Annotated in this window: 103 protein-coding genes, 3 pseudogenes and 1 riboswitch (1 of these 107 only partly in view); of the genes and pseudogenes, 47 read left to right on the forward strand and 59 right to left on the reverse strand. The window is 73.0% G+C overall.

What is annotated here, in order from left to right:
* Positions 1-145: 145 nt before the first annotated feature.
* Both ACZ58X_RS22395 and ACZ58X_RS22400 read right to left on the reverse strand, forming a co-directional pair.
* Entirely contained in the window at positions 146-997 is an 852-nt protein-coding gene (locus tag ACZ58X_RS22395) for an NmrA family NAD(P)-binding protein (RefSeq protein WP_470335365.1), read from the reverse strand.
* The gene (locus ACZ58X_RS22400; RefSeq protein ID WP_470335366.1) at positions 994-1419 is read right to left on the reverse strand and encodes a nuclear transport factor 2 family protein; all 426 of its coding nucleotides are present in this window, start codon (positions 1417-1419) and stop codon (positions 994-996) included. The genes ACZ58X_RS22395 and ACZ58X_RS22400 overlap by 4 nt, the downstream gene beginning before the upstream one ends.
* Before the next feature lie 87 nt (positions 1420-1506).
* Between ACZ58X_RS22400 and ACZ58X_RS22405 the strand changes: the two genes are divergently transcribed.
* On the forward strand, positions 1507-2088 hold the full coding sequence (locus ACZ58X_RS22405) for a TetR/AcrR family transcriptional regulator (protein WP_470335367.1): 582 nt from the start codon (positions 1507-1509) through the stop codon (positions 2086-2088).
* 169 nt (positions 2089-2257) lie between these two features.
* On the opposite strand, the gene ACZ58X_RS22410 is transcribed toward ACZ58X_RS22405, so the two are convergent.
* Entirely contained in the window at positions 2258-2713 is a 456-nt protein-coding gene (locus ACZ58X_RS22410; RefSeq protein WP_470335368.1) for a MarR family winged helix-turn-helix transcriptional regulator, read from the reverse strand.
* Between the two features lie 178 nt (positions 2714-2891).
* On the opposite strand from ACZ58X_RS22410, the gene ACZ58X_RS22415 reads away from it, so the two are divergent.
* Together ACZ58X_RS22415 and ACZ58X_RS22420 are read left to right on the forward strand one after the other, a co-directional pair.
* The gene (locus ACZ58X_RS22415; RefSeq protein WP_470335369.1) at positions 2892-4439 is read left to right on the forward strand and encodes an MFS transporter; all 1548 of its coding nucleotides are present in this window, start codon (positions 2892-2894) and stop codon (positions 4437-4439) included.
* A gap of 79 nt (positions 4440-4518) precedes the next feature.
* Positions 4519-6531, forward strand: a complete 2013-nt coding sequence (locus ACZ58X_RS22420) for an aldehyde dehydrogenase family protein (protein WP_470335370.1) — start codon at positions 4519-4521, stop codon at positions 6529-6531.
* 239 nt (positions 6532-6770) lie between these two features.
* Here the strand turns inward: ACZ58X_RS22420 and ACZ58X_RS22425 are convergent.
* A pseudogene (locus ACZ58X_RS22425) lies at positions 6771-6986 on the reverse strand (FAD-binding oxidoreductase); the annotation flags it as partial.
* 36 nt (positions 6987-7022) lie between these two features.
* A complete protein-coding gene (locus tag ACZ58X_RS22430; protein WP_470335371.1) occupies positions 7023-8810 on the reverse strand; it encodes a thiamine pyrophosphate-requiring protein in 1788 nt (595 codons plus the stop codon).
* A 298-nt stretch (positions 8811-9108) separates the two neighbouring features.
* Between ACZ58X_RS22430 and ACZ58X_RS22435 the strand changes: the two genes are divergently transcribed.
* From ACZ58X_RS22435 to ACZ58X_RS22455, 5 genes are all read left to right on the forward strand, one after another.
* Positions 9109-9567: an SRPBCC family protein gene (locus ACZ58X_RS22435; protein WP_470335372.1), complete on the forward strand. Its 459-nt coding sequence runs from the start codon at positions 9109-9111 to the stop codon at positions 9565-9567.
* 47 nt (positions 9568-9614) lie between these two features.
* Positions 9615-9776 (forward strand): YqaE/Pmp3 family membrane protein, encoded by a 162-nt coding sequence (locus ACZ58X_RS22440; protein ID WP_243436374.1) that lies wholly within the window; start codon positions 9615-9617, stop codon positions 9774-9776.
* A gap of 159 nt (positions 9777-9935) precedes the next feature.
* Entirely contained in the window at positions 9936-10298 is a 363-nt protein-coding gene (locus ACZ58X_RS22445; RefSeq protein WP_470335373.1) for a hypothetical protein, read from the forward strand.
* Positions 10299-10555: 257 nt separating this feature from the next.
* Positions 10556-12196 (forward strand): phytoene desaturase family protein, encoded by a 1641-nt coding sequence (locus ACZ58X_RS22450; protein ID WP_470335374.1) that lies wholly within the window; start codon positions 10556-10558, stop codon positions 12194-12196.
* A gap of 28 nt (positions 12197-12224) precedes the next feature.
* Positions 12225-12659 carry an SRPBCC family protein gene (locus tag ACZ58X_RS22455; RefSeq protein ID WP_470335375.1) on the forward strand — a complete coding sequence of 145 codons (435 nt, stop codon included), beginning with the start codon at positions 12225-12227 and terminating at the stop codon, positions 12657-12659.
* A 55-nt stretch (positions 12660-12714) separates the two neighbouring features.
* Here ACZ58X_RS22455 and ACZ58X_RS22460 read toward each other — a convergent pair whose 3' ends face one another.
* From ACZ58X_RS22460 to ddaH, 4 genes are all read right to left on the reverse strand, one after another.
* Entirely contained in the window at positions 12715-12930 is a 216-nt protein-coding gene (locus ACZ58X_RS22460) for a CDGSH iron-sulfur domain-containing protein (RefSeq protein ID WP_470335376.1), read from the reverse strand.
* On the reverse strand, positions 12917-13543 hold the full coding sequence (locus tag ACZ58X_RS22465) for a HemK2/MTQ2 family protein methyltransferase (protein ID WP_470335377.1): 627 nt from the start codon (positions 13541-13543) through the stop codon (positions 12917-12919). The genes ACZ58X_RS22460 and ACZ58X_RS22465 overlap by 14 nt, the downstream gene beginning before the upstream one ends.
* Before the next feature lie 66 nt (positions 13544-13609).
* Positions 13610-14665 (reverse strand): iron-containing redox enzyme family protein, encoded by a 1056-nt coding sequence (locus ACZ58X_RS22470; protein WP_470335378.1) that lies wholly within the window; start codon positions 14663-14665, stop codon positions 13610-13612.
* Positions 14647-15492: a dimethylargininase gene (gene ddaH / locus ACZ58X_RS22475; protein WP_470335379.1), complete on the reverse strand. Its 846-nt coding sequence runs from the start codon at positions 15490-15492 to the stop codon at positions 14647-14649. The genes ACZ58X_RS22470 and ddaH overlap by 19 nt, the downstream gene beginning before the upstream one ends.
* 370 nt (positions 15493-15862) lie before the next feature.
* Between ddaH and ACZ58X_RS22480 the strand changes: the two genes are divergently transcribed.
* The 4 genes from ACZ58X_RS22480 (at position 15863) to ACZ58X_RS22495 (ending at position 18649) form a co-directional block, all read left to right on the forward strand.
* Entirely contained in the window at positions 15863-16831 is a 969-nt protein-coding gene (locus ACZ58X_RS22480) for an LLM class F420-dependent oxidoreductase (protein WP_470335380.1), read from the forward strand.
* 182 nt (positions 16832-17013) lie between these two features.
* Positions 17014-17394, forward strand: coding sequence for a hypothetical protein (locus tag ACZ58X_RS22485; RefSeq protein WP_470335381.1), 381 nt, complete (start codon positions 17014-17016; stop codon positions 17392-17394).
* A gap of 47 nt (positions 17395-17441) precedes the next feature.
* Positions 17442-17984 carry a DUF6328 family protein gene (locus tag ACZ58X_RS22490; protein ID WP_470335382.1) on the forward strand — a complete coding sequence of 181 codons (543 nt, stop codon included), beginning with the start codon at positions 17442-17444 and terminating at the stop codon, positions 17982-17984.
* Positions 17985-18448: 464 nt separating this feature from the next.
* On the forward strand, positions 18449-18649 hold the full coding sequence (locus ACZ58X_RS22495; RefSeq protein ID WP_470335383.1) for a hypothetical protein: 201 nt from the start codon (positions 18449-18451) through the stop codon (positions 18647-18649).
* 150 nt (positions 18650-18799) lie between these two features.
* Here ACZ58X_RS22495 and ACZ58X_RS22500 read toward each other — a convergent pair whose 3' ends face one another.
* From ACZ58X_RS22500 to ACZ58X_RS22510, 3 genes are all read right to left on the reverse strand, one after another.
* Positions 18800-19033 (reverse strand): DUF6296 family protein, encoded by a 234-nt coding sequence (locus ACZ58X_RS22500; protein WP_470335384.1) that lies wholly within the window; start codon positions 19031-19033, stop codon positions 18800-18802.
* Positions 19030-19413: an STAS domain-containing protein gene (locus ACZ58X_RS22505; protein ID WP_470335385.1), complete on the reverse strand. Its 384-nt coding sequence runs from the start codon at positions 19411-19413 to the stop codon at positions 19030-19032. Before ACZ58X_RS22505 ends, ACZ58X_RS22500 begins: the two co-directional genes overlap by 4 nt.
* A 117-nt stretch (positions 19414-19530) precedes the next feature.
* Positions 19531-19887 carry a MarR family transcriptional regulator gene (locus ACZ58X_RS22510; protein WP_470335386.1) on the reverse strand — a complete coding sequence of 119 codons (357 nt, stop codon included), beginning with the start codon at positions 19885-19887 and terminating at the stop codon, positions 19531-19533.
* Positions 19888-20340: 453 nt separating this feature from the next.
* Here ACZ58X_RS22510 and ACZ58X_RS22515 point away from each other — a divergent pair, with 453 nt between their 5' ends.
* A complete protein-coding gene (locus tag ACZ58X_RS22515) occupies positions 20341-20643 on the forward strand; it encodes a WhiB family transcriptional regulator (RefSeq protein WP_470335387.1) in 303 nt (100 codons plus the stop codon).
* A 181-nt stretch (positions 20644-20824) separates the two neighbouring features.
* On the opposite strand, the gene ACZ58X_RS22520 is transcribed toward ACZ58X_RS22515, so the two are convergent.
* Positions 20825-21199 (reverse strand): CHAD domain-containing protein, encoded by a 375-nt coding sequence (locus ACZ58X_RS22520; RefSeq protein WP_470335388.1) that lies wholly within the window; start codon positions 21197-21199, stop codon positions 20825-20827.
* A 227-nt stretch (positions 21200-21426) separates the two neighbouring features.
* Between ACZ58X_RS22520 and ACZ58X_RS22525 the strand changes: the two genes are divergently transcribed.
* Positions 21427-23577 (forward strand): catalase, encoded by a 2151-nt coding sequence (locus ACZ58X_RS22525; protein ID WP_470335389.1) that lies wholly within the window; start codon positions 21427-21429, stop codon positions 23575-23577.
* A 453-nt stretch (positions 23578-24030) separates the two neighbouring features.
* Here the strand turns inward: ACZ58X_RS22525 and ACZ58X_RS22530 are convergent, their stop codons facing one another.
* Positions 24031-24768: a type 1 glutamine amidotransferase gene (locus tag ACZ58X_RS22530; protein WP_470335390.1), complete on the reverse strand. Its 738-nt coding sequence runs from the start codon at positions 24766-24768 to the stop codon at positions 24031-24033.
* Positions 24769-24773: 5 nt separating this feature from the next.
* Positions 24774-25997 carry a hypothetical protein gene (locus ACZ58X_RS22535; RefSeq protein WP_470335391.1) on the reverse strand — a complete coding sequence of 408 codons (1224 nt, stop codon included), beginning with the start codon at positions 25995-25997 and terminating at the stop codon, positions 24774-24776.
* A gap of 365 nt (positions 25998-26362) precedes the next feature.
* Here ACZ58X_RS22535 and ACZ58X_RS22540 point away from each other — a divergent pair, with 365 nt between their 5' ends.
* Positions 26363-27280 carry a glutaminase gene (locus ACZ58X_RS22540; protein WP_470335392.1) on the forward strand — a complete coding sequence of 306 codons (918 nt, stop codon included), beginning with the start codon at positions 26363-26365 and terminating at the stop codon, positions 27278-27280.
* A 65-nt stretch (positions 27281-27345) separates the two neighbouring features.
* On the opposite strand, the gene ACZ58X_RS22545 is transcribed toward ACZ58X_RS22540, so the two are convergent.
* Positions 27346-27864, reverse strand: coding sequence for a winged helix-turn-helix transcriptional regulator (locus ACZ58X_RS22545; RefSeq protein ID WP_470335393.1), 519 nt, complete (start codon positions 27862-27864; stop codon positions 27346-27348).
* A 99-nt stretch (positions 27865-27963) separates the two neighbouring features.
* Between ACZ58X_RS22545 and ACZ58X_RS22550 the strand changes: the two genes are divergently transcribed.
* Positions 27964-28749, forward strand: a complete 786-nt coding sequence (locus ACZ58X_RS22550) for an SDR family oxidoreductase (protein WP_470335394.1) — start codon at positions 27964-27966, stop codon at positions 28747-28749.
* Positions 28750-28775: 26 nt separating this feature from the next.
* Positions 28776-29135: a nuclear transport factor 2-like protein gene (locus tag ACZ58X_RS22555; protein ID WP_470335395.1), complete on the forward strand. Its 360-nt coding sequence runs from the start codon at positions 28776-28778 to the stop codon at positions 29133-29135.
* A 1017-nt stretch (positions 29136-30152) separates the two neighbouring features.
* On the opposite strand, the gene ACZ58X_RS22560 is transcribed toward ACZ58X_RS22555, so the two are convergent.
* Positions 30153-30329, reverse strand: a complete 177-nt coding sequence (locus tag ACZ58X_RS22560) for a hypothetical protein (RefSeq protein WP_470335396.1) — start codon at positions 30327-30329, stop codon at positions 30153-30155.
* 470 nt (positions 30330-30799) lie between these two features.
* Positions 30800-31771 (reverse strand): pirin family protein, encoded by a 972-nt coding sequence (locus ACZ58X_RS22565; protein ID WP_470335397.1) that lies wholly within the window; start codon positions 31769-31771, stop codon positions 30800-30802.
* A 148-nt stretch (positions 31772-31919) separates the two neighbouring features.
* Here ACZ58X_RS22565 and ACZ58X_RS22570 point away from each other — a divergent pair, with 148 nt between their 5' ends.
* Positions 31920-32411, forward strand: a complete 492-nt coding sequence (locus tag ACZ58X_RS22570; protein WP_470335398.1) for a carboxymuconolactone decarboxylase family protein — start codon at positions 31920-31922, stop codon at positions 32409-32411.
* Positions 32412-32620: 209 nt separating this feature from the next.
* Positions 32621-33877, forward strand: a complete 1257-nt coding sequence (locus ACZ58X_RS22575; protein WP_470335399.1) for a serine hydrolase domain-containing protein — start codon at positions 32621-32623, stop codon at positions 33875-33877.
* 36 nt (positions 33878-33913) lie between these two features.
* On the opposite strand, the gene ACZ58X_RS22580 is transcribed toward ACZ58X_RS22575, so the two are convergent.
* Genes ACZ58X_RS22580 through ACZ58X_RS22590 form a run of 3 tightly spaced genes read right to left on the reverse strand, consistent with a single transcriptional unit; the run spans position 33914 to position 38268 of the window.
* Positions 33914-36595, reverse strand: a complete 2682-nt coding sequence (locus ACZ58X_RS22580) for a CHAT domain-containing tetratricopeptide repeat protein (protein ID WP_470335400.1) — start codon at positions 36593-36595, stop codon at positions 33914-33916.
* Positions 36596-36629: 34 nt separating this feature from the next.
* Positions 36630-37466 (reverse strand): hypothetical protein, encoded by an 837-nt coding sequence (locus tag ACZ58X_RS22585; protein WP_470335401.1) that lies wholly within the window; start codon positions 37464-37466, stop codon positions 36630-36632.
* Position 37467: 1 nt separating this feature from the next.
* On the reverse strand, positions 37468-38268 hold the full coding sequence (locus ACZ58X_RS22590; protein WP_470335402.1) for a hypothetical protein: 801 nt from the start codon (positions 38266-38268) through the stop codon (positions 37468-37470).
* Positions 38269-38498: 230 nt separating this feature from the next.
* On the opposite strand from ACZ58X_RS22590, the gene ACZ58X_RS22595 reads away from it, so the two are divergent.
* The 4 genes from ACZ58X_RS22595 (at position 38499) to ACZ58X_RS22610 (ending at position 43372) form a co-directional block, all read left to right on the forward strand.
* Positions 38499-40388, forward strand: a complete 1890-nt coding sequence (locus ACZ58X_RS22595) for a serine/threonine-protein kinase (protein ID WP_470335403.1) — start codon at positions 38499-38501, stop codon at positions 40386-40388.
* Between the two features lie 30 nt (positions 40389-40418).
* On the forward strand, positions 40419-41153 hold the full coding sequence (locus tag ACZ58X_RS22600) for a leucine-rich repeat domain-containing protein (RefSeq protein ID WP_470335499.1): 735 nt from the start codon (positions 40419-40421) through the stop codon (positions 41151-41153).
* A 200-nt stretch (positions 41154-41353) separates the two neighbouring features.
* Complete coding sequence (thrS, locus tag ACZ58X_RS22605) at positions 41354-42619, forward strand: threonine--tRNA ligase (protein WP_470335404.1); 1266 nt, start codon at positions 41354-41356, stop codon at positions 42617-42619.
* A gap of 204 nt (positions 42620-42823) precedes the next feature.
* Positions 42824-43372: a hypothetical protein gene (locus ACZ58X_RS22610; RefSeq protein ID WP_470335405.1), complete on the forward strand. Its 549-nt coding sequence runs from the start codon at positions 42824-42826 to the stop codon at positions 43370-43372.
* A gap of 43 nt (positions 43373-43415) precedes the next feature.
* Here the strand turns inward: ACZ58X_RS22610 and ACZ58X_RS22615 are convergent, their stop codons facing one another.
* Positions 43416-43826 carry a VOC family protein gene (locus ACZ58X_RS22615; RefSeq protein WP_470335406.1) on the reverse strand — a complete coding sequence of 137 codons (411 nt, stop codon included), beginning with the start codon at positions 43824-43826 and terminating at the stop codon, positions 43416-43418.
* Positions 43827-43897: 71 nt separating this feature from the next.
* Between ACZ58X_RS22615 and ACZ58X_RS22620 the strand changes: the two genes are divergently transcribed.
* Positions 43898-44374 (forward strand): MarR family winged helix-turn-helix transcriptional regulator, encoded by a 477-nt coding sequence (locus tag ACZ58X_RS22620; protein WP_470335407.1) that lies wholly within the window; start codon positions 43898-43900, stop codon positions 44372-44374.
* A gap of 13 nt (positions 44375-44387) precedes the next feature.
* On the opposite strand, the gene ACZ58X_RS22625 is transcribed toward ACZ58X_RS22620, so the two are convergent.
* Positions 44388-45068, reverse strand: a complete 681-nt coding sequence (locus ACZ58X_RS22625; protein ID WP_470335408.1) for a C40 family peptidase — start codon at positions 45066-45068, stop codon at positions 44388-44390.
* Positions 45069-45310: 242 nt separating this feature from the next.
* Between ACZ58X_RS22625 and ACZ58X_RS22630 the strand changes: the two genes are divergently transcribed.
* Positions 45311-45718 (forward strand): RidA family protein, encoded by a 408-nt coding sequence (locus tag ACZ58X_RS22630; RefSeq protein WP_470335409.1) that lies wholly within the window; start codon positions 45311-45313, stop codon positions 45716-45718.
* Between the two features lie 10 nt (positions 45719-45728).
* Here the strand turns inward: ACZ58X_RS22630 and ACZ58X_RS22635 are convergent, their stop codons facing one another.
* Positions 45729-46226: an SRPBCC family protein gene (locus tag ACZ58X_RS22635; RefSeq protein ID WP_470335410.1), complete on the reverse strand. Its 498-nt coding sequence runs from the start codon at positions 46224-46226 to the stop codon at positions 45729-45731.
* Positions 46223-46660: an ArsR/SmtB family transcription factor gene (locus ACZ58X_RS22640; RefSeq protein ID WP_470335411.1), complete on the reverse strand. Its 438-nt coding sequence runs from the start codon at positions 46658-46660 to the stop codon at positions 46223-46225. The genes ACZ58X_RS22635 and ACZ58X_RS22640 overlap by 4 nt, the downstream gene beginning before the upstream one ends.
* A 379-nt stretch (positions 46661-47039) precedes the next feature.
* Here ACZ58X_RS22640 and ACZ58X_RS22645 point away from each other — a divergent pair, with 379 nt between their 5' ends.
* The 4 genes and pseudogenes from ACZ58X_RS22645 (at position 47040) to ACZ58X_RS22660 (ending at position 51486) form a co-directional block, all read left to right on the forward strand.
* Entirely contained in the window at positions 47040-47753 is a 714-nt protein-coding gene (locus ACZ58X_RS22645) for a ScbR family autoregulator-binding transcription factor (protein ID WP_470335412.1), read from the forward strand.
* 223 nt (positions 47754-47976) lie between these two features.
* Positions 47977-48159: pseudogene (locus ACZ58X_RS22650) on the forward strand (BTAD domain-containing putative transcriptional regulator); the annotation flags it as partial.
* A gap of 146 nt (positions 48160-48305) precedes the next feature.
* The gene (gene ligA / locus ACZ58X_RS22655) at positions 48306-50411 is read left to right on the forward strand and encodes an NAD-dependent DNA ligase LigA (protein ID WP_470335413.1); all 2106 of its coding nucleotides are present in this window, start codon (positions 48306-48308) and stop codon (positions 50409-50411) included.
* 283 nt (positions 50412-50694) lie between these two features.
* Positions 50695-51486, forward strand: coding sequence for a putative protein N(5)-glutamine methyltransferase (locus tag ACZ58X_RS22660; RefSeq protein ID WP_470335414.1), 792 nt, complete (start codon positions 50695-50697; stop codon positions 51484-51486).
* A gap of 113 nt (positions 51487-51599) precedes the next feature.
* Here ACZ58X_RS22660 and ACZ58X_RS22665 read toward each other — a convergent pair whose 3' ends face one another.
* Complete coding sequence (locus ACZ58X_RS22665) at positions 51600-52037, reverse strand: PPOX class F420-dependent oxidoreductase (protein WP_470335415.1); 438 nt, start codon at positions 52035-52037, stop codon at positions 51600-51602.
* A gap of 199 nt (positions 52038-52236) precedes the next feature.
* Between ACZ58X_RS22665 and ACZ58X_RS22670 the strand changes: the two genes are divergently transcribed.
* A complete protein-coding gene (locus tag ACZ58X_RS22670) occupies positions 52237-52683 on the forward strand; it encodes a hypothetical protein (RefSeq protein WP_470335416.1) in 447 nt (148 codons plus the stop codon).
* Between the two features lie 127 nt (positions 52684-52810).
* On the opposite strand, the gene ACZ58X_RS22675 is transcribed toward ACZ58X_RS22670, so the two are convergent.
* Both ACZ58X_RS22675 and ACZ58X_RS22680 read right to left on the reverse strand, forming a co-directional pair.
* Entirely contained in the window at positions 52811-54214 is a 1404-nt protein-coding gene (locus tag ACZ58X_RS22675) for a pyridoxal phosphate-dependent decarboxylase family protein (RefSeq protein WP_470335417.1), read from the reverse strand.
* A 256-nt stretch (positions 54215-54470) separates the two neighbouring features.
* Positions 54471-55544 (reverse strand): serine hydrolase domain-containing protein, encoded by a 1074-nt coding sequence (locus tag ACZ58X_RS22680; protein ID WP_470335418.1) that lies wholly within the window; start codon positions 55542-55544, stop codon positions 54471-54473.
* A 264-nt stretch (positions 55545-55808) separates the two neighbouring features.
* On the opposite strand from ACZ58X_RS22680, the gene ACZ58X_RS22685 reads away from it, so the two are divergent.
* Positions 55809-56549: a GbsR/MarR family transcriptional regulator gene (locus ACZ58X_RS22685; RefSeq protein ID WP_470335419.1), complete on the forward strand. Its 741-nt coding sequence runs from the start codon at positions 55809-55811 to the stop codon at positions 56547-56549.
* A 226-nt stretch (positions 56550-56775) separates the two neighbouring features.
* Positions 56776-57348: a DUF6368 family protein gene (locus ACZ58X_RS22690; RefSeq protein WP_470335420.1), complete on the forward strand. Its 573-nt coding sequence runs from the start codon at positions 56776-56778 to the stop codon at positions 57346-57348.
* Between the two features lie 50 nt (positions 57349-57398).
* Here the strand turns inward: ACZ58X_RS22690 and ACZ58X_RS22695 are convergent, their stop codons facing one another.
* Both ACZ58X_RS22695 and ACZ58X_RS22700 read right to left on the reverse strand, forming a co-directional pair.
* The gene (locus ACZ58X_RS22695) at positions 57399-58682 is read right to left on the reverse strand and encodes an MFS transporter (protein WP_470335421.1); all 1284 of its coding nucleotides are present in this window, start codon (positions 58680-58682) and stop codon (positions 57399-57401) included.
* Positions 58683-58723: 41 nt separating this feature from the next.
* Complete coding sequence (locus tag ACZ58X_RS22700) at positions 58724-59371, reverse strand: helix-turn-helix domain-containing protein (RefSeq protein WP_470335422.1); 648 nt, start codon at positions 59369-59371, stop codon at positions 58724-58726.
* 96 nt (positions 59372-59467) lie between these two features.
* Here ACZ58X_RS22700 and ACZ58X_RS22705 point away from each other — a divergent pair, with 96 nt between their 5' ends.
* A complete protein-coding gene (locus ACZ58X_RS22705; protein WP_470335423.1) occupies positions 59468-60205 on the forward strand; it encodes a VOC family protein in 738 nt (245 codons plus the stop codon).
* 184 nt (positions 60206-60389) lie between these two features.
* On the forward strand, positions 60390-60656 hold the full coding sequence (locus tag ACZ58X_RS22710) for a hypothetical protein (protein ID WP_470335424.1): 267 nt from the start codon (positions 60390-60392) through the stop codon (positions 60654-60656).
* A gap of 88 nt (positions 60657-60744) precedes the next feature.
* On the opposite strand, the gene ACZ58X_RS22715 is transcribed toward ACZ58X_RS22710, so the two are convergent.
* From ACZ58X_RS22715 to ACZ58X_RS22750, 8 genes are all read right to left on the reverse strand, one after another.
* Positions 60745-63696, reverse strand: coding sequence for a poly(A) polymerase (locus tag ACZ58X_RS22715; RefSeq protein ID WP_470335425.1), 2952 nt, complete (start codon positions 63694-63696; stop codon positions 60745-60747).
* The gene (locus tag ACZ58X_RS22720; RefSeq protein ID WP_470335426.1) at positions 63696-65546 is read right to left on the reverse strand and encodes an RNA ligase family protein; all 1851 of its coding nucleotides are present in this window, start codon (positions 65544-65546) and stop codon (positions 63696-63698) included. Before ACZ58X_RS22720 ends, ACZ58X_RS22715 begins: the two co-directional genes overlap by 1 nt.
* Positions 65547-65702: 156 nt before the next feature.
* Positions 65703-67127, reverse strand: coding sequence for a M1 family metallopeptidase (locus ACZ58X_RS22725; RefSeq protein WP_470335427.1), 1425 nt, complete (start codon positions 67125-67127; stop codon positions 65703-65705).
* A 216-nt stretch (positions 67128-67343) separates the two neighbouring features.
* A complete protein-coding gene (locus tag ACZ58X_RS22730) occupies positions 67344-68603 on the reverse strand; it encodes a hydroxymethylcytosylglucuronate/cytosylglucuronate synthase (RefSeq protein WP_470335428.1) in 1260 nt (419 codons plus the stop codon).
* Between the two features lie 220 nt (positions 68604-68823).
* On the reverse strand, positions 68824-69297 hold the full coding sequence (locus ACZ58X_RS22735) for an SRPBCC family protein (protein ID WP_470335429.1): 474 nt from the start codon (positions 69295-69297) through the stop codon (positions 68824-68826).
* 2 nt (positions 69298-69299) lie between these two features.
* On the reverse strand, positions 69300-69704 hold the full coding sequence (locus tag ACZ58X_RS22740) for an ArsR/SmtB family transcription factor (RefSeq protein ID WP_470335430.1): 405 nt from the start codon (positions 69702-69704) through the stop codon (positions 69300-69302).
* Positions 69701-70147 carry an SRPBCC domain-containing protein gene (locus tag ACZ58X_RS22745; protein ID WP_470335431.1) on the reverse strand — a complete coding sequence of 149 codons (447 nt, stop codon included), beginning with the start codon at positions 70145-70147 and terminating at the stop codon, positions 69701-69703. The genes ACZ58X_RS22740 and ACZ58X_RS22745 overlap by 4 nt, the downstream gene beginning before the upstream one ends.
* Positions 70148-70278: 131 nt before the next feature.
* Entirely contained in the window at positions 70279-70536 is a 258-nt protein-coding gene (locus ACZ58X_RS22750; RefSeq protein ID WP_470335432.1) for a hypothetical protein, read from the reverse strand.
* A gap of 258 nt (positions 70537-70794) precedes the next feature.
* Between ACZ58X_RS22750 and ACZ58X_RS22755 the strand changes: the two genes are divergently transcribed.
* Positions 70795-71190, forward strand: coding sequence for a hypothetical protein (locus ACZ58X_RS22755; RefSeq protein ID WP_470335433.1), 396 nt, complete (start codon positions 70795-70797; stop codon positions 71188-71190).
* 31 nt (positions 71191-71221) lie between these two features.
* Here the strand turns inward: ACZ58X_RS22755 and ACZ58X_RS22760 are convergent, their stop codons facing one another.
* Entirely contained in the window at positions 71222-71677 is a 456-nt protein-coding gene (locus tag ACZ58X_RS22760) for a MarR family winged helix-turn-helix transcriptional regulator (RefSeq protein ID WP_470335434.1), read from the reverse strand.
* Between the two features lie 8 nt (positions 71678-71685).
* The gene (locus tag ACZ58X_RS22765) at positions 71686-71979 is read right to left on the reverse strand and encodes a transporter suffix domain-containing protein (RefSeq protein WP_470335435.1); all 294 of its coding nucleotides are present in this window, start codon (positions 71977-71979) and stop codon (positions 71686-71688) included.
* Positions 71980-72095: 116 nt separating this feature from the next.
* A riboswitch (SAM riboswitch) is annotated at positions 72096-72238 on the forward strand.
* Positions 72239-72437: 199 nt separating this feature from the next.
* Here ACZ58X_RS22765 and ACZ58X_RS22770 point away from each other — a divergent pair.
* Positions 72438-73151, forward strand: coding sequence for an IclR family transcriptional regulator (locus ACZ58X_RS22770; protein ID WP_360232538.1), 714 nt, complete (start codon positions 72438-72440; stop codon positions 73149-73151).
* An 89-nt stretch (positions 73152-73240) separates the two neighbouring features.
* Here ACZ58X_RS22770 and ACZ58X_RS22775 read toward each other — a convergent pair whose 3' ends face one another.
* From ACZ58X_RS22775 to ACZ58X_RS22785, 3 genes are all read right to left on the reverse strand, one after another.
* Complete coding sequence (locus tag ACZ58X_RS22775) at positions 73241-74845, reverse strand: sialidase family protein (RefSeq protein ID WP_470335436.1); 1605 nt, start codon at positions 74843-74845, stop codon at positions 73241-73243.
* Positions 74846-75212: 367 nt separating this feature from the next.
* The gene (locus ACZ58X_RS22780; protein WP_470335437.1) at positions 75213-77552 is read right to left on the reverse strand and encodes an SAM-dependent methyltransferase; all 2340 of its coding nucleotides are present in this window, start codon (positions 77550-77552) and stop codon (positions 75213-75215) included.
* A 16-nt stretch (positions 77553-77568) separates the two neighbouring features.
* Positions 77569-77922 (reverse strand): hypothetical protein, encoded by a 354-nt coding sequence (locus tag ACZ58X_RS22785; protein ID WP_470335438.1) that lies wholly within the window; start codon positions 77920-77922, stop codon positions 77569-77571.
* Positions 77923-78207: 285 nt separating this feature from the next.
* Between ACZ58X_RS22785 and ACZ58X_RS22790 the strand changes: the two genes are divergently transcribed.
* Complete coding sequence (locus ACZ58X_RS22790; RefSeq protein WP_470335439.1) at positions 78208-78924, forward strand: flavodoxin family protein; 717 nt, start codon at positions 78208-78210, stop codon at positions 78922-78924.
* A 199-nt stretch (positions 78925-79123) separates the two neighbouring features.
* Here the strand turns inward: ACZ58X_RS22790 and ACZ58X_RS22795 are convergent, their stop codons facing one another.
* The 4 genes from ACZ58X_RS22795 to ACZ58X_RS22810 all read right to left on the reverse strand — a co-directional run bounded on the left by ACZ58X_RS22795 (position 79124) and on the right by ACZ58X_RS22810 (position 85744).
* Positions 79124-80947, reverse strand: a complete 1824-nt coding sequence (locus tag ACZ58X_RS22795; protein ID WP_470335440.1) for a hypothetical protein — start codon at positions 80945-80947, stop codon at positions 79124-79126.
* On the reverse strand, positions 80940-81401 hold the full coding sequence (locus ACZ58X_RS22800; protein WP_387791299.1) for an ABC-three component system middle component 2: 462 nt from the start codon (positions 81399-81401) through the stop codon (positions 80940-80942). Before ACZ58X_RS22800 ends, ACZ58X_RS22795 begins: the two co-directional genes overlap by 8 nt.
* On the reverse strand, positions 81398-82492 hold the full coding sequence (locus ACZ58X_RS22805) for an ABC-three component system protein (protein ID WP_470335441.1): 1095 nt from the start codon (positions 82490-82492) through the stop codon (positions 81398-81400). Before ACZ58X_RS22805 ends, ACZ58X_RS22800 begins: the two co-directional genes overlap by 4 nt.
* 426 nt (positions 82493-82918) lie before the next feature.
* Positions 82919-85744 (reverse strand): tetratricopeptide repeat protein, encoded by a 2826-nt coding sequence (locus ACZ58X_RS22810; RefSeq protein ID WP_470335442.1) that lies wholly within the window; start codon positions 85742-85744, stop codon positions 82919-82921.
* 205 nt (positions 85745-85949) lie between these two features.
* On the opposite strand from ACZ58X_RS22810, the pseudogene ACZ58X_RS22815 reads away from it, so the two are divergent.
* A pseudogene (locus tag ACZ58X_RS22815) lies at positions 85950-86390 on the forward strand (flavodoxin family protein); the annotation flags it as partial.
* 100 nt (positions 86391-86490) lie between these two features.
* Here the strand turns inward: ACZ58X_RS22815 and ACZ58X_RS22820 are convergent.
* From ACZ58X_RS22820 to ACZ58X_RS22865, 10 genes are all read right to left on the reverse strand, one after another.
* Positions 86491-87705, reverse strand: a complete 1215-nt coding sequence (locus tag ACZ58X_RS22820) for a saccharopine dehydrogenase family protein (RefSeq protein ID WP_470335443.1) — start codon at positions 87703-87705, stop codon at positions 86491-86493.
* A gap of 79 nt (positions 87706-87784) precedes the next feature.
* Complete coding sequence (locus tag ACZ58X_RS22825; protein WP_470335444.1) at positions 87785-88573, reverse strand: amino acid ABC transporter ATP-binding protein; 789 nt, start codon at positions 88571-88573, stop codon at positions 87785-87787.
* Complete coding sequence (locus tag ACZ58X_RS22830; protein WP_470335445.1) at positions 88566-89351, reverse strand: amino acid ABC transporter permease; 786 nt, start codon at positions 89349-89351, stop codon at positions 88566-88568. Before ACZ58X_RS22830 ends, ACZ58X_RS22825 begins: the two co-directional genes overlap by 8 nt.
* 73 nt (positions 89352-89424) lie before the next feature.
* Positions 89425-90309 carry an ABC transporter substrate-binding protein gene (locus ACZ58X_RS22835; RefSeq protein ID WP_470335446.1) on the reverse strand — a complete coding sequence of 295 codons (885 nt, stop codon included), beginning with the start codon at positions 90307-90309 and terminating at the stop codon, positions 89425-89427.
* Positions 90310-90675: 366 nt separating this feature from the next.
* Positions 90676-92052 (reverse strand): MFS transporter, encoded by a 1377-nt coding sequence (locus ACZ58X_RS22840; RefSeq protein WP_470335447.1) that lies wholly within the window; start codon positions 92050-92052, stop codon positions 90676-90678.
* Entirely contained in the window at positions 92045-93247 is a 1203-nt protein-coding gene (locus ACZ58X_RS22845; RefSeq protein WP_470335448.1) for a cytochrome P450 family protein, read from the reverse strand. The genes ACZ58X_RS22840 and ACZ58X_RS22845 overlap by 8 nt, the downstream gene beginning before the upstream one ends.
* Before the next feature lie 76 nt (positions 93248-93323).
* Positions 93324-94013, reverse strand: a complete 690-nt coding sequence (locus ACZ58X_RS22850) for a DUF5825 family protein (RefSeq protein WP_470335449.1) — start codon at positions 94011-94013, stop codon at positions 93324-93326.
* Positions 93994-95931 (reverse strand): RiPP maturation radical SAM C-methyltransferase, encoded by a 1938-nt coding sequence (locus ACZ58X_RS22855; RefSeq protein ID WP_470335450.1) that lies wholly within the window; start codon positions 95929-95931, stop codon positions 93994-93996. The genes ACZ58X_RS22850 and ACZ58X_RS22855 overlap by 20 nt, the downstream gene beginning before the upstream one ends.
* A gap of 118 nt (positions 95932-96049) precedes the next feature.
* Positions 96050-96211: a hypothetical protein gene (locus tag ACZ58X_RS22860; RefSeq protein WP_470335451.1), complete on the reverse strand. Its 162-nt coding sequence runs from the start codon at positions 96209-96211 to the stop codon at positions 96050-96052.
* Positions 96208-98151, reverse strand: a complete 1944-nt coding sequence (locus ACZ58X_RS22865; RefSeq protein ID WP_470335452.1) for an alpha/beta hydrolase family protein — start codon at positions 98149-98151, stop codon at positions 96208-96210. Before ACZ58X_RS22865 ends, ACZ58X_RS22860 begins: the two co-directional genes overlap by 4 nt.
* Positions 98152-98447: 296 nt before the next feature.
* Between ACZ58X_RS22865 and ACZ58X_RS22870 the strand changes: the two genes are divergently transcribed.
* A complete protein-coding gene (locus ACZ58X_RS22870) occupies positions 98448-99515 on the forward strand; it encodes a polyprenyl synthetase family protein (RefSeq protein WP_470335500.1) in 1068 nt (355 codons plus the stop codon).
* Between the two features lie 36 nt (positions 99516-99551).
* Here the strand turns inward: ACZ58X_RS22870 and ACZ58X_RS22875 are convergent, their stop codons facing one another.
* On the reverse strand, positions 99552-100328 hold the full coding sequence (locus ACZ58X_RS22875) for a tRNA-dependent cyclodipeptide synthase (protein WP_470335453.1): 777 nt from the start codon (positions 100326-100328) through the stop codon (positions 99552-99554).
* A gap of 218 nt (positions 100329-100546) precedes the next feature.
* Between ACZ58X_RS22875 and ACZ58X_RS22880 the strand changes: the two genes are divergently transcribed.
* From ACZ58X_RS22880 to ACZ58X_RS22895, 4 genes are all read left to right on the forward strand, one after another.
* Positions 100547-100909 carry a DUF485 domain-containing protein gene (locus tag ACZ58X_RS22880; protein WP_360232493.1) on the forward strand — a complete coding sequence of 121 codons (363 nt, stop codon included), beginning with the start codon at positions 100547-100549 and terminating at the stop codon, positions 100907-100909.
* Entirely contained in the window at positions 100906-102654 is a 1749-nt protein-coding gene (locus tag ACZ58X_RS22885) for a solute symporter family protein (protein WP_470335454.1), read from the forward strand. Before ACZ58X_RS22880 ends, ACZ58X_RS22885 begins: the two co-directional genes overlap by 4 nt.
* A 2-nt stretch (positions 102655-102656) precedes the next feature.
* Entirely contained in the window at positions 102657-103244 is a 588-nt protein-coding gene (locus tag ACZ58X_RS22890) for a cysteine dioxygenase family protein (RefSeq protein ID WP_470335455.1), read from the forward strand.
* 133 nt (positions 103245-103377) lie between these two features.
* The gene (locus tag ACZ58X_RS22895; protein WP_470335456.1) at positions 103378-104103 is read left to right on the forward strand and encodes a hypothetical protein; all 726 of its coding nucleotides are present in this window, start codon (positions 103378-103380) and stop codon (positions 104101-104103) included.
* Positions 104104-104143: 40 nt separating this feature from the next.
* Here the strand turns inward: ACZ58X_RS22895 and ACZ58X_RS22900 are convergent, their stop codons facing one another.
* Entirely contained in the window at positions 104144-105853 is a 1710-nt protein-coding gene (locus tag ACZ58X_RS22900; RefSeq protein ID WP_470335457.1) for an FAD-binding oxidoreductase, read from the reverse strand.
* A 732-nt stretch (positions 105854-106585) separates the two neighbouring features.
* Here ACZ58X_RS22900 and ACZ58X_RS22905 point away from each other — a divergent pair.
* The 4 genes from ACZ58X_RS22905 to ACZ58X_RS22920 form a co-directional block, all read left to right on the forward strand.
* The gene (locus ACZ58X_RS22905) at positions 106586-108097 is read left to right on the forward strand and encodes a sugar transferase (protein ID WP_470335501.1); all 1512 of its coding nucleotides are present in this window, start codon (positions 106586-106588) and stop codon (positions 108095-108097) included.
* A 97-nt stretch (positions 108098-108194) separates the two neighbouring features.
* Positions 108195-109511, forward strand: coding sequence for a nucleotide sugar dehydrogenase (locus tag ACZ58X_RS22910; protein WP_470335458.1), 1317 nt, complete (start codon positions 108195-108197; stop codon positions 109509-109511).
* Positions 109501-110778, forward strand: coding sequence for a glycosyltransferase family 4 protein (locus tag ACZ58X_RS22915; protein ID WP_470335459.1), 1278 nt, complete (start codon positions 109501-109503; stop codon positions 110776-110778). Before ACZ58X_RS22910 ends, ACZ58X_RS22915 begins: the two co-directional genes overlap by 11 nt.
* A protein-coding gene (locus ACZ58X_RS22920; RefSeq protein WP_470335460.1) for a Wzz/FepE/Etk N-terminal domain-containing protein crosses the window boundary here: on the forward strand, positions 110775-111208 show its start. Its footprint extends 946 nt past the window's final position; only the first 434 of its 1380 coding nucleotides appear in the window; the start codon lies at positions 110775-110777; its stop codon lies off the right edge, out of view. Before ACZ58X_RS22915 ends, ACZ58X_RS22920 begins: the two co-directional genes overlap by 4 nt.

Here is a 111208-nt window from a genome sequence, read left to right on the forward strand (position 1 = left end):
CCGCCAATATTCCTGACAAATCCCCCCCATCATTTTCCCCCCCCCCCCCCCCATCCCCCCCCCCCCCCCCCCCCCCCCCCCCCCCCCCCCCCCCCCCCCCGGGGCCGGGGCCGGGGCTCCCCGATGTACGTGTGGGGGGCACGGGTCAGCGGTCGGCGGTCAACTCCCGCTCGGCGACCACCCGGAAGCTCCGCGCTGGGCGACCGGTGAGACGGAGGACGGTGTCGGTGGTGCGGTCCTCGGCGCCCTCCGCGATGGCCCGGTCCATCCGGGCCAGCATCGCGGCGAACTCCTCCGGCATCAGCGCGGCCAGGCGGGCGCGCTGTTCCTCGTACGTCAGCCGGCGGTGGACGACCGTACGGCCGGTGACCTCGGTGAGGACGGCGGCCACCTCGTCGTGGCTGAGCGCCTCGGGCCCGGTCAGGACCAGGTCGGTGTCGGGTGCCCGGTCGTCGGTGAGCGCGTGCACGGCCACGGCCGCGATGTCGTCGGCGTCGACGAAGCCGACCCGTCCGTACCCGGCCGCGGTCAGGAAGGTGCCGTCCTCGCGGATGCCGTGTGCGTGGAGGTGCGCGCCGGTGAAGTTCTGCATGAACCAGGACGGCCGCAGCACCGCCCACTGGTCGAACAGGCCCGGCAGGGCACGGTGCACCACGCCCACCGCCGGACCCCCCTCGGGCACGGCCGAGGAGCTGAGCAGGACCGCGCGGCGCACGCCGGCGGCCCGGGCCCGGCGGAGGAAGGGCAGCATGACCGCGGCCGGTTCAGGGTCGCCAACGGGCGGCACGAGGTAGACCCGGTCGGTTCCGGCGAGGGCGCCGTCGAAGGTGCTGGGGTCGAACCAGTCGAACCGCGCCGGCTCGGCACCGGACAGTGGCGTGGCGCGGCGGCTGACCGCCCGGACGCGGTGCCCGGCGGCGACGAGCCGTGCGACGGTGCGGCTCCCGGTGGTGCCGGTGGCGCCGGTGACCAGGACGGTGCCGGTGTCGGTCGTCATGCGTTGCTCCCCGTGAAGTCGAGACCGGGCTGCTGGAGGGCGAGTGGGTTCCAGTAGTCGCGGTAGGTGGCGAACTGCCCGTCCCGGACGGTCACCACGGCGATGTAGGACATGTCGAAGGGGTCTCCGGTGCGGACGACGCGGCCCACGCCGCGCATCTCGACCACGATCGTTGCGGCGTCGGTGGTGAGATGGATCCGCAGCTCGGGGAAGTCGTGCAGGTCGATGTGGTCGGGGTAGTCGCGCATGTAGGCCGCGACGGCCGCCCGGCCCTCCAGCCGCCGGGGCCGGCCCGGCGGCGCGAAGGGGAACTCCATCACGCCGTCCTCGGCCCACAGGCCGACCCAGGCGGGAATGTCCTTGTCCAGCAGCTGGCGCAGGCTGTGGCGGTACAGCTCCGCCGGTGGGGTGCTCGCGGGCATGGGTCCTCCGTCGCATACGATGCGGACCAGCGGTCCGCTTCAAGCAAGATACGGACCGGCGGTCCGGATCGCAATCGGAGGACGCAGATGACCGAGCGCAAGCCACGCAAGGACGCGACCCGCAACCGGGCCGCGGCCCTCGCGGCCGCCGACGAGCTCTTCTCCCGCGGCGGAAGCGCCGAGGACATCACCATGGCCGACATCGCGGCGGCGGCCGGGGTCGGCAAGGGGACGCTCTTCCGCGCCTTCGGCGACCGCACCGGCCTGATCCGGGCCCTGTACGCGGCGCGGCTCCAGCCGCTCACGGAAGCGGTCGAGGCCGGCCCGCCCCCGCTGGGGCCCGACACGCCCGCGCCGGAACGCGTGCCCGCCCTGCTCGACGCCCTGCTGTGCTTCAAGCTCGACAACCGCCACCTCGCCCTGGCCCTGGAGGGCACCGGGGCGGACAGCCCCTACCGGACGGAGCACTACGAGCAGTGGCACACCCTCGTCCGGGAACTCCTGCACCGGATCCCGGGGTCGGCCGACGGCGACTTCACCGCCCACGCACTGCTCGCGGCCACCCGTGCCGACCTCGTGGAACACCTGGCCCGCGCGGAGCACGCCTCCCGCGAGGACCTGCGGGCGCAGCTGGCGCACCACGTCGCCCGGGTCCTCGGCGTCGCGTGACGGACCGCCACCCGGCGGGGTGACGGCCCGTAGGAGCGGACCTGGGTGTCAGGGGACACCCGTCCCTCCTCGGACCGCTCGAAGCGGCACTCCCTGGCGCCACTGGTCGGTGCGGAACGAGGAGGCGGCCCGGCTGCTGCGCCCCGCCCGTCGGGGGATCCCGCCACGGTCAGCCGGGGAAGACCCGGCCCAGGAGTCGCTGGAAGGTGTGCCGGTCCGCCTCGTCCAGCTGGGCCAGCCCGGTGAGGCTGGACATCAGCTCGATCCGGATCTGCCGTACGGTCCGCTCGCCCTCCTCGGTGAGCACCACGTTCTTGATCCGCCGATCGGCCGGATCCACCTCGCGGCGGACCAGTGCGCGGGCCTCCAGGCGGTCGACGATGCCGGTGACGTTGGAGGCGTCGCAGGCCAGCAGCTCGGCCAGGGTGCGCATCGGGCGGGGCTCGCGCAGCAGGCTGAGCGTCTTGCCCTGCATGAGGGTGAGGCCGCGCTCGGCCGCCAGGGCGGCGAAGTGGCGGTAGTAGGCGGCCGCAGCGCCGGCGACCTGGTCCATCAGCTCGACCGGCGTGGGGGCGGCGGCGCCGGTGGAGGGTGGGGTGGCAGGCGGGGTGGCGCTCTGGGTCATGGGTCGAGTGTAGGCGGGATTGCTTGACTTCTTCAATCTTTCAGGTCTACCTTCAAGGCATTGCTTGAAGACATCAACCTTGCAGGCTTCAACCGTCCAGGTTCCGCCCGCTGCCTTCGAGCGCCGGCCCGGCGCATGCCCCCGCGCGGCCGGCCCCTCCTGGAAGGACCCCCACCTGATGAGCCACGCCGCCGACCGCGCCGTGCCGATATCCGCCACCGCGAGCGCCACCGCCACCGCCGGACAGCGGGGGAGCACTCCCCTGATCCTGGCGCTGGGCCTGGCCGCGATGGTCGTGGCCATGGCGCAGACCCAAGTCGTCCCGATCCTGGCGCTGCTGCAGAAGGAACTGCACACCGGTGCCGCCGGCGTCAGCTGGGTGACCACCGCCGCGCTGCTCTCGGCGGCCGTCTTCACCCCGCTGCTGGGCCGGGTCGGCGACCAGTTCGGCAAGAAGCGCACGCTGCTCGCCGTCCTCGCGGTCATGGTGGTCGGCTCGGTCATCGCCGCGACCACCACCTCGCTGACCCTGCTGATCATCGGCCGGGTGCTGCAGGGCTCCGCCACCGCGATCTTCCCGCTCGCCCTCTCCGTGATCCGCGACGAGGTGCCCCAGGAGAAGCTGCACGGGGCGATGGCGCTGGTCAGCGGAACGCTGGCGTTCGGCAGCGGCCTCTCGCTGGTGGCCACCGGGCTGCTCACCCAGGGCTCGCACCCCGACTACCACCTGGTCTTCTGGTTCTCCACCGCGCTGACCGTGCTCGCCCTGGCGGCCGTCGCCGTCGTGGTACCGCACGGCGGTTCGCCCACCGGCGGCCGGGTCGACGTGCTCGGCGCGCTCACCCTGGCCGTCTTCCTGGTCCTGCTGCTGCTCGGCATCTCGCAGGGCCACGAGTGGGGCTGGTCCTCCGCCCGCACGCTGGGCTCGCTGGCCGGTGCCGCCGTCTTCGCCGCCCTCTGGGTGCTGGTCGAGCGACGGGTGCGCAACCCGCTCGTCGACATGCGAATGTTCGTCCACCGCCAGGTGCTCTTCACCAACCTGACCGGGCTCTTCGTGGGCTTCGCCTCGTTCGCCCAGTTCATCGGCATCTCCTACCTCGTCCAGATGCCGGGCCGGCTGACCGGCTACGGCTTCACCGCCTCGGTCCTGCGCGCCTCCGTCGAGTACCTGCTGCCCAGCGCCCTGATCGCGCTGGCCGCCGCCCCGGTCGGCGGACGGCTGGTGCGCCGGATCGGCGCCCGCTCCACCCTCGCGGTCGGCGCGCTGATCGGCGTGGCGGGCTTCGCCTGGCTGGCCTTCGGGCACGGCGCCGAGGGCGCGGTGATCGCGGCGGGCATGCTCACCGGCATCGCGATCTCCTTCGGCTACGCCGCGATGCCCGCGCTGATCGCGGCCAGCGTGCCCCTGGAGCAGACCGGCATCGCCAACGGGATCAACTCCATCTCGCGCTCGGTCGGAAGCTCGATCGCCAGCGCGGTGGTGACCTCGCTGCTCGCCTCCAAGACGGTCAGCTACGCCGCGCTCGGTGGTGCCGCGCTGCCCGCCGAGAGCCAGTTCACCCTCAGCTTCGTGATCGCCGCGGTCGCGCTGCTGCTGGCCGCCGGGGTCGCGATGGTCGGGCTCAGCAAGCACCACCGGCCGCTCACCGCACGGGCCGACGAGCAGCCGCGCGCCGCCGCGGTCACCGCGTCGACCGATGCCGGGGCCGTCCGCGACCACTCCTGATCGAACCTCCCGCCCGAAACGGCGTACCCCGATCACCCACCCCGCACCTCCCTCCCCCTGCCGACCTGGAGCACCAACCATGACTTCCGCCCTCTTCGTCGTCACCGGCGCCACCCACTGGACCCTCGCCGACGGCACCCCGCACCCCACCGGCTTCTGGGCCGAGGAACTCGCCGAGCCGCACCGGATCTTCACCGAGGCGGGCTTCGAGATCACCATCGCCACCCCCGGCGGCGTCCCCGCCCCCGTCGACCGGGGCAGCCTGAGCGCCGAGGCCAACGGCGGCGCCGCGGGCGGGGGCCAGGAGAAGGCCGAGTGGCTGGCCGCCTACCTGGAGGCCATCCGCGCGGACCTGGAGCACCCCGCGAAGCTGGCGGAGGTCGACCCGGAAGCGTACGACCTGGTCTTCTACCCGGGAGGCCACGGCCCGATGGAGGACCTCGCGGTGGACGAGGCCTCCGGTCGGCTGCTCACCCGGGCGCTGGCGTCGGGCAAGCCGCTGGGCGTGGTCTGCCACGCGCCCGCCGCGCTGCTCGCCGCCCGGCACGAGGACGGCAGTTGGCCCTTCGCCGGCTACCGGATGACGGCGTTCAGCAACGCCGAGGAGCAGGCGGTGGGCCTGGCCGCAGGCGCCAAGTGGCTGGTCCAGGACCGCCTGGTCGAGCTCGGCGCCGACTTCGTGGAGGCCGCGCCGTTCACGCCGCACACCGTGATCGACCGCAACCTCTACACCGGCCAGAACCCCAGCTCCTCGGCCGAGTTGGCCCGCGCCCTGGTCGCCGCCGTGGCCACCGACCCGGCCACCGTGGTGGCCCGCCTGCGCGCCACGTTCGCCACCGGCCGCACCAGGCCGCTCGGTTGGCGCCTCGCCCAGCTGGGTGCGCTGCGCGCGCTGCTCACCGAGCAGTCCGAGGCCCTGCTGGCCGCGCTCCACGCCGACCTGGGCAAGAGCGCGACCGAGGCCTACCGCGGCGAGGTCGGCTTCACGCTGAACGAGATCGACCACACCGTGGCGCACCTGGAAGAGTGGCTGCAGCCGCGGCCGGCCGCCGTCCCCGGCGCCTTCCTGCCCGCCGAGGCCCGGGTGGTCCGTGACCCGCTCGGCGTGGTGCTGATCATCGCGCCGTGGAACTACCCGCTGCAGCTGGCCCTCGCCCCGCTGGTCGGTGCCCTCGCGGCGGGCAACACCGCCCTGGTCAAGCCCAGCGAGCTCACCCCGGCGACCTCGGCGGCGATCGCCCGGCTGCTGCCGCGCTACCTGGACCGAGAGGCCGTGGCCGTGCTGGAGGGAGGTGTGCCGGAGACCACCGCGCTCCTGGAGCAGCGCTTCGACCACATCTTCTACACCGGCAACGGCCAGGTCGGCCGGATCGTCATGACGGCCGCCGCCAAGTACCTGACCCCGGTCACCCTGGAGCTCGGCGGCAAGAGCCCGGTGGTGGTCGAGCCCGGCGCCGACCTCGCGGTCACCGCCCAGCGGGTGGCGCGCGGCAAGTTCCAGAACGCCGGGCAGACCTGCGTGGCCCCGGACTACGTCCTGGCCATCGGCGACACCGCCACCGCGCTGGAGGCGCACCTGGCCGAGGCCGTGCACGCCCTGTACGGGGCGGACCCGGCGAGCAGCCCGGAGTACGGCCGGATCGTCAACGAGCGCCACCACGACCGGCTCACCGCCCTGCTCGGCGGCGGCCGGACCGTCATCGGCGGCGGCCACGACCGCGCCCAGCGCTACCTCGCGCCCACCGTGCTGGCCGAGGTCTCCCCGGAGGCGCCGGTGATGCGGTCGGAGATTTTCGGCCCGATCCTGCCGATCATCGCCGTGCCCGACCTGGACGCCGCGATCGCCTTCATCAACGAGCGCGACAAGCCGCTCGCGCTGTACGCCTTCACCGAGTCGGAGCGGACCAAGCAGCGGCTGGCGACCGAGACCTCCTCGGGCGGCCTCGTCTTCGGCCTCACGGTCTCCCACCTGGCCGTCCCCGAGCTGCCGTTCGGCGGCGTGGGCGAGAGCGGGATGGGCCGCTACCACGGCGAGTACTCGATCGACACGTTCAGCCACGCCAAGGCCGTCCTCGACAAGCCCCTCGGCTGACCGGGCGGGGCCGCGGCTCCCGCTGATCAACGGGTGACACCGTCCGACACGGCGGAGCCGCCGCCCCGGCCGGCGCAGGCGCGGCGACCGTCGAGGACGCACGACAACCGGGGAGGGCAGTCGACCGACTGCCCTCCCCGGTCCGCGTGTTCCGCCGGGACACCGGGACACCGGGGCGGTCGAGGACGCCGCGTGCCTGCTCAGGTGACGGCGGTGGGCACGGACCCCGGCAGAGCGTCGCCGTAGGCCTGGGCGGACGCGCCGCAGCTGTTGTCGCCGATCATGCCGCCCGGTGCGCAGTGGCTGCGTGTGGACGGTTCCGGGCCGAACATGAGGCCGTGCGGGGCGAGTTGGCGGTTGGGCTGGTCCAGGACGATGCCCGGCTCGACCACGCAGGTCCGTGCTCCGGGATCCACCGAGACCAGGCGGTCGCGGTACGTGGTCCAGTCGATGAGCGCGGTCAGGTCCAGGTCACGGCTCTCGGACATCGCTCAGTTCCCTCCACTGCCGGGCAGGAACTCCTGAACCTTGGCCTTCACCCCTTGCCGCACGACGGAGCCCCGGTCGCTGTCGCCTTTCAGAACGGACAGCGCTGCGGCCTTGATCTGGTCCCAGGTGGCGTGCGGAGGGATGGGCGGTACGGCCGGGTCGGTGCGGAAGTCGATGACGAACGGCCGGTCCGCCGCGAGCGCCCGGCGCCACGCCGGCTCCACGTCCTGCGGCCTCTCCACCCGCACCCCGTCCAGGCCGAACGTCCGGGCGATGTCGGCGTAGCGCACGTCCGGAAGGCTCTGCGAGGGTTCGAACTGCGGAGCGCCCTGCATCGCCCGCATCTCCCAGGTGACCTGGTTCAGGTCGTGGTTGTTCAGCACCGCGACGACCATGCGCGGGTCGACCCACTCCCGGTAGTACTTCGCCGCGGTGATCAGCTCCGCGAGGCCGTTCATCTGCATGGCGCCGTCGCCGACGATCGCGATCGCCGGCCGGTCGGGGTGGGCGAACTTCGCGCCGATCACGTACGGCACCCCGGGCCCCATCGTCGCCAGCGTGCCCGACAGCGAGCCGCGCATGTCACCGCGCATCCGCAGGTGCCGGGCGTACCAGTTCGCGGACGAGCCGGAGTCGGCGGCGATGATCGCGTTGTCCGGCAGCAGCGCGTCGAGGGCGTGCACGACGTACTCCGGGTTGACCGGGTCCGCCGTCACCTCCGCGCGGCGCTGCATCACCTCCCACCAGCGGGCGGCGTCGTCCTCGATCGTCTTGCGCCAGCCGCCGTCAGCCTTGCGCTCCAGCCGTGGGAGCAGCCGGCGCAGCGTCTCGCCCGCGTCGCCGACGAGGTTGACCTCGAACGGGTAGCGCAGCCCGACCATGGACGGGTCGATGTCGATCTGCACGGCCCTGGCCTGGTCGAACTCGGGCAGGAACTGGGTGTACGGGAAACTGGAGCCGACCACGAGGAGGGTGTCGCAGTCGCGCATCATCGCGTAGGAGGGGCGGGTGCCGAGCAGCCCGATCGAGCCGGTGACGTACGGCAGGGTGTCGGGCAGCGCGTCCTTGCCGAGCAGCGCCTTCGCCACCCCGGCACCGAGCAGGTCGGCGACCTGCTCGACCTCGCGGCGCGCGTGCCGGGCGCCCTGCCCGATCAGCATCGCGACCTTCTCGCCGGCGTTGAGGACCTCGGCGGCCTTCGCCAGGTCGTCATCGGTGGGGATCGGGGCGTAACGGGGGATGCCGAGGCTTGAGGGGACCTGCTTGAACGCGTGAGCGGGCGGCTCGTGGTCCAGTTCCTGCACGTCGGCCGGGATGATCACCGCGGTGACCGTGCGCCGGGTCGCGGCGATGCGCATCGCGCGGTCCAGCACGTTGGGCAGCTGGGCCGGCACGGTGACCATCTCGCAGAACTCCGAGGCCACGTCCTTGAAGAGGCTGAGCAGGTCGACCTCCTGCTGGTACGAGCCGCCCATCGCGCTGCGGTCCGTCTGCCCGACGATCGCGACGACGGGGACGTGGTCGAGTTTCGCGTCGTACAGGCCGTTCAGCAGATGGATCGCCCCCGGCCCCGAGGTGGCCGCGCACACCCCGGTCCGCCCGGAGAACTTCGCGTACCCGACGGCCTCGAACGCGGCCATCTCCTCGTGGCGGGCCTGCACGAACTGCGGCTTGTTCTCGGCGCGGCCCCAGGCCGCCAGCAGGCCGTTGATCCCGTCACCGGGGTAGGCGAAGACGTGCTCCACCTCCCACTCGCGCAGCCGCTCCAGCACGTAGTCGGAAACCTTCATCGCCGAAACTCCTCCAGGGTGCGGACGTGCTTGTCGGGTGCCGGACGGACCCGTGCACTCGGCTAACCGCTGGCGCCGCGACGAAACCCGCGGCCGCGGAGACGCCGCCCGGTGCTCGGGGACGTTCACTCCACCGAGAGGTGCCGCCGGAAAGCCGTGCCGCCCCGCGGGCCCACGGGGTGTCGGTCCCGTTGCACGCAGCAGGTAGCCCGCAGGGCCGGCCTGCACGGCGGTTTGTCGGGTTGGACTTCGGGCAGGCGAACAATTGCTTCACGACGCACGGAAGGGAGACGAGACGATGACTACCGTCAAGAAGTCGATCGACGTCGATGTGCCGGTGCGGGTCTGTTACGACCAGTGGACGCAGTTCGAGGACTTCCCGCAGTTCATGGAAGGCGTGGAACAGGTCACCCAGCTCGACGAGCGTCACAACCACTGGAAGACGACGATCGCCGGCGCCAGCCGCGAGTTCGACACCGAGATCGTCGACCAACTACCCGACGAGAAGATCGCCTGGCGCACAGTGGGCGGCGAGATCCACCAGCGCGGCGTGGTGACGTTCCGCCGCCTCGACGACGCTCACACTCGCGTGCACCTCGCCCTGGAGTTCGAACCCGAGGGCATGGCCGAGCACGTCGGCAGCGCCCTCGGCATGGTCGACCGCCGCGTGGCTGGCGACCTGGACCGGTTCAAGGACTACATCGAGCACCGCGGCACTGCCAGCGGCGCGTGGCGCGGCCGGATCAGCCCGAACTGATCCCGGCACTGCCGCCACCACCGGCCACCAGGAATCGAGGAAAGATCATGGTGAAGGTTCTCCTCGTACTGCTGTGCCTGGTTCTGCCATGGCTGGCCGTCCTCATCAAGGACGGCCCGAGCATGAAAGTGCTGTGGGCCTTCCTGCTCCAGCTCTGCGGCCACGTGCCGGGCGTCATCTACGGCATCTACCAGGTGGTCCAGGATTGATCACGGCCTCGGGGCAGACCGCTGCCGAACGCGCCGACCTGACGCGAGACGCCGTCGCGTAGCGCCCGCCCGTGCGGCAGGCGCAAGGCCCGTGGCCGCCATGGCCGTTGCCCCCGGGGCCCGTGGGCGCTGCGGAGGCCGTGTCCTATTCTGGGGGGCATGTCGAACCCTGACGGGCTGCTCGTCGACATCGCCGCGATGGTCGAGTCCGAGCACAGCAATCAGATGTCCCTGACCGTGGTGGTCCCCGGTGCGGTGATCACCGGCAGGCTCGCGCCGGTGACCTTGTGGTTGGAGCGGGTGGCGGAGGTCCTCCAGACCTCGGAGCACCTGAAACCGTTCGCCGCCCTCTTCGCCCCGCCCGCCGACGGCCAGTCCGCACGGCCCACCCACCTGCATCTCCACCGGGCGAAGATCCTCCAGGGCGACTTCGGGCTGCCCCACACCGGCGGCATGTACCGCATCGCCATCGAGGACGTCAGCAGCTGGACGGTCGGGGACCTCAGCTACTCCGACTCCTGAGAACCACCGCAGGCCCACGTGGCAGCCGGGCCTGGCGCCCTGCACCTGGACGGCGGGGCCCAGCCCGGCCCCGCCGTCCAGCCGCCTCGTCCTGTGCCGCGCCGCGGAGTTGCCGCGCGGCGCGGGCGGCAGCAGCAGGCCCGGCCGGTGTCAGTCGGGCGAGCCCGGAGCCAGTGGCCGCCGGCCGCCCGCCGAGCCGCCCCGCCCAGCCCTGGGTACCGTGATTTTCGTGGGGCCGCGGTAGCGAAGGAGGGAGCATGGCCGACGCGATCGTGATCGGCGCCGGACCGAACGGGCTGGTGGCAGCCAACGTCCTCGCCGACGCGGGCTGGCAGGTCGAGGTCCTCGAAGCCCAGTCCCAGCCGGGTGGAGCCGTCCGCAGTGACCGCGCTCTCGACCCCGTGTTCGTCAACGACCTGTTCAGCTCCTTCTACCCCCTGGCCAAGGCATCTCCCGCCATCGCGGCCCTGGGACTGGAGCAGTACGGACTGGCGTGGAGCCACGCTCCCACCGTCCTCGCGCACCCCCTCGCGGACGGCCGCTGCGCGACCCTCCACCGCGGCCCCACCGCCACGCGCGACCACCTGGCGAGGACCTTCGGCGTAGCCGACGCGGCAGCGTGGGAGCGGCTCACCGCGCTGTGGCAGACCCTGCACCCCCAGCTGCTGCGCAGCCTCTTCACCCCGTTCCCGCCGATCGGACCGACTGCCGCGATGGCAGCCCGGCTCCGGCCGACGGGCATCCTGCGGACGGCACGCTTCATGACCCTCCCGGTCCGCCGGCTGGCAGAAGAGGAGTTCACCGAACCCGGTGCCGGCCTGCTGCTGGCCGGCTGCGCCCTGCACGCCGACCTCCTCCCCGAGGCGGCCGGCAGCGCCGCGTTCGGCTGGCTGATGGCGATGCTCGGCCAGCAGGTCGGCTGGCCGGTACCGGTGGGCGGCTCCAGCAGCCTCACCCACGCCCTCGTGCGCCGGCTCGCATCACGTGGCGGCCGGGTCCACTGCGGCCAGCGCGTCGAAGAGGTGATCGTGCGCGGCGGCAAGGCCTTGGGTGTGCGCACCGCCGACGGCCAGTGCTACCGCGCCCGCCGAGCCGTACTCGCGGACGTCGCCGCCACCGCCCTCTACGGCGGGCTCGTCGGCTGGGAGCACCTCCCGCCGAGGCTGCGCCGGGATCTGCGCCGCTTCCAGTGGGACTTCGCCACCTTCAAGGTCGACTGGGCGTTGTCGGGCCCCGTCCCGTGGGCGGCACCGGAGGCGGCGGACGCCGGCACCGTCCACCTCGGAGCGGACCTGGACGAGCTCAGCGACTACGCCCACCAGGTCACCACCGGCCGTCTTCCGCGCCGTCCGTTCGCCTTGCTGGGGCAGATGACCACGGCCGACGGTTCCCGGTCACCCGCCGGAACGCAGTCCGCCTGGGCCTACACCCACGTTCCGCAGCGGATCGCCGCCGACCTCGGCGAGGATGCCATCACCGGAACGTGGGACGCGCGCGAGGACGAGGCGATGGCCGAGCGGCTGGAACACCAGGTGGAACGCTTCGCCCCCGGCTTCCGGGAGCTGATCACTGCCCGGCGGATCCTGTCCCCGCCCGTGCTCCAAGGCCTGGACGAGAACCTCGTGGGCGGAGCACTCAACGGCGGCACCACCGCGATCCACCAGCAGCTCGTCTTCCGGCCCACCCCCGGTACCGGCAGGCCCGAGGGGCCGATCGAGCGCCTCTACCTCGCCTCCGCCTCCGCCCACCCCGGCGGCGGCGTGCATGGCGCGTGCGGCGCCAACGCCGCCCGTGCCGCACTGCGTTCCCACCGCCTCCTGGCCGGGCGGATCCTGTCACCTGGTCTCAGCGCAGCCCAGCGGCTGCTCGGCGGGGACCCGCGACCCGGGCCCGGCTGAGCAGCCGCTACGCGAGAGGACGGCACACATGGCACAACGTCAGCAGCTGATCGAATGCCCGCCCAGCCAGGTCTGGGACATCCTGGCGGACGGGCAGCACTACGCCGAGTGGGTGGTGGGCACCAAGGAGATCCTGCACACCGACCGCGACTGGCCCGCGGTCGGCGCCGCGTTGCGCTTCCGCGTGGGGCTGGGACCGCTGACCTTCGACGACACCTGCGTGGTCCGGATCTGCGAGACCCGGCGGCGGCTGGAACTGGAGGCGAAGGCCGAACCGTTCGGGACCGCCAGAATCGCCTTCACCCTGATTCCCTGGGCCGACAACACCCTCGTCATCCTCGACGAACACCCCCTGCGCGGGCTGGGAGCCCGTCTCCACGGACCACCGATCGAGCTGGCCCTGCACCTTCGCAACCGCCATCTGCTCACCAACCTGGCCCGCCACGCCACCCACGGACAGTAGTGGCCCTGGTGCGGGGGCCGCCGCGCCTGGGCAGGGCCGGCCCGGTCGGGCACGTTCAGGTGTTCGCCGGTCGGTCGTCGCGGTTGCGGTGGCTGGTGTCGCAGAACGGGTAGCGGCGACTGCGGCGGCAGGTGCACAACGCGACCACCGGGCGGTCGGCCCGGACGCTCCGGCCGTCGGGGAGCACGATCTCCACCGGGCCGTCGACCAGCACCGGGCCGCTGCCCGTCAGCCGCAGTCGGGGGACGGGTCGCTCGTCAGCGCCGGACACCGCGCACCACCACCAGGGTCTCGGTCCGCTCGCCGGGGGCGATCAGTCCGCGTTCCTCGAACCAGTCTGCCCGTTCCGACATGACCGGCCCGAACGGCTGGGCCGCGGCGGCCACCACGCCGGCCCGCAGCCCGGCCCGGTGCAGGGCGCTGACGGTCGAGGCCGGGTCCGCCAGGGAGGACTGCACGATCAGGAGCACGCCACCGGTGGTCAGCAGCCGAGGCACCTGCCGGCAGATCCGGTCGAGCAGCAGCCGCCCGGTCGGCCCGGCGTCCCAGGCCCGCGCGATGCCGTGTGGTGGTGGCCGGTCGAGGGCCGAGGGCACGTAGGGCGGGTTGGAGACGATGAACTCGAAGCTGCGACGGGCGACCGGAGAGATCAGGTCGCCGTGCCGGAGCGTGAGGTGCAGGCGGTGCAGCCGGGCGTTCGCCCAGGCGGTCGCCAACGCGAGCCGGGACAGGTCCACGCCGGTCACCACCGCGCCGAGTTCCGCGGCGGCCAGCGCGACGGCGCCGCTGCCGGTGCCGAGGTCGAGCAGCCTGGACCCGGGCTCCGGCCGCTCACGGCGCAGTGCCTCGATGAGGAGGGAGGTGTCGCCCTGGGCGGGATACACACCAGGAGGTCGGAGGAGGAGCATGGTGTAGCGGGTGCCCAGTTCGGCCGTTTTGATCCATCGGGCTCAGGATTTCGCCCCCGGTCCGGGCACTCCCGTCAGGGGCGTGCGAAGGGAGCTCCGGCCGTGCCGCCAGCAGCTCAGCAGGTGGGCGCCGAACCGCTCCTCCACGGCGGCGGTGGCGGCGATGCCGAACGCGATGTCCGGGCCCAGCGACGGATCGCCCGCGACCAGCGGCACGATGACCGTGCGGCGTACGAGCTGCTCGTGGACGGCGTCGGCCAGCACGTGCTCGCGGTAGAACGAGGTCCCCGCCGGTGAGGCGCCCAGCCGCTCCAGCGCTGCGGCGAGGCGGGCCGCGCCGGGCGGCGAGGTGATCTCCACCGCCGCGAACTGGCCGACCAGCGCGCCGCGGAGTGAGCGGTGCAGGCCGAACAGCGACATCAGGTTGACCACCGCGAGCGCCGGGGCGGGGACGGTGTCGAGATAGCGCCCGTAGCCCGGATCCAGGCCGAAGTCCGCCATCATCTCGGCGAACAGTTGCGCGTGGGCCCGGTCGGGGCGGCCGGCGCCGTACTCGTCGTACTGCACCGTGACCAACGCGGCCTTGGCCGGGTTCGGCAGCCGCGGCACCACCCACATCTGCGGGTCCGCCTCTTTCAGGTGGTAGAGCGAGCGGTGCGCCAGGTACTCGCACACCTGCCAGCGCTCCCCGCTGTCGAGCAGGTGGTGGGACGGGCCGGTGCCGGCCGTGTCGTCGGCCAACAGGGCGGCCAGGGCCCGGGCCAACGGCGGCGGGGCACCGGTCTCCCGCCGCACGGCGGTGAGGAACGCGTGCTCCAGCGCGGACCGTACGGTCAGCAGAGCGGGGTGCCACTCCCATTCGGGGTCGACCTCGGCGAAGCCCTGGTAGTGCAGCTCGTAGCAGGTGTAGAGGGCCAATTGCAGGTCCTCGCCCCAGGGGTCGCCGAGCGGCGGCGGCGTGATCCGGGACGCCGGGTCGGGGGCGGTGAGCAGAGCGGCGAGGAGTGCGGCGCTGACCGGTCCGCGTGGGCGCGGCGGGGTCGGCGCCGGTGCGGTGGCGATGGTACGGCCGGGCGTGGTCACGGCCGCTCCCGGCATGCCGGGTGGAGCTCCAGAACGCAGCACTTCGGGCCGCCCCCGGCCTTGAGCAGCTCGGGCAGCCGTACGCCGATGGGGACGAAGCCCTCCGCGTGCAGCCGCGCGGCCAGGCCGCGGGCGGCCGCGGTCAGCAGGACGTGGCGGCCGTCGCTGACCGCGTTCAGTCCGAGCACGGACGCGTCCTCGGCGGTGGCCAGGATCGCCCGGGGGAACAGCTCGCGCAGGGTGCGGTTGCTCTCGGGGGTGAAGGCCGCCGGGTAGTACATGACCTGGTCCTCGCTCAGCACGGCCAGCGCCGTGTCCAGGTGGTAGTAGCGCGGATCGGTCAGCCGCAGGCTCACGACCCGCCGGCCGAACGCCAGCTCCGCCTCACGGTGGGCGGCCGCACTGGTCCGCAGGCCCGAGCCGGCCAGGATCCGGCCGCCGACCGGCAGGAAGTCGCCCTGGCCCTCGTTCGGCAGCTGGGCGACCTTCGGCCGGTAGCCCGCCCGGTGGAACCAGGCCCGGTGCGCGGCCGCTTCCGGGGCCCGCTCGGGGTACCGGAACCGGGCGACCAGGACCCGGCCGTCCACCACCGAGGCCCCGTTGGCGGCGAACACCATGTCGGGCAGCCGCGGTAGGGGAGCGATGGTCTCCACCCGGTGGCCCAGCTCGCGCAGCGTGTCGCGGAGCGCCTGCCACTGCCGCAGGGCCGCGTCGCCGTCCACCGGGCGGCTGGGGTCCATCCAGGGATTGATCGCGTACTCGACCGCGAAGTAGGTCGGCGGACACAGCAGGTAGCTCCGGCGCACCGCGGCACGGCGGGGGACTGCGGTAGTGGTGGTCATCGGCTCCTCCTGGGCTGTCCGCAGTGAGGTCGGGGTCGGCTGAGGTCGGGGTCGGCGGCCCGGGCCGGGCGGCCGGGTCCGATCGTGGCGTCGGTCCAGCGCACCGGCGCGGGATCAGGGCGTCGCGCTGGGCGGACGGAGGATTCTCCGCGCCCGTCACGGTCACACCCGCGCTTACCCGGGGCCTCGGTCCCCAGACGTGGCGAGGGGGGACAATCGGCCGCCTGGCTGTGCCGACGAGCCACGACAGGGCCATTCTCGGCACCCGGCGCAGCCCAGCCGGACCGCGTCCACCGCCGGCGGTGGGGCCGGCGGATGACGATGGGGCGCCCGGTGTGAGGGATGCGGCAATCGGGGCAGGCGCAGGGGCATGGTGAGAATCGGATACACGATGATGACCGAGCAGCGCGGCCCGCGTGACCTGGTCGCGGACGTCGTTCGTGCCGAGCAGGCGGACTTCGACTTCTCGGTGATTTCGGACCACTACTTCCCCTGGCTGGACGAGCAGGGCCATGCGCCCTACGCGTGGGCGGTGCTCGGCGCCGCCGCGCAGGCGACCTCCCGGATCCCGCTGATGACCTACGTGACCTGCCCGACGTTCCGCTACCACCCTGTGGTGGTGGCGCAGAAGGCCGCGACACTGCAGTTGCTGTCCCAGGGCCGCTTCCGGCTCGGCCTGGGCAGTGGCGAGAACCTCAACGAGCACGTGGTCGGCCGGGGCTGGCCCGCCGTGGCCGCGCGCCGGGCGATGCTCGACGAGGCCGTGCAGATCATCCGTGCGCTGTTCGACGGCGGGTACGTGACCCGGCGCGGCCGGTACTTCGACGTCGACGGTGCCCGGCTCTGGGACCTGCCCGACCGGCCGCCCCCGATCGGCGTGGCCGTGTCCGGGCCGGGCTCCTGCGCACTGGCGGGCCGGCTGGCCGACCTGGTGATCGCCGTGGAGCCCGACCGGGAACTGATCGCCGGGTTCGCGGAGCACGGAGGCGCCGGGAAGCCGGCGGTCGGCCAGCTGCCGGTGTGCTGGGACCCCGACCGTGGCGCCGCCGTACGACGGGCCCACGAGCAGTTCCGCTGGTTCGGCGGCGGCTGGAAGGTCAACGCCGAACTGCCCGGGACCGCCGGCTTCGCCGCGGCGAGCCGGTTCGTCCGCCCCGACGACGTCGCCGATGCCGTCCCCTGCGGCGACCGGGTCGAGGACTTCGTCGAGGCGGTACGGCCGTTCGTCGACGCAGGATTCGGGGAGATCGCCCTCGTCCAGGTCGGCGGCGACAGCCAGCCGGCCTTCCTCGACTGGGCCCGGGACACCCTGCTGCCTGCGTTGCGCGCGGCGTTCTGAACCTGCCCCGGCCGGGCCGGGCCGGGCCCGGCCCGCCCCGCGCCGGCCGGCGGTGGTGGCGGCCGCGCCGGTGCGGTGGGTCATCCGAATGCCCGGCATCCGGCCGGGCACGCCCGTGCCGGCGTGCTGCCCGGCTGCCGCGCCGGGCGGCGGGCGGGGGCGAGTCGTCGTAGGTTGCGGGCATGACCAGTGACGAGACGGCGCTCCCGGCGGTGGGGGTCCGGGTGCTGGACGAGGTGTTCGACGCGATCGAGACCTCCAACCGGCGCCCGCAGCCCTGGACCGGGTTCGACCACGGCGTCCTGGGGGTCTACCGCTGGGCGGCCGGAGCCCAGATCGCGGCACCGGTCACCGCCGCCGCCGCGCCCGGGAGCGGCGGGCCGTGCCGGGCGCAGCTGCTGGCCGAATGCCAGGCCGCCGCGGTGCGCCTTCGCGACGCGCTGGCCGACCGAGACGCGCTGGAGGGCCGCGACGCGCTGGCGGACCGTACGGACGCCGGGTACGCCCTGGGCGTCTACCAGGCGCTGGCCTGGCTGTGCGGCCACCACGAAGACCGCCCCTGACCTGTCACCACGACCGACGCCCCACCGCGCCAGGCGGGGAGGAATCGTTGACGAAGAACGACAGCACACCCGGCCGGGACGAGACGCCCCAGGAACGGGCCGACCGGCTCTGGAACGAGATGCTCCAGGAGGTCCGCGTGTGCCAGACCGGCGCGCAGATCCTCTTCGGCTTCCTCATCGGCGTCGCCTTCACCCCGCGCTTCGACGCCCTGCCCGGCTTCGACAAGAACCTCTACCTCGCCACGGTCGTCCTCGGCGCCATCGCCACGGGCGCCCTGATCGCACCCGTGGCCTTCCACCGCTTCCTCACCGGCCACGGCATGAAACCCGAACTCATCCACGTCGCCGGCCGCCTCATCGCCACCGGACTCACCACCCTGGCCCTGACCATCGCCGCCGCCCTCCTGCTCCTGCTGCGCACCGCGAGCGGCAACCCGGCCGCGGCGTGGGCGCTGAGTGCCGCCGTCCTGCTCTGGTTCACCACGACCTGGCTCGTCCTGCCCCACGTGGTGCTGCGCCGCACAGCGGCCCGCCGGGCGGCCACGCGAGAGTACGGCGACACCGGCGGTGGGGGCGGGCCCCTGGGCTGACAGACGACCCGGCGGTCTCGCCACCTCGCGGTGGTCGGTCATCGGTTCGTCGATCGCGCATCCGCGGTGTCCGATGACGCGTCCTTTCGCCGGCTCGCTTACGGGTCGGGTCCTTCCCACCCGTCGGGAAGTGGTCCCCGAACCGTGCGGGCGGTGCGAGCAGCAGCGAAGGCACCTCACCCGATCGGAGCCTGCCGCGAACGTCTTCGCGGAGACGGGCCCCGACATCGGACGGCGCCCGTCCCGTGCCCGTTCGGAGCCCGTCGTGGCCCGAGCCGGGCCTGGTCCGGCAGGGCCTGGCGGGCGGATCCGTGCGGGCGTGCGGACGAGTCCCGTCTTACGTTCGGGGTAGACGCGACGCATCCGCGAGAAGGCGGAGTCGTGCCTGCCGGTTCGAGCAGGAAACGTGAACGCCGGCACGAGCACATCAAGGACCCGTCTGACCTGACGAGAAGGACGATGCCATGAGCACTGACAACGCACACACCCATGAAGAGGACGATGCCCCGCGCGACGACGGAACGGTACGGGAGCGGTCGGCGGAGGAGCGCAGCATCACGGCGCCCACCCCGAAGGACGTCCGGGCCAAGGCCGACGACGTGGACAAGGACCCCGAGGACGACGAGGTCCCCGAGCCGCCCGCGGCCGACACCGAGGCCCCCTGACCGGCGCACCCCGCCCGGTGATCCGCCTCGACGGACAGAGGTGGTGATGGTGGATGCGAGCCGGTGATCTCCCGCGCCCGGGCGCCGGTGAGCTCGTGGAACGGCGCCACCCGATTCGGACGGCGATGGCAGCCGTGGCCGCGGAAACGGTCAGGGCATCGGGACGGCGTGCAGGCAGGTGTGCCGGCCCGGCCCGGTCGGTTCTGCGAGCGGGCGTGCCACCTCGCCGATGATCTCCACTCGGAAGGTACCGGCCGCGTCGGCGTACACCGGGGCGCCGTCGGCCGTGGCCTCGCCGGTGGCGTGGACGAGGACGACCTCGGGCGGGCCGTGTTTGCCGGGTACTCCCGGCAGGGTGACCGCGTAGCGTGACGGGGCATTCATGGCCGCTCTCCTCGCTCGGCGTGCCGGCCAGGGGCGCCCGCCAGGGCTGCGCGGACGCTGGGGTAGAGGGTGAAGACCTCGTCGACGCCGGTGAGCTCCAGGACCCGCAGGGTCTGGGGCAGCGGGGCGGCGAGCGCCATCTCGACGCCGGCGGCGTTCGCGGTCAGGCGGGCGGCGAGCAGGGCGTTCAGGCACACGGAGTAGCAGAAGGTCAGGCCGGCCAGGTCGACGACCAGCCGGTGCGGGCGCTTGTCGAGGGCCACGGCGAGGGCGTCGTCCAGCTGGGGGCGGTCGTCCTGGTCGACCTCGCCGTCGAGGCGGACGATCACCGTGCTCCCGGCTGCCGTCGTTGTGGTGATCCGCAGGCGTGGCGTGGTCATTCGCCGGGTGTCGGCGCGCTCACGGCGGGCGGATCCAGGGGGTGTGGTCATCGCACTCACCGCACCTCTCGGCGGGGACGAGGGGCGGCGTGGTGCGGGAGAGGCGTTGGCGCTGGTTCACGGATGCTCATCATGGTGATCACCGCTGGGGGTCGCGGGCTGATGAGGGGAACGGTCGTCGGGGTCGGCGAACAGGAGCAGCAGGTCGCCGATCTCGTGGCGGGCTTCGGCCGGGTGGCGGAAGAACGTGCCGCCTGTGACGTGGTAGCGGTTGCGGCGCCCGTGCCGGGTGTGGGTCAGGTAGCCGGCCGTTTCGAGGTCGCCGACGATCGCCCGTACGGCCCGCTCGGTCACCCCGCACGTGGCCGCGAGGTCCCGCAGGCGCACGTCCGCGTCGCGCGAGATCAGCAGCAGCACCCGGGCGTGCTGGGTCAGGAACGTCCAGCTCGTCCGCGGTTCCCGTTCGTCCGACATACCACAAGTATGAACCCGAATTCCTGTTTTGGGATGCCTGATCGCCAGATCCCCTGCGCGGCCGGGAGGGCGATCGCGGTGTGACCGGTCGCCGGGCCGCTTCCCGGCGGCACGACGGTACGGGCGCGACTGCTACGCAGCGGTGCTGAGCAGCCGGGCCTCGGGCCGCCCTCTGCCGCGCCGAATCGCCCCGGTGCGGCGCCGGACGTTCACGCCCTCACGCACGCATCGACGAGCTGGCACGCACTCCGGGCATCGGCGCCTGCGCCGACGGCAACGGTCGCTGCCGCTGCCGCTGCCGATCCAGCCTGGCGGCCCAGGTCTGCCGTGCCGTGGTGGGGCAGGTGGACTGCCCGCCACACCACGGCGGACGCGGTCAGGACGCATAGTCGGCTCGGGCGCGGTTACACGAGGGGAGGCCTGGCGATCGTCGACATCGGAAAGAGGTCCGCCATGACGGACATTTCACGCCTGCCCGGAGCCTTCGTGTACCGCTGGGACTGGCAGCTTCGCGGCCTGTGCCGTGAGGCCGACAACGCCCTGTTCTTCCACCCCTCGGGTGAGCGAGGAGCCGCTCACCACGCCCGCGAGGAGGCGGCCAAGGCCGTCTGCGCGGAGTGCCCCGTCCGCATCGAGTGCCGCCGCCACGCGCTGCAGACGCGCGAGCCCTACGGCGTGTGGGGCGGGCTCACCGAGGACGAGCGGCACCGCCTCCTGGCCCGCCGCCCCCGGAGCGCCGCCTCGGCCGTCGCCTGACGGGCCGGGCGCATCCGCCGGGCGGGCCTTTACCGCGTGCGCGGTAGGTCGCGGCGTAGTGTGCGGTGATCCGGGCCCGCAGGGCGCCCTCGCGCAGGGGTGCCGGCACCGCACTCAGGGCGTTCACGAGCTGGTCGGACAGGACCTCCTGGTCGCGGGCGTCGCCCAGGAGCCGTGCGAGTCAGCGTAGCTGGTCGGCCGGCGGTGCCGAGCGGCGGTCGTCGAACAGCCGTCGGTGGGCCCTGAGTTGGCTCCGCAGCCGGCGCGCGGTGAGCCGCATCTGATGCACCGAGTCCTCCTCGCCGCGGCGCACCGCGCCGTCCAGGACCAGAAGCCTGTCCAACTGCGTCCGGATGCCGTGCAGGACGACGTCGCCGGCCGACCGTGCCCCGCCGGCACCGGAGGGCGGCCCGGCCGGAGGGGTGCCGGAACGGCCCAGCGCGCGGGCGAGCTTGGAGGGCCACGGGGAGCGGGTGAGGCCGGCAGCGGTCACGTGGGCGTTGATGTGCTCGAGCAGCGCCGGTGTGCCGTGCTCCAGCTCGACTTCGAACTCCACCCGCGGGCCTGGGCCGCCCGTACAGCCGCTGTCGGTCCCGTGGCAATGGCGGGGCGCCGCTCGGAATCGGCGTCGGCTCCGAGCGGCGCAAGGGCCCCGATCACCCTGGAGTCCGATCTGATGTCTTTGACCCGGTTTGGCCGCTGGGCTGATCGGGAAGCCGACCGGCTGCGGGTGCTGCCCACTGCGGCCTCCGCCTCTGTAGCCGCTGCCGGAAGGAGTACGGCATGACCATCAATCCCGGACCGCCCGAAGGACGCCCCCACGCGCCCCTGGCCACTGAGACGCCCGACTCGGGCCCTCCCTCCCAGGGGGCGCGCGATGCCAAGGACATCGCGCTGGACGCTGCCCGGGCCCCGGAGCCGGACGGTGCGCTCACCACCGACCAGGGAGTGCGGGTCGACGACACCGACGACTCCCTGACCGCCGGTGGCCGGGGCCCGACGCTGCTGGAGGACTTCCACCTGCGGGAGAAGCTCACCCGCTTCGACCACGAGCGCATTCCCGAGCGGGTGGTGCACGCCCGTGGTGCCGGCGCGTACGGGTTCTTCGAACCGTACGAGTCGCTGGCCGAGTTCACCTGTGCCGACTTCCTGCAGGAGGCCGGGCGCCGTACTCCGGTGTTCGTACGGTTCTCGACCGTCCAGGGCCCGCGCGGCTCGGCCGACACGGTGCGTGACGTCCGGGGCTTCGCCACGAAGTTCTACACCCGGCACGGAAACTACGACCTGGTCGGCAACAACATGCCGGTGTTCTTCATCCAGGACGCGATCAAGTTCCCCGACTTCGTGCACGCGGTGAAGATGGAGCCGCACAACGAGATCCCCACCGGCGGGTCCGCACACGACACCTTCTGGGACTTCTGCTCGCTCCAGCCCGAATCCACCCACATGCTGATGTGGGCGATGTCGGACCGGGCGATCCCGCGCAGCTACCGGATGATGCAGGGCTTCGGCGTGCACACCTTCCGCCTCGTGACCGCCGACGGGCGCGCGACCTTCGCCAAGTTCCACTGGAAGCCGAAGCTCGGCGTCGCCTGCCAGGTCTGGGACGAGGCGCAGATCACCGCCGGACGCGACCCCGACTTCCACCGCCGCGACCTCTGGGAGGCGATCGGGACCGGAGAGTTCCCGGAGTGGGAACTCGGCGTCCAACTGATCCCGGAGACGGACGAGTTCTCCTACCCGTTCGACCTGCTGGACCCGACGAAGCTGGTGCCGGAGGAACTCGTGCCGGTGCGGCCGGTCGGCCGGATGGTCCTCGACCGCAACCCGGAGAACTTCTTCGCCGAGACCGAGCAGGTCGCCTTCCACACCGCCAACATCGTCCCCGGCATCGACTTCACCAACGACCCGCTGCTGCAGGGCCGCAACTTCTCGTACCTGGACACCCAGTTGATCCGCCTGGGCGGCCCCAACTTCTCCCAGCTGCCGGTCAACCGACCGCTCACCGAGGTGCGGACCAACCAGCGCGACGGTTACGGCCAGCAGGTGATCCACTCCGGTACGAGCTACGCGCCGAACTCGGTGGGCGGCGGATGCCCGGCCACTCTGGGCGGCGGGCACCTCGCCGAGGGAGTGTTCCAGCACTACCAGGAGCGTGTCGACGGGCAGTCGATCCGCCGGCGCAGCCCCAGCTTCGCCGACCACTACAGCCAGGCCGCGCTGTTCTGGCACAGCATGGCCGACTGGGAGCAGGAGCACATCATCGCCGCGTTCTCCTTCGAGCTCGGCAAGGTCGGGGACCAGGCCGTACGGCGCCGGATGGTCGCCAACCTGGCCCACGTCGACGCGGAGCTGGCCGTGGAGGTCGCGCGCCGCATCGGCGAGCCGGCGCCCGACCGGTCCCCCGGGAAGGATCGGGCCGACACGGCCGGGGTGCCGGTCTCGCCCGCGCTGAGCCTGGAGAACCTGCGCGGTACGGGCATCCGCACCCGCAAGGTCGCCGTCCTGGTGGCGCAGGGTGTGGATGCCGCCCAGGTCCGGTCCGCGCGGGCCGGCCTGCAGGCCGAGGGCGCCACGGTGGAGGCCCTCGCCCGACATGGCGGGAGTGTGGCAGGCCGGGACGGCCAGGTGGTGGCCGTCGACCGGGCGCTGGCGACCACCGCCTCGGTGCTGTACGACGCCGTCGTCATGCCCGACGGCACCGACGCGCTCGCCTCCGATCCCGATGCCGTGCGGTTCGTCACCGAGGCACTGCGGCACGGCAAGCCGCTGGCCGTCCTCGGCTCCGGCGCGGCCCTGTTCGAGGCCGGGGCCGGTGGCCGGCCGGAAGGGGTGGCCGGGGTCGCGGTGTGCGGCCGCGGCCACGACGCCGACGCCGCGTTCTGGGACGACTTCGCTGCCCTGGCCGAGCGGCACCGCTTCCCGGAGCGCTGACGCACACCGCACGCGGCCGCAGGCGCTCAAGCTGCCGGCCGGCCGGCAGCGGGGGCAGCCGGGGGCAGGTCGGACAGGTGCAGGCCGCCCGGCAACAGGGCTGCCGAGGCGGCTTTCCAGGTGGCATGCCGGATGGCGGGGGCCAGGATGGCAGTCGCATGGGAGGCAACGGCCAGGTCCGCCAATGGCGGTAGGGCCCGCCGCCGCAAGGGTCGGGGTGTACGGCGCCGGCGCCGACCCTCCGGATCGCGCGGCGGGCGCGGTCGACGGCCCCGGTGAAGTGCCGCTCGGCCGGGCGGCGGTCGGTCCCGGTCTGTAGGATGTCGTAGAACTCCGCGGACACCGTGCAGCCGCCGGTGTCATCTCGGGCTCTTGCCTGCGGCAGCGCACCGGCCCCGTGCGGACATTCATCCGAATGCCTTCGGGACTGCGGTGCGGAGGACCCCGACGGCGTCAGCGCGTGATGCGGTCGATCACCAGGCGCTCGAAGAGGTCCTCGGGCAGTTCGTCCCGGTACTGCTCGACCGAGCGATGCGCGGCGGCCGCGTCGCCGTGCCAGCAGTTGATGACGTCCTCGTTGAAGTCGATCAGCCGGCGCACGTCGTCCGGGGTCAGCTCGGGGTGGAACTGGCATCCGAAGACCCGCTCGCCGTAGCTCAGCGCCTGGACGGAGGTGTGCTCGTTGCGGTACTCGATCCGCACGCCGTCCACTTCCTCGATCTGCGGACTGATCGCCTGGTAGTGGAACGACGGCACGACGCCGACGCCCCGGCGGTCGCCGACCCGGTTCACCTCGGTCAGGCCGACCTCGATGCCTGAGGTGTCGATGATCGAGCCCGGACGCAACGCCTCGGCGATCAACTGCGAGCCCAGGCACACGCCGACCACCGCGGGGCCGGTGTCGCCGTCGCGCCCGTTCGCGTCGGCGACGAACTCCCCCATCAGCTTGATGGTCGCGCGCATCCACGCGGCGTCGGAGTGCACCGAGGTCTGGCCTCCGGTGAACACGTACGCCAAGGCCGGCTGCGGCCGTCGCGCGGTCAGATCGGCTGCCTCGGTCACCAGGTTCAGGCGGCCGCAGCTCAGGCCGGCTCTGGTCAGCCGCTGCTCGATCCGGTCGGCGTAGTCGAGACCGTCGTAGATCAGCCCGTCCGCGACGCAGATCTGCACGTCCACCGGCACGATCCCCACCCCTCTTACTCGAAGAACCTCGACCACAGGTTGAGGGCCGAGTCGACGCACTGGACGAAGCTCAGGATAGCCACGATCGTCACTGCGAGGTTGACCTTCGTCACCCGGCGCATCTGGTCGTGCTCCAGTTTGCGTTCCACCGCGTGCCGCGCCATCTCGAGCAGGGTGTCGGTGCGCTCGCGCACCTTTGCGGTCTCCCACGCCTCCAGGACACTGTCGCGCAGCTTGAGCACGTGGAAGTCGTAGCTGAACGTGGGCCGCACCAGTGCCTGGTAGTCGGCGCGCAGCCGTCGTTCCAGCGAGATGAGCAGTTCGGGGTCCTCGTTCAGTGCCATGTCGCGGATGATCCGTTCCGCGGCACTGGCGGAGCGTTCGAGCCGGGCGTAGTGCACGTTCAACTGACCGAGAAGGTGCTCGAGTTGGCCGAGCGTGCCGCTGGGGCCGTCCCGGGAGGCCAGCAGGAAGAAGGCGTATCCGGGGTAGAAGAACTCCTGCGGCCACGTTGATTCGGAGGGGATCGGCGCGGCGGAGCGGGGGTAGATCAGGTGCCGCAGCGCATCGGAGAGGGTCGCCCGGCCGGGTGCCGGGTGGGTGGTCCAGCCCGCGTAGGTGAGGTTGAAGTAGGGCAGGACCGTAGGACATGGCGGCCCCTGTCGGCACCGGTCGGACATCGCGGTCAGGGCTGGCAGCAGCTCGTCCCTGATGCGCGCGGTCAGGTCGTCGCGGCCCTTCGGCCCGAAGCCGTCGACGAGTTGCGCCCGCCGCCTCCTGGTCCACCCCTCGACGACGCGCATGTGCACGGCCACCGACCCGTAGCCGTCCGGGAACAGGATGCCGGTGACGTGCAGCTCCACCGGTAACGCCGTCGTCTCCCGCACGATCGCCGTCAGCCGCGCGTCGAACTCCTCCGACCCGGCGAAGTGGGTGAGCAGGTCGACCGGCGGATTGCCGAAGGTGAGCGAGCCGCGCAGGAACTGGTCCAGGGACCGGCGCACCAGCGTGAGGCGCCCCTGCGGATCGAGCCGGCCGTCCGCCGGTACGGCGAAGCCCGGAGCGTCCGCGAGCGCGACCGGCCCGGGGAAGAAGGGCCCGGTCAGCAGGAGCAGGGCGTCGCCGCAGAAGTCGACGCCCGACTCCGCCGGCGGCGGCGCAGCAGCCTCACGCGGAGTCGGTATCAGTACCCCGCCCGACAGTCCGGCCTTGTCCCGGACCGGTCCAGTGCCGTCCATGCGACCGCCCCCCAACGAATCGGGCATCTCCAGCCTTTGCCGACTTCCGAGATCCCATGGCAGGCGTCCGGCGCACCGTCCTGCTCGGAGCTCCGCTTCCGCTTCACCTTGGCAGGCTGTCCCCGTCGGCGAACACGGCAATCAGTCTGCGTGGGGAGTCGTGGCAGCGCATCCGGCTCGACGCAAGAAGGCGCCGGGATTCCGGTTCGGTGGGGATCAGCCCCGCCCGCGACCGGCTCGACCAGACACCCCGCGCACTGCGCTGCACCCAGGTCGCGCTCCGGGAGCTCTTCCCCCCGCGAGTGCCCCGGCGCATGCTGATGCCGGGCCGGACAACGGCGTCCCGCCCGCGGAGGGGGACGGGCATGGACTACGAGAACCTGTTCGCACGCATCAACGACGCGGTGCGCCCCGTCCTGGCCGAGGGAACCGTCGCCCAGTACATCCCGGCCCTCGCCGCCGTCGACCCCCACCGGTTCGGCCTCGCGATCGCGGACACCCACACCCGCAAACCGCCGCGCGGCACCGGGGACTGGCAGGTCCCGTTCTCCATCCAGTCCATCTCCAAGGTGTTCACCCTCGCCCTGGTCCTGGCCACCGACGGCGACTCGCTGTGGACCCGGGTGGGGAAGGAGCCCTCCGGGTCGCCCTTCAACTCCCTCGCCCAGCTGGAGCGGGAGAACGCGATCCCGCGCAACCCGTTCGTCAACGCCGGCGCGCTGGTGACCACCGACCGGCTGCTCACCCTCACCGGGGACTCCCGGGGCACCCTGCGCGAGTTCCTCCGCACCGAGAGCGGCAACCCCCGCATCGACTTCGACGCCCAGGTCGCCTGGAGCGAGAGCCACCACGGACACCGCAACGCCGCGCTCGCCCACCTGCTGGCCGACCACGGCCGCCTCGACAACCCCGTCCCGGACGTCCTCGACCACTACTTCTGGCAATGCGCCCTCAGCATGAGCTGCCGCGACCTCGCCCTCGCCGCAGGGTTCCTGGCCCGGCACGGCCTCCGGGCGGACGGCACCCGGCTGCTCACCCGCAGCGAGGCCAAGCGCATCAACGCCGTCATGCTGATCGGCGGCACCTACGACGCCGCGGGCGAGTTCGCCCACCGCGTCGGCCTGCCCGCCAAGAGCGGCATCGGCGGCGGCATACTGGCCGTCATCCCGGGGCGTGGAACGCTCTGCACCTGGGGGCCGGCCCTCGACACCCACGGCAACTCGATCGCGGGCATCACCGCGCTCGACGCCCTCACCACCCACACCGGCTGGTCCATCTTCTGACCGGCGGTGCACGGACCGGCCGGCGGCCGGCCGCCGGCCGCCGGCCGCCGACCGTCCGAGCGGCCTTATGCCTCTTCCGCGGGGACGGCCTGCCGTGCCGCGTAGCGGTGGCGCATCGCGTCGCTCGCTGCGGGACCTGCGGCGAAGACATAGGTGCCGCTGTCGTCGAGTCGGCGGCCGGTCCTGGCGTCGACGACGACGGGCTCGACCTCCTCACCGCTGCGCGCGTCGATGAGGATCATGCTGCGCTCGGCCGGGGTGAGACGGGAGTTGCCCCAAGCGGCCAGGGCGACGATCACCGGACGCAGGGAGTGCCCGAGTTCGGTGAGGACGTACTCGTGGCGCACGGGGTTGGTCTGGTAGGGCCGGCGCTCCAGGAGTCCGTCCGCGACGAGCGTTTTCAGCCGGGTGGTGAGCATGCTGGAGGAGATGCCCAGGCTCTCCTGGAACTGGTCGAAGCGGGTGTAGCCGTCGAAGGCGTCGTGGAGGATCAGCAGCGTCCACCACTCGCCGACGTGTTCCACCGTCGTGGACAGCGGGCACTCCCGGTCCTCCAGCCTGATCCGGCTTGCCACGGCGACCATCCCCTCGGTTACTGCTAAAGTAGAAGTCAGTAGCTTCTATTCTAGCAGTCGCAGCGGGAGCGGTGCTTTCCGTGCCCGCACCCGGGAACGGAGCACCCCGTGACCACATGCATCAGCGAATCCCTCGAAGGCCGACGCGCTCTGGTCACCGGCGGTACCAAGGGCACCGGAGCCGCCATCGCCCGACGGCTCGCGGAGGCCGGCGCGACCGTGCTGGTCACCGCCCGCACCCGCCCCGACGACGCCGACGGGAAGGCGTTCATCACCGCCGACCTGTCCACCGCCCAGGGTGCGGCCCACGTCGCTGCCGAGGTGGACGCCCGCGTGGGGGGCGTCGACATCCTGGTCAACACCCTCGGCGGTTCCGAGGCACCGGCTGGAGGGTTCGCGGCGCTCGGCGAGGACGACTGGGCCAGGGAGCTGAACACCAACCTGCTGGCCGCCGTCCGCCTGGACCGCGCACTCCTGCCGCACATGATCGCCACGGGCAAGGGCGCGGTCGTGCACGTCACCTCGATCCAGCGCCGCATGCCGCTGTGGAACGGCACCCTGGCCTACGCCGCCGCCAAGGCCGCCCTGACCACCTACAGCAAGGGCCTGGCCAACGAGGTCGCCCCGCACGGCGTCCGCGTCAACACCGTCTCGCCCGGCTTCATCCGGACCTCGGCCGCCGACGGCCTCGTCGCCCGGATCGCCCACGACGCGGACATCACCCAGGAAGCGGCGCTGGGCCGGCTCATGGACTCCCTGGGCGGCATCCCGCTCGGCCGTCCCAACCGGCCCGAGGAGGTCGCCGAGCTCGTCGCCTTCCTCGTCTCCGACCGCGCCTCGGCCATCGTCGGTGCCGAACACGTCATCGACGGCGGCACCACCCCCACCGTCTGAACCCGCCACCACCCCAGAGGATCGTCATGCACGACAACCAGCCGCGAACCAGCACCCCGGACACCCTGCCCGAGGTGATCACCCGCTACCTCAAGGCACACGGCGCCCACGACACCGCCACCGCGATCACGGCGTTCACCGGCGAGGCCACCGTGACCGACGACGGCAACACCTACCAGGGCACCGAGGAGATCGAGGGGTGGCTCGACCGATCCGCCACCGAGTTCACCTACACCATCCGCCTCACGAACACCCAGCAGACCGACGCGACCCACTACATCGCCACCCATCACCTCGAAGGCGACTTCCCCGGCGGCACCATCGATCTCCGCTACCGGTTCACGCTCCGCGACGACCTCATCGAACGCCTCGTCATCGAGCCGTGAGCCCGCTCACCTGCTGCCGCCTGCGCGACAGGTCCGGCTCACCTCGGGCTGCTTGCGGATGCTGGGAGCATGTCAGACAGGTCGTGCAAGTCCGTGGTCTGGAAGGCCGGTCCGGGCCCGGTCGAGGGCTCTGACCGGCCGGAACGCACAGAACCTGGGTGAGAAGGACGGACCGGTCGTCGGGCCGGTCGATGAGCGGTTGGCGGACGAGGTCGTCGAGCGGTTGATGGACCGCTCGGACGCCTGGAGTGGGGCAGATCTCCGAGGATAGTGCCTTGCGGGCGCGCTTCGGCGGCGAGGCTGGGGTGACGAAGGGCAGCAGGGTCAAGCGCAGCGGGAACCTCAATGACGGATGTGTGCTGCGCGCGCGGCTGTTCATCGGAGGGCCGTTTCCGCTTGCCCAGCCTGGGTGTTCCTGCCTGTGGGGTAGGGCGCGGAGCCGCGAGTCGGGGCCGCGCCAGAGTGGCACTGCGCGCAGGTGTCGAGCATGCCGGACTCGTCCGTCACACCCTCAACGACGAGGGCCGACAGCCACGAAAACACCACACTCACAAGCTCGTTGACATCACGCATGCCATGCCAGCGACAGCTGTCACTCTTCGTCACCACCGGATGGGGGGCAGAGCCGGTCGCTGGACAGACCCCTGCCTGGCGGCTGGCCCTGACCCCCTGTGGCCGTTCGGCAGGAGCATCGCTGTAGACGCTGCGCTCGCCGACGGACACCTCCCGCCTTACCTGGCGGACCAGCTGGCGAGATCAACTCTCCACTCTCGCCATCAGCATCGCCGGCGACACCGCCCGCCCACGCGCCAGTCTCCTCACAGATAGAACCGTTCCCGCCGGAAGTGCAGGGCAGGCCGGCGCGGGGGTGACCGCTGGGGGCGATGCTCACCCGCAGGGCGTCGATGGTCTCGTTGCCCGGGCCGACGGGTTCGGTGGCGTCGCGTGCGACGAGGTGGCTGCGGGCAGTGAGCCAGTGGCGCATCGCGGCCCGGGTGGGGCCGGACAGGCCGACCGTCACGGTGGCGGGCGCGGTGCGCGGATCGCGCCCCGCTCCAGGGTGGTGCGCAGTTCGCCGGCGACCCAGCGCAGCTGCTTCGCCCGGGACATGCCGGTCGGCGGTTCGCAGGCACGCTCCACGAGGGCGTCCAGCGCCTCGACCGAGGGTGCTGCTGTCGTCGGGGCGTCCGCCATGAGGTCACCCTAGCGTCGGGTCGGGGCGGGTCGGCGGGCTCTTGCCGGCAGAGGGGGCTGGGAATGGTCCGCAGGGCCCGGGTCCAATAACTGGCTTGAAGCAAGATCGTCGGTGAGGGCAACGGACGGCATGGTGACGATCTTCTTCGGCCCGCGCTGCTCCGACGGTGGCCGTCCTTCTGCAGCCGGTGAAGGGGCCCTGTCAGGGCATCCGCCGGTTCTCGCGGCGACACCCGACGATGACTTCCCGGGCTCCGCGAGTGCCCCGGTCGCGCCTGATGGCCCGTCAGTGGACTTGGTATTGGGTCAGCATTGGTCCTGTCAGGCGCCGTCGCGGACGGTCGAACGGTGTCATGCGTCGAGTGCGGAGGCGAGTGACGGCAGGGCTGCTTCGGGGTGAGTGCAGGGAAGCTCCGGCTCGGGGGTGCGGTGGACCCGGTCACCGCACCCCCGATTGCGTAACACGCAGGTCAGCGGGTGCGTCCGCGGGGCTTGAGGGGGATTCCCGGGAGCTCGGGGGCGGGGAGGCGGTCGCCCGGGTAGCCCTGGACCTCGCCGAAGCGGTCAGGGTTCGCGGAGCTCATCCACTCTTCGCGGGCTCGGGTGATGTCTTCCTGGGAGCGCCCGATGAAGTTCCACCACATGACGATCTGCTCCTCGAAGGGGGTGCCGCCGAGGAGGACGAGGCGGGCCGGGGCGTCGGCGGTGTTGGTGAGGGTCAGGGTGGTGGTGCCGGGGGCGAGGTAGCCGAGGTCGCCCGGGTGGAGGTCGGTGGCGGCGAGGCGGACCTCGCCGTGGTCGACGAGGACGCCGTGTTCGAAGGCCGGGTCGACGGCCAGGGTGACGGTGGCGTGCGGGGCGAGGGTGAGCTCGGCGCCGAGCAGCGGGGTGAAGGTGGGGACGGGGGAGGTGTGGCCGGCCAGGGTGCCGAGGAAGACGCGGACCTCGGCGCCGTCCAGGGTGACGGGTTCGGGGATGTGGTGGTGGAAGTCCCGTGCGGTGTCGCGGTGTTCGTCGGGCAGTACGACCCAGAGCTGGACGCCGTGCAGCACGGTGGTCGCGGGGGTGGAGACCTCGGAGTGGCAGATGCCGTGGCCGGAGGTCATCAGGTTGAGTTCGCCCGGGCGGACGAAGGCGTGGACGCCGAGGCTGTCCCGGTGCTCGATCTCGCCGGTGAAGAGCCAGCTGACGGTCTGCAGGCCGGTGTGGGGGTGCGGGGCGACGTCCATGCCGCCGGTGCGGGCGACGTCGTCGGGTCCGTAGTGGTCGACGAAGCACCAGGCGCCGATCAGCCGGCGGGAGCGGTGCGGCAGGGTGCGGCGGACGGTCATCGCGCGCGGTCCGCCGAGCGGGACGTCCCGGGGGGACAGCACCTCGACGTACGGGTCCTGCTGGTCCTGCGGTACGGCGGCGGGGCGCGGCTCGGTCTCGGCGGTGCTCACGGCGGTGGTCCCTCCCTGGACGGTGTCGGCCGGGCGGAGTCGTCCGGGCGACCTCGACTACTGGATAGTTCTAGATTCAACTATTATGGCATGGCAGAGTATCGGACGGCAGCGAGCCAATGATCGCAGTGGGAGTCGAGGAGTCCAGGTGAGTGCTGAGGTGACGGTGGATCCGGCGGAGCGGCGGGTGTTCATCGACAAGCAGAGCCCCAAGGCCTACAAGGCGTTGCTCGCGGCCGCCGAGGCGGCCAAGGAGGCCGCGGCCGAGGCCGGGCTGGACCGGCGGCTGGTGGAGCTGGTCAACCTGCGGGTCTCCCAGATCAACGGCTGCGCCTACTGCCTGCACGTGCACACCCGGGCCGCGCTGCGCGAGGGCGAGACCACCCAGCGCCTGGGCGTGCTCCCGGCCTGGCGGGACACCGAGCTGTTCACCGCCCGGGAGCGTGCGGCGCTGGCCCTGGCGGAGGCGACCACGAACCCGGCGGACGCGGCCCTCCAGGCGGCCGCGTACGGGCTGGCGCGGGAGGTGTTCACCGAGGAGGAGCTCTCGGCGGCGATCTGGGTGGCGATCACGATCAACTCCTTCAATCGGGTGTCGATCATGAGCAAGCACCCGGTCCGCCCGATGCCGGGGCTCTGATCCCCGGGGGCCGGGGCCGGGGCCGGGGCCGGGGCAGGGGCGGTGGCCGGGGCCGGGGCCGGGGCCGGTCGGCTCCTCCGTTCGGCGTAGCGTCTACGGTGGTGGGAGTACGACCGATTCCTCCCGGTGGAGGATGACGGATCATCACGTCAGGGGCGAGGCTGTGCACTCGGAGGCGGGCGGGGGCCCGCCGTGGACGAGGGGGTCGCATGGCACGTCGTACGGGTTCGGGTCCCGTGATGGTGGTGGCAGCGGCGGTCTGCCTGGCACTGGCCGGGCCGGTGGTCTCGGCGCGGGCCGTCGAGCCGCCCGCCGCCGTCACGGCCGAGGACGCCGCGCGGACGGCGAACGCCGCGCGGACGGCGGCGCTGAGGGCGGTGACCGACGCCGGGGCGGCCGCGGCCATCGCCGAGGTCCGCGACGAGAACGGGGTCTGGCGCGCGGGCACGGGCGTCGCCGACCTCGCGACCGGCGCCCCGGTGCGGGTGGACGGCCGCTTCCGCGCCGGGAGCATCACCAAGACGTTCACCGCCACCACGGTGCTGCAACTGGTGGGGGAGGGCCGGCTCGTCCTGGACGACCCGGTGGAGCGCCACCTGCCGGGGATGGTCCCGAACGGCGGGCGGATCACCGTCCGTCAGCTGCTCAACCACAGCTCCGGCCTGTGGGATCCGACCAACGAGCCGGGCGGGCTGTTCCCGCACACCACGGATCCGGACGAGATCCGGAAGTGGCTCGACCAGGGCGGGCTGACCCGCAGCATCACCCCGGCCCAGGTGGTGGCCGCCTCGGTGGCGCACGCGCCCAACTTCCCGCCGGGGGCAAGGTTCAGCTACTCCAACGTCAACTACACCCTGCTCGGCATGATCATCGAACGGGTGACCGGCCGCACCTACGCCGAGGAGATCACCGCACGCATCCTGCGGCCGCTCGGGATGACCGGAACGTACTTCCCCGGGACGGCCACCGACATCCGGGGCCCGCACGCCCACGGCTACTGGACGCTCGCCGAGGGCCCGGCCCCGGAGGACCGCAGCGACCGGGACGTCACGGTGGAGAGCGTCACGTGGGCGAACTCCGCGGGCGAGCTGATATCCACCCTGTCCGACCTGAACCGCTTCGAACGGGCCCTGCTGGGCGGGCGGTTGCTGTCGCCCGAGCTGATGCGGCAGATGACGACCACCATCCCGGCGCAGTCCGGCGACGGGCCCGTGACCCTGTCGTACGGCCTCGGGCTGGCCCGGCTGGAACTGTCCTGCGGGCCGGTGTACGGGCATGACGGCGGGATGCCCGGGTTCGCCTCCCAGCTGTGGAGCAAGGGGGACCGGCAGGTCGCGATGTCCGTGACGTCCAGGGGCGACCAGGCGCAGGCGGTGCAGCAGCTCGTCGCGCAGGGTGGCTTCCTGGAGGAGGCCCTCTGCGGCAAGCACCCGGGCGGGGGTGAGGTGCGGCCGAAGCTCGGCTGACCGGCCGGCGACCGACGCGGTGACCGTCGCGCGCCCTCACCACGGAAGTGGCCCGGGGTCGCCGAAGAGCGCGAAGGGCGCCCACGCGACAGGCTCCGGGAAGCGGCGCCGTACGGCCTGTTGGGCCCGGCGCAGCGCCGCGGTCCGGGAGGCCCCGCGACGCAGCGCGCGGTAGAACTCGCACATCAACTGCACCGTCGGCTCGCTGGGAACGTCCCAGACGCTCACCAGGACGGACCGGGCGCCGGCGATCTCGAAGGTGCGGCGAAGGCCGAACACGCCCTCGCCCGGGTGGTAGGAGCCGAGGCCGGTGACACAGGCGGAGAGCACGACCAACTCGGTGCCGAGCAGGTCGAGGTCGTAGACGTCGGAGGCGGTGAGGACGCCGGTTCCCAGGCTGTCGGCCGGCTCCTGCCCGGCGAGGAAGGTGTTCGCGCCCGCCAGGGCCAGACCAGTGCAGAGGAGCGGGTCCACGGCAGGGCCCGGGGTGCGTGCCGGGTCGGGGGTGCGTGCCGGGTCGGGGGTGCCCGTCGGATCGGGGGTGCCCGTCGGGTCAGGGGGCGGGCCGCTCGGTGAGTCGGGCCCCGGTCCCGCGCCCGGTCGTCGGGTACCGGCCGGACGCAGTGGCTCGGCCAGGGCGTAGCCGTGCGTAGCCAGGTGGAGGATCAGCGGACTCCGGGTCGTGCGCAGTTGGGAGGTCGAGGCGTCCGGGCCGGTGTGCAGCTCGGCGCCGATGTGGTCGGCGATCCACCGCCCTTCGGCCCCGGTCTCCGGCAACGGTGCGAACGGGCCCCCGCCGAGGGCGGTGTCGCCGGGGCCGTAGTCGATGTCGGCGAACACGACCGGCGGCGCGGGTCGGGGCCCGTAGCGGCCGCGCAGCAGGTCCCGGCCGGTGGTCAGGAAACCGATCTCGAACGCGTCCAGCAGTCGGCTGCCGTCGGGCGAGGGAAGGGCGGCGAAGGGAAGGAGGTTGAGGCTCCCGTCCGGTGAGATGAGCAACCGGTGGACTCCGGTCAGGGCGGCGTCGATCCGCTGGATCAGCACCCGGTGGAGGTCCAGGCCCAGCGCCCGTTCTCCGGTGTCCTGGTGCCGGAGGAACTCACGCCAGCGTCGGACGCCCTCCTCCAGTGCGCCGGCGGTGTCGTGGGCGAAGAGTCGGGGCGGTGACCCCGGTGTGAACACCAGGCTCAGCACGGCGGCTTCGTCGCCCATCTCCGCCCGGTAGTACTCGATGAGCGCGGTACCGGGCGGGAGGGCGGCGGTCACCGCCTGCCAGGTCGGCAGGGCCGCCCGGGTGCCGCCGGGGCCGGAGCCGGGGCCGCGGTCGGGGTCGGGGTCGGGGCTGGCGTTGGTGCCGGTGCCGGTGCCGGTGTGAGAGAGCCGGTCGGCGAGCAGCATCTCCAGCCGGCCCTGCCGCGCCCTGAGGTCCTGGACGCGCCGGCCCGTGTTCGGTTGCAGGGAGTCGTCGTCGAGCGTCAGACGCCGCAACTCGTGCCGAACGGCGCGGAGTTCGGTGGCGACGGCCGCGATCCGAGGCTCCGGGCCGTTGGACAGCATCGCGCGGTCGCGGGCCACGGCCTCCGCGACGACGGCCTTGCGCCGCAGTACGGCGTTCGCCAGGAGCTCCAGCAGCTCCGCGCCGGGCTCGAAGCCGGTGGCGGAGAGCAGGACGACGACGAAGGTGTCCAGTCTGCCGAGGAGGGTCCGTGCGTAGGCCAGCCGTTGCACCTCGGAGGAGGCGGCGAAGACCTCGGCCAGGTGGGAGTCCTCGATGTCGAACTGCTCCCGTAGCAGGGCGGCGGCCTCGCCGGACCGCCCGGTTTCGAGGCAGAGCATCCCGAGGCTGAACAGCGAGTCGGTCATCGCCACCGGGTTGGGGTCCGCCAGTTGGTGCCTGCGGGCGATCACGGCACGGTAGAGCTGTTCCGCCCGCTCCCGCTCGCCCAGGGAGTGGTGCACCAGGGCGAGGAGGTCGAAGGTGGTGAGCTGCTCCTCGGTGGCCCTCTCGGGCGTGAGGTGCGCCGCGGCGGCCCGGGCGTACGCCAACGCCCGGGCGAGGCGTCCTTGCCGGCGACACCGCTGTCCGATGCCGGTCCGCAGCGAACGCAGCAGTTCCGGTGTGGTCTCCGGGTCGTCGGCGGCCGCCGCGAGCGCCGCCTCCAGGTGCTCGTCCGGGACCTCCAGGCCGTACCTGGCGGTCGCGACCAGGGCCACCGCTGCCCTGAGGGGTGAGGGGCGGGGGCGGGCCCGGGCCACCTCGGCGGCCTGGAGCGCCAGTTCGAGGGCCCGGGCGGCGTTGCCCAGGCCATTCTCCTCGGAGGCCTGCTCGATCAGCGTCCGGAAGGTGACATCGGGGTCGTCCGGTTCTCCGCCGGCCTGCGGGCGGGCGTTGTGCGCGAGCTCGAAGAGCATCCGTCGGCTCGGGGACCGCCCGTTCTCCTGCTCCAGGGCCGCGAAGTTGCGCAACATGACGGCGGAGGGCGCCGCCTCCGCCGCCAGTTCCCGGTAGATCGACCGGGCGACGGCGGGGTCGCCGTGGAGCTGGTGGTAGGCGGCGAGGTTGCCGCGCGCCTCGGCGAGGTGCGCGGCGGCCGAGGGGCCGGCCTCCGCGAGGAGTTCGACCGCTTCGGTCAGGACGGCCTCGGCGCGCGGATCGCCGTCGAGGGCCAACAGCTTGCCCAGGTTGGCGAGGATGATCCCCAGGTCGACGTCCGGCATCCGCGCTTCACACCGTGCCTCTCGACCGCACCGCTCAGGCCCCTCGGCGCCGCAGTTCGACCGCTTCCTCCAGCAGCGCCCGGGCCGCCGCGTCGTGCCCCGCCCGGTGCAGGGTGACGGCGAGTTGGTTCAGGGTCCTGGAGAGCGCGACCGGGTCCGAGCCGAGGATCTCCCTGGCGTAGCGTTCCGCGGCCTTCGCGAACTCTCCCACCTGACCGGGGCCTTCCGCTCGGCGCAGCGCCTCGGCGTAGGTGGCGAGCCAGGGCGGCAGCAGGGTGACCGGTCCGTGCTCCTGGACGTGGTGCACGGCCATCCCGGCGACGGCGAGCGCGTCGGGGTGCGCGCCCGTCTCCTCGGCGATGCCGTGCATGGTGGCGAGGTGGCGCAGGCAGCCCTCGGCGTCCTGCATCCGGTGGCACAGCTCCTGGGCCGCGCTGGTGTACTGCCAGGCCTGCTGGTGCCGGGACAGCCGGCGGGCCAGTCCGCCCATCCACTCGTAGCAGGTGGCCTGTCCCACCTCGGGCGGCCTGGACAGTACCTGCCCGCTCGACAGGAGCCCGGTCAGCAGCGCGAGCGCCTGCTCGTGCCCGCCCTGCCGGGAGAGCTCCTCGCACTGGGCGAGGGTCCGGTTGAGGGTGTCCGATACGGCGACGCCGGGCAGCGGGACGCCCAGGCGCTCGGCGGCCGCGAACGAGGCCCGTCCGTACCGCTGCACCGCGACCGGGTCGTGGCGGAGCTCCGCCGGTACGGTGAACCGGGCGGGGAAGTCGGCGCGCAGCCGGTCCCCGTGGAGCCGGCAGAGCCGGTCCAGCAGCGCCGAGTCCCCGGCGCTGACGGCTGCTTCGAGCTCGTACCAGAGGTGAGCGGTCATCTCATGCTCCGACGTCCTCGTAGGTGAGTTCCGCGAACACATGGCTCTCGACCGTCCTGGTCTCGGCCGCCCCGCCTTCCGCCGTCCCGCCGATCGGGCTCCCGATCGGGCTCCCGGGCGGGCTCCCGGGCGGGCTCCCGGCAGGGCCGCGGCCGCCGAACTCCTTGCGGCCGAACAGCCGGGGGCGCACGCCGGACACGCGGAACAGGGGCGTGAGGCCGTCCGGGGCGATCACCTTCACGCCGACGCCCTTGGACCCGACGATGCTCAGCCCGGCGGACGCGGAGGCGAGCGGGATCGTCCCCGAGAGCGCCTCCGCGGAGGCGGCGAGGTCGACGCTGGCGCCCTGCTGCTGGGAGACGAGGATCACGGCGGGGCCGGTGGCGACCACTTCGGTGACCACGACCTGGACGCCCGGCCACCGCCCGGCCGCCGCCAGGTCGAGCACGCGCCGTCCGAGCGCCTCGCGGTCGGCGATCTCGCTGATCCGGCACGACCGCGCCTGGAAGACGATGCCGTGCCGGCGGCTGAACGACACCGCGACGCGGGCGAGCGGCCCGCCGTCGACATCCGTGGAGACGGCGACCTCGGCGGCCGAGCTGTAGTCCAGGTCCACGCCCCGCTCGCGCTCCCGCACCGCGAATCCGATGCCGAGTTCGGCGAGCGAGGTCAGCCGCTCGAACCGGTCCCGGTGCAGCTGGCCGACGTCGCCGAGTTCGAGGTGGGTGTTGGGCAGCCAGCTGGACAGGTAGTCGAACTCCGCGCGGAGTTCCTCCGAGTACTGTTCATGGATCGCGGGCACGCACCCTCCCCCTGGACGCCGGAAGCGCCGGCAGTCGGCATCGTAGGCCAGTGCCCGGACCGGCGGGGCGCAAACGGGGACTCCCGACTTCCCCGCCCGGCGACGCCGCTGCACCGGCGGCCGGTCGGGCCGACAGAATGGTGCTCCGGGCCGGGCGGAGCACTCCGTTCGACGTTCGGGTGCCGGGTGCCGGGTGCCGGGTGCCGGGTTTCAGGGGGAGGGGAGCGCGTGTGAACGTGGCCGGAGGGCTGGTCGACGGCCGGTACCGTCTCGCGGCGCCGCTGGGGCGCGGCGGCATGGGGGAGGTGTGGCTCGCCGAGGACGTCAGGCTCGCCCGGCGGGTGGCGGTGAAGTTCCTGCCCCGGGGCCTCGACCCGGACGAGGACGGGGAGGCGGTGGCCCGCTTCCACCGCGAGGCCCGGGTGGCCGCCGGGCTCCAGCACCCCGGCCTGGTCCAGGTCTTCGACAACGGCGAGCAGGACGGGCAGCTGTTCCTGGTGATGGAGCTGCTGCACGGCCGGGACCTGCGCACCGTCCTGCGGGAGGACGGGCCGCTGCCGGTGCGCCGGGCGGTCGAGCTGGCCGCGCAGACCGCGGAGGCGCTGTCCTGCGCCCACCGGGCCGGCATCGTCCACCGGGACGTCAAACCCGCCAACCTGATGCTGCTCCCGGACGGCCGGGTCAAGGTCTGCGACTTCGGCCTCGCCGGCTACCTCCGCTCGGCCACCGGCCTGACCCGCTCCGGCGTCGTCATGGGCACCCCGGACTACATGTCCCCCGAGCAGTGCCGGGGCCGCCAGGTGGACGAGCGGTCCGACCTGTACGCGCTGGGCTGCGTGCTGCTCGCGCTGCTCACCGGGAAGCCGCCGTTCCCCGGCCGCCGGGACGTCTGGGCGGTGCTGCAGGACCACCTGCGGACCCCGCCGCCACGACTGGCCGAGCGGCGCCCGGACGTGCCGGCGGCGCTGGACGGGCTGGTCGCCGAACTGCTCGCCAAGGACCCGGCGGACCGGCCGCGCTTCGCCGGGGAGGTGGCCGACCGGCTCAGGGCGCTGCTCGCCCCGGGCGCTCCGGTTCCGGCCCCTGGCAGGCCCGGAGCTTCCGCCGCACCCGCAGCACCCACCGACCCCGGGTACCGGATCGAGGTGTTCCAGAACGAGTACCAGCCGCCGGACGCGAGCGAGTTGAACGCGATCCTGACCGTGCACGGCGCCGCGCTCGACCCGGCGGACGCGGTGGTCGCGGCGCCGCAGGCCGTGGTGTTCCTGATCGGCCTCTCCGAGGGCCTCTCGCCGGCGGACCTCCGCGCCGTGACCGACGCGGTCGCGGCCGCCGTCGACACCCTGGACGACGAGGTCCGGTTCGGCGTCGTCGAGGGCTCCGAGTACGCGCGGATGCTCTACCCGGACACCAGGCGGCTGGTCCGCGCCACCCCCGCGACCAAGGCCGAGGCCCGCGCCGCGCTCCGCGGGCTGGCGCCACTGCGCGCGGCCGCCTTCGGGAGGTGGATCCGGCTGGCCGACCAACTGCTCGCCGGGCACCAGGACGCCGACCGCACGGCCGTGCTCCTGATGGACGGACGGGACGACGCCGAGGAGCCGGCCGAACTCGCGGCCGTGCTCGCCTCCTGCGCGGGTCGCTTCCGCTGCCACGTCCGGGGCATCGGCACGAACTGGGAGGTCGCCCAGGGCCGCGCCGTCTCCGCGGCCCTGGCCGGCACCCTCGACCTCGTCCGGCTGCCCGACACGCCCGAAGCGGCCGCCGTGATGCGTCGTGAACTCGCCGGGATCGTCCAGGGCAGCCGTCGGGCCCGTGGCCGTGACCTCGCGCTGCGCGTGACGACGCCGGCCGGAGCCGGGGTCGGCTTCCTCAAGCAGCTCGCGCCCGCGTTGGCGGACCTGACCGCCGCGGGGCACCCGGTCGGACCAGGCGCGACGGAGTACCGGGTGGACGTCCCGGACGGCAGCGCCTGCGACTACCACCTGCACGTGCGGCTGCCGCCCGGTCCGGCCACCGTGGACCTCACCGCCGCCACCGTGGAACTCGTCCAGCTCCCGCCGGCCGGCGACGGCCGGACGCTGACCCGCGCCGCGGTGCGGTTCGTGCCCACGCCGGAGTAGCGGAGGCGGACAATGGCGGACGTGACAGACATGACGCTCAACCTCTGGCGGCAGCCGCTCGGCCCGGTGGCCGCCGAGGTGCTCAGCGCGGTGTGGGACCGCAACGACCTGACCGTGCTCATCCTCGCCGAAGGCGCGCTCTCCGAACTCCCGCCCGGCATCAGCCGGTTGATGCGGCTGCGTACCCTCGACCTCGGCCACAACCTGTTCACCGAGGTGCCCGCCGAACTGACCCGGCTCACCTGGCTGCGGGACTTCCTCTACCTGCACGACAACCAGCTGACCGTCCTGCCGGACGACATCGGGAAGCTCACCGAACTCCGCTACCTCAACGTCGGCGAGAACAAGCTCGCCGAACTCCCGTTCGCCATCGGCAAGATGACCGAGCTGGTCGAACTGCGCGCCCAGCACAACCGGCTCACCGCCCTGCCGGAATCCATCGGCGCCCTCGGCGAACTGCGCGAACTCTGGCTGCGCGGAAACGAGTTGACCGACCTCCCGGCCTCCTTCGGGCTGCTCTCCGAGCTGCGCGAGCTGGAACTGCGGGAGAACGCCCTCGCCGAACTGCCCGCCGTCCTGGCCGGACTGCCGCGGCTGCGCCGGATCGACCTGCGCAGCAACGGGATCACCGGACTGCCCGACTGGCTGGCCGACCCGGCCGCACTGCCCGCGCTGGAGAAGCTCGACCTGCGGTGGAACGACGTCCAGGTGCCGGAGCACCTGCGGGAGGCGCTGGCCGAGCGCGGCTGCGCCCTGCTGATGTGAGCTCTCCCATAAAGATCAACACGAAGGCCCGGGTGCTGCTACCGTGAAAGGCATGAAGCGCGCTGCACTCGCCACGACGACGCCGGAAAGAGTCCCGGCGCGCTGACTGCTGACCTAGTCCGAAGCCCCGGGGCGAGTGCCCCGGGGCTTCGTCGTTCCCGGTCCCACTCGCCCGCGGATCCCGAGTGGAGACCATCCCGATGAACGACCGCCTCGCTCCCGTGAACGACCACCCCGCGCACGACCACCGCAAGCTCGGCCGCGAGCTCGACCTCTTCGACACCGACCCGCTGATGGGCTCAGGCCTGCCGTACTGGCTGCCCGACGGCGCCGCGATCCGGCACACCCTGGAGGAGTTCATCCGCGGCCGCGAGCGCCGGGCCGGCTATCGCCACGTCTACTCGCCGGTGCTCGGCAAGCGCGAACTGTACGAGATCTCCGGCCACTGGGACCACTACCGCGAGGACATGTTCCCACCCATGCAACTCGGCTCGGAGGAGATGGTGCTGCGCCCGAGCCTGTGTCCGCACCACGCGCTGATCTTCCGTTCCCGCCCGCACAGCTACCGGGAACTCCCGCTGAGGATGGCCGAGTTGGGCGGCATGTACCGCTCCGAGCTGTCCGGCGTGCTCGGCGGCCTGACCAGGGTCCGGGCGATCCAGCTGAACGACGCCCACGTCTTCTGCACCCCGGAGCAGGCCGCCGACGAGGCCGTCGCCGCCCTGGAGCTGATCCGTGAGGCGCACCGGGCGCTCGGCATCGTGCCGGTCCGCTACCGGCTGTCGCTGCCCGGCGAGGGCGGCAAGTACGTGGCCGACCCGCAGCTGTGGCGGCGGGCCACCGCGCTGCTGACCGACGTGCTGGAGCGCTCCGGGGTGCCGTTCGAGGCGGCGGAGGGCGAGGCCGCGTTCTACGGGCCCAAGATCGACGTGCAGATCGCCGACGGTGCCGGGCGCGAGTTCACCCTCTCCACCGTCCAGATCGACTTCCACCAGCCCGAACGCTTCAACCTGCACTACATCGGCGCGGACGGCGCCAAGCACCGCCCGGTGATGGTGCACCGCAGTGTGATCGGCAGCGTCGAACGGGTGGTCGCCCACCTGATCGAGCTGTACGGCGGGGCGTTCCCGGCCTGGCTGGCGCCGGCCCAGGTGGTGCTGCTGCCGATCTCCGACGCCGAGCTGCCGCAGGCCGAGCGGCTGCGGCAGCGCTGCCTGGACCTCGGGCTGCGGGCCGAGGTCGCCGGACCGGAGCACGGCAGCCTGGGCGCCCGGATCCGGGAGGCCCGGCTGGTGCCCTACCAGGCGGTGGTCGGCGCCAGGGAGGCCGCGGACGACCGGGTCGCGCTGCGGCTGCGGGACGGCCGCAGGTTGGAGCCGATGGGGGCCGAGGAGGCCTGGGCGCGGATCGGCGCGCTGGTCGCGGACTGCAGCGCCGAACTGTGGCGGGACGCGCCGGCCGGGTGAACCGGGAGCATACGTACGACTAGTGCGGTGCGCGGTGTGTCGGCGGGGCCGGTGGCGAGGGCCGCCCGTCGAATGGGTGGGGTGGCGGCCGGGTCCACGGCCGCCGCCGTCCCCGCCATCGGTTCCGTACCTTCCCTCCCTTCCGTTCCTTCCGTTTCACCCGTCCCTTCCGTCTCCCTCGTCCTCGACGTCCCGGAGGTACCCGTGCGCAGACCGCGCAGCTTCGTCGCTCCCGCCCTCGCCGCCTGCTTGACCCTCGCCGGGGCGGTGGCCGCCGCCCCGGCGAGCTCGGCCGGGCTCCGCCCACTGCCCGTCCCCGAGGTCCAGTACTGTGCCGCCGTCCTCGGCCACCTGCCCGGCGCCGACGGCGCGTCGCCGGTGCTCGGCCGGGCCTGCTCGCCGGACTCCCGCGCCGACGCGCTGGCCCTTGCCGACGGCCGGACCCTCACCCGCGGCGCCGAACAACCGGCCGACCGGACGCTGCTGCTGGAGGAGTACCAGGACGTCGAGTACCAGGGCGGCGTCATCTACTCCTTCTACGGTGACGCCGGCGGCTGCGACGGCACCGGCTACCACCTGGTCAACTACATCAACGTGGCGCTGAACGTCTCCTCGATGAAGGGCTACAACAACTGCAACGCCGTCCACCTCTGGTCGACCCTCAGTGTGGAGAAGACCATGGACCTCCCGGCGCCCCAACTGGGCGCCAACTTCAACGACGCGGTCCGCGAGCTGCAGGTCTTCCACCGCTGAGCGCTCCGGCGCCGCCGACTGCCGGGGGCGCGGCCCCTGGCGGTCAGTAGGACTGCAACTCGATCAAGTGGCCCTCGGGGTCGCGCAGGTGGGCGCTGCGCAGGTCGGGTCCCCACTCGGGGCGGTCGGTGGCCGGGACGGCGAGGACGCCGCCGTGCCGGAGGCAGAGGGCGAGCGCCTCGTCCACGTCGTCGACCCGGAAGACCAGCATCGCGGGGTCCTGGGTGGGGGTGGCCGGGCGGGCGGGCAGCCCGGCGGTGCCCAGGGTGGCGGACATCGCGGCGCGGTCGTAGAGCACCAGGACGGCCTGCTCGTCGACGTCCCAGTTGGCGTACGGGCCCTCGGGTGTGCCCTTGACCAGGGTGGCGCCGGTGAGAGCGGGGAGGACGGCGCGGTAGAAGCCGAAGGCCTCGGCGAAGCGGGTGACGAGCAGGCGGGGGTAGAGGGCGTCCACGGTCGGGCTCCAGCGGGGATCTGAATCAGTGGGTCCAGACCCACTATAGGGAATGACCCTAGAATGCCGCCATGGCCTCCGAGATCCCCGCCCCGCCCGACGCGCTGCCGCCGACCCTGCTGGGCCTCAGCACCTTCCTGCTCGCCCGGACCGGCCGTACCGCGCGGGCGCGGCTCGCCGGGCAGCTGACCGAACGCGGCCTGCGGCTCTGGGACCTGGCCGTGCTGGCGGCCCTCGTCGACTTCGGGCCGCAGGCGCAGCGCGACCTCGTCCGGCGGCTGGGCATCGACCCGAGCGACCTGGCCAAGGTCGCCGACCAGCTCGGCGCGGCCGGGTACGTCGAGCGCAGCCGGGACCAGGCGGACCGCCGACGGGTCTCGGTGTCGGTCACCGCTGCCGGGCGGGCACTGCTCGCCGAACTGGAGGAGCGGGCGCGGGCGGTGCAGGACGAGCTGCTGGCCCCGCTCGACCCGGCGGAGCGCCGGGTGCTGCACGAACTGCTGCTGCGGGTGGAGCAGGGGGCATCGGAGTGGCGCGCCCCCGCGTGATCCGCCGGGCGCCCTAGCCGGGCAGTGCCCCGGGGCGGCGGGCGCCGGCGAACTCGTTGGCCCAGCGCGGGACGTCGAGCACGTGCTCGACCCGGGCGATCAGGGTGCCGGTGCGCTCGGCGTGGATCATCGCGCCGTCGCCCGTGTAGATGCCGACGTGGTGCAGCGGGGCGTCGGGGCGGGAGAAGAACAGCAGGTCGCCGGGGGCCAGGGCGTCGCGTGCGACCGGGGCGCTGCGGTTGAACTGGGCCACGGTGTAGTGCGCGAGCTCGACGGTGCCGTGGCTGGCGCGGTACCAGCAGTACAGGGACAGCCCGCTGCAGTCGAAGCCGACCGTGCTCTCGCCCATGCACACGCCGTTCAGGTAGCCGTTCTCGCCGTCGCAGAAGCCGAGGCCCGGGCCCAGCCGGTCGCCGCCGCCCCAGGCGTAGGGGAGGCCGAGTTGGGCCTCGGCCACCGTGACGACCCGCTGGCCGAGGACGGTGGCGGGGTCGGTGGCAACGGGGTCGGTGGGCGTGGGGTCGGTGGGCGTGGGGTCGGTGGGAGCGGGGTGGGCGTCGGCGGGCGGTGCGGCGTGGGCGGGTTGGGGCGCTGCGGCGAGGGCCGGGGTGAGGCCGGCGCCGAGGGCGAGGCCGAGCACGCGGCGGCGTCCGACGCCGGAAACCCGGTCGCGGTCGGGGGGTTGGGACTCCATCGGTCGACTCCTCCTGGCTGGGGGCTGGCCGGTCGCGCCCGACGGTGGTCGATCGTGGTGCCGGCGTGGGTCGACACCAGGATCGGTGCCCGAGGGTGTCGTCCGCCATCGCCCACAACGGTGAATCGTGGGTACACGGGCCTTGGAGCGGAAGGGATTTCGCCCGAAATCGGTTTGACGGCGGTTCGTACGGGGCCAACGATGAGCGCGAACGTTCGGTCGCGATCTCCTCGGAGGGCCCCATGAACAGCGCGGTCAAGCTGGTCCGCAACACCCGCCTGACCCAGGCCGTCGACTACGCCTACGCGGCGGTGGTCGACGCCCCGGTCCGCTCGCTCTGGCTCGCCGGGGCCTGCCCGTTGGACGGGGAGGGCCGGACGGTCGCGGTCGGCGACTACGAGGGCCAGGCCCACCAGGTGATGCGCAATCTGATAACCGTGCTGGAGGACGCGGGCGCGGGGCTCACGGACATCGCCCGCACCACCGTGTACGTGGCCTCCGGCGACCAGGCGGACCTGGTGAAGGTGTGGAACGTGTACCGGGAGTACCTGGGGGAGCACGACGCCCCCAGCACGCTGCTCGGCGTCTCGGTGCTCGGCTACACGGACCAGCTGGTGGAGGTGGAGGCGGTGGCCGTGCTGCCCCGATGAATCCGGGTACTCAGGAGGAGGGGGCGGCGGCGAGCAGGGCGTCCAGTTTGCGGTAGCCCTCGGTCACGCCGCGCTCCATTCCGCTGGCCAGGATCGCGTCCCGGGCCACCAGGCTGTCGACCACCGACAGGACGGTGACCCGGGTGCGGCCCTCGCCGACGGGCTCGAAGGCGGCGGTGTCCAGCGAGACGCCGTCCGGCACGCCCTCGAAGGTGAAGGTCTGGACGAGTCGGGTGGCCGGCCGGACTTCGTGGAAGGAGCCGTAGAAGGCGGCGACCTCCTGGCCCTCGCGGTGCATCGAGTAGCGGTAGTGGCCGCCGGTGCGGGCCTCCCACTCGTCGATCTTGAGGTCGAGGTCCTCGGGGCCGAGCCACTGCGCGACCAGCCCGGGCTCGATCCAGGCCCGGAAGACCCGCTCCAGCGGGGCGTCGAACTCGCGGACGATCCGGATGGTGGGCAGTGCGGGGTCCGCCTCGATGCGGGTCTCGCGGCCGGTGGTGGAGGTCATGACGGGTCTCCTTCGGTGGGTGCGGTGAGGCGGTCGGTGCGGGAGTGGGTGCCGGTGTCCGGGGTCGGACCCGGGGCAGGGGCAGGGGCGGCGCCCTCGGCGGCGGCGTCGGTGTCGTCCATGGCCGCGAGGACGGCGTCCAGGCGGCCGAAGCGGGCCTCGGCCCGGCTGCGGTAGCGCTCGATCCAGCTCGTCATCACGTCGAACACCTGCGGCTCCAGGTGGCACGGCCGCCGCTGGGCGTCCCGGCTGCGGCTGACCAGCCCGGCCTCCTCCAGCACCTTGAGGTGCTTGGAGACGGCCTGCATGGACATCGCGTAGGACTCCGCCAACTCGCCGACGGTCGCGTCCCGGACCGAGAGCCGGGCGACGATGTCGCGCCGGGTCGGATCGGCCAGGGCGACGAACGCCCGGGAGAGCTGGTCGACGGCCACGGTGGCACCTCTGTTCTTCCTCAACCGATTGGTTGAGAACAACGCTACCCCCACTCGCCTGCGTGTTCAACCGCTCGGTTGAGGAAGTCACGGGGGGCCGGATTCCGGCGGGTGTGTTCCGAGGAAGAAACCGTTCATTCGGTTTCTTGGCGACGGTGCGGGGCGGTAGTCGTCTTCCCGGCCGATCCCCAGGGGCGCGATCTTGTCATTGCCGAGTCGGGAACTGGCGGACCGTCGACGGTAACTCCCCGGGCGGGTGGGGGAGGAGAGGGTGGGTCGGCTGCCTCATCGGCATCGCCTTGTCGTCCGCAGGGCGCTCGTAGCTAAGATACGGGGTGTTTGGTTTGGTTTTCCCGGGGCTCAGGGCGGGGTGGTTGCGGTGGTACGGCAGGAACGGGCGCTCCGGACGCGCCGGCTGATCCTGGAGGCCGCGGCGTCGGTCTTTGACGAGTTCGGCTACGAGGGCGCGACCATCGGGGAGGTGGTCTCCCGGGCGGGGGTGACGCGCGGTGCGGTGTACTTCCACTTCGCCTCGAAGCGGGACCTCGCGAAGGGAGTCGTCGAGGAGCAGTTCGTCCAGGACGGAGTGCCGGAACGGAGCTGCAAACTCCAGGAGTTCGTGGACACCGGGATGGTGGTGGCGCATCTGATGCCCCGCGATCCGCTGCTCAGTGCCGGCGCCCGGCTCTCGCTCGGCCAGGACGTGTTCGACGACTTCGGCGGCGGTGCGATCCCCGGCTGGATCAGCCGGATGGAGGCGCTGCTGGTCGCCGCCGGCGAGCGGGGCGAACTGCTGCCGCACGTCGTCCCGGCCGACACCGCCTGGCTGATCACCGCCGCCTGGACGGGTGTTCAGATCCAGTCGCAGAAGCTGTCCGGCCGGGCCGACCTGGAACTGCGGGTGTCCGGGCTGTTCCAGCACCTGATGCCGAGCGTCGCGGTGCCCGGAGTGCTCGGGTCCTTGCAGATGGGGCCGGACCGCGGGAGGCAGGTGGTCGCCGAGGTCGCGGCGGCCCGGGTGGCGGAGGGTGCCGCTGACGGGCCGTCGGCGGAGGTCGGGGTGCGGGCGGCAACGGGCCCCGGAGCTGGATGAGTTGAGTGGGTCCGGCCTGCTGCCGGCAGGGTCGGAAGAGCGCGGGTGCATGGGTGGCGGCGCAGATCCACGGGGTCCGGTGCCGCCTTCGGTTTGTCCGCGCCCGGCGTCAGGGTGTCGGCGCCTGGTCCGTAAGAAACAGCGCGTACGGTTTTGTATTGACAAACCGCACGTCCTGTTTTTCACGGAGGACGGTTGCCCCAGGGGTGTCGACCCGGGGGTCCTGATCGCCCTGCACCGCTCCGGCCGCCGGGGCGAGGCCCTGGCGGCCTACCAGCGCCTGCGCGCCACCCTGGTGGAGGAGTTGGGCATGGAACCGTCCGCAGGGCTGCGCCGGCTCCAGCGTTCCATCCTGCTGGCCGGCTCGGAGCGGCCGGAGCGCGAACCCGCGCCGGCGGCGCCGTAGCCGGTCCGAGGTCGGCCCGGCCCGAGGTCGGCCCGGTCCGGCCTCGGGCCCGCCCACCCGGGCCACTCGGCCGATCGGGTACCCGTGCTCCGGCCTGCCCGTGCCGGACCGGGTCGAATGTCAGTGCGCCTCGCCATGATGGCGGTATGAAGGACGCAGCCACCACGGCCACCCCCGCCACCCCCGCCTCCCCGCAGGCCTACGCCGACGCCGTCGCCACCGCCGTCCGGGCCGCCGCGGCGTACTACGGCGACGGCTCCACCCCGCTCGGGGACGACGAGTACGACGCCCTGGTCCGGGGGATCGAGGCCTACGAGCGCGAGCACCCCGAGCAGGTGCTGCCCGAGTCGCCCACCGGCAAGGTGGCCGGCGGCGCGGTCGTCGGCGACGTCCCGCACAGTACGCCGATGCTCTCGCTCGACAACGTCTTCTCCGCCGGGGAGCTGGAGTCCTGGGCCGCCGGGCTGGAGCGACGGCTCGGCAGACCGGTCGCCGCCTGGTGCGTCGAGCCCAAGCTGGACGGCCTCGCCGTGGCCGCCCGCTACCGGTCCGGCCGGCTGCACCAGGTGCTCACCCGGGGCGACGGCCTGGCCGGGGAGGACATCACCCACGCCGCCGACGCCGTACTCGGCCTGCCTGCCCGGCTCAGCGAGCCGCTCGACGTGGAACTGCGCGGCGAGGTGCTGCTCACCCACGAACAGTTCGAACAGGCCAACGCCGTGCGCACCGCCCACGGCGCCACCCCTTTCGCCCACCCGCGCAGCGGCGCCGCCGGCACCCTGCGGGCCAAGGACCGCCCGTACCGGGTCGAGCTCACCTTCTTCGGCTACGACGCCCACGGCCTGCCCGGCCTCGACCACGCCGCGCTGCTCGCCCGCCTCGCCGAACTCGGCGCCAACACCGCCGCCACCACCGCGGCCGCACCCCGCCGCTGCGCCACGCTCGCCGAGGCCGAGCAGCGGATCGAGGAGATCGCCGCGCTGCGCACCGCGCTGCCCTTCGGCATCGACGGCGTCGTGGTCAAGGCGGACGCGGTCGCCGACCAGGAGGAGGCCGGCTCCGGCTCCCGCGCGCCGCGCTGGGCGGTCGCCCGCAAGCTCCAGGCCCAGCACAAGGTCACCCGGCTGCTCGCCGTGGAGTGGAACGTCGGCCGCACCGGGATCATCGCGCCCCGCGCGGTGCTCGAGCCGGTGGTGATCGACGGCGTCACCGTCACCTACGCGACGCTGCACAACCCCGCCGACATCGAACGCCGCGGACTGATGCTCGGCGACCAGGTGTTCGTCTACCGCGCCGGCGACGTCATCCCGCGGGTCGAGGCGCCGCTGGTGGACGAGCGCACCGGCGCCGAGCAGCCGATCGCCTTTCCCGAGGTCTGCCCGCGCTGCGGCGACGCCATCGACCGTTCGGAGCAGCGGTGGCGCTGCGTGCGCGGCCGCGGGTGCCAGGCCGTCGCCTCGGTGATCTACGCGGCCGGGCGCGACCAGCTCGACATCGAGGGCCTCGGCGGCACCCGGGCCGTCCAGTTGGTCGAATCCGGGCTGGTCGCCGACCTTGCCGACCTCTTCACCCTGACCAAGGAACAACTGCTCACGCTGGAGCGGATGGGCGACACCAGTGCGGACAACCTGCTCGCCGCCATCGAGACCGCTCGCATCCGCCCGCTGAACCGGGTGTTCTGCGCCCTCGGCATCCGCGGCACCGGGCGGACGATGTCGCGGCGGATCGCCGCGCACTTCGGCAGCATGGCCGCGATCCGGGCCGCCGACGCGGAGGCGCTGGCGGGCGTGGACGGCATCGGGGCCGAGAAGGCGGCCGTGATCGTCGCCGAACTCGCCGACGTGGCAGTGCTGTTGGACCGACTGGCGGAGCAGGGCGTGGGGACGGCGGTCACCGAGCCGCTGGTCGCTGCCGTTGTTGCTGCTGCTGCCGCCGCTTCCGGCGTGGCGACCGAAGGCGTGGCGGGCGAGGGTGTGGCGGGCGAGGGTGTGGCGGTGGCCGGTCCGTTGGCCGGGCAGAGCGTCGTGGTGACCGGGAGCATGACCGGCGTCCTGGCCGAGCTCTCCCGTAACGCGATGAACGAGCTGATCGAGCGGGCGGGCGGAAAGGCCTCCTCCTCGGTGTCCAAGCGCACCACCCTGCTGGTCGCGGGGGAGAAGGCGGGCTCCAAGCGGGCCAAGGCGGAGGAGCTCGGCGTGCCGGTCACCACCCCGGAGGAGTTCGCCGTCCTGGTCGCCGACTTCCTCGGCTGACCGCGCGGCTGACCGGGAGGCTGACCGCACCGCCGCCCGCGCGGCTGAGTGGCCGGTCGGCGGAGCCGGTCGGTGCGGTAGGGTGGCCGACGCTGTACACGACGAACACGACCACGAGCCAGGGAGGTGAGACCCATTACCGGTATGTCCGAGCGGGTGCTCCCGGAGCGCGGCCGTGCGGGCGCATCGCGCGCGTAGCGCGGGCGCACCGACGCGGCGTCGGCCCTGGCGGGAGCCCTGACGGAGTCCTCCGTTCTCCTCCTGTCCTGCCCTAGGGGTCCCTTTGTCGGTCTTCTCCTCCGCTGCTCTCCGTTCCTCCGTCGTCTCCCGACTGCGCGCCGTCGGCTGCGTTTTCGCCGAGGACGAGGCCCGGATTCTGCTCACCGCCGCCGCCTCGCCCGCCGAACTGGCCGCCATGGTCCGGGCCCGCGCCCAGGGCCGACCGCTCGAACACGTCGTCGGCTGGGCCGAGTTCGCGGGCCTGCGGATCGCCGTCGACCCCGGCGTGTTCGTCCCGCGCCGACGCAGCGAGTTCCTGGTCGCCGAGGCCGCCCGACGCGTCGACCCCGGCGCGGTGGTGGTCGACCTGTGCTGCGGCAGTGGTGCCCTCGGCGCCGCCGTGGCGGCCCAGGTGGACCACCCGGTCGAGCTGTACGCCGCCGACCTCGACCCCGCGGCCGTCCGCTGCGCCCGGCGCAACCTGGCCGGGACGGGCGCGCGGGTCTACGAGGGCGACCTGTTCGCGCCCCTGCCCGAGGCGCTGCGCGGGCGGCTGGAGGTGCTGATCGCCAACGTCCCGTACGTACCGACCGCGGACGTCGAGCTGTTGCCGCCCGAGGCGCGACTGCACGAGGCCCGGCCCGCGCTGGACGGCGGGGCGGACGGACTGGACGTGCTGCGCCGGGTGGCCGCGGCAGCGCCCGGGTGGCTGGCGGCGGGCGGGGCGCTGCTCTTCGAGACCAGCGAGCGGCAGGCGGCCGGTGCGCTGGAGGTGGCCCGGGCGGCGGGGCTGGCGGCGGAGGTGAGCCACGAGGAGGAGCTGGACGCGACGGTCGTCACGGCGATCCGGCACTGACGGTCGTCCGTGGGCGGTCGTCCGTGGATGGTCGTCCGTAGGCGGTCAACGGCCCGGCCACCGTTCCCCCGTGACGGTGGCCGGGCCGAGCCGGTCGGTCGCCGGTCGCCCGGTCAGATCCGGGCGCCGTACACGTGGTCGACCGGGATGGTGAGCAGCACCCGGCTGTCGGCGACCATGACCTCGCGGTAGTCCGCCCAGTCGGGGTGCTCGCCGGCGGCGCGGCGGTAGTACTCCACCAGGGCCTCGACCTCGGGACCGTCGGGGTCGAGGCCCGGTCCGGTGAGGGTGGCGGTGCCCTCGGCGGTGGCCCAGGAACGGCCGTCCGGTGCGGTCACCTCCAGGCTGACCCGCGGGTCCCGGCGCAGGTTCGCGGTCTTCGCGAGGCCCTCCCGGGTGGAGATCAGGATGACGTTCGCGTCGCGGTCGTAGTACGGCAGCACCGGTGAGAGCTGGGGCCGGCCGTCGGCCTTGATGGTGGCGAGGATGCCGAGGCGGCTCTGTGCGAGCAGGTCGTACGGGTCGTACGGGTGGCGCGTGGTGGCGGTCATGGGAGCATCATCGGGCCTCACACCGGTGTGAAGGTCAAGACCCGGCAGGCGTGTTGTGCCGCTGACGCCTGGTTGGCCCCGAAAGACGAGGATCTGCGGAATCGCCGGTGGCCGCCGCCGTACCGGGACTAGGGTCGGGAGCCGACGGGGTGTGACGACCCGTCACCGAGTGCTGATCCGAACCGAGGGAGCACGCGCGATGGCTGCCGACTACCGGCCCAGGGAAGTGCTGGAGTTCTCCGACGACCTGCACCATGAGGACGTCGTCCCGTTGCAGGCCTTCCTGTCCGCCCGGCTCGGCGAGGTGGTCGAGGCCCAGCCCGGGGGCAGTACCGCCCGCTTCGCGGCCGAACGCCTCGCCGATGTCACCCGCCGCGACTGCATCCACCTCGGCGACCTCCTGGTCGCCTGGCGCGAGGTGGTGGTCGAGGACCGGATGGATGTGCCCGGGGAGACCCAACGGCTGCGCCAGGACGTGATGTTGTGGTGGGAGCGGCTGTGCGGGACGGCCGACGGCTTCCGCGACCACCCCGACCACAGCCCTCGGTGGCGGGCGCTGCGGTTCCTGAACCTGGCCCACGCCGAGCTGATGGCCGGCCTGACGGACCTGTCGCGGGGCGGGTACGGGGACGGAGCGCATCCGTGAGTGCGAGTGCCCGAACGCCCGAGTGCCCGAGTGCCTGAATGCCTGAATGCCTGAGTGCCCGAATGCCTGAGTGCCCGAACGCCCGCCACCCCGGCCACCGTCCGGGCGGTGGCCGGGGTGCGGGGGCTCAGGAGTCGGTCGCGATGATCACGGCGGTCGCGGCGGAGAGCGCGGCGGCCGTCCGTCGCACGTCCGCCTCCGTGGTGCGCCAGTTGCTGAACGCCGCGCGCAGGGCGGGCAGGCCCCCGTACCGGGTCGGGGTGAGGAAGGCCTCGGCGGCGAGTTCGGCGGCGAGGGCGGCGAGGCGCTCCGGGGTGGGGTCCTCGGCGAGGGTGAAGCAGACGACGTTGAGGCGGACCGGTGCGAGCAGCCGCAGGCCGTCGATGGCCTCGACCGCCTCGCCGAGTGCACGGGCCCCGGCGACGTTGCGCTCCACGATCTCGCGGTGGCCGGCCCGGCCGTAGGCGCGCAGCGTGAACCAGGCGGCCAGGGCGCGCAGGCGGTGCGAGTTCTCCGGGGTCAGGTGCACCAGGTCGGGGTGGTCGCCGACCGGGCCGAGGTAGGCGGCGGCGTTCTGGAAGACCCGGGCCTGGAGGTCGCGGCGGCGGGTGAACTGCACGGCGCTGTCGTAGGGCACGTTGAGCCACTTGTGCAGGTCCACGCAGACCGAGTCGGCGAGGTCGAGCCCGGCGACCAGCTCGGCGTGGCGGGGGGAGAGCGCGGCGAAGGCGCCGAAGGCGGCGTCCACGTGCAGCCAGAACCCGTACCGCTCGCGGAGGGCGGCGATCGCCCGCAGGTCGTCGAAGTCGACGGTGTTCACGGTGCCCGCGTTGGCGACCACGACGCACGGGCCGCCGGCCTCGGCGAGGGCCCGCTCCAGGGCGGCCACGTCCACGGCCTCCCGGCCGGGCAGGGTGGGGACGGGGGTCAGCGCGGTGCGACCGAGGCCCAGGACGGACAGCGCCTTGGCCACGCTGGAGTGCGCGCTGCCCGACAGTACCCGGACCCGGCCCAGCGCGGCGACCCCGTCCTCGGCCACGTCGACCCCGAGGCGTTCGCCCAGCCACTCGCGGGCGATCGCCAGGCCGACCGTGTTGGACTGGGTGGCACCGCTGACGAAGGTGCCGCTGTGCGCGGGGGAGAGCCCGAACAGCTCGCGCAGCCAGCCGACGGTCTCCCGCTCCAGGTGCTGACCGGCCGGGTCGAGCGAGGAGTTGGAGTTCTGGTCGGCGGTGGCGGTCAGCCAGTCGCCCACCAGCGCGGCCGGGGTCGCCCCGCCCGTCACGAACCCGAAGTAGCGCGGCCCGGCGCCGCCCGACAGCCGTGGCTCCCAGCGCTCGCCGAACTCGGCCAGGGCCGCCCGCAGTCCGTCGGCGTGCTCGCGCAGCGGCGCCGACGGCGTCGGTCGGTCGGCCTCCTTCGGGATGACCGGCCGGTCCTCGAGCCCGCCGAGGAAGTCGACGGCCCGCTGCCGGGCCTCCTCCAGCAGGGCGGGCAACTGGTCCAGGTCGGCGGCGAGTTCGCGGTGCATGGGGTTCTCCGTTGATCGATGGCCAGGCCGAGGCTAGCGGCGGACGGAGCGGGCGTCGCGGGCCAATTCACTGCCGGTGGCCCGGGCGGTCGCGGGGCGGAACTGCCGGGGCGTCGCTACTTGGGGCCGCCGGGCGCGGGGCCTCGGGCCAGGCGGCGGCGTCCGCTGCCGGACTGAACCGTCCCGGGACGGTCGGCGGACCCGGGACGGGGCGGCTGAAAGCCCAGCGGCGGGGCACTGAACGCGGCCGGGTGCGTCACCGGGTTTCGGCGGGGGGAAATGCCGCTTCCAGTACCTTGAAGAAGGCGGCGATCGGGTTGACCCAGTCGCCGTTCACGTTGCAGACGACCAGGCGCTTGCCGTCGCGGGTGCCCATCACGTACGTCCAGGAGCCGTTGAGTGCGCCGCCGCCGCCGAAGACGGTGACGCCGTTGGGCAGGGTCTGCTCGAAGGCGCCCATGCCGTACCTGGTGTTGGGGATCCAGCCTGCGCCTTCGGTCGAGATGGTGGCCCACATCTCGGCCTGCAGGGCGGGCGAGAAGAGTTCGCCGCCGAGCAGGGCGTTGAAGAAGCGGCCGAGGTCGGCGGTGGTGGAGACGATGCCGCCGGCGGCCCAGCCCAGCGACGTGTCCCATTCGGTCACGTCGTAGACCTTGGCGTCGGGGTCGCCGACCGGCAGTTTCGTGTACAGCCGGGGGTGCGGCCCGTCGATGGTGGTCTCGGTGCCGGGAAGGTAGGTGCCCGTCAGGCCGAGCGGGTGGAGGATCAGCCGGGAGAGCTCCTCGGCGAAGCTGCGGCCGCCGGCCCGCTCGATGATCAGGCCGAGGAGCACGTAGTTGGCGTTGGAGTATCGGAAGGCGGTGCCCGGTGCGAAGTAGGGCGGGTACTTCACGGCGAGCTGTATGAGCTGTTCGGGGGTCCACGTGTCGAAGCGGTGGGCGAGGTACCGGGTGGTGACGTAGCGGTCCATCATGTCCGGGTCGTCGAAGGCGTAGTTGACGAGGCCGCTGGTCTGCTGCAGCAGGTGCCTCACGGTGATGGCGCTGCCGTCGTTGCCGTTTCCCTGGACCAGGCCGGGCAGCCACTGTTCCACGGTGTCGTCCAGGCGTAGCCGGTGTTCGTCCACGAGCTTGAAGGCCACGGTGGCGGTGAACGCCTTGGTGAGGCTGCCGATGTAGAACTGCTCGCCGTGGGTGCGTGCGCGCCCGGTCTCGATGTCGGCCACCCCGGCGGTGCCGAACCAGCTACGGTCGCCGTCGCGGACCTCGGCAACGATGCCGGGCAGGCCCTGGGCGACTGCCTGCTCAAGAGCGTCCTGGATCTTGTTCATGACGTCGTTCCTCTCGGGCTCGCGGGGCGGTGTCGGCCGCGCCGCAATCGGTGTTCGGTACGGGTGAAAAGCTATGGTGCGTTCGATATTCGGTCAATCAAAACATCGGCCAGATTCTCCATTTGCGCAGGTAGTGAGCGTGCAAGTGGTGCAATGGTCTTGATGTCGAATGCACCGACCCCTCTCGCTTGTTGCAATGAGATGGGGATGAACGCACACTGATCGGCGATGTGACCGAGGCGGACCGAAACAGGGAGGACACCGATGCCAGGAGGCAGGCTCAGCCACCAGGAACGCCGGACCATTGCGGAGGGACTGGCCGAAGGGCTCGCCTACGGCGAGATCGCCAGAGGTCTGGACCGGCCGACCTCGACCGTCACCAGGGAGGTCAACCGCAACGGCGGACCCGCCGGCTACCGGGCGGACCGGGCACACCGGGCCACCGAGCGGCGCGCCCGCCGCCGCAGAACCGCCCCGACACGGACGCCGCCGGTCGAAACCGACGCCCACGGACGCCACCGGGAGGCGGTGCACGACTTCGAGGAACGGTTCACCGCGCTACTCGTCCAGACGGGACTGCCGAAGACGGCGGCCAGAGTGCTGGGTTGCCTGTACGCCGCTGACACCGGCAGCCGCACCGCGGCGGAACTGGTACAGCGTCTCCAGGTCAGCCCCGCAACGATCTCCCTGGCCGTGCACTACCTGGAGGAGCAGGAACTCATCCGGCGCGAACGCGACCCAGGAAAGCGCCACCAACGCTACGTCATCGACGACGACGTCTGGTTCCGGGCCATGCTCGCCAGCGCCAGCGCCAACGCGTTGCTCGCCGAGGCCGCCCACCAGGGCGCCCGGACACTGGGCGCCACCACACCCGCCGGTAGGAGACTCGCCGACATGGGCCGGTTCCTCACCCATGTCGGCGAGGACCTGGTCACATCGGCCGAGCACTGGCGAGCGGCGTTCTCCGCCGGGCCGGCCTCTGGAACCGCAGACAATCATCAATGAGAGGCCTCACCGCCTGGCTCGGACGCCCCGAGTTCCGCACGGTCAAGTGATCTTCGGTGAAGGCGCGTTGCGGGTCCGGGGCGGAACCGGGGCCGGCTTCGATGGCGGGGCCGAGGGCGGGGCCGGTGAGGTCGAGCCCGCAGAGGCGGTTCACCGGGACAAACCAGTGGTGCTCGCGCCGGGCCGGAGGCAAGCTGGGCGGCACGTCGACGAACGGGGAACGGACATGGGCGGGCCGGCGGCCGGGTTGTGGCTGACGGAGCGGCGCAGCGCCGTCGAGGCGGCGCCCTGGCTGGCGGAGTTCTGCGAGATCCGTGCGGAGGGGGACGACTCGGTCGAGTTCGCCCTCCGGGACCCGTCGGCGCTCGGACTCCCCGGCCTCGATGTCTCCTCGCTCGGCCCCTTCCAGCTCGGCCCGGAACCCCTGGACGACGACGAGTACTTCGGATTCCCTGGGTTCCACCACCCACCGGTGACCGCGCTGTACGTGGTCGCCTATTGCTCGGGGCGGGAGAACCACCTGGCCCTCGGGCACCTGGTGCGGTTCCTGGCCGAACGCTTCGACGCGTTGATCGACCTCAACGGTCTGCTCGGCTACTGCCGGCCCTCCACCGGGCTCTCCGCCGAGGATGAGGCGGCCGGCCTGGCCGAGGCCCACGCCTTCGTGTCCACGCTGCCGGGCCGGACCTGGCAGCTGCCGTACGCGACCTCCGGCGGCGGCCGCTGGTACGGCCACATCGGCGACGTCGAGTTCCTGACCGCCTGGCTCGCGCACCCCGAGTTCCGCATGGTCAAGTGACCACTGGCCGAGCCCAGTTGACGGCCACGGTCGAACCGGGGCGCTGGGCGCTACCGGCGGGGGAGTTCGGCGGTTCGGACCGCTCGGGAGGTGAGGGCGTGGAGTGCGCCCAGGGAGGAGAGGGCGCCGCAGGCGAGGAACACGGGGGCTGCGCCCCAGGTGCCGATGGCGGCGCCGACCAGGGGGTAGCTGAGCGGGGCGAGGCCGACCATGGTGAGCATGACGACGGAGGTGACCCGGCCGAGGTAGGCGGGGTCGGCGGTGGTCTGGACGAGGGCGCCGTCCAGGGTGCCGAAGACGCCCGCGTTCAGGCCGACGAGTGCGGCGAGCACCGCGGCGGACCACAGGGTGGGGGCCAGGCCCATGGCAGCCGCTCCGATGCTGCCCAGCAGCAGGGTGACGGCCATGGTGAGTCCGGCGCGGGGCAGTCGGCCGACGACGGCGAGCAGGGTGGCGCCGACGGTGGCGCCCGCGCCGAAGCAGGCGACGATCAGCCCGTAGCCGGACGGGCCCCAGCCGCGTTCGGCGTTGAGCAGGACCATGCCGACGTTCAGGGTGCCGGTCAGGCCGAGCTCGCAGACGGCCCCGACGAGGACCAGCGGGCCGAGCAGGCGGTGGCGGCGGATGTAACGCAGCCCGTCAATCAGGTCCGTGCGGGCGGAGGCGCGGTCGGTCGGGCTGGTGGCGGTGGTGTCGCCCGGGGGTGGGTCGAGGGGGCGGATGCGGACCGAGAGGAGGAGGGGCAGTGAGAGGGCGAACAGGGTACCCGCGACGGTGAAGGCGGCCGCCGGGCCGCCGAGGCCCATGGCCAGGCCGCCGATCGGCGGGCCGGCGATCTGGCCGAGGCGCATCGCGAGCGAACGCAGTCCGGTGACCCGGGCCAGCTGGTCGGGGCCGGTGATCCTGGGCGGCAGGGCGCCGACGGCGGGTACGAACAGGGCGTCCACGGCGCCGAACACCAGTGCCACCGCGACCAGCAGCCAGAGGGCGGGCATGGTCAGGGCGATGGCGGCCGCGACCGAGAGGATGAGCAGGCAGCGCAGGGCGTCGCTGCCGAGGATCACCCGGCGGGGATCGAACCGGTCGGCGACCACTCCGCCGCCGAGCATCAGCACCGCCCGGGGCAGCGCCCCCGCGGCCATCACCAGGCCGACCTCGGCGGGCCCGGCGGCCCGCTGCGCGGACCAGCCGAGGGCGAGGAAGTAGACGCTGTCGCCCACCAGGGAGGCGGTGTAGGCGGTGAGCCAGCGCAGGACGTTCGGGTCCCGGTGGGCGGGCGCGGTCCCGGGGTCGGCGGTGGAGCGTATCGGAGGGGTCGTCTCCAGCGTGGCCATGGCGGGGCTCCGGGGGCTCGGGGCGGGCGTGGGTGGCGGTGTCAGGGGCGGAACGGGAAGCCGTACACGTGGACGGACACGTGTTCGCGGCCCTCGGTGGCGCCGGCCGCGCGTGCGGCCTTGCCGCGCTCCCGCCAGCGCCGACTGAGCTCCTGCAACTCGTCGCCCAGCTCGGCGAGTTCGGCGGCCGTGAGGTCGAGCAGCCACTCGGCGGTGAAGGCGGCGTCCGTCCACTGCGAGCCCCAGGCGGAGCTCTGGTCCAGGTAGTTGCGGTACTGGGCGGCCCGGCTGTCGACCAGGCTGCGGCTGACGGCGCCGACGGCGGCCGCGCCCTCGGGGGTGCCGGAGAGGTCCGACTCGCGGAAGCTCCAGCCCTCCTCGGAGGAGACCTGCCACCAGCGCTCGCGCCCGTCGCCGCTCTGGGTGGCCGCCTCGGTGACGAAGCCGTGCTCGGCGAGCTTGCGCAGGTGGTAGCTGACCAGGGAGGGCGCCTGGTCGACCTGTTCGCCGAGCTGGGAGGCGGTGGCGGTGCCGGCGAGGTAGAGCAGGCGGTAGAGCTGCATGCGCAGGGGGTTGGTGAAGGCCTTGAGGCGGGAGAGGTCGGTGATCCACTCGGAAGGGGGTTGTTGCTGCGGTTGCTGCGGTTGCTGGGGGGTCTGGGGGGTCTGGGGTTCGGCTGGCTCGGGCATGTCTTCACGGTAGGTCCGAAAGGAATGTTGCGCAATGAAAACTGCGCAACGAATATTTCCGATCTTTCCGGAGCGGAGCCTTCTAGGATCTTCGGCATGGCGACGAGACTCGTGCAGATCAACATGAAGGCCCGGGACGATGCGGCGCTCGGCCGGTTCTGGGCGGAGGCGCTGGGCTGGGGCATCGACCACGAGGCGCCCGGCGTGACCAACCTCGAACCCGTGGGCTTCGCCTACCCCGACCCGGCGGCGGTCTGCATCGACCTGGTCGTCAGCGAGGAGCCCAAGACGGTGAAGAACCGGGTCCACCTCGACCTGGCCACCACCTCGGCCGCCCACCAGGCGGAGCTGGTCGCGCGCTTGACGGACCTCGGCGCCACGCTCGCCGACGTGGGGCAGGGTGACGTCCCGTGGACGGTCATGGCCGATCCGGAGGGCAACGAGTTCTGCGTGCTGGAGCCCCGCGAGGTGTACCGGGACACCGGGCCGATCGCCGCGGTGGTGGTCGACTGCGCCGACCCGCGAGGAATAGCCGGGTTCTGGGGCGAGGCGATGGACTGGACGGTGCACGAGGTCACCGACGGTTTCGCGTCGATGCGTTCCGCCCGGGGCGTCGGCCCCTACCTGGAGTTCATCCGTACCTCCGATGCCAAGAGCGGGTGGAACCGCGTCCACCTCGACGTCAGCCCCTACCGCGGTGACGACCCGGCGGCGGAGGAGGCCCGGCTGCGCGCCCTGGGTGCCACCGACCCCGGGATCGACCAGTCCGCGATCTCCTGGACGATCCTGGTCGACCCGGAGGGCAACGAGTTCTGCCTGCTCAGTCCGCGCTGAGGCGGGGTGGGGTTCGGGTCGTGGGTGGGGCGGTGACTGGTGCGCCGTCGCCGGACGACGGGGCCGGGCGGTGAATGGTTCACCCCTCGTTTGGTTTGACGCGAACATGACGTGCATCGTTGTCGGGCCCGGAACCGCGGTGCCAGGATCGGCGCACTGTCCGTACGAACCAATGGGAGAACCCATGAGGATGCGTACCGCTCTGCCCGTCGCCCTGCTCACCGCGGTCGGCCTGTTCGCCGGCGTCCACACCGCCACGGCGGCGGGCGGCTACCCCGGCTTCCAGTGCTTCAAGACCGCCGACCGCGACGTGTACTGCAGCGACGCCAAGGTCAAGAACCACGCCACCGGCGCCGCCTGGATCGCGTCCTGCCCGGCCGACGTCGTCGCGCACATCAGCGGCAAGCCGTACATCGCGGCCTCGCGCCCCGCCTCGGCGCACAGCTGTTGATCGGCTGAGGCTGTTGACGGGCCCGCCCGGCAGACATGCGCCGGGCGGGTTCGCTCGTCTCCAGGTCCGGTGGTTCCCGGGTTCCAGGTCAGCGGGTGAGGGTCGGGACGGCGCCGCACTCGACCTGGTCGACCTGGACGCCGGGCAGACCGCGGGACCAGGCGGTGGCCACCGCGGCGAGCACGGCGCGGGGCAGCGGTGCGGGGCCGAGGCCGATCGGGAAGTGGGTGCGGCCGTCGCGGCTCCGGTAGGGCTGGGGCCAGGCGTGGAGCCGGGTGGCGCCTGCCTCCTCCAGCGCGGTGAGGAGGCTGCGGAGGCGGCCGCGCGCGGGTCCGGCGGACTCCTGGTCGGCGGAGACCACGGCCCAGGCGGCGTGGCGACGGTGCAGCGGGGGCGGGGTGAGCAGCTCGGGCCAGGGATCGGGACCGGTGGTGGTGAGCTCCCAGGCGCGGTAGAGCTCCTCGGTGAGCTGGTCCCGGGTGTCCGGTCCGACCTGGGTGGTGCAGCTGCGGACGGGGGCGGAGGGGGTGAGGACGGTCAGCGGGCCCTGGGCCGGTTCGGAGCCGGATTCCCCGGTGGTGGCTTCCCCGGTGGCGGACTCCCTGCTGGCGGACTCGCCGCTGGTGGGCTCCCCGCTGGTGGGCTCCCCGGTGAGGGCGATGGCTTGGCGCCAGTCCCAGGAGGCCCAGGTCTCGGTGAAGCGCTGGAACAGGTCGTCCTCGGGAGTGTCCGGCAGGTCGAGGACGGTCCGGGCGGCGAGCACCGACCAGGCCAGCGAAGGCAGTTGACCGAACGGCGCGCCGTCCAGGCCGCGCGCCCGGGCCCAGGACTTGACCTGCCGGGCCAGCCGGACGAACCTCGGCCGCCGCTCGCCGAGCGCGGCGAGGATCGCCTCGGCGTCGGTGACCGCGCTCAGCGCGACGGCCGCCGCCCCGCCCAGCTCGGTGCGCCGGGCGACCGCCTCGGCGGGGTCGAGGATGCCGGTGAACACCACGACGAGGTCGACGGTCAGCCCGTCCGCCTCCAGCCGCAGCCCCGGCACCCGGGCGCCGCGCACCTCGCGGAGCCGACGGGCCTGCGGCAGGGCGGCCGCCACCCGGGCCAGCACCCCGGGCAGGTCGGCCGGGCCGGGCAGCGCCGCCACCAGGTCCAGGTCGCCGCCGTCCAGCTGGCAGCCGAGCCGCCGCGAGCCGACCTGGTGGACCACCCCTGCGGGCAGCGCGGCGGCCAGCCGGCGGGTCAACTCGTCCGCGACGGCGGTGCGGTGCGGGGACTCGGGGTGGAGCGACACCGTCGGCTCGGCCGGCAGCACCCGCACCTCGCCCGTCCCCAGCGACACCACCGCGCGCGGGCGCATCGGCTCCTCACCCCGGCGGGACAGCACCACCAGCTCGCCCACCCGGGCATCCGCCCCGTGCAACCGGGCGGCGCAGTCGGCGGCTACCCGCTGGGGGTCGTCGCTGCGCCCGAGGCTCAGGTGCGGGGTGTACCCCTCGGCGCGGCCCCGGCAGCGGGGGAAGCGGCGCTCCAGGGCGTGCCGCAGCGCCGCCCAGGGTTCGGCCGCGCCGGCGGCCGGGTCCAGCCAGATCGTCGCGTCCTCGCGGTGGCCGAAGGTGTGCACGCCCTCCAGCCGGGCGGTGAACGGGGCCACCTCGGCGGCGGCCGCGCCGAGCAGCGGCAGCGCGCGGTCGAACTCGGACTCCGGCACGAAGCCGAACAGCAGGTTGACGTGCGGGGGCCAGCGGCGCAGCTGAGGGTCGTACGCGGTGCGCAGCTCCTGGATGGGTGGCCACAGTTCCTCGGGTGGCAGCCAGGCGACGGCCGTCCGGGGGGTGGGTGCGGCGTCCAGGGAGTCCGGGGAGTCCGTACCGTCGAGGGCGAGGTCGACGGCCACGCCGTAGTGGTCGGAGGGGTGGAGGCCGTCGGCGGTGGGCCGGTCGCCGAGCAGGGTGGCGGCGGTGGCGCCGGCCCGGTCGGCGCGGTACAGGACGCGGTCGATCCGGCCCGGGCGGCCGGTGAGGGAGGAGACGGCGGCGAGCGGGTTGACCGTGGGGTCGAAGGTGGGGGTGTCGTCGCCCGGGCCGTGCACCTGGACCCAGGCGTCCCGGAGGCCGAGTGCGGCGGCGGGGCCGGCCGGGCCGGAGCGGGCGTCGTTGAAGTCGCCGAGCAGCAGCAGTTCGCCGTCGACCCCGGCCAGGCCCTCGGCCAGCCGGACGAGTTCGGCCTGGCGGCGGGCGGGGCCGTCCGCCGAGTGGTCGCTGCTGAGGTGGACGGCGGCGACGGTCAGCGGCGCGCCGGCGGTCCGGACGGTGACGGCCGTGACGGCCTTGTGCGGGCCCAGCGCGTGCCGGCCGGCCTCCAGGACCGGGAGACGGCTGAGCAGCAGCAGGCCGTACTCGGGCACGTCGCGACCGGACGGGTCGGTGCCGAGGACATAGCGCTCGCGGACCCAGGGCTCGGCCAGCAACTGGACGACCAGGGCGGGCTCGACCTCCTGGAGCGCGATGACGTCGGCGTCGGCGTCGGCCAGTGCGGCGAGCAGCAGGGGTCGGCGGCGGGCGGTGGCGATCCGGTCGGCGTCGTAGCGGTCCCACAGGGTGTTCCAGGTGACCACGCGCAGGGTGCCGATGGCGGCGGTGGAGGGGGCGGCGGTGCCGGCGGCGGTGCCGGGGCCGACGGTCGTGCCGGTGCCGGCCGGGGTGCCGTCTGCGGTGTGGTGGGGCTGCCAGCCGCCGTCCGGCCGCCAGGCGTACGGGGTGGTGGCGGTGAAGAAGGGCGCGGGCAGGTGGTGCGGTTCGGCGCGGTGCCCGGCCTCCGTGGTGTCGAGGTCGTCCACCCCGGTGGTGCGGTCCCACACGACGACGCCGTCGGCCTCGACCTGGTACACCCGGTGCCAGGGGATCTCGCCGGAGACGAGGAAGGCCTCCAGCGGGACGCGCTCGGTGCGGTCGTCGCGCTGGCGCACGCCCAGGGTGAACCGGGCCGGGTCGAAGCGGGCGTCCCAGCGGATCCGCTGGCAGACCTGTTCGATGGGGCGCATCAGTCCTCCTCGGAGTCGAGCGTGCCCGCCGTGTCCTCCACGGTGCCACCGGGGCCGACGTACCAGGTGCGGTGCGCCTGCCCGGGGTAGGGCGGGTTGAAGCGGCGCAGCTGGGCGGAGAGCACCTCGGGCGGTACCGGGTGCGGGCGGACGGCGTTGCGGCGCAGCAGCTCCTGCTCGCCGACCAGCAGCACCACCTGGGTGAGCAGGGCGTCGCGGCGCCGGGCGGTGCCGTGGACCTGGGAGCGCTGCTCGCGGTTGAGCGAGGTGGCGTCCCAGACCACGGTGGCGTCCCGGTCGGCGAGGGCGGAGTCCAGCCGGGCCAGGGCGGTGCGCAGCACCTCGGGGTTGTTGCGCTGGTCGGCGCGCGAGCCGCGGGCGGCGCGCAGGTCGTCCAGGCTGATCCGGGCCGAGACGCCGGGCAGGGCGGCCGAGAAGGTGCTCTTTCCGCTGCCGGACGGGCCGCTCAGGTGGACCAGCCGGGGGAAGCGGCCGTCACGCCAGCGCCAGGTGGCGGCCACCGCCTCCTCGACGGTGCTGATCCGGCCGAGCGCGTAGGCCTCGCGGGCCTGGGCCCAGCAGCGGTCGGCGGCGTCGGGGCCGTCGGGAGTGTCGGCGGCGAGGCCGGCGAGAGCCTCGCGCAGGCCGGTGCGCAGCCAGGCCAGCGGGTCGGGGTCGAGCAGTCCGGCGTCCTCGGCGTGCAGGGCCGACCAGGCGACCTGCTCCCGCTCGGCGGGCCCGGGGGCGGCGGTCGCGGCCACCGCGTGCAGCACGCCGAGGTCGGCTGCGCTCGCGAGCCGGACCAGCCCGGCGCGGCGCTCGGCGTCCGGGTACGGCTGCTGGAGGCCGGGGTGCAGCCCGACCAGGTCGGCGACCCGGCGGGCCAGGGGCAGGCCCAGGCGGTCGGCGAGCCGGGGCGCGAGCGACTCCCGGCGGGCGGAGCGCAGTGCGGTGGCCAGCACGCCGGCCAGTCGGGCGTCGCCGGTGCGACCGAGCTCGTCGAGGCGGGCGGAGACGTCGGCCAGCTCCTGCGACCGGCGGTCGGGGCCGGGTGGGCTGTTGGGTTCGGTCGGGGCTCCGGGGGCGGTCGGGGCGCTGGGTGTGGTCGGGGCTCCGGGTGTGGGCACTGCGCTGGTTGTGGGCACTGCCGCGAGTTCGGGCAGGCCCAAGGCCTCGGCCAGCAGCGGGAGTTCCGGCAGCCGGCCGGACCGGATGTCCCAGAGCGGCGCGTCGGGGCCGAGGCTGTTCTCCACCACGGCGGCGTGCATCCAGTGGGTGTCGGTCCGTACGTGCTGCGGGCGGACCCACTTGGCGACCCGCTCGCCGAACTCGCCCCGGGCGAAGCCCCGGACGGTCCGGACCACGTAGCCCTCCTGGCGGTCGAGGTCCAGGCGCAGGGTGCGCAGGGCCCGTTCGTCGAAGCGGCCGCGCCAGAGCACCCGGGGTGTGGGGATGCCGAGGCGGCGCAGGAAGCGCACGGTGGCGTCCCAGTCGAGGCACTCGTCCCGGTCCGTCCAGACCGAGAAGCCGTAGAACCAGCTGTCCAGGTCGGTGTACGGGATGGAGTGCCGGGCGAACAGGTTCTCGCCGCAGATCCGCCAGCCGTCCGGGATGCGGGCGCCGACCCGGTTCTGCAGGCCCTTGACCCAGGCGCGGGAGGGGTGGTGGGCGGAGTCCAGTGAGCGGGCGTGCAGGCCGTCGGGGTAGAGGGTGGTGTTCTCGCCGTCCAGCTTCTCGGTGACCACGACCTCCGCCCCGGCCAGGTCGGAGACGTCCCCGGTCCGTACGTCGTCCGCCGCAGCCCCCGGTGACCAGGGGAGATGCGGCGTCCGGGGGTAGTGCACACGCATGCCGAGCTCCCTGAACGTCCTTGATCCGGCGGCCACTGTAGGAGCCGCTGGGACGGGAGGGCCACCGATTAACGCCGCTGGTGGCGGCTCTGACGGGGCTGCTGCCGGGGGCTCGGTCGGGTGTGGAGGGGGAGCGGAGCCGGCGTGGGTCGGGGATCAGTCGATGCGGTGCTCCTCCCAGAAGCGCGTCAGGTCGACGGACGTCGCGGCCTGGGCGGCGGCCTTGAACTCGGCGGTGGTGGAGACGCCGAACCAGTGGGCCCGGACGTAGTCGTGCAGCAGCGCGGACATCGTGTCCGTGCCGATCAGCCGGCTCAGCTCGTGCAGGGCGCAGGAACCGCGGTCGTAGATGACCGCCTCGTAGCGGTCGGGGTGGGCATCCCAGTAGCTCATCGGGTTGGTGAGGCGTTCGGCCGGGCTCCGGAAGGGAGTTGCGGCGGTGCAGCCCTCCTTCGTCCGGCCCATCTCGACGTCCATGGCGTACTCGGCGAAGGACTCGTCCAGCCAGGGCGAGTGGTACTGGTCGTCACCGACGATGCCGTACCACCACTGGTGCGCCAGCTCGTGGACGACGGCGGAGGGGCGGATCCGGTCGAGGACGAAGGCCGGGTACTCCATGCCGCCGAACTCGAAGGCGTCGTCGAGGACGGTGGCGACGTCCCCGTAGGGGTAGGGGCCGTAGCGGGCTGAGTGGTCGTCGACGGTCCGCAGGGAGAGGTCCAGCATCGCGCGGGCGTCTGCGGCGGAGACGCTGCTGACCGAGTAGACGGCGACCCGGACGCCGTCGCCGGAGCGGCCCTCGATCCGGTGGAACGGCCCGGCGGCCCAGGCGAATTCGCGGACCTGCCGGGCGCCGATCCGGGTGACCGTGCGGCCCGGGCCGCCAGGGGTGTCGACGGCGGTCCCGGTGGCGGGCACCAGCACCTCGGTGGGGTGGTCGAGGGTGACGGCGAAGTCGGAGGCGAGGCCGTAGAACGACTCGCCGAGCTCGCTGTACCGGTCCAGGTGCCAGCCCGATCCGTCGCGGACGGCGAGGACGGGCAGGGCGTTGCCGATGAAGCTGAACGCGCCGTCCCGGCCGAAGCGGTCGATGCCGTCGGGGACGTCGACGCCGAGATCGAACTCGACCGTGTCGGAGGCGCCCCGGGGCAGCGGGCGGGCCAGCGGGACGCGCAGGGCGGTGCAGTCGACCTCAGCGGTACCGTCCAGCCCGGTCACCCGGACGGACGGGGTCGCGCAGCCGCCGCGGAAGTTGTCCCAGAGCCGCAGGTGGACCTCGTGCAGGGGTTCCGGCGAGGTGTTGGTGAAGACGATCCGCTCGTGGCCGCGCCAGTGCGCACCCGTGGCGTCGCTGCTCAACTCCACGGTGTAGGCGGGGGCGCCGGGGGTGCGGGTCGGGTCGGCGGGGGCGCGGCCGGGTGGTGCGGCGCCCACCGACAGGAGCACGGCGAGGACGGCGAGCAGGGGGAGGAGGAGGCGCCGTGCGCCGGACGGCACATCGGGCCGGTCGAGCAGTCGTTGGACGGTGGTGGTGAACCGGGCGGATGTGACCGGTCGGAAGGGTGGGCCGGTGGACTTCATCGTGGAGGACCTCGGAAACCTCGGGGATGTCGGGAGCAGGGTCGCAAGCGGGGGTGCTGGAGGGGGTTGGTCAGCGTGCACGTCGCTGTCCCGACGCGCTGTGCCGGGCCTGCCGGGCCTGCCGGGCGGGCAGCGCGTCGCCGGCACCGTGCCTGAGAACGGCCTCCACCAGCCCCGGGACACGCAGCGGCCCTCCGTCGGGGTGATCCGGCCCGGTCAGTGGAGTGGCAGGCCGGCTTCCGGGGAGTCGGCCAGCAGCCGCAGCAGGGCGTCGGCGACCTGGGCCGCACCGGCCGTGCCGACCGCGTTCGTCAACGCCGTCCAGTCCGGGGCGGGTGGGGCCGCGGCAGCCCCGTCGGCCAACCGTTTGAGCTTCTCGACCAGGCCCTCCCGTACGGCCGCGGCCGTACGGTGGCGGCCGAGGTCGGCGGCGCGGGCGATGCCGCCGTGGATCAGGTCGAGGGCCTTGCCCGCGCCATGGGCGCGCAGGGCCAGTGCCTCCTCCTCGTCGAACACCTCAGGGGGCCAGCGGAGGCGGACGTCGGTGCCGAGCGCCCGGCTGTGGAAGCGGCCGTTGAAGATCTGGCTGAGGTTCTGCGGCGGCAGGCAGATCGTCGGGGTGCCGAGTTGCCCGGCCTCAAGGAGGGTGGTCAGCCCGGGGGAGGTGAGCAGTACGTCGCAGTCGGCGAGGCGGTGCAGGAACTCCTGGTGGCGGAGGGCGCCGACGGTGGTGACGGGCGGGTGGGCGCAGGAGTCGACCAGCTGCGCGGCCAGCCACGCCGGCAGGTTGCCCGCGATGTGCACCTCGGTGACCCCGCTCGCGGTCAGCGCCTCCAGCGCGGCGGGCAGGACGAGCTGGGGATAGCTCGCCCAGTCCGTGAGGTGGGGCGCGCGCAGCCCGCCGAGGTTGAGCAGGGCGCGCCGCGGGTGCGGCGTGGGAGGACTGCCGCGGGCGGCGCCGCCGTCGGCGATCACGGCATCCACCCAGCGGAGCCGGAGCACGTCGGCCAGCACCCCGGCGCCCTCCGGCGGCAGTTCCACGCATCGCTGGGCGCAGTACACCTCGGCGTCCAGCGGGAGGTCGGGCCGGTCGCCGTCCGTCCAGAGGAACGGCAGACTGTCCACGAACACCACCGGTACCCCGCACACCCGCAGTGCGTTCGCCAGCCCGCCGTCCAGCACCACCAGTGCCGCCTGCACCCGCTGCGCCCGGACGATCCGGCCCAGCTCCTGGTCGGACCGCTCGTCCGGGAGGTCGAACCAGCGCTCCACCGGTTGTTCGTCGAGCAGCGGTCTGCCCAGCCCGGAGGCCAGGCCGATGAACCTCAACCGCTCGCCGCCGCGGGCCCGGAGGGCGGACAGCACCGCGCTCAACTTCCCCGAGCTGCCCCAGCCGAACTCCACCCCGGCGACGGCGACCGTCGTGGCCGCCGCCCTCGTGGCCCCCGCTCTCGTGATAGCCGTCCTCGCCCGCATCCCTGTCAACTCCCCCGCCCGTACCGGATCTTCTGTCGCTCCGTATTCGTACCAGGAGCTCGGAGAAGGGGCGGTTCGACTGCCTACGGAAAAGCGAGAGCTAACCACCCCGAAAGGTGAAGTTCTCGTCCGGCACATTGACGGACGGGGGGATCGACGGGCCGGTGGACGGCCGGCCGGTCGGCGGCTTCGCGACCGGCCGCACCCTGGGGGGGTGTCGTCAGGCCGGGTGGTGGTCGGGGACGGCGTTCAGCTCGATGCCGTGTTCGAGCAGGGCCTTCATCGCGCACAGGGCGGTGGTGAAGCCGCCGACGGTGTCGTTCACCCAGCGGACGGTGTCGTCCCCCGAGCCCTGGAAGCCGGTCTCGGTGGCCTCGACGAAGGTGGTCTGCGGCGTGCGCGGGGTGAACCGCAGCTCGACCGTGGTCGGCTGCTCGTAGTTGCCCCATTCGAAACGGATCAGCCGCCCCTCCCGCACCTCCTGGACGCTGACGTCGGCCGATGCCCCGTAGGTCTCCCACTCCCAGCGCACCTCGGCCCCCGCGACCATGGGCCCGCTGCTCCTGCTGTACCAGAACCGGGACGTGGCGGCCGGATCGGCGAAGGCCCGGAAGGCCTCCGCGGCGGGCGCGCGCACCAGCATGCAGGCGTACGCGGCGGGGGCGTGGGTGAGGTGCCGGTTCTCCGTCGACATGGTCAGGCTCCTCCATGGGGCTGTTCCGGTGGTCGTGACGCGTCGTCACGACCGGTTCGCGACTCCCGCTCCGCCGCCTCGGCGACGCGCTTGATGTGCGCCAGTCTGCGGTCCCAGTCGGCGGCGAGCGAGGCCATCCAGCGCGCCGTGGTGTCGAGCGCCGCGGGCCGCACCGTGTAGCGCACCTCGCGCCCGACGCGGCCGCTGCTCACCAGCCCGGCGGCGTCCAGGGCGGCGAGGTGCTTGACCACGGCCTGGCGCGAGACGGGAAGGTGCCGGGCGAGCGTCGTCGCGGTGGCCTCGCCCTGTGCGGCGATCAGTTCGAGCAGTCGGCGTCGGGTGGGGTCGGCCAGGGCCGCGAGTACGGTGTCGACCGACTCGACGGCGCCGTGGGGTTCGTCGGTCACGCGGCGGGCTGTTCGGCGCGCGTCCTGAGCGCGTCGAGCTCCTGGCGCCAGCCGCCGGTGTTGTCCTCGACTGCCTTGCCGCGCAGTTCCTCGGACCCGGCCAGTGTCGCGAAGCCGCTCTCGACCACGCGCAGCCGCGTCCTGCCGTCCTCCGGGGTCAGGGTGAACTCGACGAGGGTGCTGTTGTCCTCGCGCAGTTCCTCCCCGGGGAACGCGCTGGCCCAGCGGTAGGCCAGGTAGGTCGGCGGTTCGACCTTCTCCACGCGTACCGGGAAGTCGCCGTACTCCGGGTTCCTGGCCACCAGTTTCTCGCCCTCCCTGGCCACGGTGCCGGGCAGGCTCGCCTTGTCGGCGACCCAGAAACCGGGCTCGGCCACCAGGGACCAGACCCGCTCCAGGGGCGCCGCGATCAGGGTCTCGCGTTCGATCCGGTCCCCGCTCATGAGGGGGCTCCTTCCCGTGCGGACAGTGGGTGCAACTCCAGAGTTGCACGTCGCCCAGCCAGGTGCAACCCGAGGGTTGCACCTCGCGCGGTTCGTCGTCGAGGGTCCCGGCCTCGCCCTGTCGCAGCCGGCTACCGCCCGGGGGTGGCCTCCTCGATGGCCGCCAGCAGGCGGGCGTGGACGGCGGTGGCGGCCGCGCGGGTCGCCGGGTCCGCGTCCTTCAACAGCGGGGTGATCAGCTCGGCGGCCGCGGCGAGGACCGGCACGGGCACCGTCGCCTCGCGCAGGTGGAGGAGCTGGGAGGCGGCCCGCTCGCCGGGCGTGGCCAGGGTGCGGGCGTCGGGGATGAGGGCGGTGAGGCCCCGGGGGAGCGGCTGAGTGCTGGTCACCCGCCCCATTCTTCCGCGCCCCGGCCGTCGCCGATCACCACGGCCGGTCGGCACATCCGGTCACCACGGCCGATCGGTGGCGGCCGCGCAGGCGGGCCTCGGTCGCGATAACTCCTGGTCGGGAGAAGCGCTCGATGCCATTCTGTGCGAATGTCTGATGAATCGCATGAAGAGCGTGATGCTTCGATACCCGCCACGGAGGCGGCTCCGCCCGAGCCCGCGCGGGAGCCCCGACTCCGGTCCTGGAAGGCCCCGGCGGTGTTCGCGGTCGTCGGACTCGTGGTCGGCGCCGGCGCCGTCGGGCTGGCCTGGGGCGTGTCCGGGCCCGGGGACGACGAGCCGTTCACGCTGGTGGGCCAGGCGCGGATCAATACCTCCGATCCCACCAAGTCGGGCCCCTGCAGCGGGGCCACGGGCCTCGACGACGTCGGCAAGGACGCCCTGGTGACCGTCCGCGACTCGGCGGGCCGGGTGGTCGCGACCGGCGCCCTGGGGCAGGGCGAGTACCAGGACTCCGCCTGCCGGTTCCCGATCGTGCTGCCCGGCGTGCCGGGTGGTTCGGACTCCTACTCGGTGCAGGTCCTCTGGCACCCGAGGGCGAAGGTCACGAACGAGCAGGCGCGGACGGGGAGTCTGGTGGTCTCTCTCAACTGATCGGTCCCGCGTGGCGTTCGGGGCGGTGGCGTCAGTCCTCGAAGACCCGCTTCAACTTCCCGAGTGCGGACTCGATCTCCGCCATGTCCGTGGCCGAGAGCTTCGCGACGTAGGCGTCGTGGAGCTCCCGTTCGTACCGGAGCACGGTCTGCCGGTAGGCCGTGCCGCGGGCCTCCAGGCGGAAGACGTGGACGCGTCCGTCCTGGGGGCTGCGCTGCCGGGAGAGGTAGCCGTCCTTCTCCAGGCGCGCCAGGTGCTGGCTGACGGCGCCCTTGGACACGCCGAGGCGCTCGGCCAGGTCCTTGGGGGTGACGTCCGGGTCGGCCACGATCCGCCCGAGCACGAGGTGCTGCTGGGCGGTGAGCCCGAAGTCGTCGTAGCGGGGCCCGTGCCGTTCCGAGAGGAGCCGCAGGTCCGTGAAGAGCTGGTCGAGCCGGGCACCGCGGGCGTGCAGGTCGGCGCCGTCGGGTCTTTCGCCGGTGTCCATCGGGCTGGTCACTCCGTGGTCGGCGGCTGCTCGGCGGCGCGGCTGCGCCTCCTGAGTCCCAGGCGGGACCTGACGGCCCGGACGGCTTCCTTCCCGACGCCCGCCATGCCGATGAGGGCGCTCGTCTCGGCGACCACGAGCGTCCCGCCGAAGGCGGCGGCCTTGGTGCCGGAGTCCAGCGGGAGGAAGAGGATGACGAGGACGGCCACGTAGGTCAGGGCGCTCAGGATGAGGAGTGCGATGCCGATCCTGAACCTGAGCGGCTTCTTCGGGGGTGCTGAGGTCGCCGGGGTCGCAGTCATGGAAATAGTTTAGGAATCTAAATCATCCGTGGTCAAGGACCCCGATGGGCGCAGGAGTGCGGGGAGGTCGGGAAAGGTTTGGCGGGGCGCCGGGGAAGTCTTGTATCGTTCTTCGCGAATCATCCAGAGGGGTGGAGGGACCGGCCCTACGAAGCCCCGGCAACTCCCCGTTCGACCCGGCGTCCGAAGTACGCGCCGTGCCGTCCGGGGTCAGTGCCAACTCCGGCCTGTCGCCAACGTGGCGCGGGGAAGATGAGGAGACACGGTGCTCTCAGTGCTGTCCTTCGCCCGGGCGCTTCCCGCCCCGGCCCTTTCGCGTACCCGTTTCGTGCTCGGCGCAGGCGATCTGCTGTTCCCGCAGGCCTGTCCCCGCTGACCACCCCGCTCCCACCCCAACGGAGCGCCCGTGAGCCGTACCCACCCGTCGCTCACGGGATCTGAGACTGGAGTACCCGTCCATGGAGAACACGAGCGGCGTCGGCGTGCTCGACAAGATCACCTCGATCCTCGGCACCCTGGAGGCCGGCCCGGCCACCTTGGCCGGGCTGGTCGACGCCACCGGCCTGGCCCGGCCGACCGCGCATCGGATCGCCGTCGCACTGGAGCACCACCGGCTGCTCGGCCGGGACCTCCAGGGCCGGTTCGTCCTCGGCCCGCGGCTCGCCGAACTCTCGGCGGCGGCCGGTGAGGACCGCCTGCTGGCCGCGGCCGGCACGGTCCTCACCCACCTGCGCGACGTCACCGGCGAGACCGCCCAGCTGTACCGCCGGCAGGGCGAGGTCCGGATCTGCGTGGCGGCCGCCGAACGCCTCTTCGGCCTGCGGGACACCGTGCCGGTCGGCCTCGCGCTGCCGATGAAGGTCGGGTCCGCCGCCCAGGTCCTGCTGGCCTGGGAGGAGCCCGAGCGGCTCCACCGCGGGCTCCAGGGCGCCCGGTTCACCGCCACCGCGCTGAGCGGGGTGCGGCGCCGGGGGTGGGCCCAGTCGATCGGCGAGCGCGAGCCCGGCGTCGCCTCCGTCTCCGCGCCGGTGCGCGGCCCGGCCGGGCGGGTGGTGGCCGCCGTCTCGGTCTCGGGGCCGATCGAACGGCTCAGTCGGCACCCGGGTGCCCGCCTCTCCCAGGCCGTCATCGAGGCGGCGGGCCACCTCACCGACGCGCTGCACCGGCCCTGACCGGGCCGCCGGTCCGGGTCGGACCTGAGTGCTCGGGGCCAGCGGCCGCCGGTCCGTCCAGGGCGACCGGGCCGGCGGCCGCCGGTGGGTCAGCGCCGCAGGTGTTGCGCGGCGCGCGGGCCGACGGCGGGCGCCCCGGTGCGCGCCGCTCGGGCGGTGGGCGCGGCCGCGCCCGGGCTGCGCAGGGTGTCCGGCCGGAAGCGGCCGCTGTACACGTCGGTGGAGTTCGACGGGGCGCCGCCGTTGGCGGTCACCAGCACCGGGCGGATCAGGCGGCCGTCGGCGATCAGGGCCTGGTAGTCGCCGAGGAAGTGGCCCCCGGCGTACGGCGCCTGGAGCCAGTCGAAGACCGGCGAGATCTGCCGCTCGACCGGACTGTTCTCGCCGCCGCGCGGGAAGCTGAGCAGCCAGGCGGCGGTGGGCAGCGTGGAGGTGTCGCCCGGGGTGAGGTAGCGCAGGTCGTAGTAGCTGACGGCGACGGTGCCGTCGGCCGTCACGGCGATGGAGGGGGTGAACGCCGGTGCGCCCGGGGCCTGGTTGAGCCGGGTCGGGCCGCTCCAGGTCCGGCCGCCGTCCGTGGAGTGCACCAGCTGGATCGCGTCGTACCTGCCGCCGGTGGACTCCGAGCCCTCGTAGGCGAGGTACAGCTCACCGGTCTGCGGGTCGATCGCCACGCTGGGCAGACCGGCGCCGGCCCGGAGGGACTTGGTGGCGTCGGCGGGCGCGTTCGGGTGGACCTCGGGGACGGAGGTGTCGGCGGCGACCCGGACCGGCCGGCTCCAGGTGCGGCCCTGGTCGGTGGAGCTGACCATGCCGAAGTGCACGTCGCTGACGGTGGTGGCGGTCGCGTCGGTGAAGGTGATCCAGTCGAAGAAGTCGTACAGCGTGTCGGTGCGCGGGTCGACCACGATCTGGTTGCCGATGGTCTGGGTGTTCGGCGTCGTGGCGGTGGTCACGAAGGGCTTCGCCGGGGACCAGGTCCGGCCGTGGTCCCGGGTGACGGACAGGTAGCCCGGCCCGTCGAAGACCGGGGTCGGGCCGGCGGCCTGGTCCACCCGGTCCCAGACCTGGTAGGCCACGCCCGGGTGCACGGGGTCGGCGGTGACGGCGTTCTTGTCGTCGGTGATCGCCGGGTCGTCGTCGCCGATCAGCTCGGTGACGTGCTGCCAGCTGCGCCCGCCGTCGGTGGAGGTGGCGGCGGCCACCGCGCTGCGCGGCGTGGTGGCGTCGAAGACCAGGGCACTGGCGTACGCGGTGCCGTCGGGGCCGAAGCTCACCCAGCCGTCGGAGGCCCGCTGGTAGGCCAGCCCGCCCGGCGCGCAGTGGGTGAAGGGCAGGGCCGTCTGGGTGAAGTGCACGCCGTCCGTGGTGTAGCTGGAACTCAGGCCCCGGGCACCGCCGTTGGACCAGCGGTCCTGCTGGTAGATGGTGATCGTGTTCGCCGGGTCCAGCGGGTTGGCGGCGGCGTACGGCTCGTCCTCCGCACCCGGGTGGTTGGTGCCGTCGCCGTCCGCCGCGAGGTCGCAGGAAGCGTACGGATCGCCGGGTGAGATCACGGCCAGCGGTGCGCCGGGCGAGGCGTCGGGCGGGTTCGTGCCGTCCGTGGCCGCACCGGCCGGGGTACCGGCGGCGACGGCGGCGAGGAGGAGCACCGCGGTCGCGGTGGCGAGCGGTGCCCTGGTGCGGAACTGCATGGAGACCCCCATGGTCGTCGGCGGGAGGTGCCTGGTGTCCTGGGTGGTGCTGCGCTGTGCTCTGCTCCGGTGCCGAACCGGGGTCGGCACCCGGTTGGCCGCCGGGAACGCCCGGTCGGTCGGCCGCGATGCCCGGGCGGTCGGCTGCGGTGCCCGGTCGGTCGGCCGCGCGAGTCTAGCCAGCGGCAGGGGGCGCGCCAACGGTCCGCGCGCGCTCCTTACCGAGTCCGTACCATCGGCCGCCGCCCCGCCCTGACCTGTGGTTATCCGTTCGCACCCCGGCCGCGGCCCGGTCGGTCGACCACTCGGGCGCCCGTCCTGCGGATACTCGGTTTCCCGCGTCGTACCCCCGGACCGTGTGGTGCGCCTACTGCCCGCTCTCCCACAGGGCGCGGCGGACGGTTCGCAGGGCGGTGGCCGACTGTTCCCAGCCGTGCCACCAGAACAGCCCGCCGTCCTGGCTGGCCTCGGTGGCGAGTGCGGTCAGGTCGGCCCAGGGGCCGGGCGGGATGCCGAACCGGGGCCGGGCGGCGAGCCGTCGGGCCGCCTCGGCCCCGACCGGGACCATGCCGACCAGGGGGAACGGTGTGCCGTCCACGGTCCGGCCGGTGCCGTGCAGCATCGGGTGCAGGGTGATCGGGTCGAGCAGCAGGGTGAGCTCGGCGCCGGGTACCGGGGACGGGCCGCCCTGCCAGCCGAGGCGCCGACCGCTCGACTCGGCCTTGGGGACGGGTCGTCCGTCGAGGGTGACCCCGTCCGCCGCGATCCGCAGCTGGGCACCGGCATCCGGCCGGGACGGCAGCCGCAGCCGGTAGTCCCCGTACAGACAGGGTGGGACGTCCGGCAGCGGTCGGTCGAAGGGGACGGTGACCGCGTCCACCTCGAAGCCCGTCGGGCCGAGCAGCACCGCCGCGGTGACGGCTTCGCCGTCGACGGTGACGCGCAGGCGCGGGAGCGCGCCGGGGGCGTCGGACACCACGTCCACCCGCACGCCCTCGGCCTGGTAGCCACCCACCAGGTCGGCGAGCGGCGGGGTCTCCGGCAGCGGGTACTCCGTCAGGCGGACAGTGCGGGCGACGGAGCCTGCCGCCTCGTCGGCACCGGCAGCGCTGACGGTGCCGACAAGGCGGCGCCGCCCGTCCCGGCCGAACTCGGTGCGCAGCTCGCCGCCGCTGCCGTCCGGCTCGCGCCAGCGCAGCACGCCGCGCTCGTAGCGCGGGTCGGCGATCCGGCGGCCGTCGACGTGGACCCGGTGCCGGGGCGGGTCGGTCGCGCGGCCCAGGACGTAGACGGACAGCTCGCCGTCCGCCGTGCCGTACAGGCCCGTCCAGGGGTAGAGGGCGTCGGCCAGGACGGAGTCCAGGTCCTGGCGGAGCGACGGTCGGCCCGTGATGCCGTCCCGCAGCAGTGCGCGTGCCTCGGACTTGCGGGTGAGCAGGGTGCGCAGCCGCCGTGCGGCCTCCGGGGCGGGCCGGTGCCGTACGCCTCGGGCGGCGACCTGGAGGGCGAGGTCCTCGCGCCGGGACAGCAGGGCGCGTTCGGCCGCGCCGAGCTCCGGCGGTGCCCAGGCGGCGACGGCGGCCTCGGGCTCGCGGACGTAGCGTTCGCGCAGGGCGCTGTCCTCGCCGAGGGCGAGGACGAAGCGGGCGCCGGGCGTGTCCTCCTGCCAGTGGTACGCGGCCGGGATGCGGAAGTCGGCGAAGCCGTCGAGGGCGGCGAGTTCGCGCGGGCCGTACTCGTCGATGGTGCGCAGCGGCCCGTCGGGCGGCCGGACGGTCTGGCCGGGCTGGAGCAGGCCGAGGCGGCGCAGCACCTGCGGGTCGGCCGGTGCGGCGGCGGTGGGGGCCAGGTACCAGGTGGAGGCGCTGGTGACGGTGCGCTGCACGGCCGGGTCGCGCAGGGCGGTGACGGTGTGCTCGGCGGTGACGGGTTCGAGGCCGCGGTAGCGGGCGCCGATGTAGTTGACCACGGTGTGGTCCGGTCCGTAGACCTCCTCCAGCCGGTCCAGCAGGACGGGCAGGTGCCGGTTGGTGAATCCGGCGCGCCGGTAGTCGAGTTCACCGACGATGCCGACCTGCCAGAGCACCAGGTGCAGGCTCGGGTCGATGCGCCGGCCGCGGATCAGCAGGTCGGAGGCCTCGAAGGTCTGCATGCCGGGGGTGCTCGGGTCCACCCCGAGGTCGGCGCAGAGCACGTCCAGGGCGCTGATGCCGGGCCGCATCACGGCGCGGTGCCCCTCCCGGCGGGCGATCCGGACGGCGCGGTGGGAGGAGAGCACGAAGATGCCCGGGTGGCCGTAGAAGACCGCGGCCACCCGCCGACCGGCGCGGACGAAGTGCAGGACGGCCTCGGACATCTGGACGTACGTCAGGTAGCGGTCTTTGGCGTCGTCGTAGAGGACACCGAGGTCGTAGGCGTCAGGGCGCCAGGCGTTGATCCGGACGACGGTGGCCGGGTCCGCCACGCAGTGGAAGACGTGGTCGGCCTCGCGGAGCAGGCGCTCGTCGGCCCGGGTGAACCCGGCCGCCTCGATGCCCGAGCCGAGCACCGTCAACTCGCCCTTTTCGCGGCCGGATTCACCGCCGGGCGGGCCGGCGGCGGCGATCGCACGGGTCAGGTCCGCCCACCGTTCCTGGTGTTCGCGCCAGGACGGGAACCGGTCGAAGGGGCGGCTGTAGCGGTGTGCGGGAGGGGAGTCGACGTCCATGCGCGCGGCGCGGGCCTCAGACCGTGTCGCGGGCGTCGGTGGCCCCGGCGACCACGGGGGTGAGCTGAGGCGTCGCCGCGTCCACCAGCAGCGGCGGGTCGAGCTGCACGTAGGTCTGGACGACCTGCGGGGCCGGCACGGCCGAGTCCGGGTCGTCGAGGTCGAAGCGGATCTGGATGACCTGCGGCGGCAGCGGATCCATCTGGGTGACCTGCGGCGTCGGTTCCACCGTGTCCGCGAGGGCAGCCGGGTCCGTGGGACCCACGAGCTCCGGGCTGCTGTCCCCGGCCAGGGCGAGGTCGACGTCCACGTCGATGTCCACGACGTCGACGGGCAGACTGCTTGCGGTGAGCGTGATCACGGCGGTCACTCGTCCCCTCGGAGCCACGGTGGAAGGCGAGTTCATGCTACTGACCGGCTGCTCGGCCGAACAGGGGTGGCGACCTCCGCCCCGGGCCCGGCGGCGCTCCGGCCCCGGCCGGCTCCTCGCCCGGAGAGCCGCACCGGCGCACCGGTGTGCCGCCGGTCCCTGCCGCCCGGGAGACCGTCCGTCAGGCAACCGGCCCAGCCCCGCGCGCGCCGGGCGCCCCGGCCTGGTGAGCTGTGCGGGGAGCCCGCCACCGACCGGCCTCCCGGACCGCCCGAAGGAGACCCCGTGCCGGACCCGACGACCTCGTACGCCGACCTGCGCGCCCTGGTGATCAACTGCACCCTCAAGCGCTCCCCGGAGCGCAGCCACACCCAGGGCCTGATCGACGTCAGCACCGGCATCATGGAGCGCCAGGGTGTGCAGGTCGAGGTGCTCAGGGCGGTGGACATCGACATCGCGACGGGCGTCTGGCCTGACATGACGGAGCACGGCTGGGAGACCGACGAGTGGCCGGTCATCTACTCGCAGGTGATGGCGGCCGACATCCTCACCCTGGCCGGCCCGGTCTGGCTGGGCGACAACTCGTCCGTGATGAAGAAGGTCATCGAGCGGCTCTACGCCTGCTCCTCGATCCTCAACTCCGAAGGCCAGTACGCCTACTACGGCCGGGTCGGCGGCTGCCTGATCACCGGCAACGAGGACGGCGCCAAGCACTGCGCGATGAACGTCCTCTACAGCCTCCAGCACCTGGGCTACACCGTCCCGCCGCAGGCCGACGCCGGCTGGGTCGGCGAGGCCGGCCCCGGCCCGTCCTACCTCGACCCCGGCTCCGGCGGCCCGGAGAACGACTTCACCAACCGCAACACCACCTTCATGACGTGGAACCAGCTCCACCTCGCCCGCATGCTCAAGGACGCCGGCGGCATCCCGGCGTACGGCAATCAGCGCTCCGAGTGGGACGCGGGCTGCCGCTTCGACTTCGAGAATCCCGAGCACCGTTGACCTGCCCGAATGGAGGCGCAAGCCTCTCGTGCGCGGCTATGGCAGGACGTACGACAGTAGCTTCTGACCCCGCATCCGGATGTTTATGACGGCGAGTCGCGATTTCACGTGGGCGAGGGTGACCGCTTGGGCCTGTCGCGGAGGCCCAGTTTGGTCAGGATCCGGGAGACGTGGATCTTGACCGTCTGGCCGCCGACGATCACGCCTCGCTGGTCGGGAAGAAGCCGGGTCGGCCTCCGCCTGGGCCGGTGAAGCGGTACGTCGTGGCGGAGGAGAGCACACTGTTCGGTGGGTCGCCGTTCTCGATGACGATCGCCTGGCCGGGGAAGGTCAGCATGTCCTGGTAGAAGTGGTCGACCACATTCGAGGTGATGTCGACGTCCTCCCCGACCGGTTCGCGGTAGGTGACCACGGGGGAGTCGAGGACGACGAAGCCGGGGTGGGGCAGGCCCCCGCTGAGGCAGTACCGGGCGAGGGCGGTCGTGAACGCCGAATGCAGGACTGAGCGCACGCCCTGGCCCCGGCCGGAACGGGGCCGGCTGCCGGCCCGGACGTCCATGCCGTACTGGTCGTACTCGGCGAACTCGACCGAGGGAACGGACCAGGCGTCCAGTGTCCGCCTCAGCACATTGTCGAACCTGGAGAGCACTCGGGCGGGAATGTGGCTGGCGGGCCGCTGGGACCGGACCGCGCCTGCTCCGTCGAGTTTGTAGCGCCGATCCTCCAGCTCCTCGATGCGGGCGTGGAGCTCGAGCTCGCGTTCGGCGGTTGAGCGGGCGGCCAGGAGGTCGTCCATGTGCGTCCGCAAGGGTGCGAGGCGTTCCTCGGCCGTGGAGATCTCGGTGTCGAGTTCTCTGGCCCGCAGGAGCAGGACGCCCCGTCGTCCGACGAGCTCGTCCAGTTGGGTCTGCAGGTCTGCGATGGTCGGGAGGAGGTCGGCGAGGAGCGAGCTGGTCTTGGCGGCTTCGGCTTCGACGGCCGCATGCAACTGCGTCGTCTCCTGCTCCCCGTGGCCGTGGTGTTGGTGTTCGGGTTCGGCGCCGCAGAACACGCAGGTGCCGACGCGGAAATAGCCGAGGATGCTGCCGGCTTCGCTGACCATCGCGAGGCGGTCGAGGTCGGATCGGTACTGCTGTTCCAGCAGTCCGAACCGGGTGAGCAGGTCGTGGACCTCGGCTAGGCGGGACTCGACGGCGGCGAGTTCCTGTGCGGCATTCATGCGGGCGGAGACCGCGCCGACGTGGCGGTCGGTGATCACCCGCAGGGAACGGGACTGGCCGTCGATGGTGGCCTGGATCCGCGTCAGCCGTTCGCGTAGTTGGGAGGCGCTCTCCCGGGTGGTCAGCTTGGCTGAGAGTTCGACGACGATCTGGTCCAGGAGCCCGATCTGGCCCTTGTGGACCCGGCGCTCGTTGGTGTTCGGCCCGGTGTCGACCAGCGGGTCGTCCTCGCCGGTCAGCAGGTACTTCATCACCGAGGCGGCAGCGGTCTTGCCGCTCGCTGCGTTCGACCGCAGGACGGGGGAGAGGGGGTCGCCCATGCGGGTCTCGGTCACCAGGGACAGGTGGACGAGGTCGGCCAGGGACAGTCCGCGGGTGCCGCCGGCGTCGTTTTTGCGGATTCGGGCGTCGGCGTAGCCGAGTTCTGCGAGGAGTATGGCGGAGAGGCTGCGGGAGCTGCCCGAGCGGTGGACTGCGGTCAGTTCCCGGTCGGACCTCCGGGTGACCAGGTCGCGCAGGTCCTCGTAGTGGACGGCGACGGTGCCGGCGCCCGGTCGCCGGACCAGGGTGATCGGCGCTCCGTCGGGCATTTGAAGCCCGAGGAGGATCTGGCTGTAGCCCTCGGCTTCGGGGATGAGCGGCAGACGCGCACCACCGAGCATGTATTCGATGGACTCGACGATGAAGGACTTGCCGGTGTCGGACGCGCCGTAGATGACGGTGAGCTCGGGGCCGAAGGCCACACGGGCGGTGGGCTTTCCGGAGCCCGCGTACGTGAGGTGGGTCAGTCGCAGGTCAGCCACGGGGAACCTCGGGGGGTAGGGGCGTCTCGGCGGGGCGGTTGAGCAGCGCACGGGTGGCAGCCCGCACGTCGGCGCCGGGCGCGTACTGGTGGACGGCCCATTCGGCGCGCTCGCGCAGGCGCTCGACGTAGGGGGCTTCGAGAAGTTCGACGAACGCGGGCCCCCGCTCCGTCGCGCGATAGACTAGGCCGTCGTCGGCAGGCTCCAGCCGGGCCAGCTCGGCGCGGATCAGGACGAGCAGCGCCTTCTCCAACAGGCCGCGCTTCATACCCAGTTCGCCGGACCGGGCGGGCAGGTCGGGATGAAGGCTGGGCGGGCCGTCGAACTCTCCGCTGTGCAGCAGCGCGTAGTCGAGGAGGGTGATCTGGGCTAGATCCAGGGGTTCGGGATGGCTCTCGGCCAGCAGGACCAGTGCACGCATCCCGACCTCGAGGGGGCTGTTCAGCGGATTCACGCGGCACCTCCGCGGCACCAGATCAAACGGTCGGCGTTCGCCAGGTGGTGGCAGACCCCCTTGCGGTCCAACGGCCGCACGAACTCGGTGAGGATCGTCTTGGTGAGCTCGACGTTCCCGGAGGCGGCCAGGACCGCCTGCATGCGGTCGTACCCGAACTCGAACCTGCCGGCCGCGACCTCGACCACGATGTCGTGGACATCGTCGAGGACGGCGTCGAAGTGCCCGCCCGCGGTCGCGTCGCGGGCGAACAGGCGCAGCGATTCCGCGGCGTAGAACGCCTCGCGTTGCCTCTGCAGGTGATCGCGGGCCTCGTCGTGTTCGGCGACGCGCTCCAAGGTGTCGGCCTGCTCGCCCCAGAGTTCTCCGTAGGCCCGCACCAACTGCTGGATGTAGCGGGCCTCCTTCGGGGCGTGGGCGTCAGGCGGAAGCATTCTCCGCGGACGTGGCGCCGGGGGTTGGGGGAAGCGAACTGCCCAGTGCGGGGTGGTCTGGTGCAACGACAACATGTCGTCCATGTCCAGGGTGGTGAACATGGAGAATTCCGTGGTTTCGGCGAGTTCCTGGAGTTCGCGCCGCTTCTCGGGGGTGAGCGAGGTGATGACGGGGTCGCTGGTGGAAACCAGTTCTTTGAGAAACTCGGCTTTGGATTCGGTTTTCTTGGACAACCGCCGGACGAGGCTGGGGCCGATGATCGGCGCGACGAAGACGTACTGCTGGGGCATGGTGAAGTACCCACCCACCACCGAGGCGAACATCTTCCGCATCTCCGGAGCGGCCTTCGACCACGTCAGGGCTTCCCCGTAGTGCTTGCACTGGTAGTTGTGCCAGGCTCCCTCAAGCCCGTACGGGGTCAGGTAGCCGGCGACATCGACTCCGTGATCCCCGGAACCGCCGTGCCGTTGCACCGCGACGTACTTGGTCGTCAGGGCAGGGACCCACTCCTTGACGAACTCCTCGAACTCGTCGGGATCGTACGAGAAGACGATCTTCTTCGGGGACGGTACGGCGTGGGTTCTCAGCCAGGGACCGATGAGGGTCAGCGGCGGCGGTTCGCTGTCGTCCGCCCCGATGTCGACACCATCAGACACTTCTCCCAGCCCCCCGAGTCCCGTGCATCCGTGACCAGCCGATCACTCGGGGTCAAGTGATATCACTACTGACCCGGCCGAGAGAAGAGTACGAACCAGGACTGACGGATCGTCCGACCCCTCAGGAGCGCGCGGGCGTCCGCTGAGAGCATTTGGCCTCCGAGCGCGCCGTGCAGCGATGCGGTTTGGGCCAGGTGGGATTTGGGGGCTTCGTGGCGCACCTGAACGAGGTGAAGGCCTCATGCCACCACCTGAGATGCCGTGTGTCCTCACTGCGATGGCGCACCGCTGCTCGACCTGGCGGGCTCACGGGCTGATACGGGAGCATCGCCAATTTTGCCCACGGCGTCTGGCTGAACGTGGAGCCGTGGGCCGCGCTGTTCCTCGGCATGGTGGAACCCAGGTTCTTAGGTGGGGCGGCTGGGTTCAGTGAGCGTTGTCCTGCGGGCCGGCTCGCAGGTCGGTGAGTCCCTGGATGGCCCGGTCGATGCCGGCGGCAATGGCCTGGCGGAAGGCCAACTCGGCTCCGGCGCGGTCCCCGGCTGCCTGGCGGACCTGCCCCAGTGTGAGGAGGGCTTCGGTGTGTCCCTTGACAACCAGGGCGCGGAGCAGCAGTTCGGCGCTCTCCCGCTGTCCGTTCGCCGCACGGACACGGGCGAGTGTTTCCACGGTGTTGTAAGAGCGGTTCGCCAGCTCCTCGGCAGCCCGTCCTTTTCCGGCGAGTTCGAGGACCCGGACCAGGCCGTGGGCGGCGTACGACTGACCCTCGCGGAGCGCTCGTCGGTAGAGGCGTCCGGCGCGGCGGAGGTCGCCCTGCTTCTCCCGGAGGTCGGCAAGGTCGAGCAGGATCCAGGTCATGCCGAGGTTGTAGGCGTACCAGTACAGCCCGGCGGCGGCACGATGGTTGCCCTCCGAAGCGTGCTTCATCCCCAGCCCGCGCAACACCTTTGCCTCGCCGAGCTCAAGCGCGATCTTGGTGTACTCCTCGCTTCCCGCTCGGTCACCGTCATCGGCCAGGATCCAAGCCAGTTCCCGAGGAGCGTTCACGTCGCCTTCGACGTCGAGCGCGTGCTTGAGGACGGCGATAGCCCTCGGCTTCTCCTCCGGGGTCATGTACGTCCAGGCGAGTCCGGTGAATGCCTCGGTGTTGCCGGCTCGGAAGGCGAAGCTGGTCAGGGCGAGAGCCAGCCGATGGCGGCCCTTCTCGGCCAGCCAGCGGGCCTGGTACTCGATGCTGCGGGCACCGCCTGAGGCGAGGGCCTCGTTGTAGAGATCCAGCGATGTCCGGCGGTCGCCGCGCTCCCAGGCGATGGATGCGAGGCCCACGGTGGCGTCCGTGCTCACGTCGGAGCCGACGGCCCGTCGGTACCATGCCTCGGCGTCGTCTAGGCTCCCGTCCTGTTCGAGCCGCCAGGCCAATCGGACCTGTGCTCCAGCGTGACCCGCCTCTGCGGCGAGGGTGTAGTAGGGGGCTGCATCGACCTTGTCATGGCGCTGTTCGAGGTGCCAGGCGAGGGTGTTCAGTGCGTTTCCGCCGTCGGAGTCCGCCGTTGAGCGCGCGAGAGACGCGGCATCAGAGATCCGGTCACGGGCCGCTGCGGCGCTGGCCAGGGCCGATCGGTCGGAGGTGGCCGCATGCCGTTCGGCGGCACGCCAGAAGGCGTCACCAGGGCAGTGGAGGCTTCGGGTGCGACGTGCATCCTGTTCGAGGAAGTCAGCGAGCCGGAGCCGGAGCCCGTCGCCCGTCGTCCCGCGGACGGGTGAAAGGGGTCCGCGCACGCCTCGGCACGGCTCGGAGAGGTAGTGGAGCGCCTTCGCGAACCAGTCCTCCGGCGCGAGGTCGAGTTCGAGCTCGGTGAGGTAATCCGTGGCCGCCTCCTCCAGGAACGCTGCGACCAGTTCGAGGCCGTGGCCGAAGCGGCGGGCGTCCATCGCGGCCTCGAGGACCGCGCGGGCAGTGGGGGAGGCGTTCGCGTACCGCTCCTGGAGTGCGGGACCGCCCGCCAGGTATTGGGTGATGTGACGGCCTTCGGCCGACCGCGCCGCCTGGCACAGGCGGTTGTCACTTGGGCCGGGCATCGTGAGGAGTGAGGCCACCTGCTCCTCGGTGAAGCGAGAGGGTACGGGGATCCACCGGTTCGCAAGAAGCGCACGACGTTCCTTGGTCTCGTCGGTGGTACCTGGCGCCTTGGTCATCGGCTGCTGATACTCGTGCCAGCACGTACCCAGCACGAGCACTGGTGCTCGGTCGGGGTCACGCTCGAGTGCGGACAGCCGGGCGGCGATGTTCTCGTCCCGGTTGCTGTCGGTGGTGAGTAGGTACCGGTGGATCTCATTCAGCCACAGGACAGTCCGCGGCCCGACGGAGCGAATGGAGCCGAGCAGGGTGTCGGGCGACGGTGGTTGCCACAGGCGCCAGCCGTCTGGCAGCTGCTGGACCGCTTCCCAGAGCGCTCGGGTCTTGCCGGTGGAGGAGCCGCCGAGCAGGATGGCTGTGCCGCTCGTGCCATGCGCTGCGCGGTCCAGGACAGTGTTGAGTTGGTCATCGAAAGGCCTACGCAGGTACGGGGGGAGAGGACCGCCAGTCGGGGTGTCGTCCTCAGCCTTGATCGCCTGGTGCACTTCGAGGCCGAACGGGTCGGCGTTTGCGACGGCGATACCCACGGGGTCCTCGGGTTCGTCGGTCCATCCGTAGTGCGCGGCTAGCGCATCCGCGTCGCAGAACCGCTGGGCGACCTGGTCGCCGAAGTACCGTGCGACGATCCATGGCAGGGGGCGCAGCAGGCGACCTAGGTATTCGGCGTCCCAGACCTCACCGAGCAGTAGATCGGGGAACTCGGCCTGGTATTCGAGCGCTAGTTCCCGTACCTGAGTGGAGATGCCCTGGCACGAGGCTACGATGACGAACCTGGTCGCGCGGTGGGGACGGCTGCCGTGGACGAATCGGTCGAAGGCCTCTCGGGCGGAGGCGACTGGGAACTCGGCGACGTGCTTGGCCTGGAACGCTGACCAGTGGCCGTCGGAGTTACGGCCGACCACGTCGATGCCGCCCTGCGCCTGGCCCGCGGTTCCGTAGCGGGCGACCTGGGTGAGTTCCTCGGTGGCCTCGACGAGCTCGCAGACCAACCGCTCGAAGTCGATCCAGTTCTGGGTATCGAAAGGGAGTAGCTGGATCTTCGGGTCGGCCACCGGAGGCTGGGCGGTCGGGGTGCGCTGGGGCATCGATGGCACCTTCGGAATCGGCTTGCTCATGCTCGTGAGCAGGTTACGCGCTGGTACCGACAGTTCGGCAGAGTCGGCTCTGGGCTCGGTGCCGGCGACGGGGCTTGAGCGCCGCGGTCGGCATGGGCTGTCCTGCAGCTCTGTGCATTAGCGAAGTCCGGGTCAGCGCACGTTCACTGGGCGCGGTGGGTCACCTTCGTTGCGGGGCAGTCAGCTAGGGTGCCAGAGTGTTCCGCCGATCTGGCTGGGGGACAACTCCTCCGTGATGAAGAAGGTCATCGAGCGGCTGTACGCGTGCTCGTCGATCCTGAACGAGCACGGGCAGTACGCGTACTACGGTCGGGTCGGGGGCTGCCTGATCACCGGGAACGAGGACGGCGCGAAGCACTGTGCGATGAACGTCCTGTACAGCCTCCAGCACCTCGGATACACGATCCCGCCGCAGGCCGACGCGGGCTGGGTGGGCGAGGCGGGGCCGGGGCCTTCGTACCTGGACGCCGGATCCGGCGGGCCGGAGAACGACTTCACCAACCGCAACACCACCTTCATGACCTGGAACCAGCTCCACCTGGCCCGGATGCTCAAGGACGCCGGGGGCATCCCGGCGCACGGCAACCAGCGGTCCGAGTGGGACGCGGGCTGCCGCTTCGACTTCGAGAACCCCGAGCACCGCTGAACGCGGTCGAATCGCGCGGTCGTTGCGCGGTCGTTGCGCGGTGTCGGGCGGGCCGGGGGCGGTTGGGCCGGCGTCGTCCGCGCGACCCCGTGGTGGGGTGTCAGCGGCCGGGGGCGGTGCGGGGTGGGGTGGGGAGGACGCGGAAGGAGAGGCCCGCCGCAGTGAGGCGGTCGATCAGGGGGCCGCCCATGGCGACCGCCGTGGTGAGTTGGCCGGCCACTGGGGGCAGGTCGTCGTAGGCGAGGCAGAGGGCGGACTCGGCGAGCATCTTGGCGGTCTCCTGGTAGCCGGGGTCGCCGCCGGTGACCTCGGTGAGGAGGGTCCGGCCGTCCTGGGCCCGGGCGGCGAAGCGGACGGCGAACCAGGAGCGGGCCCGCTGCTCGGGGCCCGGGCCGTCGCCGGGCTTGCGCAGGCGCTCCAGGGCGTGGCGCAGGGTGGGGAGTTGGGCGGCGAGGGCGAGCGCCGCGACGGCGGTGAGGCCGGCGAGGGCGATCGGCAGCCGGCGTACCGCCGCGTAGTGGGTGTAGCCGAAGTCCGGGCCGTACTCGTCCAGTGCGGCGGCCGAGCGGGACACCACCTGGGGGTCGATCGTGGGCATCGGCACGGCCCAGGCGCGGGCCGCCCGGGAGTGGTGGGGTCGGCCGGTGGGGGTGCGGACCAGCCGGCCCTTCGGCCGGGGTTCGACGGCGCGGCGGGCCCGGGCGGCCCGGGCCATGGCCAGCGGCCGGGAGAGGGCTGTCAGCGCGGAGGCGAAGGTGCCGCCGGAGACGGTGCCGCCGACGCGGACGAAGCCCTCGACGGAGAGCCGGGCCACCGGGCCGCCGCGGCGGACCAGTTCGTCGACGGTGAAGAGGACGCCGAGGTCGTGCGGCACCGAGTCGAAGCCGCAGGCGTGCACCAGCCGGGCGCCGCTGGCCACCGCCCGCTCGTGGTGGCGGAGGTACATCCGGTCGACGAACTCCGGCTCGCCGGTGAGGTCCACGTAGTCGGTGCCGGTGTCCGCGCAGGCCGCCACCAGTGGTTCGCCGTGCCGCAGGTAGGGGCCGACGGTGGACACCACCACCCGGGCCGAGGCGGCCACCTCGCGCAGGGCCCGGTGGTCGGCGGCGTCGGCCACCAGCAGCGGGAGGTCGGCGCAGTGCGGGTCGATCCGCGCCAGCCGCGCCCGGACGGCGGCGAGCCTGCCTTCGTCGCGTCCGCCGAGGGCCCAGCGGCAGCCCTCGGGCGCGGCCCGGGCCAGGTACTCGGCGGTGAGCCCGCCGGTGAACCCGGTGGCGCCGAACAGGACGAGGTCGTACGGGCGGGGCTCGGCCATCAACGTTCCCTACTCGCGGGTAATCGACTGCGCCACGCTAGGAGTCCGGCGTGGCACTGTCAACGGCGCCGGGCCGGAGTCAGAGCACGTCCGCGAGGAACTGCCGCAGGCGAGGGCTGCGCGGTGCGTCGAAGACCGCCCCGGGTGGGCCGGACTCGACCACCACGCCGCCGTCCATGAAGGCGACGGTGTCGGAGACCGAGCGGGCGAAGCCCATCTCGTGGGTGACCACCACCATGGTCATGCCCGCGCGGCCGAGGTCGGCCATCAGTGACAGGACGCCCTTGACGAGTTCCGGGTCCAGGGCGGAGGTCGCCTCGTCGAAGAGCATCACCTGGGGCTCCATGGCCAGCGCGCGGGCGATCGCCACCCGCTGCTGCTGTCCGCCGGACAGCCGGGCGGGGCGTACGTCGGCCTTGTCCCGCAGGCCGACCAGGTCGAGCTGGCGCAGGGCGGTCCCGGTCGCCTCCTCGCGGGAGAGGCCCCGGAGCTTGCGGAGCGGGAGGGTGAGGTTGCGCAGCACGCTCAGGTGCGGGAAGAGGTTGAACTGCTGGAAGACCATGCCGACCTGTCGGCGCAGCAGGTCGGGGTCGCGGTGCAGGACGCTCTCGCCGTCCAGCAGGACGTCGCCGCGGTCGGGCTCCAGCAGGCGGTTGATCGCGCGCAGCAGGGTGGACTTGCCGGAGCCGGACGGACCGATCACGGAGAGGGTGTGGCCCTCGGGGACGTCGAGGTCCACGCCGCGCAGGATCGGGGTGCCGCCCAGGGACAGGTGGAGGTCCCGGGTGGCCAGGCTGACCGGGGAGAACGACGTGCGGGTGGCCGGGGCGGTGACACCGGCGGTCTCGGTGGGGCGGTGGTCAGACACGTGCCGCTCCTTCGGGGACGGGGGTGGACTCGGGCGCGGGCCGGGCCTCGGAGCGGGAGGCGGCGGCCGGTGTGCCGCGACCGTGGCGGAGCCGTCGATCGATCACGTTGACCAGGTGCGTCAGCGGCACGGTGAGCAGGAGGTAGAACAGGCCGGCCAGCACCAGCGCGGACTCGTTGCCGGTGGTGGCGGCGGAGTCCTGGCCGATCCGGAAGAGGTCGCGCTGATCGGCCGTCAGACCGAGGAAGTAGATCAGGCTGGAGTCCTTGATCAGCGCGATGAGCTGGTTCACCCAGGCCGGCAGCACCCGCCGGACGCCGAGCGGGAGGATGATCAGCCGCATCGCCGCCGGGTACGAGAAGCCGAGCGCGCGCGCCGCCTCGAACTGGCCCGCCTCCACGCTCTGGATCCCGGAGCGGAAGATCTCGCCGAAGTAGGCGGCGGCGATCAGGGACAGCGCGAGGACCCCGAGCGGGTAGGGGTCCGGCCCCCAGATCTCCATCCCCTGCGGGGCCAGCCCCACGCCGATCAGCAGGATGGTGACCGCGGCCGGAAGGCCGCGGAACACGTCGGTGTAGACCCGGGCCGGCCAGCGCAGCCAGCGTGTCCGGGCGATGCCGGCCACGGCCAGCAGCAGCCCCAGGACGGTGCCGATGACTGCCGAAGTCACCGCGAGGATCAGCGTGTTGGGCACGCCGGTGGTGAGCAGGTCGGAGAGCGCGGAGCGCATCGATCCCCAGTTGAAGAACGTCTCCGCCAGCGTGCCCAGCTGGTCCACGTCGGCCTCCTTGTCGTCCGGGTCGGTGGTGGGGTGGTGGAGTGGTGAGGCGGTGAGGGAGTGGGGGGTGGGGTCAGGGCGTCGGGGAGGCGCCGGCCGGTGCACCCGTGGTCGGGGCCGCCTTGACGGGCGGGTAGCCGACCGAGCCGTTACCGGGCTTGAAGCCGTCCGGCACCGGGCGGCCCGGGTAGTACTGCTCCTGGAGGCGGGTCCAGGTGCCGTCCGCGATCACCTCGTCGAGGGCCTTGTTCAGCGCGGCGAGCAGCTCGGGGCGGTTCTGGGCGACGGCGAAGGCGGTCGGTGCGGAGCTGAGCTGCTTCTGGGCGAGGACGACCTTGCCACCGCTGTCCTGGGCGCTCTTCTCACCGATCTCCGCGGGCGAGATCCAGGCCTCGGCCGTCCCGGCCTTGAGCTGGTTCAGCGCGCCGTTGTAGTCGGGCACGCGCACCGGGTTGAGGTTGTTCTTGGTCGCGTAGTCGTCCTGGACGGTCCCCTGGACGACCACGACCCGCTTGCCCGCCAGCTGGTCGAAGGCGGTGATCGGCGAACCGGCGGGGACGTCCAGGCCGAAGTAGCCGAAGTCGTAGCCGTTGCTGAACGCGACCGTCTTCTTGCGGGCCTCGGTGACGGTGATGGACGAACTGCCCACGTCGAACTTGTGGTTGGCGACCTGCGACAGCAGCGACGAGAAGTCCGTCGCCGCGAACTCCACCTTGAGGCCGGCCTTGGCGGCGACGGCGGTGAACAGGTCGTTGTCGAAACCGGTGAACTTGCCGTCCTTGAGGTACACGTTCGGCGGCGCGTCCGAGAGGGTGCCGACGCGTATCGTCCCCGGAACGGACAACTGGTACGGATTGTCGGCTGACTTGGCCGACGAGGAGCCGCCGCCGCAGGCGGTGAGCGAGGCCAGCGAGGCGAGGACGGCGAGAGTGGTGGCGAGAACCCGGCGCGGGCCCATGGAGGCTCCAGAGATGTGGTGGTGAGGGGACGCGCGGCCGACCGGCCCGGCCCGGTCCGGGACGCACGGGGACCGTGGACCGGAGGCAGGGGGCAGGGCGGACGGCAGCGCACGACCGCACGGATCAGGGCGGTCGCGGAAAGGGGCAAGCGGAAGGAAGGAAAGAAAGAAAGAAGGCAGGAAACGGAGGGACGCGAGCGCCCGGCGTCAGCGCCGGAAGAGGGCGTGCGTCAGCAGCTGGGGCGACAGCTCATCGCCGTCACACGGCGCAGGTCGATGTGCCTGCGCGAAACGAGGTAACCAGCCATGCGGGCACTATGCGTGGTGATCGTCGGCGGAGTCAAATCCTCCGCCGACGCCACGGCGTCACAGTTCGCGGATCACGCGCCTGGTCAGCGCGTAGCCGAACGCGCCGGTCAGGCACAGTCCGGTCGTCGCGAACACCCCGCGGGCCCCGAAGGCGTCCACGGCCGCGCCGGCCGCGATCACCGAGAGCGGGAAGACCCCCAGGGCACAGAAGGTGATCGCCGCCATGACCCGGGCCAGCAGTGCGGGCGGGGTGCCCCGCTGCACGCCGGTGACGACCAGGACGTTGGTCACCGTGCTGGCGCCGCCGGCCAGGAAGAGCAGCAGCACGGCGCCGACCAGGCCGGTGAACGGCACCAGGCCGATCGCCGCACCCATCACCAGGCCGGACAGCATCGCCGTACGGCCGCGCGAGCGCAGTTCGGTGAGGCCGGCCGCGAACAGGCCGCCGACCAGCGCGCCGCCGGTGAAGGCGGCCAGCAGCAGGCCGAGCCCGACGGCGCCGGCGCCGAAGCCGTGGGTGGCCAGGGTCGGCAGGGCGACCCGGGTGGCGCCGCCCACCGTCAGGTTGGCGATCACCGTCACCGTGAGCACCGCGCGCAGCAGCGGCGACTCCCGCAGCAGGGCGCGGAAGTTCCTTGGGACGGAGGCGCGTTCGGAAATCGGGCCGGGCGGGGCGACCGGGCTGCCGCGACCGATCAGCAGCAGCGTGGCCGCCGACACGGCGAAGGTCGCCGCGTCCAGGCCCAGCGCGGCGGCCGGGTCCAGCCAGGCCACCAGCGGGCCGGCCAGCGCCGGGCCGAGCAGGCCGGCGCCGAAGGTGACCGTGCTGTTCAGCGCGTTGCCCGCGTGCAGGTCCGCGGCGGGCAGCAGGGTCGGGGTGATCGCCCAGGCGGCCGGCAGGAACACCCCGGCGCCGAGGCCGACCAGCAGCGCCAGCCCGCCGATCAGCCGGAAGTCCGCCACCCCGACGGCGGCCACCGCGCACAGGGCGGTGGTGGCGAGCAGCCGGCCGAGATCGGCGGCCAGCATCACCCGCCGGGCGCCGAACCGGTCGGCGAGCATCCCGCCGAGCGGGGTGGCGGCCAGCCGGCCCGCGCCGTAGGCGGCCACCACCAGGCTCAGTTGGCGGGCGCCGCCGGCGAGGGAGTAGACCAGCAGCGGCAGGGCGACCACCTGGAAGGCGTTGCCGAACTCCGAGGTGGCCTGCCCGATCACCAGCAGCCGGAAGCCGCGGGCGCGCAGCGGCGCCAGGCCGAACCGGGGGCGGAACCGCAACAGCGCTGCGGCGCGGGCCGGTTCGGCGCGGCCGTCTGCTTCCGTACGGCCGCCCGGCTCCGTACGGCCGTCCGCTTCCGTACGGCTGCCCGGCTCCGTACGGCCGTCCGCTTCCGCGCCGCCGTGCCCGTCGCCGCTCGTGCCGGTGCTGCTAGCCATCGAGCGACACCGGCAGCGACTCCAGGCCGCGCAACATGATCGTGTTGCGCCAGGGCAGGGTCTCCTCGGTGGTGGCCAGCTCGATCCGGGTGAAGCGCGACAGCAGGCCGGTGAGTGCGACCTCGCTCTCCAGCCTGCCGAGGAAGGAGCCGAGGCAGCGGTGCAGGCCCTGTCCGAAGGCCAGGTGGCCGGGGTCGCCCCGGTCCAGGATCAGCCGGTCGGGGTCGGTGAAGCGGGCCGGGTCCCGGTTGGCCGCGCCGAGCGAGAGCAGTACCAGTTCGTCCGCCGGGATCTCCACGTCGTCGACCATCACGTCGGCGTTGGTGAACCTCAACGTGGCCATGCTGACCGGGGATTCGTAGCGGAGGAACTCGTCGACGGCGACCGGCATCGACGCCGGGTCGGCGCGGAGCCGGGCGAGCTGGTCGGGGTGGTGGAGCAGCGCCAGGGTGGCGGTGCCGAGCAGGTTGACGGTGGTCTCGTGGCCGCCGATCAGCAGCAGGAAGACCATCGAGAACACCTCCCGTTCGGTGAGTTCGCCGGCGTCCCTGGCCTGCACCAGGTCGGTGAGGATGTCGGCCTTCGGCGATGCCCGCCGGGCTGCCATCAACTCCCGCAGGTAGTCGTTCAGTTCCTCGGTCGCCTGGGCGAACGTCAGGTCGCCGCCCTGGGTGAGGATCGCCGTCGACCAGGTGCGGAAGGCCTGCATGTCCTCCGGGGGGAAGCCGAGCAGCTCGCAGATGATCATGATGGGCAGCGGGAAGGCGAAGTCCGTGATCAGGTCGGCGGTCCCCCGGCCGCGCAGCCCGTCCAGCAGGCCGTCGGCGGTGCGCTCGACCAGCGGCCGCATCTCGTCGACCCGTCGGCGGGTGAAGACGCCCTGGATCAGGCGGCGCAGCCGGGTGTGGTCCGGCGGATCGCTGTTGAGCATGTGGACGACCTCGGAGCCGAGCGTCAGCCCGGCGCCGCGCCCGCTCGCGATGGCCTGGCTGCGGCGGACGTCCTGCCCGAAGCGCGGATCCGTCAACGCGGCCCGGACGTCCTGGTAGCGCGTCACCAGGTAGACCGGCAGCCCCTCGCCGAACTCCACGACGGAGACCGCGCCGGCCTCGCGGATCCGGGCGAGCGTGGGGTAGGGGTCGCGGATGAAGGCGGCCATCCGGGCTGCGGCGTCGTCGTCGACCGCGGTGGTCATGGCTCTCTCCTCGGGCTCGGAACTCGTGCGGCTGGGAAGCGGGGTGGCTGGGCGGCCGTGCGGTGGGTGAAGGCCGTCAGACCGTCAGCGACGGGAACGGCCAGCGGCGCACCCGCATCGGCAGGAGCCAGGCACGGCCCGCCTGTTCGGCGATCAGACCGGCCTCGGTGAGGTCCCGGTGGACGGCGTCCGGCAGCCGGTCGACCTCGACGCCCTCGGACAGCGCCTCCAACTGGGCCAGGTGGCCCGGTTCGTCGATGGTGAACAGCTCCAGCGTGCCGAACCGGCGGTCCCGCACCTCGACGAAGCCGGGGCCCCGCCGGAGCACGCACTTGCTCGGGAAGTACGTGGCGCGCCAGTCGGCGAGCACCTCCTGCGGGACACCGGTCAACCGCTCCGGTGGGTAGAGGTGGTGGAACCGGCGCTGCGCCGCGCAGCCGTCCGGGCAGACCGCCCGCCAGAGCACCGCCAGGCCCTGCCCGGTCGCCTCGCGCAGCAGCATCAGCGCCCGGGCGGAGGCGGCCGGCGCGTCCGCGCACAGCCGCACCGGTTCGGTCAGCCGCAGGCAGCGGACCCCGGCCCGGTGCAGTTCGGTGACCTCCGCCTGTGCCGGGCCGGTCAGGGTGCGGCGGCCGAGTGCGAAGCCCGGCAACTCCCGTACGGCGGGGTCGTAGTCGAGCCAGAGCTCGACCTCCGGGGCGCCCGCGCGCCAGGCGGCGGCGCCACCACCGTGCCGCCCGGTCCGTTCAGCCGATCGGGACGGCATCGGGCACCTCCTCGGTGCGGGTACGGGGCGAGGTGTGGGGGTGGATCACGGCTTCGGATTCGGGTCCGTGCCGGTGCCGCATCCGCATCAGCACCTGGTTGTCGGACTCGACGGCGACCTGGAGGTAGCCGTCGCCGTCGTGGAACAGCAGGCCCAGTGCGGTGAAGCGCTCCAGCACCGGCGTGACCGCCGCCGCGCCGCCGGGGACCTTGGCGGCCAGCGCGGTGGCCGAGCGGGGCCGGTCGAGGAGTCGGAAGACCGCGAGCTCCACCGGATCGGTCAGTTCGACGGCCCGCCAGTCGTACCCGGGGCGGGTGTTGACGAGTACGATCCGTGCGCCCGCGTCCCGGTAGCTGAGCCGGCTGTCGGGGAACCGCGCGAGCCAGGTGTCCACCGCCGTGCTCAGCCGTTCCGCGAGGTCGCCGCCGATCCCGCGCGGCGGAGCGCTGAACACGTAGGCCAGCTCGTTGAGTTCGCTCTCGGGCAGGCGGTAGGTGGCGCGGTACTGGAGGGCCGGCCGGGTGATCGCGAAGCCCAGCTCGGGGCGGTCGAAGTACGGGCTGAACCGCTCGATGGCGATCCGTCCCGCTCCGGTCGGCGGGTCGAGGTGGTGCAGCACGGGGAGCTGGCGGATCACCGACTCGTAGTCGTCCGGCTGCTCGCCCGGGAAGCCGTAGAGGTAGTTCCAGGTGACCGAGACCCCGGCGCTCTGCGCGTCCCGCAGCGCACGGACGTTCTGGCAGCCGGTCACCCCCTTGTCCATGATCCGCAGCACCCGGGTGCTCAGGTTCTCGATGCCGGGCTGCACCTGGGCCGCGCCCGAGTCGCCGAGCAGCTGGAACTGGTGGCGGCGCAGGTTGGCCTTGATCTCGAAGTGCAGCCGCAGGTCGACCGGGAGTTCGGCCAGCGATCTCAGGACGGTGTCGAAGTAGCCCATGTCCAGGATGTTGTCGACCACGTAGACGTCCAGCAGCTGGTGGCGCTCGGCGAGGGTGAGCACCTCGGCGAGGAAGTCGGCCGGCGGTTTGGAGCGGAACGCCATCGAGGACCCGTTGAGCCCGCAGAAGGTGCAGTGGTGCTTCTCGCCCCACCAGCAGCCGCGGGAGCCTTCGAGGACCAGCTTGGGGTCGACCCAGCCGGCCGCGACGGAGGCGTCGAGCCGCTCGAAGAAGCCGTCGTAGCGGGGTGTGAGGATCGCGGCGGGCGGCAGCGGCCGCTCCGCCATCGGGTTGGCCGTCGACCTCCCGTCGGCGTCGCGCCAGCACAGGCCGGGCACGCCGGCGGGGTCGTCGCCCGCCAGCAGGGCGGGGAAGGCGGCCTCGCCCTCGCCGCGCACCACGTAGTCCAGGAAGGGGAAGTTGCGGTGCAGCGCGGCGCCCTGCGGACCGTCGCAGTTCGCGCCGCCGAAGACCGTGCGCACCTGGGGGCAGCGCTGCTTGAGCAGCTTCGCGGCGGCGAGGCTGGCCGTGTTCTGCTGGAAGGTGGTGGTGAAGCCGACCAGGTCCGGTGGGTCGGCGGCGAGTTCGTCGACCAGCCGGGCGATGAACGCGGGGGCGAGGGCCCGGACGGTCCGGGTCAGGGCGATCTCCTGCGGGCTCGCGCCGTTGGCGGCCAGGTAGTCGAAGTAGTCGGCGGAGCCGTCGCGGTCGCCGTCAGGGCCGCCGCCGTTCCCGTCGTCGTACAGCGCGCCGGCGAAGGCCCAGTCGCCCGCACCCTGGAAGTACGACTTCTCGGAGAAGTACTGGTAGTCGTCCACGCCGAAACCCGTGGCCCCGGCGGCCCAGTCCACGAAGTCCAGGTTGGCGTACCGCACTTCGGTCGCGTGCCCGGCCCGGGCGGCGGCCGTGTGCAGGATCCCGAGGGCCAGCGAGGGCACGTCGATCGCACCCCAGGGCATGTGCAGCAGGACGATACGCATGGTGGCCACTTCTGTCGGTCGAGGGCGGTAGATGGCGGTCGAGGGCAGTGAGGGCGGTCACGGGACGGTCGGCGGGTGTCGCTCCGGGGCGCCGAGGGTGCCCCGGAGCGACGGTCGGTCACTTGTCCTTCTGCTCCGGCTTCGGCTTCGGCTGCCCCTTGAGGGCAGGCGCGACCGCTGCGGCCTTGGTGATGTCGAGCGAGAAGTTCTGGACCACCACGGCGCCCCGGTCACGCTCCGGGGTGCCGATCGGGTCGTTCTGGATGCTGCGTCGCTTCATGGCTGTTCACCTCCTTCCATCGGATCGGTGGGTGCCCCGGGGCGGTCGCCCCGGGGTGTCCGGGGGAGCGGTGCCGGCCAGGCGCGCCCGGCGAACCGGACCATCGCCTCCAGCACCGATCGGTGGTCGGCGGTCCGGCGGCTGTAGTGGCCGCCGTCCACCCGGAGCAGCTCGTGCGGGACCGCCAGCCGGCGCAGGTCCGCGGCGTACCGGTCGACCTGTTCGGGCGGGCAGCGCTCGTCGGTCCGCGAGGCGATCAGCAGGACGGGCGAGCGGACCCGGTGCACGTACGCGCGAGGGTCGGCCGCGCGGTAGCGCTCGGGGACCTCGTCCGGGGTGCCGCCGAAGAGCTGGCGGTCGACCTCGCGCAGGGCGGGGGTGGTGGTGCGGTAGGTGGCGGGGTAGTCCGCGATCGGCTGGGCGGCCATGCCGAGCGTCCACAGCTCGGGTTGCGCGCCCAGCGCGAGGAGGGTCAGGTAGCCGCCCCAGGAGAATCCGCAGAGGCCGGTGCGTTCCGCGAGCGCCGTGCCGTCGGCGACCAGTTCGGCGCGGACGGCGGCCAGGTCCTCGATCTGGGCCAGGCCGACCCGGTGGCCGTAGTCGTGCTGCCAGCCGGAGCCGTAGCCGGTGGAGCCGCGGTAGTTGGTGCGCACCACCGCGTAGCCGTGGCGCACCAGGGCGTTCACCCGGGGGTCGTAGGAGTCCCGGTCGTGGGTGGCGGGGCCGCCGTGGACCAGGAAGAGGGTCGGCCACGGGCCGGGCCCGGTCGGGGTGCTGACGAAGCTGTGGATCCGTCCGTACGGCTGGGGCGTCCAGCGTCTGCTGCGGCGGGTGTCGTCGTCGCGCTCCGGAGCCTGGTTCGGGGCGGTGTCCGGGGCGGTGTCCGGGGCGGGGCGGTGCGGCACCTCGGCGCCGGGGCGCAGGACCAGCGGGCGGGGCGGGGTGGACTCCCGGCTCCAGACGCAGTGCAGGGTGCCGTCCGGGGCGCAGGACAGGTCGTGGATGGTGCCGCCGGGCGTGCCGATCTCCCGGGCGGGCGCGGGCGGGGCCGGTTCCGCCTGCGGTTCGAGGGCCGTGGACGGTCCGAGGTCGGCCGATGGGCCGAGGTCGGCGAGGAGCAGCCGGCTCCGGCCGGCCCGCTCGTGCTGGATCAGCACCTCGTGCGGGCCCCGGTACCAGCCGGCCGAGATCTGCGAGTCGAACGACAGCTCCCGGTGTCTTCGCAGGCCCGAGCCCGCCCGCCAGGTCGCGACGGAGTACCGCTCGTCCTCCTCGATCACCAGGAGGAGCTCGGGTTCGCGCACGGCGAGGGGGTTGAACTCGATCGGCCAGAGCCGCCGTCGGGGGCTCCCGGCGAGCCGGGTCGCACCGTCCGGCGCGCTGTCGGGCGCGCTGTCCGCCGGCAGGTGCGCGGTCAGGTGCGAGGGCGCGGCCGTCGGCCACAGGAGCACTGCGTCCTCCCCGTCGGGGCGTCCGCCGAGGGCGAGCAGTCGGCCGTCCGGTGACAGGTCGGCCAGGCCCAGGTACCCCGGCGCCGAACCGATCGGCCGGGCCTCGCCCGCGGGCGGTCCGACGTAGCAGTGCGAGGCGTCGCCGATCCCGACGGCCACGGCCGCGAGCGCGCCGGTCCGGTCGAAGGCCACGCCGTAGGCCCGGCCGGGCGGCACGCCGTGCAGGGCCGCGCCGCGCGCGCCGCCGGTGAACGGCTCGCGCCACCACCGGCCCTCCCCGGCGCCGTCGGAGTCGAACCACCAGATGGCCTCGCCGTCCGGCTCGATCTCGCTCAGGTGGACGCCCTCGGGCCGGTCGGTGACCACCCGGCGGCGGTCCGTCCGCCGGTCCCAGGCGACCGCCTGCCAGCGCTCCTCGACGAGCCGGGTCTCGACCGCGCGGTCGGCCGCCAGGGCGGCGAAGCCGGGGGACTGGAACGCCTGCGTCACGGACCCGGCCCTTTCGGTTCGACGGTGGGAACAGAGCGCGCTGAACGTGCCGGGGCCGGTGGACCGATGTGAAGGTCGGGTGAACCCGCGTGAAGAAAAGGTCACTTGCGGAGGATCGCGGCCACTCTAGGAGGGTGTCGCGGTCACGACCAGACCTTTCGCACAGATGGCCGAAAGACAGCTGAGATGAATCCGGCCGCCGCCCGAGTGCCGCTGCGGCCCGCCCCGCCGCCGGACCCCGGTGGTGCGGGCGGCCCCGGGCGAATGCGAAGGTGGGCGGCGTGAACGAGACGATCATGGCAGCCGCCCGCGAACGGGCCGCCGGACACCGGCGCCGCTTCGACCTCCGTTTCGAGGCCTACTTCGACGCCCTGCCGGAGCGCCTCGACACCCCGCCGCTCAGCCGCTTCACCCCGCGCTGCCTGGAACTGCTCCGGGACCTCTCGCTGCGCGGCGGCAAGCGTCTGCGGGTCGCGCTGCTGTACGAGGCGGCCCGGCTCGTGACCACCGACCCGGTGCCCGGCCTGGCCGAGGCCGCGCTGAGCATCGAACTGCTCCAGACGCACGGGCTCGTCCACGACGACATCATCGACGACGCGGCCGTGCGCCGCGGCGGGCCCTCCACCTACTACGCCTACCGCCGGGAGTTCCCGGAGTCCGAGCGGACCGCGCTCGGCCTGGCCGTCCTGGCCGGGGACCTCGCCGCCTTCCTCGCGATGCGGGTCCTGCTGGAGGCGGACGTGCCCGCCGAACTGCGCCAGGCGATGCTGGAGGTCCAGCTGAACGCGGGGGCCGAGACGGTCGCCGGCCAGATCGTGGACCTCGAACGCGACTTCCGGCCGCTCCCGGACGAGGAGTTCCTGCACACCGTCTGCGAGTACAAGTCCACCCGGTACTCCGTGCTCGCCCCGCTGCGGCTGGGCCTGCTGGCCGCCGGCGAGGACGTGGCCCGCCACGACGCGCGGCTGCGCCGGTACGCGAGCCTGGTCGACATCGGCGGCCAGCTGCGCGACGACTACCTCGACCTGTTCGGCGAGGAGGACGCCACCGGCAAGTCGACCGGCGCCGACCTCCGCGCGGGGCGCCGCAGTTACGCGGTGACCGCCCTGCTCGCCGCGGCGGACGAGACGCAGCGGGCCGTGGTGGAGTCCGCGCTCGGCGACCCGCAGTGCCCGGCCGCCGCGGTCGAGCGGGTCCGCGAACTGGCCCGGCTGCTGGGCGTGGACGGGAAGCTCCGCGCCGACATGCGCCGCTGCGCGGAGGCGGCCCGCACGGAAGCCCGGGGCTGGCGGCCGTACTGGCGGGAGGAGGCGGTGGCCTTCTTCGAGGGCCTGCCGCTGTCGAACGTGGTCCCGGGAGGGTGAGCGGGCGAGGTCCGAGGCCCCTGCCCGGCCGACCGGTCAGCGCCGTCGGAGGGAGAGCGAGACGACGGTGAGCCCGAGCAACTCCTCGGGTGCGTGGGGGTGTTCTCCGCCGGTGATCTCGGAGACGGTGCTGAACGAGCCGGGGTAGACCATGACCGAGTGGTCCTCCCGCGCCAGGCAGCCGAAGATCGCCAGTTCCTCCAGGAGGTACCGGGAGGAGGTCTCGACGCGCCTCCACAGGTCGGCCTGGGTGAGCTGGGGGGAGGCCTTCCGGTGGTAGCGACGGCCGAACGCTTCGACGGACTCGCGGAACTTCCGGTCGGTCCGGTGGTAGTCGGTGAGGCTGCGGTGGAGCTCCGGGTAGGGCTCCCACCGCTGCACTTCGGAGCAGCGCAGGAAGGTGAACTCGGTCCGTTCGCGTTCGGCTGCGAACAGCGCCCCGGTGTCGGCGATGAAGCGGTCGCCCAGGGCCAGCGCCCGGGAGCGGGCTTCGTCCTCGGGCAGGTTCCGGGTGGAGGCCAGGGTGAGCCGGTGGATGCTGTCGCCGACCAGGACCGTGCAGCGGGGGAACCGCCCGGTGATCCAGCGGATCATGGCGGTGAGCTTGGCCGGGGTGAAGGTGCTGTTCTCCAGGCTGATGCCGAGGAAGCACCGGCCCCGGTCCGCCCGTTCCGCCCGGTCCGCCGGGTTCGCCAGGTCGGCCCGCCGGGCCGGAGGGGAGACGAAGTCGATGCTCGCCCGATAGGACGTGTCGGGTGGTCGGTTCCCGGGGATTTCCGCTGACGCGAGGGAAGCCGGTTCGTCAGAAGGCATGCTGCGAGCCGTCCGGGCGGTGGAGTGAAGGGCTGATCATCGGATCAGCTCGACGCTAGGTGGTGCGCGATCCGCCGTCAAGGGGCCTCGGTCGACGCCGGCGGACGCCGAGTGGAAGCGGGCGGACGGCGCTGCTGGACGCGCGTTGATCGCTCGTCTACCGGGGGATCCTACGGTCGGTGCGTTCGACACGTTCCGTACCGCTCAGAAGGATTCCCATGATCGACCCGGCCGCGCCGTCGCGCGGTGACACTCCCTGGATCGGCGACGATCCGCGCTTCGCCCGACTGCGCGCCAGCTACCGCAGGTTCGTCTTCCCGGTGACGGCGGCGTTCCTGCTCTGGTTCCTGGCGTACGTGCTCTGCTCGGCCTACGCCCGCGGCTTCATGGCGGCCGAGGTCGTCGGGAACATCAACGTGGCGCTGGTCTTCGGGCTGCTGCAGTTCGCCTCCACCTTCGGCATCGCCCTGGCCTACGGCCGCTTCGCCGCCCGGCGGTTGGACCCGCTGGCCGAGGAGCTGCGCAGGGCGGCGGCCGCCCTCCCGGGCGACGAGCACGAGCTGACGGGGAGCCGGGCATGACCGAGCAGCTTCCCCTCGCCGCCGCCACCACCGGCGCCACCAGCACCGCGCAGGAGGCCTCGCACCAGGGCCTGACCATCGGCCTGTTCGTCGCCCTGGTGGCGGTGACCCTGGTCATCACCCTCTGGGCGCGGCGGAGCACCCGGGGCACCGGCGGCTTCTACACCGGCGGCGGCCAGTTCTCCGCGCTGCAGAACGGCATCGCGATCTCGGGTGACTACCTGTCCGCGGCGTCCTTCCTCGGCATCGCGGGGATCATCGCGCTCTCCGGGTACGACGGCTTCCTCTACTCCATCGGCTTCCTGGTGGCCTGGCTGGTCGCGCTCCTGATGGTGGCCGAACTGCTGCGCAACACCGGCCGGTTCACCATGGCGGACGTGCTGGCGGCGCGGTTGCGCAGCGGGCCGATGCGGACCGCGGCCGGGGTGTCGACCATCGTGGTGTCGATCTTCTACCTGATCGCGCAGATGGTCGGCGCGGCGACGATCGTCGGCCAGCTGCTCGACGTCAAGGGCGCCTCCGCGCAGATCTGGACCATCGTCGGGGTCGGCGCCCTGATGATCGTCTACGTCGTGGTCGGCGGGATGAAGGGCACCACCTGGGTGCAGATCGTCAAGGCCGGGCTGCTGATCGCCGGCGCGGCCGTGATGACCGTGTGGGTGCTGGCGAAGTACGGCTTCGACCTCGGCCACCTGCTCGGGGATGCCGCCTCGGCCTCCAAGAAGGGTGAGGCCTTCCTCCGGCCCGGCCTCAAGTACGGGGCGACGGACGGCTGGTCGAAGCTGGACCTGGTCAGCCTCGGGGTGGCCCTGGTGCTCGGCACCGCGGCGCTGCCGCACGTGCTGGTGCGTTTCTACACCGTGCCGACCGGCCGCGACGCGCGGAAGTCGGTGAACTGGGCGATCGGCATCATCGGGGTCTTCTACCTGATGACCCTGGTGCTCGGCTTCGGCGCGGCCGCGCTGGTCGGCACGGCGACGATCAAGGCGAAGGACCCGTCCGGCAACACCGCCGCCACCCTGCTGGCCGAGCACCTCGGCGGGGGCGCCGGCACCACCGGCGGCTCCCTGATGCTGGCCTTCATCGCGGCGGTGGCCTTCGCCACCATCCTCGCGGTGGTCGCCGGGCTCACCCTGACCTCCTCGTCCTCCTTCGCCCATGACCTGTACGCCAGCGTGATCCGCAAGGGGCGGGCCACCGAGCGGCAGGAACTCGTCACCGCGAAGGTCGCCGCCGTGGTGATCGGCGCGGTCGCGGTCGCCCTGTCGATCTTCGCCCGGGACCTCAACGTGGCGTTCCTGGTGGCCCTGGCCTTCGCCATCGCCGCCTCGGCCAACCTGCCGGCGATCCTGCTGACCCTGTTCTGGAGGCGCTTCACCACCTTCGGCGCCAAGTGCGGCATCTACGCGGGGCTGGTCGCCTCGATCGGTCTGGTGCTGCTCTCGCCGATCTGCTGGGGCGGTGCGAGCAGCACCGTCCCCGCCGTGAAGCTGACGGCCGCCCAGGCGAAGGACTGCGGGGTGGACGCGTCCAGCAAGCAGGTCGGCAACGCCACGGCGCTGATCTCCTGCACCGCCACGGCGCCGGTGCCGTTGCAGAACCCGGGCGTCCTCTCCATCCCGATCGGCTTCGCGGCCGCCGTCCTCGGCTCGCTGGCCGGCGGTCGCCGCCGCCGGGACGAGGACGCGGACGGGCGCGGCTTCGCCGAGCTGGAGGTCCGCGCGCTCACCGGGGTGGGGAGGTAGCCGTGGCCACCGGATCCAACCTCGACGAGTTCCTCGCCGACCTCGCGCGCTACGCCGCCGCCGACGTCCTGACCGCCCAGCTCACCGCGGACACCCTGCGCAAGTACCTGCGCGCCGGGCTCATCGTCCCCGAGGACCTGTGCGCCGGTGACACCGAGGGCTACTCCCAGCGGCTGCTGCACGCCGAACCCACCCACTCCGTGGTCGCCCTGACCTGGCTGCCCGGGCAGTTCACCCCGATCCACGACCACATCGCCTGGTGCGTGTCGGGCGTGGTGGAGGGCGTCGAGGTGGACGAGGCCTTCCGGCTGTGGCGGCTGCCCGGGTCCGGTCGCCGGGTGCTGGCGCCGTACGCCCGGACGACCTGCTCGCCCGGCCGGGTGCAGCTCCTGGTGCCGCCCGACGAGGACATCCACCGGGTGTCGAACGGCGGCACCGGGCGCGCGGTCTCCCTGCACGTCTACGGTGCGGACATCTCGCAGAACATGGGCACCTCGATCAACCGGGTGTTCGGACAGGCGGTCGTGGACCGTCCGCCGGACGGGGCCCGCCCGGTCAGCTGGCGGAGCCCGGAGGCCCTCTCGACCTGAGCTCCCGGAGCTCCCGGAGCTCCCCGACCCACCCCTCGCCCGTGTGCCGGGGGCCGTCCGATCCGGACGGCTCCCGGCACTCGCCGTTCACCGCCCTGGTGCATCATGTCCGTGATCATCCGGGGGGTGTGTGATGGCGTTGTTCGCGCCGAAGTGTCCGGTGGAGCCGGACGAACGGGTCTGGATCGAGGAGTCGATGGCCTGGCTGGCGGCCGAGTTCGGCCGCGGGGTGCTGGACCGTGCCCCGGTGCTGCCGACGGCGGAGTTCTTCCCCGGGGCGTACCGGGGCTCCGCGGAGGACATCCGGGGGGTGATCGCCCTGATCTGCGGCCACCTGGACGTGCCGCCCAACCGTCTGACCATCGAGATCGAGCCGGACGACGGCGAGCAGGCGATGGTCGACGGCCTCCGGCTCAACCACCGCTCCCGCTCCGCCGCCGGGCACTACCGGCGGGAGAACGGGCGCCCGGTGATCGCCGTCGCCCAGCGCCAGGCCGCCCGTCCGGTCGCCCTGGTCGCCACCGTCGCCCACGAGCTGGGCCACGTCCGGCTCCTCGACGAGCAGCGGATCTCCCCGGACCGGCGCGACCACGAACCGCTCACCGACCTGCTGACGGTGCACTTCGGCCTCGGCGTCTTCACCGCCAACTCCGCCTTCGAGTTCAAGCGGAGCGACCGCGGCTGGTCGTACTCGCGGCTCGGCTACCTGTCCGAGCGGATGCTCGGCTACGCGCTGGCCTGCTACGCCCACCGGCGCGGCGAGACCAGGCCCGACTGGGCCCGGCACCTGACCACCAACCCGCGGGCCTACCTCAAGCAGGGCCTGCGCTACCTGGCGCGGAACCCGCCGGGCGCGTGACGGCCGGCGGGATCCGGCCGCCGGGCCCGACGGCCGCCGGTCACTCGGGGAGTTCCACCGAGAGGGCGTGCCGGAACACGTCGCGCGGGTCCCAGCGGGCCTTGGCCCGCTGCAGGCGCGGGTAGTTGTCCCGGTAGTAGAGGGTGTGCCAGGGGACCCCGGAGGTGTTCCAGGCCGGGTCGGCGAGGTCGACGTCCGGGTAGTTGATGTACGACCCGTCGCTCACCGCACCCGGGACGGGCACGCCGCCGGTGTCCCGGTAGACCTCGCGGTAGAGCTCGCGCACCCAGGACAGGTGGGCGTCGTCGTCCTTCTCCTCGGCCCAGACGCTGTGGTAGACGGCCTTCATCACCACGTCGCGCTGGGCCACGGCGGTGGCGCCCGGCTCCACCGCGCGGACCTGGCCGCCGTAGCCGACCACCAGCATGCCGCACCCGGCGGTGCCGGTGTCATTGGTCAAGTGGCGGTAGATCGACGAGAGTTGGTCATCGGTGAAGGAACGTCTGAGGTAGCCGGCCTTGCCCTTGTAGCGGCGGGTGATGATGTCGCCGGCCTCGCCGTTGCCCGGCCAGGTCATCGGGTAGAGCCAGGGGACGGTCGCGCTGCCGCCGCCGAGGGCCAGGCCGGTGCCGGCGTTCACCTGGCCGACGAAGTCCTTGACCAGGTCGGCCGCGCCGGGGAGCCCGGCGTCGATCTGGACCACCATCGAGAACCTGGCCGCCGCGCGGTGGGTGAGCTCCAGGACGGCGTACAGCCCGGCCTCGGGTGCGCCCGGGGCGCTGTGGCGTTCGTGCCAGGCGCAGAAGTTGCGCAGCAGGGTGGTGAACGCCCGCTCGGTGGTGTGCTCCACGTCCCAGGTCCACTCCACCAGGGCCTCCAGCATCTGGGCGGGCGCCGGGGGCAGCAGGCGGCCCGGGTCGGGCGCCGCCGACCGGGCTTCGGCGTCGGCCCGCGGCGAGCGCAGCCAGTACCGGGTGACCACGCCGAAGTTGCCGCCGCCCCCGCCGGTGTGCGCCCACCACAGCTCGCGGTTCGGGTCGTCCGGCTCGCGGGTGGCCACCACCGCGCGGGCGGTGCCGTCGCGGTCGACCACCACCACCTCGACGCCGTACAGGTGGTCCACCACCGAGCCGTAGCGCCGGGAGAGCGGCCCGTACCCGCCGCCGACCAGGTGCCCGCCGGCGCCCACCTCCGGGCAGCCGCCGGCCGGCACGGTGACGCCCCAGCCCTTGAACAGCGTCCGGTACACCCGGCCCAGGGTGGCCCCCGGCCGCACCTCGAAGGCCCGGCGCGCGGGGTCGTAGCCCACCGCGTCCAGGGGTGAGAGGTCCAGCAGCAGCCGGATCGCCGGGTCGGCGGTGAAGTCCTCGAAGCAGTGGCCGCCGCTGCGCACGCCGATCCGCCGGCCGTCGCGGACCGCGTCCTGGACCGCCCGCACCACCTGTTCGGTGCTGCCGACCACCCGGATCTCCTCCGGGCGGCCGACGAAGCGCTGGTTGTCGCCCTTCAACAGGCTCTCGTAGCGCGGGTCGCCGGGGTGCACCGCGGCCGGGCCGAAGGGTGCCGGGCCGCGGTGCGCGGCCGCCTCCTCGGGTGCCGCCTGTTCCGGTGCCGCCGCCGGTTGCGCCGCGGCCGCCGTCGTCCCGGCGCCGGTGGCGGCCGCCCCGGCGAGTCCGGCGGCCAGGCCCCCGGCTGCGGTGAGCAGGGTGCGGCGGGTCGGACGCGCGGCAGGTTCCTCACTGTGATTCATCGTCAGCCCCCGTACGGTGAAGCAGGTTTGCCCCGTGGATCGGTCGTCCCCTCAGCATGCCCGCACCCACCGGCCCGTGCCCAGGGGTGCGGCCGGACGGCCGGAAGTGTCGCCCGCCGGTCCCGGCGGACCCCGGCCCGGGGCGGCCCGCCGGGGCTCGCGGCGGGTGCGTCGCAGGTGCGTCGGCGGTGCGTCGGAGGTGCGTCGGCACAGCTCACGGCACGCGTCCCGGCGGTTCGGCAACCCCCTCCCGGGCACCGGCAGTTGGGCATGATTTCAAATCTCGAGCACCTGTTTCACACATCCCCCTCATCGGGCGCCCCGGATGCTCTACATTGATTTTCATGCCGCACGATCGGGCGTGAGGGGCGACACGTGATGATCTACGGATCGGCCGCCGCGGCCTGCCGGTAGTCGCGTTTCCCGGCGGTATGCGGGGGGTGTCCAGTTCTCGACGCCCGGGCAGAGGTTCCGAGTGTGGAGAGCAACCGTCGACGTTTTCCCGCGCACTCCGGGAATTCGGCAGGATGCACCAGTCTGCCGCCGCCCGGTGGGAAGTCCACGTAGCGCCGCAATGGCGGATCCGCCATTTCCGGCGGCGCTGCCGTGCGCGGCCAGGAGCGGCGCGACACGGGAGGCAGGGCCTCCCGGGGGGAGGAATCAGGTGCGGGGGGCAGCCGCCTCCCGGGGGGAGGAACCGTGTGGAGCGAGCACGTCGAACCCACTGACGGCCTGGCGGGGGCGGGAGCAGGAGCGGTCGAGCAGAAGGAGGGGGAATTAGTCGGCCGGTTTGCGCCGGCCCGGGTGCGCCGCCCGGGGAGCGGGAAATTCGGCCGGTCCGAGAGCGACTGGGAGCAGCAGTACCGCCGTACCGTGATCATCAGCGATACCGTGGCGACCGCCTTCGTGGTGGCGGCCATCGGCGGCTTCTTCGGGGTCCGGGACGCGGCCAACTGGCACGAGAAATGGGGAATTCTGGCCTTCGGCACCGAACTGTTGGTGCTGGGGGCACTCGGGACGACCCGGGCGTGGGCACCGGCGGTTCTCGGCCAGGGGGCGGAGGAATTCCGCCGACTCGGCCGTTCGCTGTTCACGGCGGCCGTCGTCCTGGCGCTCGGCGGGATCGCCCTCTCCTCGCACAACATCAGGCTCTGGATCTTCGTCGCGATCCCGGCGATCACGGTCGTCACCATGACGGAGCGGTACCTGCTGCGGCTGTGGCTGCACGAGCAGCGCAACCGGGGACGGTGCCTGCGCCCGGTGCTCGCCGCCGGGAGCCCGGCCACCGTGCGCGACCTGATCGCCCGGACCCGCAAGTTCCCCCACCTGGGCTGGCGGGTGGAGGCGGTCTGCACGCCGTACGCGCTGGGGCCGAACGGCGACCGGCTGGACGGCGTGCCGGTGGTCGGCCGGCTGGCGGACGTCGCCAACCACGTCCGGCGGGACGGCTACCGGGTGGTCGCGATCACGCCGGACCCGCACTGGTCGCCGGACCGGCTGCAACGGCTGGCCTGGAACCTGGAGGGCGGCGACGCCGAGATGGTGGTGGCGCCGGTGCTGATGGAGGTGGCCGGACCGCGGCTGCACGTCGACGCGGTGCTCGGGATCCCGATGCTGCGGGTCAGCATGCCCGCCTTCACCGGCGGGCCGCGGGCGGTCAAGGCGGTCGTCGACCGGCTGGGCGCGGCGGTCCTGCTGGTGCTGTTCTCGCCACTGATGCTGCTCGTCGGACTGCTCGTCGCCCTGGACAGCCGCGGCGGCGTGTTCTACCGGCAGCACCGGGTCGGCAAGGACGGTCGCCAGTTCACCCTGGTCAAGTTCCGCACCATGGTGGCCGGGGCGGACCGCGCCAAGGCCGGGCTGGCCGACCGCAACGAGGGCGCCGGCCTGCTGTTCAAGCTCCGCCGGGACCCCCGGGTGACCAGGGTCGGCGGAGTGCTGCGCCGGTACTCGCTGGACGAGCTGCCGCAGCTGCTCAACGTGCTGGCCGGCTCGATGTCGCTGGTCGGCCCGCGCCCGCCGCTGCCGGAGGAGTCCGCCGCGTACGGCCCGGACATCCGGCGGCGACTGCTCGTCAAGCCCGGGCTCACCGGCCTGTGGCAGATCAGCGGGCGCAGCGACCTGCCCTGGGAGGAGGCGGTCCGGCTGGACCTGCGGTACGTGGAGGACTGGTCGCTCGCCCTGGACACGGTGATCCTCTGGAAGACGCTGCGTGCGGTGCTCCAGGGGCAGGGGGCGTACTGATGGCCGTTGCCGTACTGATGGCCACTGCTGGGGGGCGTCGTTCCGACGACGCGCGGACGGTCGGCCGCGAGGGCCGGCCCGAGGGGAGGAACGGGTCATGAGGGTCAGCGTCCTGGGGCTCGGCTACGTGGGCTGCGTGTCGGCCGCGTGCCTGGCCAGCCTCGGTCACGAGGTGATCGGCGTGGACGTCAACCAGGTGAAGGTCGACCTGGTCAACGAGGGCAGGGCCCCGGTGGTCGAGGAGCGGATCGGCGAGCTGATCGCCGGGGTGGTGCGGTCCGGGGCGCTGCGCGCCACCGCGGACGTCCGCGAGGCGATCCTGGGCAGCGACGTGTCGCTGGTCTGCGTGGGCACGCCCTCGGCGGCCAACGGCAGCCTGTGCACCACCTACCTGGAGCGGGTCACCGAGCAGATCGGTGCGGCGGCGGCCGAGAAGGGCGGGCGGCACACCGTCGTGTTCCGCAGCACCATGCTCCCGGGCACCTGCCTCGACCTGCTGGTGCCGATCCTGGAGAAGCACCTCGGCGGCACCGCCGGGGTGGACGTCGGGGTCGCGGTGAACCCGGAGTTCCTGCGCGAGGGCACCAGCGTGCGGGACTTCTTCGACCCGCCGAAGACCGTGATCGGCGAGCTCGACGCGGCCAGCGGCGACGTGGTCGCGGCGCTCTACGAGGGCCTGCCCGGCGAGGTGTTCCGGGTGCCCGTCCCGGTGGCCGAGGCGATCAAGTACGCGGACAACGCCTTCCACGGCCTCAAGATCGGCTTCGCCAATGAGCTGGGCGCCGTGTGCCAGGCGCTCGGGGTGGACTCGCACCAGGTGGTCGACGTCTTCCTGGCCGACCGCAAGCTCAACATCAGCCCCGCCTACCTGCGGCCCGGCTTCGCCTTCGGCGGCTCCTGCCTGCCCAAGGACCTGCGCAGCCTCGTCCACGCCGCGCACCGGGCCGACGTCTCGGTGCCGATCCTCTCGCACGTGCTGGCCTCCAACGCCGACCACCTCCAGCGCGCGGTGGAGCTGGTCGAGCGCACCGGGAAGCGCCGGGTGGGCCTGTTCGGCCTGTCCTTCAAGCCCGGCACCGACGACCTCCGGGAGAGCCCGCTGGTCGAGCTCGCCGAGCGGCTCTTCGGCAAGGGCTACGACCTGCGGATCTACGACCCCAACGTGCACCTCTCCCGGCTGCTCGGGGCGAACCGGGAGTACATCGAGAACCGGCTGCCGCACCTGGCCCAGCTGCTGGTGCCCTCCGTCGCCGAGGTGCTGGAGCACGCCGAGGTGTGCGTGGTCGGGACCAGGGACGAGGCCGTGCTGTCGGCCCTGCCGCACGGCGACGCAGCGGTGGTCGTCGACCTCGTCCACCTTCCGGACGCCGAGCGGCGCCGGACCGAGCCGGGGTACGTGGGCCTTGCCTGGTGACGCGGCGTTCGACGAGGCGGTCGGCGGCGACGGGCGGGGACGCCGCGCGCTGATCCTGGTGGAGAACCTGTCGGTGCCGTTCGACCGGCGGGTGTGGCAGGAATGCACGACCCTGCGCGACGCGGGCTGGCGGGTGGACGTGATCTGCCCGCAGGGCAGCAAGCGGGACACCGAACCGGAGGCCGTCATCGACGGGGTGCGGATCCACCGCTACCCGCTCCGGGCGGCCACCGGCGGCCCGGCCGGCTACCTGCGGGAGTACGGCAGCGCGCTCTGGCACACCGCCCGGCTGGCCCGCAAGGTCGGCCCGGTCGACGTCGTGCACGCCTGCAACCCGCCCGACCTGCTGTTCCTGCCCGCCCTGTGGCTGAAACGGCGCGGCGCGCGGTTCGTCTTCGACCAGCACGACCTGGTGCCCGAGCTGTACCTCTCCCGCTTCGACCGCGGCGAGGACCTGCTCTACCGGGGCGTGTTCGCGCTGGAGCGGATGACCTACCGGGCCGCGGACGTCGTGCTCGCCACCAACGAGAGCTACCGGGACGTAGCGCTGCGCCGCGGCGGCAAGCGGCCGGAGTCCGTCTTCGTGGTGCGCAGCGCACCCGACACCGCCCGCTTCCGCCCGGTGCCGCCCGAGCCGGAGCTCAAGCGCGGACAGCCCCACCTGCTGTGCTACCTGGGCGTGATGGGGCCGCAGGACGGCGTCGACTACGCCCTGCGGGCGCTGGCGAAGCTGCGCGACGAGCAGGGGCGGACCGACTGGCACGCGGTGTTCGTGGGCGGCGGCGACACCTTCGACGCGATGGTCGAGCTGTCCCGGCGGCTCGGACTCGCCGACCGGGTGCAGTTCACCGGCCGGGTACCGGACGCCGACCTGGCGCGCTACCTGTCCACCGCGGACGTCTGCCTCTCCCCGGACCCGCGCAATCCGCTCAACGACGTGTCGACCATGAACAAGGTCCTGGAGTACATGGTGATGGGCCGCCCGATGGTCTCCTTCGACCTCCGGGAGGCCCGGGTCTCCGCCGGGGACGCCGCCGTCTACGCGCCCGCCAACGACGAGTCCGCGTTCGCCCGGCTGGTCGCGCAGCTGATGGACGACCCGGAGAAGCGGGCCCTGATGGGCAAGGTCGGGCAGGAACGGATCAACGGGCCGCTCGCCTGGCGGAACTCCCAGCGGGCCCTGCTCGCCGCCTACGCCGCCGCCTGCGGTGACGGCGCCCCGGCGGCGGGCGGCCGGGGCAGGACGGGGAGAAGGCGGCGCCGTTGAGCGAGGACACGATCCGCCTGGTCACGATCGGCCGGATCCTCCGTCGGCGGTGGCGGCTGCTCGCCGTCCTCGCCGTGGTGGGGGCGCTGGTGGGCTACGGCAGCTCCCTGCTGTTCCCGCCGAGCTACACCACCTCGGCGTCGGTGCTGCTGCCGGGGGTGTGGCAGGAGCGGGAGCTGATGACCCAGGCGGAGATCGCGACCAGTTCGGTGGTGGTCGACCGGGCGGCCGCCGCGCTCAAGTGGAGCGGGGTCAACGGCACCGAGCTGCAGACCCGGGTGAGCGCCACCGCCGCGGACGGGAACATCATCAAGATCTCGGGCACCGCCGAGACCCCGGAGCGCGCCCAGCAGCTCGCCGACCAGCTGGCCAAGCAGTTCGTCGGCTTCGCCGCGCGGATGGCGGGCGACGGCACCGACCCCGGGGCGGC

The sequence above is a fragment of the Kitasatospora sp. NPDC040550 genome (genome assembly GCF_055594965.1).

Excerpts from the sequence above, each read along its gene's own strand:
- ACZ58X_RS22710 (WP_470335424.1), top strand. The coding sequence starts at position 60,390 with ATGAGGATGCGTACCGCTCTGCCCGTCGCCCTGCTCACCGCGGTCGGC.
- ACZ58X_RS22725 (WP_470335427.1), bottom strand. The coding sequence starts at position 67,127 with ATGAAGTCCACCGGCCCACCCTTCCGACCGGTCACATCCGCCCGGTTC.
- ACZ58X_RS22545 (WP_470335393.1), bottom strand. The coding sequence starts at position 27,864 with ATGGTCGCCGTGGCAAGCCGGATCAGGCTGGAGGACCGGGAGTGCCCG.
- ACZ58X_RS22715 (WP_470335425.1), bottom strand. The coding sequence starts at position 63,696 with ATGCGCCCCATCGAACAGGTCTGCCAGCGGATCCGCTGGGACGCCCGC.
- ACZ58X_RS22555 (WP_470335395.1), top strand. The coding sequence starts at position 28,776 with ATGCACGACAACCAGCCGCGAACCAGCACCCCGGACACCCTGCCCGAG.
- ACZ58X_RS22430 (WP_470335371.1), bottom strand. The coding sequence starts at position 8,810 with ATGAAGGTTTCCGACTACGTGCTGGAGCGGCTGCGCGAGTGGGAGGTG.
- ACZ58X_RS22410 (WP_470335368.1), bottom strand. The coding sequence starts at position 2,713 with ATGACCCAGAGCGCCACCCCGCCTGCCACCCCACCCTCCACCGGCGCC.
- ACZ58X_RS22585 (WP_470335401.1), bottom strand. The coding sequence starts at position 37,466 with ATGACCGCTCACCTCTGGTACGAGCTCGAAGCAGCCGTCAGCGCCGGG.
- ACZ58X_RS22820 (WP_470335443.1), bottom strand. The coding sequence starts at position 87,705 with ATGGCCGAGCCCCGCCCGTACGACCTCGTCCTGTTCGGCGCCACCGGG.
- ACZ58X_RS22525 (WP_470335389.1), top strand. The coding sequence starts at position 21,427 with ATGACCATCAATCCCGGACCGCCCGAAGGACGCCCCCACGCGCCCCTG.
- ACZ58X_RS22665 (WP_470335415.1), bottom strand. The coding sequence starts at position 52,037 with ATGACCGCCACCACGCGCCACCCGTACGACCCGTACGACCTGCTCGCA.
- ACZ58X_RS22480 (WP_470335380.1), top strand. The coding sequence starts at position 15,863 with ATGGTGAGAATCGGATACACGATGATGACCGAGCAGCGCGGCCCGCGT.
- ACZ58X_RS22900 (WP_470335457.1), bottom strand. The coding sequence starts at position 105,853 with ATGAATCACAGTGAGGAACCTGCCGCGCGTCCGACCCGCCGCACCCTG.
- ACZ58X_RS22700 (WP_470335422.1), bottom strand. The coding sequence starts at position 59,371 with ATGCCCGAGCCAGCCGAACCCCAGACCCCCCAGACCCCCCAGCAACCG.
- ACZ58X_RS22855 (WP_470335450.1), bottom strand. The coding sequence starts at position 95,931 with ATGCGTATCGTCCTGCTGCACATGCCCTGGGGTGCGATCGACGTGCCC.
- ACZ58X_RS22745 (WP_470335431.1), bottom strand. The coding sequence starts at position 70,147 with ATGAGCGGGGACCGGATCGAACGCGAGACCCTGATCGCGGCGCCCCTG.
- ACZ58X_RS22405 (WP_470335367.1), top strand. The coding sequence starts at position 1,507 with ATGACCGAGCGCAAGCCACGCAAGGACGCGACCCGCAACCGGGCCGCG.
- thrS (WP_470335404.1), top strand. The coding sequence starts at position 41,354 with ATGAACGACCGCCTCGCTCCCGTGAACGACCACCCCGCGCACGACCAC.
- ACZ58X_RS22775 (WP_470335436.1), bottom strand. The coding sequence starts at position 74,845 with ATGCAGTTCCGCACCAGGGCACCGCTCGCCACCGCGACCGCGGTGCTC.
- ACZ58X_RS22875 (WP_470335453.1), bottom strand. The coding sequence starts at position 100,328 with ATGCCTTCTGACGAACCGGCTTCCCTCGCGTCAGCGGAAATCCCCGGG.
- ACZ58X_RS22780 (WP_470335437.1), bottom strand. The coding sequence starts at position 77,552 with ATGGACGTCGACTCCCCTCCCGCACACCGCTACAGCCGCCCCTTCGAC.
- ACZ58X_RS22690 (WP_470335420.1), top strand. The coding sequence starts at position 56,776 with ATGGGCGGGCCGGCGGCCGGGTTGTGGCTGACGGAGCGGCGCAGCGCC.
- ligA (WP_470335413.1), top strand. The coding sequence starts at position 48,306 with ATGAAGGACGCAGCCACCACGGCCACCCCCGCCACCCCCGCCTCCCCG.
- ACZ58X_RS22910 (WP_470335458.1), top strand. The coding sequence starts at position 108,195 with ATGAGGGTCAGCGTCCTGGGGCTCGGCTACGTGGGCTGCGTGTCGGCC.
- ACZ58X_RS22450 (WP_470335374.1), top strand. The coding sequence starts at position 10,556 with ATGGCCGACGCGATCGTGATCGGCGCCGGACCGAACGGGCTGGTGGCA.
- ACZ58X_RS22395 (WP_470335365.1), bottom strand. The coding sequence starts at position 997 with ATGACGACCGACACCGGCACCGTCCTGGTCACCGGCGCCACCGGCACC.
- ACZ58X_RS22500 (WP_470335384.1), bottom strand. The coding sequence starts at position 19,033 with ATGAATGCCCCGTCACGCTACGCGGTCACCCTGCCGGGAGTACCCGGC.
- ACZ58X_RS22560 (WP_470335396.1), bottom strand. The coding sequence starts at position 30,329 with ATGGCGGACGCCCCGACGACAGCAGCACCCTCGGTCGAGGCGCTGGAC.
- ddaH (WP_470335379.1), bottom strand. The coding sequence starts at position 15,492 with ATGACCACCACTACCGCAGTCCCCCGCCGTGCCGCGGTGCGCCGGAGC.
- ACZ58X_RS22675 (WP_470335417.1), bottom strand. The coding sequence starts at position 54,214 with ATGCACCGCGAACTCGCCGCCGACCTGGACCAGTTGCCCGCCCTGCTG.
- ACZ58X_RS22505 (WP_470335385.1), bottom strand. The coding sequence starts at position 19,413 with ATGACCACGCCACGCCTGCGGATCACCACAACGACGGCAGCCGGGAGC.
- ACZ58X_RS22540 (WP_470335392.1), top strand. The coding sequence starts at position 26,363 with ATGGACTACGAGAACCTGTTCGCACGCATCAACGACGCGGTGCGCCCC.
- ACZ58X_RS22770 (WP_360232538.1), top strand. The coding sequence starts at position 72,438 with ATGGAGAACACGAGCGGCGTCGGCGTGCTCGACAAGATCACCTCGATC.
- ACZ58X_RS22635 (WP_470335410.1), bottom strand. The coding sequence starts at position 46,226 with ATGACCTCCACCACCGGCCGCGAGACCCGCATCGAGGCGGACCCCGCA.
- ACZ58X_RS22670 (WP_470335416.1), top strand. The coding sequence starts at position 52,237 with ATGGCTGCCGACTACCGGCCCAGGGAAGTGCTGGAGTTCTCCGACGAC.
- ACZ58X_RS22630 (WP_470335409.1), top strand. The coding sequence starts at position 45,311 with ATGAACAGCGCGGTCAAGCTGGTCCGCAACACCCGCCTGACCCAGGCC.
- ACZ58X_RS22445 (WP_470335373.1), top strand. The coding sequence starts at position 9,936 with ATGTCGAACCCTGACGGGCTGCTCGTCGACATCGCCGCGATGGTCGAG.
- ACZ58X_RS22840 (WP_470335447.1), bottom strand. The coding sequence starts at position 92,052 with ATGGCTAGCAGCACCGGCACGAGCGGCGACGGGCACGGCGGCGCGGAA.
- ACZ58X_RS22705 (WP_470335423.1), top strand. The coding sequence starts at position 59,468 with ATGGCGACGAGACTCGTGCAGATCAACATGAAGGCCCGGGACGATGCG.
- ACZ58X_RS22695 (WP_470335421.1), bottom strand. The coding sequence starts at position 58,682 with ATGGCCACGCTGGAGACGACCCCTCCGATACGCTCCACCGCCGACCCC.
- ACZ58X_RS22510 (WP_470335386.1), bottom strand. The coding sequence starts at position 19,887 with ATGTCGGACGAACGGGAACCGCGGACGAGCTGGACGTTCCTGACCCAG.
- ACZ58X_RS22575 (WP_470335399.1), top strand. The coding sequence starts at position 32,621 with ATGGCACGTCGTACGGGTTCGGGTCCCGTGATGGTGGTGGCAGCGGCG.
- ACZ58X_RS22470 (WP_470335378.1), bottom strand. The coding sequence starts at position 14,665 with ATGCCGGGAGCGGCCGTGACCACGCCCGGCCGTACCATCGCCACCGCA.
- ACZ58X_RS22535 (WP_470335391.1), bottom strand. The coding sequence starts at position 25,997 with ATGGACGGCACTGGACCGGTCCGGGACAAGGCCGGACTGTCGGGCGGG.
- ACZ58X_RS22735 (WP_470335429.1), bottom strand. The coding sequence starts at position 69,297 with ATGTCGACGGAGAACCGGCACCTCACCCACGCCCCCGCCGCGTACGCC.
- ACZ58X_RS22870 (WP_470335500.1), top strand. The coding sequence starts at position 98,448 with ATGGCAGCCGCCCGCGAACGGGCCGCCGGACACCGGCGCCGCTTCGAC.
- ACZ58X_RS22685 (WP_470335419.1), top strand. The coding sequence starts at position 55,809 with ATGCCAGGAGGCAGGCTCAGCCACCAGGAACGCCGGACCATTGCGGAG.
- ACZ58X_RS22880 (WP_360232493.1), top strand. The coding sequence starts at position 100,547 with ATGATCGACCCGGCCGCGCCGTCGCGCGGTGACACTCCCTGGATCGGC.
- ACZ58X_RS22765 (WP_470335435.1), bottom strand. The coding sequence starts at position 71,979 with ATGACTGCGACCCCGGCGACCTCAGCACCCCCGAAGAAGCCGCTCAGG.
- ACZ58X_RS22845 (WP_470335448.1), bottom strand. The coding sequence starts at position 93,247 with ATGACCACCGCGGTCGACGACGACGCCGCAGCCCGGATGGCCGCCTTC.
- ACZ58X_RS22810 (WP_470335442.1), bottom strand. The coding sequence starts at position 85,744 with ATGAGCAAGCCGATTCCGAAGGTGCCATCGATGCCCCAGCGCACCCCG.
- ACZ58X_RS22515 (WP_470335387.1), top strand. The coding sequence starts at position 20,341 with ATGACGGACATTTCACGCCTGCCCGGAGCCTTCGTGTACCGCTGGGAC.
- ACZ58X_RS22485 (WP_470335381.1), top strand. The coding sequence starts at position 17,014 with ATGACCAGTGACGAGACGGCGCTCCCGGCGGTGGGGGTCCGGGTGCTG.
- ACZ58X_RS22415 (WP_470335369.1), top strand. The coding sequence starts at position 2,892 with ATGAGCCACGCCGCCGACCGCGCCGTGCCGATATCCGCCACCGCGAGC.
- ACZ58X_RS22400 (WP_470335366.1), bottom strand. The coding sequence starts at position 1,419 with ATGCCCGCGAGCACCCCACCGGCGGAGCTGTACCGCCACAGCCTGCGC.
- ACZ58X_RS22835 (WP_470335446.1), bottom strand. The coding sequence starts at position 90,309 with ATGGGCCCGCGCCGGGTTCTCGCCACCACTCTCGCCGTCCTCGCCTCG.
- ACZ58X_RS22455 (WP_470335375.1), top strand. The coding sequence starts at position 12,225 with ATGGCACAACGTCAGCAGCTGATCGAATGCCCGCCCAGCCAGGTCTGG.
- ACZ58X_RS22600 (WP_470335499.1), top strand. The coding sequence starts at position 40,419 with ATGACGCTCAACCTCTGGCGGCAGCCGCTCGGCCCGGTGGCCGCCGAG.
- ACZ58X_RS22760 (WP_470335434.1), bottom strand. The coding sequence starts at position 71,677 with ATGGACACCGGCGAAAGACCCGACGGCGCCGACCTGCACGCCCGCGGT.
- ACZ58X_RS22580 (WP_470335400.1), bottom strand. The coding sequence starts at position 36,595 with ATGCCGGACGTCGACCTGGGGATCATCCTCGCCAACCTGGGCAAGCTG.
- ACZ58X_RS22860 (WP_470335451.1), bottom strand. The coding sequence starts at position 96,211 with ATGAAGCGACGCAGCATCCAGAACGACCCGATCGGCACCCCGGAGCGT.
- ACZ58X_RS22625 (WP_470335408.1), bottom strand. The coding sequence starts at position 45,068 with ATGGAGTCCCAACCCCCCGACCGCGACCGGGTTTCCGGCGTCGGACGC.
- ACZ58X_RS22435 (WP_470335372.1), top strand. The coding sequence starts at position 9,109 with ATGACTACCGTCAAGAAGTCGATCGACGTCGATGTGCCGGTGCGGGTC.
- ACZ58X_RS22440 (WP_243436374.1), top strand. The coding sequence starts at position 9,615 with ATGGTGAAGGTTCTCCTCGTACTGCTGTGCCTGGTTCTGCCATGGCTG.
- ACZ58X_RS22885 (WP_470335454.1), top strand. The coding sequence starts at position 100,906 with ATGACCGAGCAGCTTCCCCTCGCCGCCGCCACCACCGGCGCCACCAGC.
- ACZ58X_RS22850 (WP_470335449.1), bottom strand. The coding sequence starts at position 94,013 with ATGCCGTCCCGATCGGCTGAACGGACCGGGCGGCACGGTGGTGGCGCC.
- ACZ58X_RS22495 (WP_470335383.1), top strand. The coding sequence starts at position 18,449 with ATGAGCACTGACAACGCACACACCCATGAAGAGGACGATGCCCCGCGC.
- ACZ58X_RS22680 (WP_470335418.1), bottom strand. The coding sequence starts at position 55,544 with ATGAACAAGATCCAGGACGCTCTTGAGCAGGCAGTCGCCCAGGGCCTG.
- ACZ58X_RS22730 (WP_470335428.1), bottom strand. The coding sequence starts at position 68,603 with ATGCGGGCGAGGACGGCTATCACGAGAGCGGGGGCCACGAGGGCGGCG.
- ACZ58X_RS22720 (WP_470335426.1), bottom strand. The coding sequence starts at position 65,546 with ATGCGTGTGCACTACCCCCGGACGCCGCATCTCCCCTGGTCACCGGGG.
- ACZ58X_RS22420 (WP_470335370.1), top strand. The coding sequence starts at position 4,519 with ATGACTTCCGCCCTCTTCGTCGTCACCGGCGCCACCCACTGGACCCTC.
- ACZ58X_RS22895 (WP_470335456.1), top strand. The coding sequence starts at position 103,378 with ATGGCGTTGTTCGCGCCGAAGTGTCCGGTGGAGCCGGACGAACGGGTC.
- ACZ58X_RS22620 (WP_470335407.1), top strand. The coding sequence starts at position 43,898 with ATGGCCTCCGAGATCCCCGCCCCGCCCGACGCGCTGCCGCCGACCCTG.